Below are 85,371 nucleotides of genomic sequence, written 5' to 3' on the forward strand. Positions count from 1 at the left end.
GGGGGTCGCGAAGTGGTACGCGCCGCGGGCCATGCCGGTGCCGAGCGAACCGGTGTACTGCGCGGAGAAGTAGGGATTGGTGTAGTAGGTCCCCTCCGTGGCCTTGGTGTAAGCCCATCTGACGCCGCCGTCCCACAGGGTCGGCCAGGCGACGTCGCCCTGGTAGCTGGCGACGTCGACGCCCTCGGTCTGGCCGGCGCGCGGGCCGGCCGAGGCGGGGCTCGAGCCGTCGTGGGCCGCGACGCCCATGCCCATGTGGGCGGAGCCGCGGACCGGGGTGCCGTCGGCGGAGGCGGGGACGGTGAACGGGGAGAGGAGCAGCGCCAGCAGGGCAGCCGGGGCACCGGCGGCGAACAGGCGGGCACGCTTGGGGTGAAGGGCTATGAGTGGTCGCACAGACATCATCTGATCGGCAGTCGGCCTTCGTCGCACGCCGGGATGCGCCGCATGACGGCCCATCGGGGACAGAAGGCTCCGTACGAGTGAGGTCAGCCCTGACCTGCGTGCGTGTGGCTGTGCGACACCTCGGGCGCGCAGTGCCGCGACGCCGCCCTGCGGTCGCGCAGCCAGTCGTGCACCGCCAGGCCGAGTGCGCACAGCACGGGCAGGACACCGGAGCCGACGGCGACGGCGACGGCGGTGCGGTAGTCGTGGGCGTGCGCGCCGAGCGCGACGTAGAAGAGCCCGGGGAGTGCCGCCGTGCCGACGGCCCCGCCCAGCCGCTGCCCCGTCTGGAGCGCTCCGCCCGCCGCTCCCGCCATCCGCACCGGTACGTCCCGCAGTGTCATCGTCACGTTGGGGGAGATCACGCACCCGCTGCCCACACCGCCGACGAAGAGGGCGGGAAGAGCGAGCCAGACCGCGCTGTCGGCGGGTGCGAGGCGCAGGATCAGCGCCGTCGCGCCCAGTCCCAGGGTGACGGCGGTCAGCCCGCACACGGTCAGCAGCCGCCCGAGCCGCTCCACCAGGCGGCCGGCGATCGCCGCGGCCGCGGCGGAGCCGATGGCGAACGGTGTCACCGCGAGACCGGACCGCAACGGACTGTAGCCCTGGCCGTTCTGGAAGAAGAGGGCGAACACCAGCCACACGCCGCTGAAGCCGACGAAGTACAGCGCGGCGATGGCGGCGCCGACGGCGTACCCGCGGGTCCCGGTCACCAGCCGTGGGTCGAGCAGCGGCCGGCCGTCACGGGCCGAGACCCGCCGCTCCCACCGGCCGAACGCGGCCAGCAGGGCGACCCCGGCGGGGAAGAGCCACCACAGCCGCTCGACCCCGCCCGACTCCGCCAGCACCAGCGGGAACATCAGCGCCAGGACCCCGCAGCCGAGGAGCAGCACACCGACCAGGTCGAGCCGTTCCCGCCGGCCCGGGGCCGGCCTCGGCAGCAGCCGGAGGCCGAGGAGGAGCGCCAGGGCGCCGACCGGTACGTTCACGTAGAAGATCCACCGCCACCCCTGGGGACCCTCGGCGAGCTTGAGGATCAGCCCGCCCACGACCGGCCCCACGGCACTGGAGACGCCGACGGTGGCGCCGAAGAGACCGAAGGCCTTTCCGCGTTCGGCTCCGCGGAACATCTGCTGGATGAGGGCGGAGTTCTGCGGGGCGAGACAGCCCGCGGCGACTCCCTGCGCCAGCCGGGCCGCGACGAGCAGACCGATCGTGGGGGCCGCACCGGCCGCGGCGCTGCACAGCACGAACCCGCCGAGGGCCAGCAGGAAGACACGCCGCCGGCCGACCGTGTCCCCGATACGCCCGGCGGTCACCAGCACCAGGGCGAAGGCCAGGGCGTAGCCGGAGACCACCCACTGGATGTCGGGTGCCGAGGCGTGCAGGGCCCGCTGCATGGACGGCAGCGCGACCGCGACGATCGTCACGTCGAGCAGGCTCATGAATCCGGCCACCAGTGTCACCGCCAGGGCCTTCCAGCGCCTGGGGTCGCTCCCGTCACCCCCGTGCGTGCCCAATTCCACCGGTTCGCTCCTGTTCCCTGCGGTCACGTCATTCGGGCGAGTACCCGTTTGATTCATGCAATGAGTCCGGAACCTTTCCAATCCGATCAAGAACTCTCGTATAGTGACCGCCAGTTGAGCACCAAGCGTCACCACTCACTCACATCTGCCGGTGACCACGCCGGCAGCTGCCCTAGGACCCACTGATGACCGCGCCCACACCTGACGGCGAACGCACCACCCTCCGCACCATCGCCCCCGCCCTGGTGCTGACCGGTCTCCTGTCCGCGCTCGTCGTCGTCACCGCGGTCGACCTGGCGCCGCCGTCGGTGCGTACGCCGCTCGCGCTGGGGTCGAGCGCCGCGGCACTGGTGCTGTGCGCGGCGGTGGCCTCCGCGGTGCACGCCGTGCAGGGCGAGCGCGGCGCCCGGCGCCGACTGGAGACCGTGACGCAGGACCTCGGCCGGCTCCTGCAGCAGCAGGCCCGCGCGACCGAGGAGTCCCGGCAGGAGCAGCAGCGCCTGATCGACGAGCTGGCCGAGCAGCGGGCCGAACTGACGGAGTCCTTCCACCGGGAACTGGGCCGGGTCGAGGCCGAGGCCGCACGGGAGCTGGACCGCCTCGACGAGGAGAACGCCGACCTCGCCGCGCGGCTCGAGCGCGCCACCCGGGAGCGGGCGGCGGCGATCGCGGCGACGTCCAGCGCGGCCGGCCGTATGCAGGCCCTGGCCACCGCCACCCTCGCCGACCTGCGGGCCATGGAGGACCGCCACACCGACGAGGACGTCCTCGCCGACCTCCTCCACCTCGACCACCGCACCGCACAGGCGGGCCGGCTCGCCGACTCCGTCGCCGTACTGACCGGAGCGCGCACCGGCCGCCGCTGGGCACGGCCCATCGCAATGGAGTCGATCCTGCGCGGCGCCATGGGACGGATCAGCGGATACCGGCGGGTGCGCGTCCACTCGGTCAGCGACACGGCCGTCGCCGGTCACGCGGCCGAGGGCGTGATGCACGCGCTGGCCGAGCTGCTCGACAACGCCGCCAACTTCTCGCCCCCGACGGCCGAGGTCCACGTGTACGTGGAGGAGGTGCCGGCCGGCGCCATCGTGTCCGTGGAGGACAGCGGACTGGTGATGGGCGACGTCCAGCTGCGCCGTGCCGAACGGGCGGTGTCGGGCGACAGCTCGGAGCTGGGCGGTCTCACCGGCACCCGGCTGGGGCTCGCCGTGGTCGGCCGGCTGGCCCGCAAACACGGGCTGCGCGTGTCCTTCCGGCCGTCCGCGCGCGGCGGCACCGGAGTCCTGGTGCTCATCCCGCAGGAGATCCTCACCGGCCCGCACGCCGCCGACCCCCCGGCGGCCGTCGCGCCACCCGCCGCCGAGCGGCCGCGTCCCGCGGAACCGGACGCCCCGGCCCCGGCCGCCGAAGCGCCGCAGCCGGACCAGGCCCCGCCGCACGAGGCGGCGGCCGACGGCACGGACGATCAGCCGACGTCGCTGCCCAAGCGCCGCAGGGGCCGTACCCTCGCCGCCGCGGAGCGGGCGAGGCCCGCGCCCCGGACCGCGGAGCCGGGCGGCACTCCCCCGGCCGCCGGGCCGGACCGTCCGCACGCCGCCGCCGACGCCGAGGTCCGCGCCGCCCGTTTCAGCAGCTTCCGCCAGGCCGTTCGCACGACCGCCGCGGACCGCAGCGCGCCGGACCACACGACACCGGCCCACACGATGGACGACGACACCGCGCCGCCGAACACGAACCCCTCCCCACCGCAGGCCCACCCGGAAGGCGACACCACCTCATGACCGGCACGACCACCGCCGACGAGAAGCTCACCTGGCTCATCGAGGGTCTTCTGGAGCGCACCCCGGGCGCGCGGCACGCACTCGTGCTCTCCCGCGACGGGCTGAAACTGTGCCGCACGCCCGAGCTGAGCGTCGACCAGGCCGACCAGCTGGCGGCCATCGCGGCCGGCATCCAGTCGCTCTCGCACGGGGCGTCCGTGGAGTTCGGCGACGGCAGCGGAGGCGTGCGGTCGGCGATGACCGAGTTCTACGGGGGCGTGCTGTTCATCGTGGAGGCAGGAAACGGCGCCCACCTCGCCGTCGTGACCACCGAGGACGCGGACCCCGGGCTGGTGGGGCACAACATGAGCGAACTGGTGGAGCAGCTCGGCGAGCACCTGAGCGCCCCGCCCCGTACCTCATGAGCCGCCCCGGCCGGGACGACGCTCCCGACCGCCTCTACACCATCACCGGTGGACGCAGCAGGTCCGGCCCCGACAACCCCTTCGACCTGGTCACACTCGTCGTCGCCGAATCCGCGCCGGTCACCGGGATGCAGTCGGAGCTCGTGGCGATCCTGCGCCTGGCCGAGTCCCCCACCTCCGTGGTGGAGATCGCCGCCGAGCTGCGGCTGCCCGTGAGTATCACCAAGGTCCTGCTGTGCGACCTGCTCGCGGCGGGACGGGTCAGCGCCCGACACCCCCGCAGAGCGGCCGTGCACGACCCCGACATCCTGGAGCAGGTGCTCGTTGGACTCCGTAACCTCTGACGCGCGCACCCCGCTGGGTGCCTCCGCCGACAACGGTCTGAAGATCGTGGTCGTGGGCGGTTTCGGCGTCGGCAAGACCACGCTGGTCCGCTCGGTCAGCGAGATCCGTCCCCTCAACACCGAGGAGACGATGACCCAGGCGGGCGAGTCGGTCGACGACATCCAGCAGGTACGCGGCAAGACCGCCACCACCGTCGCCTTCGACTTCGGCCGGATCACGCTGGACGCGCGCAACGTGCTGTACCTGTTCGGTGCGCCGGGCCAGGAGCGGTTCTGGTTCCTGTGGGACCGGCTGTTCTCCGGCACCCTCGGCGCGGTCGTCCTCGTCGACACCCGCCGGATCGACGACTCCTGGTACGCCATCGACCGGCTCGAGCACCACGGCACGCCGTTCATCGTGGCCTGCAACGACTTCGGCGGCCCCGTACACCCGCCGGGCGCGGTCCGCGCGGCCCTCGACCTGGACCCGCACGTGCCCCTGGTGGACTGCGACGCCCGCTCCCGCGAGTCCAGCAAGCAGGTGCTCATCACCCTGGTCCAGCACATCCAGCAGCACTACGCCGGCCGGTCCGCCCCGGCGGCCCAGCCCCGACAGGAGTTCGTGTGACCCCCGACGCCGTCCCCCTCGGCGGACCCCGGTTCCAGACCGAGCCCGCGCGCCTGTACCGGGAGATGCGGCGCGAGCACGGGGCCGTCGCCCCGGTGCTGCTCGACGGTGACGTGCCCGCCTGGCTGGTGCTCGGCTACCGCGAACTGCACCAGGTCACCGGCGACCCGGTGCTGTTCAGCCGCGACTCCGACCTGTGGAACCAGTGGGACACGATTCCCCCGGACTGGCCGCTGCTGCCGATGATCGGCCGCAAGCAGCCGTCGATCCTGTACACCGTCGGCGAGCGTCACCGGCAGCGCGCCGCGATGATCAGCGACGCCCTGGAGGCGGTGGACCCGTCCGCGCTGCGCGGCCACGCCGAGCGGTTCGCCGACGAACTCGTCGACGCCGTGTGCACCGTGGGCGAGGCCGACCTCGTCGCCCAGTACGCGATGCTGCTGCCCGTCCGGGTCCTGGCCCGGCTCTACGGCTTCTCCGACGAGGAGGGGCCGGGCCTGGTCACCGCCCTCAACGACATGATCGACGGCCGGGAGCGGGCCATCGCGGGCCAGACCCATCTGGCGGCCTCGATGGCGCAGCTGCTCGCCGACCGCAGGGCTGAGCCCGCGAACGACGTCGTCTCCCGGATGCTCGCGGACGACAGCGGGTTCAGCGACGAGGAGATCGCCCAGTACCTGATGGTGATGATGGCGGCCGGGCACCAGCCGACCGCCGACTGGATCGGCAACTCCCTCAGGCTGATGCTCACCGACGACCGCTTCGCCGCCTCCCTCTTCGGCGGCCGCAACAGCGTCGCCGAGGCCATGAACGAGGTCCTGTGGGAGGACGCGCCCACCCAGAACGTGGCCGGTCGCTGGGCCTCCCGTGACACCCACCTCGGCGGGCGCCGCATCCGGGCCGGTGACCTGCTGCTGCTCGGCCTGCAGGGCGCCAACTCGGACCCGCAGGTCCGCACCGACGGCTCGGCCCTGACCGGCGGCAACAACGCGCACTTCTCCTTCGGCCACGGCGAGCACCGCTGCCCGTTCCCCGCGCAGGAGGTCGCCGAGGTGATCGCACGGACCGGCATCGAGGTCGTCCTCGACCGGCTGCCGGACATCGACCTGGCGGTGCCCGCCGAGTCCCTCACCCGCCGGCCCTCGCCCTGGCTGCGGGGCCTGACCGAACTGCCCGTGCGGTTCACGCCCGTACCCGCCCTCTGAACCCGCCCGCCCTGGAGGCATGTCACGATGACGACCGGTACCGAAGCAACCCGGATCGCCCTCGACCCCTTCGTCACCGACCTGGACGGCGAGAGCGCCGCCCTGCGCGCGGCCGGTCCGCTCGCCGCCGTCGAACTGCCGGGCGGCGTGCCCGTCTGGGCCGTCACCCACCACGCCGAGGCCAAGGCGCTGCTCACCGATCCGCGTCTGGTCAAGGACATCAACGTGTGGGGCGCCTGGCAGCGCGGCGAGATCCCCGCGGACTGGCCGCTGATCGGCCTGGCGAACCCGGGCCGCTCCATGCTGACCGTGGACGGGGCGGACCACCGCCGGATGCGCACCCTGGTCGCCCAGGCGCTCACCCCGCGCCGGGTGGAGCAGATGCGGGAGCGGATCACCAAGCTCACCGAGGAACTGCTCGACCGGCTGCCCACCGGCACGGACGTCGTCGACCTCAAGACGGAGTTCGCCTACCCGCTGCCCATGTACGTCGTCGCCGACCTCATGGGGCTCGACGAGGGCCGGCTGCCCCGGCTGAAGGTGCTGTTCGAGAAGTTCTTCTCCACCCAGACCCCGCCCGAGGAGGTCATCGCGACCCTGACGGAGCTGGCGCAGATCATGGCCGAGACGGTGGCCGCCAAGCGGGCGGCGCCGGGCGACGACCTGACCAGCGCCCTGATCCTCGCCTCCGAGGACGGTGACCGGCTCACCGACGAGGAGATCGTCTCCACCCTGCAGCTGATGGTCGCCGCGGGCCACGAGACGACCATCTCCCTGATCGTCAACGCCGTCGTCAACCTCTCCACCCATCCCGACCAGCGGGCGCTCGTGCTGTCCGGGGAGGCGGACTGGTCGGCGGTGATCGAGGAGACGCTGCGCTGGTCGACTCCGACCTCGCACGTCCTGATCCGCTTCGCGACCGAGGACGTGCCGGTCGGCGACCGGGTGATCCCGGCCGGCGACGCCCTGATCGTGTCGTACGGCGCGATAGGCCGGGACGAGAAGGCGCACGGGCCGACGGCGGGTGACTTCGACATCACCCGCGAGTCGGGGAACCGTCACATCTCCTTCGGCCACGGTCCGCACGTCTGCCCGGGCGCGGCCCTGTCCCGGCTGGAGGCCGGGGTGGCACTGCCCGCGCTGTACGACCGTTTCCCCGGGCTGGACCTGGCGGTGCCCGCGTCCGAGCTGCGCAACAAGCCGGTGGTGACGCAGAACGACCTGTTCGAGCTTCCCGTGCGGCTGAACGCCCAGGCCTCCTAGGGCAGGTCGCCCGGGCCGATGAGGTCGGCGCGTGCCAGGACGGTGCCCAGGACCTCGCGCAGCGTCAGCGCGGGCTCCTCGACCGGGCCCGGCGACCGCCACGCCACGAACCCGTCGGGGCGGACGAGCACGGCGCCCCCGGGTGTCGTGCCGTGCCGCTCCGCCCAGTTCACGTCGCCCTCGGGCGTCAGGTCGGCGTCGGGGCCGGTGCCCACGCGGTACGAGGTCAGCGGGATCGGCATCCGTTCGGCGAGGCGGGTGGCTGCCTCGTGCCAGCCGCCCGTCCCGCCCTTCTCCTCCGCGTCGCTGAGCAGGACCATGTCGCGTTCGTAGAGGTCGAGGGTGGACACGCGCTCTCCGTCACGCCGCAGCCACATGTGCGGGGCCCTGCTGCCCGGTGCACCGGTCAGGTGCAGTGCCTCGGGGACGACCGGGGTCGCCGGGTCCGCGTCCACCACCGCGCCCTGCGGATAGCGGTAGCCCAGGGCGACGTTGAGGATGCCGCGCTGCGGTCCGCCGCTGCCCAGGCCGGGGGCCGGGGCGAAACCCGGGTGGCTGTGCTCCACCGAACGGCCGGCGGCCCGGGCGCTGGTCGCCTCCGCGACCGGGCGGCGCTCGGTGTCGTAGGTGTCCAGCAGGCCCTCCCCCGCCCAGCCGCCGAGCACCGCGGACAGCTTCCAGGCGAGGTTGTGGGCGTCCTGGATGCCGGTGTTGGAGCCGAAGGCCCCCGTGGGGGACATCTCGTGCGCCGAGTCCCCGGCCAGGAAGACCCGGCCGGACCGGTAGCCGCGGGCGACGCGCTGGGCGGCGTGCCAGGGCGCCCGGCCGGTGATCTCCACGTCGAGGTCCAGGTCACCGACCGCGCGGCGGATGTGGTCGACGCACCGCTCGTCGGTGAACTCCTCCAGGGTCTCGCCGTGTTCGGGGTGCCAGGGGGCGTGGAAGACCCAGTTCTCCCTGTTGTCGACCGGGAGCAGCGCGCCGTCGGCGTCCGGGCTGGTCAGGTAGCAGACGATGAACCGGCGCTCGCCCACCACGTCGGCGAGGCGGCGCGAGCGGAAGGTCATGCTGATGTTGTGGAACAGGTCGCCGGGGCCGCTCTGCCCGATGCCGAGCTGTTCGCGGACGGGGCTGCGGGGGCCGTCGGCGGCGACCAGGTAGTCCGCGCGGATGGTGGTGTGCTCGCCGGTGTCACGGCTCTTGACCACCGCGGTGACCCCGGTGGGATCGGCGTCGAACGACATCAGCTCGGTGTGGTACCGCAGATCGCCGCCCTGGCCGACGGCGTGGTCGAGGAGCACGGGTTCCAGGTCGTTCTGGCTGCACAGGCACCAGGTGCTGGGGCTGAACCGGGCGAGCCCGCCGCCCGGGTCGATCTCCTTGAACAGCCATTCACCGGCGTCGCCGACCAGGGTGGGGGTCTGCAGGATGCCGTGGTTGCCGGCCAGTGTGGCCGCGGCCTGCCGGATCCCGGGCTCGACGCCGGCCACCCGGAACAGCTCCATCGTCCGTACGTTGTTGCCGCGCCCACGGGGGTGGATGGACGTACCGGCATGGCGTTCCACCAGCGTGTGCGGGACTCCCAGCCGCCCCAGGAACACCGAGGTGGACAGGCCGACCAGGGAACCGCCGACGATGAGGACCGGTACCCGGTGGGTGCCGCGGTCGGCGGAATCGGCTCTTTCCTTCATCACTCGCCTCCAGCGCGTCGTCTCCTCCGACTCGGCCGGAAACGGCCGGGACTGTGATGCATGCCCCGCGGGACGGGGACGCGCTCGGGCTCGTTCACCCGGCCGGAGGCGTCCGATCCGGCTAGTTGCTGGTTTGGAAAGCGGCGAACGGTTCCCGGACAGGGGCCCGGGGGCGGGCACGGCCGCCCCCGGGATGTCAGATACGGCCGCCGGTGAGTCGGGTCAGGGGGCCCTGCGCGGGGCGTCCCGTGCGGCGGCCCACCGCGTACGACGCGGCGCTCACCGCGGTCAGGCCGGCCCCCGCCGCGACCGCGACGAGCTTGCGCTGGCTGATGACCGTCCAGGCCGTCCTGGCCGTCGCCGCCACCTGGCCGGAGGCCGCGACGACCGCACGGCGGCCCGCCTCCAGCTTCTCGGCCCCGGCCTGCACGGCCCCGCTCGTCGCCTCGGCCGCGGCCCCGGTCGCCTTGTCGGCGCCCTCCTTGGCCGCTGACGCCGCGTCATCCGCCTTCGCGGCGGCCTTCTTCGCGCCCCGGGACGCCGGAGCCGTCGCGTCGGCCGCGGCGTTCCGTGCCTTGGCAGCCGTCCCCTGCTGGGAGTCGGACGTTCGCTTCGTGTCGTTGTTCGATTCACTCATGGACATCGCCTTGCCGGTCAGTTCCCCGGCAAACAGGCCCGTCCGAAGTCCTCAGCCGCCGAGTGCCGTCAGCACCACGGATTTGGCCTCCTCCTGCACCTGGGCGAGGTGGTCGGACCCCAGGAACGACTCGGCGTACACCTTGTAGACGTCCTCCGTGCCGGAGGGACGCGCCGCGAACCAGGCGTGCTCGGTGGTCACCTTGATGCCGCCGAGGGGGGCGCCGTTGCCCGGGGCCTCGGTGAGCACGGCGGTGACCGGTTCCCCGGCCAGGGACTCCGCGGTGACCTGGGCGGGCGACAGCTTGGCCAGCAGCGCCTTCTCCTCGCGGGACGCCGGGGCGTCGATCCGCGCGTACGCGGGTTCGCCGAAGCGGGCGGTCAGTTCGGCGTAGTGCTCGGACGGCGTCCTGCCGGTCACGGCGGTGATCTCGGAGGCCAGCAGGGCCAGGATGATGCCGTCCTTGTCCGTCGTCCACACCGAGCCGTCCCGGCGCAGGAACGACGCGCCGGCCGACTCCTCGCCGCCGAAGCCGAGCGAGCCGCCGATCAGCCCGTCCACGAACCACTTGAAGCCGACCGGCACCTCGACCAGTTCCCGGCCGAGTTCGGCGGCGACCCGGTCGATCATCCCGGAGGACACCAGGGTCTTGCCGATGCCCGTCCCGGCCGGCCACTGCTCACGGTGACGGTAGAGGTAGGAGATGGCGACCGCGAGGTAGTGGTTGGGGTTCATCAGGCCCGCGTCCGGGGTGACGATGCCGTGCCGGTCGGCGTCGGCGTCGTTGCCGGTGGCGATGGTGAACCGGTCGCGCTGCTCGATGAGGGAGGCCATCGCGTACGGCGACGAGCAGTCCATGCGGATCCGGCCGTCCCAGTCCAGGGTCATGAACCGCCAGGTGGGGTCGGTGTGCGGATTGACCACGGTCAGGTCGAGCCCGTGCTGTTCGGCGATCCGGCCCCAGTAGGCGACGGACGCCCCGCCCAGCGGGTCGGCGCCGATGCGCACGCCGGCCCTCCGGATCGCCTCGAGGTCCAGGACGCTCGGCAGGTCGGTGACATAGGTGCCGAGGAAGTCGTACCGGCCGGTCGTGTCCGCGGCGAGCGCCTTGGCGTAGGAGACGCGCCGTACGTCCTTCAGGCCGCCCGCGATGATCTGGTTGGCCCGGTCCTGGATCCAGGAGGTCGCGTCCGAGGCCGCCGGGCCGCCGTTCGGCGGGTTGTACTTGAAGCCGCCGTCGGAGGGCGGGTTGTGCGAGGGCGTGACCACGACCCCGTCGGCGAGACCGGTGGTGCGGCCCCGGTTGTGGGTGAGGATGGCGTGGGAGACCGCCGGGGTCGGTGTGTACCCGTCCGCGCTGTCGATCAGCACCCTCACGCCGTTGGCGGCGAACACCTCCAGCGCGGTCACCTTCGCGGGCTCCGACAGCGCGTGGGTGTCGGCCCCGAGGAACAGCGGGCCGTCGGTGCCCTGGTCGGCCCGGTACTCGCAGATGGCCTGGCTGGTGGCGGCGATGTGGTCCTCGTTGAACGCGCTCGCCGACGACGATCCGCGGTGTCCGGAGGTGCCGAACGCGACCCGCTCCCCGGGCTCGGCCGGATCCGGGTGCAGCGCGTAGTACGCGGTGACCAGCCGGGCCACGTCGACCAGATCCTCGGGACCGGCCGGCGTGCCCGCTCGCTCGTGCGGCATGGGTGCGTTCCTCCGCTTCGGTTGACGTCTCGCTCGGCGTCCCATCTTTCCCCTTCGACACGCCTGTACGCGAGTGCGCCACCGTCACGCTCGCCCACGCAGGGGCGCCGCCGGCCGGATCACCCGGCCACGGACTTGAATCTCCCCCGGGGGGAGACGGAAGGGTGAGGTCATGGACGGCGATTCCCTGTACTCGATCGGTGAACTGGCGCGGCGCACCGGACTGACGGTCAAGACCGTCCGGCGCTACTCGGACCACGGCATCGTGGCGCCGGCCCGGCGTACCGCCGCCGGCCACCGCCGGTACGGCCCCGACGCCGTGGCACGGCTGGCCCTGGTGCGCACGCTGCGCGAACTGGGGCTGGGGCTCGAGGCGATCCGCGGGGTCGTGGGCCGGGAGCTGGCTCTCGGCGACGTCGCCGCTCGGCACGCCGCCGCCCTGGACGCACAGATCGGGGCCTTGCGTCTGCGCCGCGCGCTGCTGACGGCCGTCGCCAGGCGCCGGCCCACCTGCGAGGAGTTCGAGGAGATGGAGAACATGCACCGACTGGCCCGGCTCGCCCCGGCCGAACGCCGTCGCCTGGTCGACGACTTCCTGGAAGCCGTCTTCGACGGTCTCGACGACGACCCGGGCTACGCCGCGGCGCGGTGTTCCATGACGCCCGAGCTTCCCGACGATCCCACGGACGAACAGGTCGAGGCCTGGGTGGAACTAGCGGAACTGTCCCTGGACCCGGGCTTCCGTTCCGGTCTGCGGCGTGGCGCGGCGGACCATGCGGCCGTCCGTCGCGCGAGCGGCACCGTCCTGCCGCGCCCCGACGCGGTGGCGATCGTCCGCCAGCACGCGACGGCCGCCGTGCGGTCGGGCATCGCGCCGGACTCGGGCGAGGCGGGTCCCGTCGTAGCGGCGCTCACCGGGCACTGTGCCCGGGCCTTCGACCGCCCCGACGACGCCGAGCTGCGGCGATGGCTGGTGCGGCGCCTGTCGGCCGCGCACGATCCGCGCCGCGACCGGTACTTCGAACTGCTCGCCCTGGTCAACGGCTGGCCCGCCCCGGAGCCTGTGGCACCGGCGGTCGAATGGTCCGTCACGGCGCTGGGCGCGCGGGCGGGCGACGGCTCGCTCAGAAGGGCATGATCGTCGGCCGGTGGCGAGCCGCCTCGCCGGTCAGTAGTGGTGTCCGCAGCCGACCGGGCTGACGCCCCGGAGGGCGCAGGCCTCGTCCGCCGCGCGCTGGATCCCTGCCGCCTCGGCCTGGCGGCCCGCCGCCTCGAGGGACCGCGCGAGGTTGTACTGCGTCTGCACCGTGCCGTACCAGTTGTCGTACTCCTGACGGATGCGCAGTGACCGTTCCAGCGCGGTGACGGCCTCCTCGACCCGTCCCACCGCGTGCAGGGCACAGCCGAGGCTGTTGAGCGAGTCGCCGTGGAAGATGCGGTCGTGCGCCTGGTGGAGCTCGCAGGCCTGACGGAAGGCGGTGACGGCCTCGGCGTGGCGACCCGCGTCGTCCAGGGCCAGGCCGAGGTTGTGCTGGGCCCGGCCCTCGTTCCAGGCGTCCCCGAGGGCCCGGAAGCGGTCCCGGGCGCTCAGATGGGCGGCCAGGGCGACGTCGTACTGCCCGGTCCTGCGGTGGGCCAGGCCCAGGATGTTCCAGGCCATGCCCTCGCCGGTCGGGTCCGCGATGCGCCGGAAGAGGTGGGCCGCGTGCGTGAGCGGTGCGAAGGCCTCGCGGGGGCGTCCGCCGAGCGACAGCGCGTTGCCCAGGTGATTGCAGGCGGTGGCTTCGGCTCGCTCGTCCCCCAGCCGGTGGGCGACGGCACGTGCGATCCTGCTGACGGCGGCCCAGTCCTCGAAGAAGCGGCGCCAGCGGAGGTACCTGGCCAGGTGCAGCGCCAGGCCGACCCGGGCCTGGGGGTCGTCCTCGTCCGGCCACTGCACCGCGGCCACGAGATTGGTCCGCTCGCTGTCGAACCAGGCCAGGGCGGTGTCCCGGCGTGCGGCGGCGTCGGGAGAGGGGTCGTGGACCGGGACCAGCAGATGGCGGTCGCAGTGCGCGGCCTGCCGGTGGTAGTGCGCTCTCGCCCGCGCCCGTGCGGTCCGGGCCTCCTCGGCCAGCCGGGGATCGGCCCCGGCGAGGGCTGCCGCGTAGCTGCGCACCAGGTCGTGGATGCCCCAGCGTACGGCCGTCCCGTCACCCTGCCGCTCCCACGTCACCAGGTGGGCCCGGGCCAGGTCGTCGAGCACGTCCAGTGCCGCGTGCTCCCCTCGGCCCATGATCTCCGCGGCGGTGTCGGTGCCGTAGTCGGCGCACGGGACCTGGGCCAGGAGGCACAGGGCCCGGGCCCGGTCCTCGGGCAGGCGACGCATACAGGCCTCGAAGACGGGGGCCAGCGACAGCGGCCTGCCGTAATGGTCCACGCCCTCGCTGCGGAGTGTGTCTGTGAGATCGGTCCCGGAGTGGAGTTCCTCGACCAGGGACGCCACATCCCGGCGTGAGGGGCGGCCGCTCAGGAGTGCGGCCACGATCTGGAGGGCCAGGGGCAGGTGGCCGCACAGCCGGGTCAGCTCGCGCACGGCCTCGGCCTCCCGCTCCGGCCGGTCGTCGTCCGCCTGGCGCAGGCGCAACGCCCTGGCGATCAGCGCGGCGGAGTCCTGCGGACGCAGCGGGCCGAGGTACAACTTGCGGGCGGCCAGCGAGGGGTGCGACTCGCGGGAGGTGAACAGGACGCGGTGCGTCGTGCCGCCGGGCAGCAGCGGCGGAAGCTGGCTCGGCTCGCACACGTTGTCGAAGAGCAGCAGCACCCGCTGGCCGAGGTCGGCGAGCCGGGCCAGCTTGCCGCGGTACAGCCCGTAGGGGTCGACCTCCTCGGACGGCAGGTGGGCGCTGCCGGTGCCGAGTGCGTGCAGCAGGGACATGACGGCCTGCGCGGGCGCCACCGGGGTGTCCTCGTAGCCCGCGAGGTCGAGGAAGAGGGTGCCCCCGGTGAACCAGCCCTTGCCCTTGGCGATGTGCGCGGCCTGCAGCGCGAGGGTCGTCTTGCCGATGCCGCCCAGCCCGGTCACCGCCCACATGACGGGTGAGTCGGCGGGCGGGGTGTCGCCGGACGGCCGTAACCCCTCCAGGAGGAGGTCGAGTTCGCGTTCGCGTCCGGTGAAGCCGTGCTGGACCGTCGGCAGGGTGGAGACGGCGGTCGGCTCGTGGGCCGCGTGCTCGCAGCCGGCGCCGAACGACACCGGCCCGTGGAACTGGCCGTTCCGGAAGTCGACGTGGTCGTGGTACCGGTCAGGGCCCGTGGGCCGATCGTCCCCTGTCTGCACCCGGTCCTCCCCCAGCGACGGTGCGGGCCCGGCATGGACCGCTTCGCGGCGCTATACGGTAGGGCATCCCGCGTCGCCGTGGTACGGGATCGGCCGATTCACCCCCTGTCGGTCCCGTCGTGGTACACGGGCCTCGCGAGAGCGGGGCTACCGGCGCGACAGCCCCGCCCCGGACGCGGGATGCGCCGTCACGGGAGGGCCGGCGGGCCGGGGCCGCGGCAGGGTGCGCTCACGCGGGTGGAGCAGGCCCAGCACGATGGCCGCGCCCACCGCGACCAGGTGTTCTCGACCCGCGAGGTTGGGCACCGCCACCGACTCGCACACCATGGATCCGCCGGTCAGGGCGAAGACCACCGGCGCACGTCGGACGACCGCGATGTACGTGAACAGTCCGACCACCGCGGCCGACGGCCCGGTGTCGAGGAGCCGCCCGCACTCCGGGGGCAGGCCCAGCCCCCGCCAGCCGGGTCCGATCGCGATTCACCGCACGTTTTCCGCTTCCCTCAGCGGATGTCGGTCGGCAGGGGCGGGTTGCCGTCCGTCAGGTCCTGGGTGCCGATGACCGAGAGCAGCTCCAGCTGTGCGGCGCCCTCCGTACCCGGCGGGGCGGTGAACCACAGCAGGCGCTGGCGGCCGTCCTCGCTGAACAGGTTGTGGCAGTCCAGCTCGATCACGCCCAGGGCGGGATGGACGATGCGCTTGTGGTCGCTGCGGCGCAGGGCGACGTCGCGGGTCTCCCACAGGGCCACGAACTCATCGCTGTGCCGGCGCAGCGCGGCGACCATCCGGGCCACCGCGGAGTCCTTGCCGCGCCGGGCGGCGACCGCCTGCAGGTCGGCGACGAACACCCGGGAGTGGTGCGGGTGGTCCTCGGCCGGGTAGACCGCGCGGGCTCCGGGGTCGGTGAACCAGCGGTACACGAAACTCGCGTCGGGTCCGGTCGTCGCCGGGGGCGGGCCGAGGAGCGCCCTGGCCAGGGGGTTCTGTACGAGCGTCTCGTGCAGGTCGGTGATCACCTGGGCGGGCGTGGTGGTGAGCCGGTCCAGCAGACCGAGCAGGGCGGGCTGGACGTGCGCGGCCGGGCCGTGCGCCGCCGCGGGCAGCGGGCGGTCGGCGAGGTGGAACAGGTGGTCGCGTTCGTCGCCGTTCAGCCGGAGCGCGCGGGCGAGCGCGGCCAGGACCTGGGCGGAGGGCTGAGCGCCGCGGCCGCGCTCCAGCTCGGTGTAGTAGTCCGCGGACAGCCCGGCCAGCAGGGCGACCTCCTCGCGCCGCAGTCCGGGCACCCGGCGCCGGGGACCCGCGGGCAGGCCGACGTCGGCCGGGCGGACCCGGTCGCGCCGGGACTTCAGGAAAGCGGCGAGTTCGGACTGGTTCACCCGGCCATGATCTCGTGTCCCGGCCTGCTGAGCCAGGGGTTGCCGACCCCTGGGTGGAGACAGCCATGGCTCCCACGGGGACACCGGACCACGCTGGAGAGCGCAAGCACGGCACCACGCACTGTCAGAGGAGCAACCATGTCCACCCAGGAAGCGACGAGGGTCGCCGTCGTCACCGGCGGCTCGCGCGGCATCGGCCGTGCGACGGTGAGCCGGCTGGCCGCCGACGGACACGCCTTGGTGGTCGGTTACGCGGGCAACCGCGAACTGGCCGAGGCCGCCGTCGAGGAGGTCACCGCCGCGGGCGGCCGGGCGGTCGCCGTACGGGCCGACGTCGCCGACGAGGAGGACGTGGCCGCGCTGTTCGCCACCGCCGAGTCGCGGTTCGGCGGGGTCGACGTGGTCGTCCACGCGGCCGGACGCATGTATCTGTCGCCGGTCGCCGAACTGGACCTGGCGGAGCTGGACGCGTTGCACCGCACCAACATCCGCGGCACCTTCGTGATCGCCCGGGAGGCCGCCAGGACCCTGCGCCCCGGTGGCACACTGATCACCTTCTCGACCTCCGTGGTGGGCCTGGCCTTCCCCGGGTACGGCGCGTACAGCGCCAGCAAGGGCGCGGTCGAGGCACTCACGATGGTGCTCGCGCGGGAGCTGCGCGGGCGGGACGTCACCGTGAACACCGTCGCACCGGGGCCCACCGCCACCGATCTGTTCCTCGAGGGCAAGGACGAGGAGACGGTCGCCCGGCTGGCCGCCCAGCCCCCGCTGGAGCGCCTCGGTACCCCGGCCGACATCGCCGCGGTCGTGTCCTTCCTGGCCTCCCCCGCCGGTCACTGGGTCAACGGCCAGGTGATCCGCGCCAACGGCGGCATCGTCTGACGGTCACCCGCTCACCGGAAACCCCTTACCCAACCACCCCTTCGCACTCAAGGAGAAACACCATGCCGTTCGCCAACTTCAAGGTGCCCGCCGGGAGCCTCGACGAGAAGCAGAAGGAGGAGATCGTCACCCGCGCCACCCAGCTGTACGTCGACCTCTACGGTGAGCGCGCCCGCGCCAACACCCTCGTCCTGGTCGAGGAGGTCACCGACGGCGGCTGGGGCATCGGCGGCAACGTACTGACCCTCGCCATGCTCCAGCAGTCGCCCGAGGACTGACCCCGGCCCGCTGCGGGTGCGCGGCGGGCCGGTCCGGCGGAGTCTGGGGGACATGCCCCACAACGCGGTGGAGTCGGTGCTCGACGAGCTGTACACCACCCCGCCGGGCCGGTTCGTCGCCCGCCGGGAGGAACTGGCGGCCGCGGCCCGGACGGAAGGCCGTACCGACGACGCCCGCCGGATCCGCGCCGCCCGGCGGCCCACCCTGGCCGCCTGGGCCGCGAACCTGCTGCTGCGCTCCCGTCCCGAGGAGAGCCGGCAGTTCCTGGAGCTGGGCCGGGCGCTGCGCGAGGCGTACCGCACGCTGGACGCCGCCGGGCTCAAGGAGCTGTCCGCGGAGCGCCGGCGGATCGTCTCCGCGCTGTCCCGGCAGGCGACCGAGCTCGCCCGGGAGGCCGGGCACGGGCTGTCGGACGCGGCACGGCAGGAGGTCGAGTCCACCCTGCGCGCGGTGCTGGCCGACCCGGACGCGGCCGACCGGTGGGCGTCCGGCCGCCTGACCGGCGCGCTCACCCCGCCCTCGGACTTCGAGGCCGCCCGGCTGCCCGGGGTGTCGCGGACGCCTGCCCGGCGGACGGCCGCACCGCCGCCGGCGTCGGCCCGGGCGGCGGACGAGCTCGCCGAGCGGCGCCGGCAGCGCAGGCGGCAGCAGCTCGACCGCGCCCGCAAGGCGGCCGAGCGGGCCGCGGAGCGGCTGCGCGAGAAGCGCGCGGAACAGGCGGAGGCCGAGGCGCGACTGGCCGATGCCGAGCGGCAGTTGGACCAGTCCCGCGAGACCCTGCGGCGGGCGGAGCGCGAGCGGCAGCGGGCGGCGGAACGCCACGCGGCCGCCGGCGAGGCGCTGGCGCGGGCCGAACGGGAGGCGCGCGAGGCCGCCGAGCAGGCCGACCGGCTCGCCGCCGGCTCCTGACGCGCCGGGACATCCCGGAACAGCACCGAGCGGCCCTGTGCCCAGCGGCACTTCGACGACGCCGGGGCGCTTCGCCGGAGCCGGGCGCCCACGCCGGGCACCGGCCGACCGGGTGAGCCCGTACGGACGACCCTTCACCCACTTACCCCGCTGCGCTCGTGGTGTGGCACGGCACGGCGCAGGATCGTGCCCATGCGACCGGCGCGTTTACTTGCGCGGCGCGCCGGTCGCTGTCCGTTCCGCCCACCGGCCGCCCCTGACGACAGACACAGGGGCCCGCGAAGGAGATGCGCACAGGATGACCACGATGTCTGAGCGGGTTTCAGAACTGTCGGTGCGACAGGCGTCGCACCATGTCTCCCAGTCCGTGTTCGACGGCTCCAGGCTCCGGGTCGTCCTGCTGGTGGACGTCTACGACGGAGCCCAGCAGCAGTTCCTGGAGGCCTACGAGCAGCTGTGCAACCAGGTCGCCTCCGTCCCCGGGCACGTCAGCGACCAGCTGTGCCAGTCGATCGAGAACCCCTCCCAGTGGCTCATCACCAGTGAGTGGGAGAGCGCCCCGCCGTTCCTGTCCTGGGTGAACAGCGAGGAGCACGTCCGCATGGTGGAGCCGCTGCACTCCTGCGTCCGGGACACCCGGTCGCTGCGCTTCCACATCGTCCGCGAGACGGATACGGACACCTCGGCCGGCCAGCGCCGGCTGCAGGCGGCTCCCCGGATCGGTGACGGCGTGGTCCGCCACGCCCTCACCTTCACGGTCAAGCCGGGCAGCGAGGAGAAGGTCGCCGGGATCCTGGCGGAGTACGCCTCGCCCGAGCCGCAGGTCGACGACACCACGCGGCTGTGCCGCACCTCCCTGTACATGCACGGCAACCGCGTGGTCCGCGCCATCGAGGTGCGGGGCGACCTGCTCACGGCGCTGCGCCACGTCGCCCGGCAGCCCGAGGTGCGGGCCGTCGAGGAGGCCATCAACCCCTACCTCGAGCAGGACCGGGACCTCGACGACCAGGAGTCCGCCCGGGTCTTCTTCACCCGTGCGGCCCTGCCCGCCGTCCACCACGTGACGCAGGCCCAGGACATCCCCGAGGCGCAGCGGCACGCCCTGTACTACCCGGCCCGGGAGGGGCTCGGCATGCGGCTGGCCGAGGTCCTCGCCGAGCAGGACGCGGTGGCGGCGAAGGACCCGCGCAGCCCGATCCTGCGCAGCACGATCTTCCAGCGCGACGACGTCGTCGTACGGCTGATCGACATGCGGGGCGCCCTGGAGGCGGCCGACCCCGTCGTCGCCCTCGGCCTGCCCGACCCCTCGCAGGCGGCGGAGCTGACCACGCTCCTCGACGCCGGCGCCAGGAGCGGTGACCCCGCGCGCCTGCTGGAGTCCGCCCGCATGGCCCTCGTCACCGACCGCCGTTCGCCCGAGGTCTGACCGGCAGTACACGGCCCGCGACGGCCACACCCCCCACGTCGACGCAGCACAGCATCGGAGGAACGTCGTGACCAGATCCCGTCCCCCTATCGTGGATGTCAGCGAGATCGAGCCCAACACCAGGCGCGGCGGTGACCTGCGCGCCCTGCTCACCCCCACCACGGTCGGCTCGACCAGCGGTTTCATGGGCGTCGCCATGGTGCAGCCCGGCGACCGCATCGCAGAGCACTACCACCCGTACTCCGAGGAGTTCGTCTACGTCGTCTGCGGGCAGCTGGAGGTGGACCTGGACGGCGAGCCGCACCCGCTGCGGCCGGAGCAGGGGCTGATGATCCCCGCCCACGTGCGCCACCGGTTCCGCAACGTCGGTGACGTCGAGGCCCGGATCGTCTTCCACCTCGGCCCGCTGGCCCCGAGCCCGCCGCTCGGCCACGTCGACACGGAGGAGACCGTGCCCGCCGCGGTCGCCGCCGAGGGGGCCGGCGCGGGCGGGAGCCGGTCATGACCAGGCGGGTGGCGGTCACCGGCATAGGCATCGTGGCACCCGGCGGCATCGGCGTTCCGGCCTTCTGGGATCTGCTCGCCGGTGGCCGTACCGCGACCCGGGGCATCACGTTCTTCGACCCGGCCGGACTGCGCTCCCGGATCGCCGCCGAGTGCGACTTCGACCCGACGGCGTACGGACTGGACGCGGAGCAGACCGCTCGGGCGGACCGGTACATCCAGTTCGCCCTGGTCGCGGGCGACGAAGCCGTCCGCGACTCCGGTCTCGACCTCGCCAGGGAGAACCCCTGGCGGGTCGGGGTGTCCCTGGGCACCGCCGTCGGCGGCACCACCCGGCTCGAGCACGACTACGTCCTGGTCAGCCACCGCGGGCAGCGCTGGGACGTGGACCACCGGGAATCGGAGCCGCATCTGCACCGGGCGTTCTCGCCGAGCACCCTCGCCTCGGCGGTCGCGGAACGGTTCGGGGCGTGCGGCCCGGTGCAGACCGTCTCCACGGGCTGCACCTCGGGTCTCGACGCGGTCGGGTACGCCTTCCACACCGTCGAGGAGGGACGGGCCGACATCTGCATAGCCGGTGCCTCGGACTCGCCGATCTCACCGATCACCATGGCGTGCTTCGACGCGATCAAGGCGACGTCCCCGAACAACGACGATCCCGCCCACGCCTCCCGCCCCTTCGACAACGACCGTGACGGGTTCGTCATGGGCGAGGGCGGGGCGGTGCTCGTCCTGGAGGAGCTGGAGCACGCCCGGGCCCGCGGCGCGCACGTGTACTGCGAGCTCGGCGGCTACGCCACCTTCGGCAACGCCTACCACATGACCGGTCTGACCAGCGAGGGCCTGGAGATGGCCCGGGCGATCGAGGTCGCCCTGGACCACGCCCGGCTCGACGGTTCCGCGATCGACTACGTCAACGCGCACGGCTCGGGCACCCGGCAGAACGACCGCCACGAGACGGCCGCGGTGAAGCGGGCCCTGGGGCAGCACGCCTACGACACACCGATGAGCTCGATCAAGTCGATGGTGGGTCACTCCCTCGGGGCCATCGGGGCGATCGAGGTCGTGGCCTGTGTGCTGGCCCTGACCCACCAGGCCGTACCGCCCACCGCGAACTACGAGACCCCCGACCCCGAGTGCGACCTGGACTACGTCCCGCGCGTCGCACGCGAACGGAAGCTGTCCAGCGTCCTGTCCGTGGGCAGTGGGTTCGGCGGTTTCCAGTCCGCGGTGATCCTGACCCGGCCGAGGGAGAGGACACCATGAGCGAACCGTATCCGCGGCGCGCGGCCGTCACCGGGATCGGTGTGGTCGCGCCGAACGGAACCACCGTGGAGGCCTTCTGGAAGTCCACCGAGGAAGGCATGAGCGTCCTGGACCGCGTCACCCGCGAGGGCTGCGAGCAGCTGCCGCTGCGGGTGGCCGGCGAGGTCCGCGGCTTTGAACCGTCGGCGGCCGTCGAGGAGCGGTTCCTCGTCCAGACCGACCGGTTCACTCACTTCGCGATGGCCGCGGCCGACCTGGCACTGGAGGACGCCCGCCTCGGCCAGGCCGACACCGACGAGGCGCCGTTCTCGGTGGGCGTGGTCACCGCGGCCGGCTCCGGCGGCGGTGAGTTCGGCCAGCGGGAGCTGCAGCGACTGTGGGGAAAGGGCAGCCGGTTCGTCGGCCCGTACCAGTCCATCGCCTGGTTCTACGCCGCCAGCACCGGCCAGATCTCCATCCGCCGCGGCTTCAAGGGGCCCTGCTCGGTGGTCGCCGCCGACGAGGCCGGCGGCCTGGACGCCCTCGCGCACGCGGCGCGGGCCGTGCGGCGCGGCACCGACGTGATCGTGGCCGGGTCGACCGAGGCGCCGCTGGCGCCGTACTCGATGGTCTGCCAGCTCGGTTACGAGGAGCTGAGCACCGTCGACGATCCGGCGTGCGCCTACCGCCCGTTCACGGACGGCGCCTGCGGTTTCGTCCCCGCCGAGGGCGGCGCGATGCTCGTCGTGGAGGAGGTCGCCTCGGCCTGGGAACGGGGGCTGCCCGTGCGGGCCGTCCTCGCCGGGCACGCGGCGACCTTCACCGGTGCCTCGCGCTGGGAGGCGTCCCGGGAGGGACTCGCCGAGGCGATCCGCGGCGCCCTGGCGGAGGCCGGCTGCGCGCCCGAGGAGGTCGACGTCGTCTTCGCCGACGCCCTCGGGGTGCCGGCGGCGGACCGGGCGGAGGCGCTGGCGATCGCCGACGCCCTGGGCGGTCACGGCCGGCGGGTGCCGGTGACGGCGCCGAAGACGGGCACCGGACGGGGCTACTGCGCGGCTCCCGTGCTCGACACGGCGGCCGCGGTGCTCGCGATGGAGCACGGTCTGATCCCGCCGACCCCGAACGTGGTCGACGTCTGCCACGACCTCGACCTCGTGACCGGCCGGGCCCGCGCCGCCGAGCTGCGCACGGCACTGGTCCTCAGCCGGGGCCTCATGGGGTCGAACTCGGCGCTCGTGCTCCGGCACGGCGCCGCCGACGCCTCGTAGCGAGGTCGCCGGAGCGGAACCCAAGCAAGGAGAGAGAGGAACGACATGAGTGCCCAAATCACCGTCGAAGAACTGGCCGAACTCATGAAGAAGGCGGCTGGGATCACCGTCAGCCCCCAGGAGCTGTCGGACCGCCCCGACACCGCCTTCGGGGAGCTCGGCATCGACTCGCTCGGTCTGCTCGGCATCGTCGGCGAGCTGGAGAACCGGCACGGCACGCCGATGCCTCCCGACGCGGAGCGCTGCAAGACCCCCCGGGAGTTCCTCGACCTCGTCAACAGCGCCCTTCTGGCAGGAGCCTGACATGGCTGGACACACGCAGAACGAGATCACCATCGCCGCACCGGTGGACCTGGTGTGGGACATCACCAACGACGTGGCGAACTGGCCGCAGCTGTTCAGCGAGTACGCCTCCGCCGAGATCCTGTCCCAGGAGGGGGACAGGACCACCTTCCGGCTGACCATGCATCCCGACGAGAACGGCACCGTGTGGAGCTGGGTCTCGGAACGGGAGACCGACCGCCCCACCCTCACCGTCAAGGCCCGCCGGGTGGAGACCGGCCCGTTCGCCCACATGAACATCCGGTGGCACTACGAGGAGGTGCCGGGCGGCACCCGGATGGTCTGGACCCAGGACTTCGCGATGAAGCCCGAGGCCCCGGTCGACGACGACTGGATGACCGACAACATCAACAAGAACTCCAAGATCCAGATGGCCCTGATCCGGGACCGGATCGAGAAGGTGGCCGCCGAGCAGGGGGCCCAGCCGGGCCTGACCGACTGAGCCGGACGGAGAGACACCGTGCACCAAGCCCTTATCGTGGCCCGGATGGCCCCGGGGTCGGCCCCGGACATCGCGAAGATCTTCGAGGACTCCGACCGGGGAGAGCTGCCGCGGCTCGTCGGTGTCGCCCGGCGCAGCCTCTTCCAGTTCGGTGACGTGTACCTGCATCTCATCGAGTCGGAGCAGGACCCCGGCCCGGCCATCGCCAAGGTGACCGGCCATCCGGAGTTCCGGGACGTGAGCGAGCGGCTGTCGGCGTACGTCGGCGCGTACGACCCCGAGACCTGGCGCTCGCCGAAGGACGCGATGGCCCGGCGCTTCTACCTCTGGGAGCGCGACCGGGCCGTCTGAACCCGCCGTCCGCCCCCGCGGACGGCCACCGGTCGCCGGGCCCGCAGCGTCGCGGGCCCGGCGACCGGTGTTGTGCGCGGCTTCGGACGGATCAGCCGGGAACCGTGCAGTCGAACGCGTGCAGGTAGGGGTTGACCGGGCCGATCTCGTCGATGACCAGGCCCGCCGCGGTCAGCCGGCTGACCATGCTGTCCGTGGTGTGCTTGGCCCCGCCGACGTTCAGGAGGAGCAGCAGGTCCATGGCGGTGCTGAAGCGCATCGAGGGGGTGTCGTCGACGAGGTTCTCGATGACCACGACGCGGGCCTTGGGCCCGCCCGCCTCGATCACGTTGCGCAGGCAGCGGGCGGTCGACTCGTCGTCCCACTCCAGGATGTTCTTGATGATGTACACATCGGCCTGCACCGGAACGGACTCGCGGCAGTCGCCGGGCACGATGCGCACCCGGTCGGCGAGCGAGCCGCCCGGACGCAGCCGGGGGTCGGCGTTCTCCACCACGCGGGGCAGGTCGAGCAGGGTCCCCCGCATCGACGGGTACTTCTCCAGCAGGCTGGCCACCACATGGCCCTGGCCGCCGCCGATGTCGGCGACCGACTTGGCCCCGGACAGGTCCAGCAGCTCGGCGACCTCCCGCGCGGACTGCTTGCTGGAGGTCGTCATCGCCCGGTTGAAGACGTCGGCCGACTCGGGGGCGTCCTCGTTGAGGTAGCTGAAGAACTCCTTGCCGTACAGGTCCTCCACGACGTTGCGGCCGGTGCGGACCGCCTCGTCGAGGCACGGCCAGGCGTCCCACGTCCACGGCTCGGTGCACCACAGCGTGATGTAGCGCAGGCTGTGCGGGTCGTCCTCGCGCAGCAGCCGGGACATGTCGGTGTGCGCGAACGTCCCGTCCTCCCGCTCGGCGAACACGCCGTAGCAGGAGAGCGCGCGCAGCAGCCGCCGGAGCGGCCCCGGTTCGGTCTTCACCGCGGCCGCGAGGTCCGCCACGGCCATGGGGCCGTCCCCCAGCGCGTCGGCGACGCCCAGCCGGGCCGCCGCGCGGAGGGCGGCGGCACACGCCGCCCCGAAGACGAGTTCCCTCAGCCGCATGGACGGCGGTGGGGCAGTGGGTGCGGTCGTCATGTGCCGCCTCTCCTCCTTGGGTTACGGATGGGTTCGGCCGGTCAGCACAGTCCCGCGGGCTTGGACTTCCCGCAGTTGTTGCGGGCGAAGGTGTTGTTGCGCGCCGCGGCTTCCTGGTTGACGAGGTCCGCCGGCGCGTTGCTCTTCACCCGGTTGTCGTGGATCCGGTTCCGCTCGCTGGTGGTGCCCACGAAGCTCTTGTAGAGGACGACGCCACCGGAGAGCGGGGACTTGCCCACGTTGCCGGTGATGACGTTGCCGGTCACCAGGGAGTCCTCGGCGCCGGTCAGCACGATGCCGGAGCCCTGCAGGAAGGGCAGCCGGGCGGTCTTCGGGCAGTACTTGTTGTTCTTGACGATGCTGTTGTAGGCCACCGTCGCCTTGCCGGCCTTGGGCTTGTTCTCGTCGCCGACGACGAACACCCCGGCGCAGTTGCCGGTCACGTCGTTGTGCGCGACGGTGATGTTGCGCAGGCGGCGGGCGGTGACGCCGATGCGGTTGCCCGCGAGCACGTTGCCGTCGACGATCGTGCCCTTGGTGTCCTTGGCGCCCGCCTCGGTGAGCATCGTGTTGGCGAGGAAGACACCCGCGTCGCCGTTGTTGCGGACGGTGTTGCCCCGGACCAGGCTGCGCACCGAGCGCTCCTCGGCGATGCCCCACAGCTTGTTCTTGTCGGCGGTCACCTGGCGCACGGTCAGGTGGTCGGTACCGACGGCGAACACCCCGGCCCGGGCGAAGCCGGTCACGGTCAGGTCGGCGACGGTGACGCCGTCGACGCGCCAGCTCTTCGTCCCGACCACGCAGATGCCGTTGCCGCGCCCGGCGCAGCTGCTGTCGGTCTTCTTCTTGCCCGGTGCGATCACCGTCTTCCGGCCGTCGCCGCGCAGGGTCACCCACGGGGTGGTGATCTTCACGCTCTCGCGGTAGGTACCGGCGGTGACCAGCACGGTGTCTCCCGGCTTGGCCGCGTCCACCGCTTTCTGGATCGATTGCCCCGGGCGCACGACGTGCAGCGTGGGGCAGTTGCCGGCGGGCGCGGCCGCGCCGACTCCGGCCACGAGGAGCGCTGCGGCGCAGGCGCCGTAGACGGTATGACATTTCTTCATATTCCGCACGTTACGTCCCAAATGCCGCCGGACGGCCCGGATGAGCCGTCCGGCGGCGTGTCACGTCGCATCAGAGGGACATGTAGAGGCGGGTGCCGCCGGACCGGTAGCCGACGCGTTCGTACACCCGACGGGATCCGTCACCCGAGTACTCCAGCCAGACCGATTCCGCGCCCCGGGCGAACACCGCCCCGGTCAGTGCGGCGGTCACCGAGGCGGCGACACCCCGGCCGCGGTGGGCCGGGCGGGTGCCCACGCCCGCCAGTTCCGCGGTCCCCGCGGCGGGCGCGGAGCAGGTCGCCGCGCCCGCGCAGCCGCCGTCGGGGGTCCGGACGAAGCGGACGGCTCCGCCGCTGTCGGCTGTGCGGCGCAGCCGGGCGGCGCCTTCCGGGGAGGGCGGGAACTCACCGGCGAAGGCCTCCGACAGGGCGGCGTCGATCGAAGCGTAGTCCTCGTCCGTGGTGGGGACTTCGACCACCGGCCCGCCGGTGAACGACGGCACCGCCAGTGTGTGCGGTGTGCAGACGAGGTAGGTGTGCCGGGCCTCGACGGTGAAACCCGCCCGGAGGAGCGCCGGTTCCACGGCGGGCGCGGCGTCGGGGGCGAACTCCAGCCGGGGCCTGAGACCGCGCTCGCGGAACGCCCGGACCAGTGCCGCGACGTCCCGGTCGTCCGGTCGGGCGCCGGTCAGGGGCGTCGCGTAGCTTACGTACGGGCTGGTGGTGGCGGGGTCGAAGCCCGCGACGAAGCCGCCGGTTTCGGCGACCTCGGGGCGGCGCCGGAGGTTGCGGACGGCGAATCTCTGGACGTCGGTGTCCATGGTGATGGTGACCTCACGTGAGTGGCAGGGAGTGGGCACGCTGCTGTCGCCCGGCCGTGGCCGGGCGTCGTGGGGCCGCCGTGCGGAGAAGGGCGAACGGCACGTTCAGTGCCGACGGCGGCCGCTGGGGGACGCCGCGGTCAATGGCTTCAGTCCTTCGGGGAATCGGGGCGGTTCATGGCACAAGGTCCGGTGCACGCTCCCACGTCGGCGAGGAGAAGGGCAATCGGTTATCGCCCCGGCGCCGGGCCCGTGCTGCGGCGGACGACGAGTTCGACGGGGACGACCGGGTCGACGGGGGCGGGGCCACGCGCGTCGGCGCCTTCGAGACGGTCCAGCAGGAGGCGCAGCGAACGGGTGCCGATCTCGGCGAAGTCGGTGCGCACGGTGGTCAGCGGAGGCAGCAGGTGTGCGGCCTCGGGGATGTCGTCGTAGCCGACCACGCTGACCTCGTCGGGAACCGGGCGCCCGGCCTCGTGGAAGGCGCGCAGCACCCCGAGGGCCATCTGGTCGTTGGAGGCGAACACGGCCGTGACCTCGGGGCGTTCGGCCAGCCGGCGGCCGAGGTCGTACCCGGAGTCGGCGCTCCAGTCACCGAAGAGCGGCTCGGTGGCGGGCGCCCCGGCCGCCCGAAGGGTCGCACGCCAGCCGGTCACCCGCGCGTCGGCGGACGTCCAGCCCGCCGGCCCCGCGATGTGCCGGACGGTGGTGTGGCCGAGACGCAGCAGGTGCTCGGTGGCCAGTCGGGCGCCGTTCATGGAATCCGCGGTGATCAGCGACGTGCTGCCACCGAGGTCGTTCTCCAGCACCACCAGAGGGGTGGACAGGTGTGCCTCCGCCAGGGCGCGGCCCACCCGGCGCTGGGGGGCGATGGCGATCACCCCGTCCGCGCCCTCGGCCGAGAGCCGGTCCGCGGCCCGCACCACCGTGTCCCGGTCGGCGGTGTCGAGGGCGATGGAGCTCACGAGGTAACCGGCTTCCTGCGCCGCGTAGTTGATCGCGGTCAGGATGGAGGCGGGCCCGAACCGCGCCGCGTCGAAGGAGATCACGCCGAGCATCCGTGTCCGGCCGCTGGCCAGCGAGCGGGCGCTGCGGCTGGGACGGTAGCCGAGCGAGCGCATGGCGGCCAGCACGGTCTCGCGGGTCTCGGGGCGGACGGCCGGGTTGTCGTTGATCACCCGGGACACGGTCTGCTTGGAGACGCCCGCCAGCCGCGCCACGTCGTCCATCACGGGCCGGGCGCCCGCGAAACCCCGCCGGCTGCGTCGCGGGGGGACCGGGCTGTCGGCATTGCGGGGCATCGCGGGGTGCTTCCTCCGGCTGGTTGCGGCGGCCCTTCCGGCCCGGCGGATCCACAGAATAGGCACGGGACGTCCACCACGCGGCAACCCGGTGAGGGTTTCCCGGCCACGCACCGGCCGGGTGCCGCTTCAGCCGGAGCACGTCCGCCCGGCACGGCGCCGGGACCGCGCACGGCAGCAGCGCACCGTGCGGACCGCGGACCACTCGATGCCCTTCCCGCGGCGGAGCCGTGGGTCGCCCCGGCCGCCGTCGCACGGTTGCGGCCGGTCAGTTCGGTGAGGGGATACGGGTGGCGATCTCGCGTGCCATGCGGCGGGCCTCGGGGGACACCGGCTGGCCGTCCTGTGCGGTGCCTGCCTGCAGCAGGTCGAGCAGGTCCTGCGACTCCTCCTGGTACAGCTCCGCCAGCCGCTCGGCGGTGCCGTATCCGGGCAGGAAGTCGATCTCGTCCAGGTCTGGGGGGTCGTAGCCGTCCATGGTGGGGCAACGTACCCGGTCTGGTCCGGGTCACGCAGCCCGGATCAGCGGTACGTCCTCCACACCCGGCAGTCCGGGGCGCAACGCCGCGGGGTCGGGCCGGAGTGGCGGGGCGCGGTGGGCGAGCGGCGCCGGCAACGCAACGCCGTCACCGTCGCCGATCCGGTCGTCTAGGGCGGGGTGCTCCGGTGAGGCGTTGCGCAGGCCGTTCCGGGAGGGCGGGAGCCGGAACTCCCGGCATGGGTCGGCCCCACGGCGACCAGCACGGCCAGCAGGGCGCCCGTGACGAGGGCGGGGGCCGGGGACCAGGCGGCCGGCACCAGGGCGGCCGCGGTGACGGGGTACGGGAGCCACTCGGCCGCCCTGGTCTGGTGGGGGCGCAGGTGCACGGCCCAGACCGTGACCAGGAACACGGCCGCCGGAACGGTCACCGCCGCTCCGGCGGCCGGGGCCGAGGCACCGGTGTGCCGCGTGACGTGGTCGGCGTACGCGGCCAGGCCCGCCCCCTCGGCGGTCGCCGCGGCGAAGACCAGGTAGTGGCCGTAGGCCCAGGGGAACCTCCTGCGGTGGTCCTGGTGCGTCGTGGCGAGCAGCGTGTGGGCGGGCCGGGCGAAGTACAGCCACCACAGGGCGTAGGCCGTCAGCAGGCCGCCGGCCGCCACCGCGGCGAGCGCCCCGGTGCCCTGGTGGCGGTCGAAGGCGCTCCGTACGGCGACGGTCGCCGCGGCGACGGACTCGCCCAGCACGATGAGGGTGAACAGTTCGTAGCGTTCGGCGATGTGGTGCGGGTGCCAGGGCGTCATCCCGGCGGACTGCGCCCACACGGGCACGCCGAGCTCGGCGGTGATCAGGACGGCCATGCCGGGCAGCCGCAGCGCGGGCGGTACGGCGAGCAGGGTCACCCAGCCGAGCTGGCAGGCCGTCACTCCCCCGGCGAAGCGCAGGGCCGTCCGGCGCCGGGCGGGGTCGGACAGCGCCGCCCGGAGCCAGAGGGCCGCCAGGGTGGTGCGCAGGACGACGTATCCGAGCGTGACGATCCTGAGGTCGCCCGCCTCGAACGCCCGGCGCACACCGGCCGCGAGCACGAGCGAGCCGGTGATCTGGGCGAACACCGTCAGCCGGTAGGGCACGTCGTCGGGGTCGTAGGCGGAGGCGAACCAGGTGAAGTTCATCCACGCCCACCAGATGGTGAAGAAGACCAGCGCGAAGCGCAGGGCACCGGTCGCGTACGCCCCGTGCGTCAGCGCCGTGTGCAGGCTCGCTGACGCCTGTGCCACCGCGATGACGAAACACAGGTCGAAGAAGAGTTCCAGTGGGGTGGCGGACCGGTGCGGTTCGCCGGGGTCCCGGCCCCGCATGGTGTTCATGCCGCGCTCCTCGCTGTGCCGGCTCCCGGACGTGGGCCGTCCCGCCGAGGCTAGGGCGGCCCGGTACCGGTGCCGTGTCCGCCGGTGCACGGGCTCTTGCCCGAGAGCGCACGGCCGGCGGGGTGTGCACCGGCGGACAGCACCCGGTGCGCTGCCGGACAAGGCGCCGGCTTCCCGGGCGCCTAGCGTCCCCCGGGTACGCACAGTTCGGCACCACAGGAGGAGACATGACCACCAGCCCCCGGTCCGTTACCGGCAGCCGGCCCTGGCTGCACCAGCAGGGCGAGGTGATCCAGGAGTTCGGGACCGTCAAGCAGTTCCCGGTCGGCCTGTCCCATGAGGCACGCATGTACTCCTGTCAGCGCCTGAACAAGGTGCTGGCGGACACGCAGATCCTCTACGGCCTGTACAAGAAGCACCACTGGCTGATGCGCGGGGCGACCTTCTACCAACTGCACCTCGTACTGGACAAGCACGCGGGGGAACAGCTGGAGATGGTGGACACCGTCGCCGAACGCGTCCAGTCGCTGGGCGGGGTCGCGGTGGGCGACCCCCGGCACGTCGCCGAGATCACCTCGATCCCCCGGCCGCCGGACGGGGTGGAGGAGGTCCCGGCGATGCTGTCACGGCTGCTGGAGGCCCACGAGAGCATCCTCGTCGACGCCCATGACGCAGCGGCCCGGGCCGCCGAGCTGGGAGACGACGGCACCAACGACCTGCTGGTGTCGCAGGTGATCAGGACCGGTGAACTGCAGGCGTGGTTCATCGCCGAGCACCTGGTCGACACGCCGCTGGTCCGGGCCTGACCGAGCCCACGGACAACGGTGCGGGCGGTCCTCGCACTTGCACCGGCCTGGGCGCGGGCATCGCCCGACCGCCGAGCGGCGCACCCCTCGTCGCACCTCGTCGACGGGCCGGCCGGAGCTGTGCGACCGCGCCGCGCTCGAGCGGGCGGCCGGACTTCCGCACCGTCTGCCCGGCCGCTGACGGCGGTCCGGGTCCCGGCTCAGCCGGCCTGACCGGCCGCCGCTCGCAGCGGACACCCGGTGCCGACACGCTGCTGCAATTCGTCCCGCAGCTCGGCCAGTTCGGCCATACGGGCATCGATGAGCCGGATCTTCTCCGCCAGCAGCCCGGAAAGTGCTGCCGCCGAGTCCGGGGCGTCGAGCAGTTCCTCGCCGTGGCGAGCGATCTCCGCGAGGGAGAAGCCGAGGGCCTGTGCGGTGCGGACGTAGGCGAGCCAGGGCACCGTCTCGGGCGGGAAGTCGCGATAGCCGTTCGGCAGCCGCCGGCCCCTGACCAGGCCGACCTTCTCGTAGAAGCGGATGCCGTCCTTGGTCATGCCGGTCCGTGCGGCCAGCTCTCCGATCAGCATGACTCCCCGTCAGTTCCCTTGTGCGGGCTTGACCTTGGACCCTACTCCACTGTTTAGCGTGACGCGCGTCGCTGTCACGCAACCAGCAGGAGCCACATCATGATCCCCCTTGTCGCCCCGTCCCACCCCGCCTATCCGCGAGTGGTGCGGGCCAGCGCCTGGTACGACCTGGTCGTCACCGCCGGGTTCGCGACGCCCTGGACGTACACCCTGGTCAACCGCACCCTGTCGGCACTGGGCGAGGCGCTGGGGCTGGGTGCGCTGCCGGCGGTCGATCCGGTGCAGACCATGTACGCGAACCTGATGGGTTCGGTGGTGGTCGTCTGGGCTCTGCTGCGCATCCTCCGGCCCCTGCCGGCCCACGGGCTGTACGACGGCGCCGCCCGCGTGCTGTTCTCGGTGTGGATGTCGTACGCGGTCGCCCAGGGGGTCACACGGCTGCTGTTGCTGTTCCTCGTCGTCGAGGTGTCGTTCGGTGTCGCCCAGCTCGTGCCCTGGTGGCGGGTCCGGGGCGTCCACCGGCCCGGGGTGCTTCGATAGGCGGGGCCTTTGCAGCGGACGGAGCCTTGGTCGCGGGGAAGGGGGGCGGAGCCAGGAGCGGGTGTGATCCGTCCCGTCCGCGGGTACTCGCCCGCCCGTACGGCAGGGAGGTCACGGCATGGGCGGGCGAGCGGGGCGCGGGCGGGTGAGGGCCGCTTGACGGCTTCGGACAGGACCCTGCTCACCGGATGGTTCAGCTTCCGGGACGGCGAGGCGACCGCCGGGGACGTCCTCGCCCTGTGCCGCGTCCAGGGCGTCCTGGACCGCGCGGGGCACGCCTACGACACGGTCTGGGGCCCCGCTTTCCAGCCGGACGCGCTGCACCTCGACGACGTGCGCCCCCAGGCGTACGGCAGTCTGGTGTTCGTGTGCGGGCCGCTGCACGGGCCGCAAGTGACCGATCTGCACCGGCGGTTCCCGCACTGTCTGCGGATCGCCGTCGGGACTTCCGTGACCGAACCCGGCAGCCCGGCCGTCACCGGGTTCCACCGCGTACTGGCCCGCGACGGTCCGGCGCTCGAACCGGTGCGGGACCTGTCGGCGCGTGTCCCGGCCGGCCCCGCCCGGCCGGTGGTGGGGTGATCCTCACCCGGGGGCAGCACGAGTACGGTGACCGGCGGCGCCATGAGGACACCGCCGACCGGATCACGCGCTGGCTGCTGGCCAGGGACTGCGCCCGCGTCGAGCTGGAGACCCGGCTCGACACCAAGGACTGGCGGCTGTGCGCGACGCCCGGGCAGCTGGACTCCGTGCTGCGGCGGCTGGACCTGGTGGTCACCGACCGGCTGCACGGACTGGTGCTCTCCCTGCGGGCCGGCGTGCCGGCCCTGGCGGTCGACCCGGTCGAGTCGGGTGCCAGGGTCACCGCGCAGGCCCGGTCCTGCGGCTGGCCCGCGCTGGTGGCCGCCGAGCACCTCGACGACGAACGGCTGGAACGCTGGTGGGACTGGTGCCTCGCCTAGGGAGCGGACACCGCACGCCGGAACCGGGCCGGTTTCCGTTCCGGGCGGACGCCGGACAGCGCCGACGACCTGCTGCGGGCACTGACCCGCCGGCCGCCCGAGGACACGACCGGGCCCGGCGGGCATTGGATGCCGCACCCGGGGAACACGGTGAGCCATGAACGACCGGAGCCACCCGGATGATGTAGAACTCACGGCCCACGAACGGCTCGCCCTGCTCCGCATCGAAGCGGAACTGCGCCGCGACCGTCGCCTCACCCGCCGGATGAGCGCCGCGCCCCCTCGGGTGTGGCTGCCGCTGACGGTCGCCGTCCTGATGTGCGCGTCGATCGTCCTCGGCGTCCTGGGCATCCGGACCTCGGATCCGGCTCTGGTGTGGGGGTTCGCCGTGATATGGCCGGCCACGCTGCTGGCGGCCTTCCGGCTGCTGTGCCGGGTGACCGGGAGCGGTGACCGCGCCACACCCTGGGTGTGACACCGCCCCTCTCGGTCCGGGGCCGTAGGACCATCGCCCGAGGCGGCGCGGCCCCGCGGTGGGTACCGTCACCGGGTATGAAGATCACCGAGAGGCCCCGGGACCCCGGTCGGCGCCGGCATGACGTGCTCGAGAAGCTGCGCGGCCGGGCGGACGTCTGGGTGGCCACCTCCGGCGCGGACGGTGTGCCGTGCCTGGTCCCGCTGTGGTTCGTGTGGGACGGAGCCGCCTTGTGGCTGTCGACCAGGATCACCAGCGCGACGGGACGCAACCTGCGCGACACCGGCCGGGCCCGTCTCGCCCTCGGCGACACCCAGGACGTCGTCCTGATCGACGCCGCGGTGAAGACCTTCGCCACCCGGGACGTACCGGCCGCCGCCGCGGACGCCTTCGCGCAGCGGTGGGGGTGGGATCCGCGCGAGGACCATCCCTCCTACACGTACTTCCAGGCGCTGCCGCGGGCGATACAGGCCTGGAACGGGGCGCACGAGCTCAAGGGGCGGCATGTGATGCGCGACGGGGAGTGGGCCGCCCCGGCCCCGTGACGTCAGGAGCGGCGGACCCGCACCCGCTCCACCAGGTCGGCCGCGGCCCGCGGCCAGTCCGGGTAGGCGAAGGTGAAGCCCGCGTCCCGCAGTCGGCCCGGGACGACGCGCCGGCTCTTGAGCAGCAGCTCGGTGTCCGAACGCAGTACGAAGGCACCGATCTCCGCCATCCACGCGGTGGCGGGCAGGCCGACGGGCATGCCCCACGCCTTCCGCAGGGCGTGCATGAAGGCCCGCTGCGGGAGGGGCACGGGGGCGGCGAGGTTCACGGGCCCGGTGAGGTCGTCCCGGTCGACCAGGAAGTCGACGGCGCGCACGAAGTCGCGGTCGTGGATCCAGGACACGTACTGTGCGCCGCCCGCGACCGGACCGCCGAGGCCGAGCCGGGCCAGCCGCAGCAGGACGTCGAACACACCTCCCCGGTCGGGGCTCATCACCATCGCGGAGCGCAGGGCGGCCTTGCGGGTGTGCGGCGTGTCGGCCCGCTCCTGTTCGCGTTCCCAGGCCTTGGCGATGTCGACGCTGTACGACCAGTAGCCGGGCACGCCCGGCTCGGCACCGCCGATGACACCGCTCGCCTCGTCGTGGGGCGCGTCGAAGCGGTGGGCGTACACGGTGGCCGTGCTCATCTGCAGCCACAGACGGGGCGGCCGGGCGGCGGCTGCGATCGCCTCGCCCACGACCCGGGCGGACTCCACCCTCGAGTCCATCATGGCTTTCAGGTTGACCGGGGTGTAGCGGCAGCTGACGCTTCGCCCGGCCAGGTTGACCACCACGTCACTGCCGTCGACGGCTTCGGCCCAGGGCCCCAGCGTCCTTCCGTCCCAGGCGAGCTCACCCGGGCCCGCCGGACGTCTGGTGAGCACGACCACCTTGTGACCGGCCCTGGTCAGCGCGTGCTTCAGGACCGTACCGACCTGTCCGGTGCCTCCGGGCAGCACGTACCTCATCCCACTCCCCCTCTTGTCGCCGACCACGACCTTAGCCCAGAATTGAACATGTTCAAAAACAGACGTGGGGAAGACAAGGGAAGCGAGGCGCCATGAGTCCGGCTCTGGCCGACATCCTGGACGCGGCCGCACGGGGGATGTTCCCCCCGGCCGACGGCGGTACGACCGTGGTGCGGCAGCCCAGTCGGCGTGACGCCGGGGTGATGGCGTTCACCGCGCACTCGGTCGTGTTCACCGACGAGGACCCCCGGTGGGTGCACGAGACTCTGGCCGCCGTCGACTGCGATCCGCTGGCGGCCGCGATGAACCCCCGGTTCCTCGCGGCGCTCCTGGAGCGCACCGGACGGTCCACGGACACCGTCGACCTGCTCGCCGTGGCGAGCGCCCTGCCCGGTGAACCACCCCTCGAGCTGTTCGAGTTGGCCGATCCCGAGCACCCCCGGGTGTCCAGAGCCCGCGAACACCGCGACGACGTCCGGGCCTGGGCGGCCGACGGCGGGCTGCTCGTCCTCGGCCGGGGCGTGGCCGGCCGCTGGGAGATGGCGGTGGACGTGGAGGAGGACGCACGCCACCGGGGCCTGGGCCGGCTGCTGGCCACGGCCGCGCGGCATCTCGTGCCGGACGGGCGGCCGGTGTGGTCGCAGCAGGCCCCGGGCAACGCGCGGGCGGTACGCGCCTTCCAGGCGGCCGGGTACCGGCCGGTGGGCGCGGAGGTTCTGTTGAGCGCGCCGTAGTCACCGGACCGGCCCCGGCCCGGGGGCGGACGGCCCCGGCCCGGGTTCGGTCATGGCCCGGGCCGTGTCATGGCCCGGGTCGTGTCATGGCCCGGGTTCGGTCACGGCTTGCGGGCGACCGCCCCGTACATCGCGATGTCCTCGTCGCGGATGCCCTTCTCCCCCGTGCCGTCCGGGTGCCACTTGTGCACCTGGACGATGCCCGGCTCGACCAGTTCCAGGCCCTCGAAGAACTCGTGGGCCTCGTCGAGGGTGCGCAGCCGCATCGGCATGTTGCGGGCCGCGTACTCGCGGGCGACGCGGCCCACCTCCTCGGGCGCGAACTCGGCGGTGCCGATGGACATCGCCAGGTAGCTGCCCGAGGGCAACGGCTCCAGCAGGCGGCGCACGACACCGACCGCGTCGTCCGCGTCGAGCATGAAGTGCACGATGGCGATCACGGTGAGCGCGACCGGCTCGCCGAGGTCGAGGGTCTCACGCAGTTCGGGGGCGTCCAGGATGGCCGCCGGGTCGCGGAAGTCCGCCTCGATGTACGACGTCCTCCCCTCCGGCGCGCTGGACAGCAGGCCCTGGGAAAGAGTGAGGACGATGGGGTCGTTGTCGACGTAGACCACCCGTGACTCGGGGGCCACCGACTGGGCTATCTCGTGCAGATTCGGGGAGGTGGGGATGCCGGTGCCGATGTCCAGGAACTGGCGCATGCCCGCCTCCTCGGCGAGCCAGCGCACCGCGCGGTTCATCCAGTCCCGGTTGGCGCGCATGTGGACGGGGAGGGCGGGCCACTCCCGGGCCATGGCGTCGCCCGCCTCCTTGTCGGCTGGGTAGTAGTCCTTGCCGCCCAGGATGTAGTCGTAGATCCGGGCGGAGTGGGCGTTCTCGGTGTCGATGCGGTCGGCCGGCCATCCGTTGTCGGGCAACGCCGTGTCTCCCATTCGAGTAGGGGCGGTCACAGGGATCCGAAGCGGATCCATGATCCACCGGAACCGGGGCAACGCTCAGCAGAACAAGGCATGTTCACAGGAGAAAGTCGGCGTCACCCGCCTTCACGCCGGTCAGGAAGTCCGTCATCTCGCGCGGGGTGAAGACGAGCGCAGGCCCGTCCGGGTCGGTGGACTGGCGGACGGCCACGCGTCCGTCGGCGAGCTGTTTCACTTCCACACAGGCACCCCCGGCGTCGTCGCTCCACGGCTTGGTCCAGCCGCGCGCGCCCAGTTCCCGGGACGGCATGCCGTTGCGTATGTGGTGGTGCACTCAGAGCTCCTTGCGAATAGAACCGAGCAACGCCTCGGTCTTCCTGGCGGGCGCCGCCTGGGCGCCCAGCCGGTCCAGGGCCTCGCGGTACACCACGACGTCGTCCGCCTTGTCGAGGTAGACGGCGCCGACCAGGCCGTTGAGGTAGACGATGTCGGGCAGTTCGCGGGCCCGGAACCGGAAGAGGTGGTACGCGCCCGCACGCATCGCCGGATGCGGTCCGTTGGCGAAGGGCATGATCTGCAGGGTCACATGGGGCAGCCGGTTCAGTTCGATCAGGTGGTCGATCTGCGCGCGCATCACACCGGCCCCACCGACCGGCCAGCGCAGCACCGTCTCGTCCATCACCACCCACAGCCTCGGCGGCGCGTCCCGCGACAGCAGTTCCTGGCGGCGCATGCGCAGCGCGACCCGGCGCTCCGTGGCCTGCCCGGACGCGTGCGGGTTGCCCGCGCCCAGCAGGGCGGTGGCGTACTCCTTGGTCTGCAGCAGTCCGTGGACGAACTGGTTCTCGTAGGCCCGGATCTGCAACGCGGCCTGCTCCAGGCTGAGGTACGCGGCGAACCAGTCCGGCATCACATCGCGGTAGGTGTGCCACCAGCCGCGCTTGTTGGCCTCCCGGACCGACTGCAGGAAGGTGTCGATCTCCTGCTGGTCCCGCACCCCGTAGGTGTTCAGCAGCTTCTCGGCGTCGGCCAGTCTGAGCCGGGCCACCTTGGCGGCCTCCATCCGGCGGATCGTCGAGTGGCTGACCCCGATCGCAGCGCCCGCCTGCTCGTACGTCAGACCGGCCCGGGTCCGCAGCTCCTCCAACTGCCTGCCGAGGATCATGCGCAGAACGGAGGGCGCGCCGCCCCAGTCGGTCTCCGCGGTCACGCCTTACCCCCTCACACCGTCGGTTGCAGGGTCACCGTCTCACGCGATCGCCACACAGGCTCATTCGATCACTTATTGCCGAAAGCAGCATGCACGCGGCTTCTTGCAAATTTCAACTTGCTGGTTGCGGGGTGTTGTTGGCAGGTGTCACAGTGGACTCACTGCTCCGGCCCAGAAAGGAGCAGGCGGTGCAGCCCAGTTGGGGGAAACCGGGCTGCGATCGGGCGCCGCCGTGCCCGGGTCGCCGTCCGTCCCCAGCGGGCCGGCGGCCGCGACACCAGCACACCCCCCACGATGCGAGCCGGACGAAAGGCGACGGCGATGCCCCCGCCCTCCCTCCCCCAGCCCCTGCACCGACTCCCCGGCGCCGAGCACCTCGACAACCTGACCGCGGACGGACGTCCCCACCGGCCGCCGGCGGCGGCACACCCCCTCCGACCACCCGGAGGCGAGCACACCGGTCGACTCCCCGGGCCCGAGGGCCCCGACCGGCTCGCCTCCGGGGCCGAACCGCCGGACCGGACGCACGCGTTCGCCCTGGCCTCGATCCCGGCATCGGTGGCCCGGGCCCGCGCCTGCGTGCGGAAGGCGCTCGCCGCCCGGGGCATCGACGAGGACGTGTCCGAGAGCGCCGTCCTCATCACCTCCGAGCTCGTCACCAATGCGCTCACGCACTCCGCGGGCGAGCGCATCGTGTGCCGGCTGCACATCAGCCCCGAGCGGCTGCGCATCGAGGTCCAGGACGACAACCGCGGCCCCTCCCGTCCGGCGCCCCGGCAGCCGGGGCCCGAAGACCAGAGCGGCCGCGGGCTGCTGCTGGTCGAGGCGCTGAGCACCGACTGGGGCGTGGCGGGCGTCCCCCACCGCTACGGGCGCGTCGTCTGGGCCGAGCTCATCACCACCCCGCACGGCCCCGGGCCCGCCGCACCGCCGCCTCCCGCTCCCACTCCCTGACCTCCGGCCGCAGGGCGCCCCCACGCGCTCCGCGGCCACCCCGGCCCATCCCCCACTCGGCCGAAGGACACCCGCCTGATGATCCGATCCCACCCCACCGGGCGACACGGCTCACGGCCCCGTCGCACCCCGGTGACCGCAATGGCCCCTCTCGCCCCGGCGCACCCCCGGGTCCGGATGGCTGATCCCTCCTGGACCCGTACCCGTCCCAAACCGGGCCCGGACCATCCCCAGCGGCGCTTCCGGCATCCCGCGCGCTGACGGCGCGTCATCGGCGCTGACGTACGGTGGAGGCATGGCCCCTCCCCTTCCGGGCCCGCTGGCCCACCTGGCACCGCTGCTCGGTCACTACGGTTACTGGGCCGTCGGCGCCGTGGTCTTCGTGGAGGACTTCGGCATCCCCGCTCCCGGCGAGACGATCCTGATCGCCGCGGGCGTGTACGCGGGGGCGGGGCAGCTGAACATCGGGGCCGTGGCGGCCATCGCGTTCGTCGCCGCCGTGCTCGGGGACAACGTGGGCTATCTGATCGGCCGGTCCGGCGGTCGCGCCGCCGTGCACCGGTGGGGCCGATACGTCCTGCTCACACCCAAGCGCTTCCAGGCGGCCGAGGAGTTCTTCATCCGGCACGGCGGCGGGATCGTCACCGTGGCACGCTTCATCGAGGGACTACGGCAGGCCAACGGCATCATCGCGGGCACCATCGGCATGCCCTGGCGGCGCTTCCTGGTGTTCAACGCGCTCGGCGCGGCGCTGTGGGTCGGCCTGTGGACGACCCTGGCCTACCTCGCGGGCAACCACATCGACCAGGTCTACCAGCAGATCACCCGCTATGAGCGCTACGTCCTCATCGCCCTCGGCCTGCTGGCCGCCGCCCTGCTCGCCCGCCACCTGCTGCGCCGCCGGCGCCGGCCCTGACCCCGGGCGGCGCTGTCGTCGTCCCGATGGGACTCCGCCCCCCGGGTAGGTCGGGCCCGGCACCTGGACCAGCAGCCGGCCCACCCGCGCCGCCACACCGGCCCCCGAACGCGTCACGGAGCTGTCCGGCATCGGGACGCGCTGCCCCGGGGACCGTTCAGGAGGCGTCCATCAGGCCCGCGGCGAGCGTCGCGCCCAGTTCCCAGCAGGCCTCGGTGTCGGCCTTCCCGGGCTCGCCGGTCACGACGACCGGTTCGGCCGCCCGCCGCCAGCCGAGGCCGGTGGTGATCGTCTCGATGGCACGCAGCGCCCCGGTGACGTCGCTGCCGCCGTGCACGTAGGAGCCGAAGGGGCGGCCGCGCGTCTCGTCCAGGCACGGGTAGTAGATCTGGTCGAAGAAGTGCTTGAGCGCGCCGGAGACGTACCCGAGGTTGGCGGGCGTGCCGAGCAGGTATGCGTCGGCGGCGAGCACATCGGACGCCGTCGCGGTCAGGGCCGCACGACGGACCACGCGGACCCCCTCGATCTCCGGGGCCGTGGCCCCGGAGACGACGGCTTCGAACAGCGCCTGGCAGTTGGGCGAGGGCGTGTGGTGGACGATCAGCAGGGTGCGCACACCCGCACCCTGCCGCGGCCGCCCTCCGGCCGCAAGGCCACCGGGGACCGGCGGTGGCCGACGGTGGGCCGACGGTGGCCGACCACAATTGCGTACGACCTTGTCGGTGCCCTCGGTTAAGGTGACCGGCCTGGACAGAGGGGGGTTACGGCGTTGCGTGTCGACATGGGGGCCGTGCGGGGCCGAGTGGTTCCGGTCGTCCTGCTGGCGGCCGTGCTGGGCGGCTGCGCGGGATCGCCGGACGGCGAGGACGTGAGGTCGTCGCCGAGCGCGTCGACGACGGGCGGCGACTCCGGGACGGCGACCGGCGAGGTCACCGAGAGCGGCGGCAGGACGGGCGCCGCCGGTTCCGCCTGTGAGCTGCCCGTGACGTTCGATGTCGCCAAGGGCTGGAAGGCGAAGGCGATCGAGGCCGAGGCGGACGCGAGCGGGGCGGCCGGCGACCTCGCCGACGCGCTGCTCCACCAGGGCCCGGTCACCGCCGTGTGCGAGATCGACGCCAAGCCGGCCGGCCACATCGGCTTCCTGCGCGTCTGGAAGGGGAAGCCGGGCGGCGCCGACGCGCGCGCCGTCCTGCGGGCCTTCGTCGCGGCGGAGGACAACACGGGCAAGGAGAAGTACCGCGCCTTCAGGACGGGCGGTGTCTCCGGCGTCGAGGTCGACTACGTCTACACGAGCAAGCTCCTCGGGGAGTCGAAGAAGGAGACCGCCCTCGCGGTCACCACGCCGCACGGCCCGGTCGTGCTGCACCTCGGCGGGCTCGACACGGAGGAGCACGAGAAGATGCGTCCGGCGTACGAGTTGGCGAAGCGGACCCTGCGCATCGTGTGAACGCCGGGCCCGGCCGTCAGCACGGCCGGGTGGAGCGGCCCAGGTAGGTGAGGGGGCCGGGGTCCCGCACCGGGATCTCCTGGAAGCCGAGTCGGTCGTAGAACGCGCGAGCCGCGGTGTTGGCGGTCACCATGCCGAGGTGGACCGCGGGGGCCCCGCGCTCGTGCAGCGCGTTCAGCAGGGTGTCCATCAACCGGCGCCCGTAGCCGCGCCGCTGCCATGCCGGCAGCAGGTCGATGTGCAGGTGCGCGGGATGGGCGGCCAGTTCCGGCAGGAGCATCCGTTCGGGGCGGTGCAGCAGCGCCACCATCTCCTCGCTCGGCGTGCGCGGCGGCGCCGAGGGCCTCGGGTAGCGATCGGCCACCCGGGGGATCCACGTCTCCCGGAAGTTCTCGACGAACCGCTGCGTGTCCGCGGTCCCGACGACGTAGCCCACCGGCCGTCCCCGCCCGTCGTCCAGGACGAAGGCGAGTTCCGGCTCCAGGGCGCAGTACGGCTCGGCGAACAGGGTCGGCATCAGACGGTGGTCGGGATACAGGGCACGCGAGTCGCCGCCGTTGTGGGCGGTGCGGACGCATACGTCGGCGACGCCCGCACGATCCGACGGACGGTAGGGGCGAATACGGGGCATGGGGTCCATGAACGCCATCCTGACGCCTATGGAAGCGCTCCCACAACGCACGTCGCCGCCCGCGGACCGCACCGCCCCGGGCAACGCGCCGAGCGCACCGGGCCACAGGCGCAACCCCGCCTCGGGAAGGCCACCTTGGGTCCTCCGGCGGTTCAACTGACGCGCCCGCGAGGACGGTTTGAGCCGTCTTCACCAAATGATCACCAGCAGCAGGACGAATATCACAATTACGTATCGGACATTCCGCGCTTCAACCTTCACACCAGCCACACAAGTTGGTTAGGTTGGCGACCAGACCGCACGGCTCCCCCCGGCGAACCCCGCCGGGCCGCGCGGCCTCCGCCGAGTCCGGTGTCCCCGCGGGGCAGCCGGAGCCGGGGACCCAACCGACTTGGGGTGAATCGGCCCGACCGCCCGACGGGGCAGGGGTCGTAGGGCATGCCTTCCACCATCGACCGCCCGAACCCGACAGCTAACCCGGTAGGCGGAGCACGGAAGGAGTACGGCCCCCATGGCGCGCGAAAGCCGCGACGAGGTTCGGCAGCGAATCGACAGCCTTTACGACCAGACCGAGAACGCCACGGGGAACTTCAACGCGACCCGCGCGTCATCGGGGGGAACGCGCGGCCGGGGCGTACGCCTGCGCAGGCCGGACCGGGGTGCCGACCCCGGGCTGGACAACATCGCCCGGCAGTGGATGACGGGGGCGCGTTCCAAGCTGGGTCCCACCGTTCCCGCCGCGCTGCCCTCGGACCGGACGCCGTCCCGCACGTCCAGCGCCGGGCTGGACAATGTCGCCCGGGAGTGGATGACGGGGGCGCGTTCCAAGCTGGGTCCCACCGTTCCGGCGGTACTGCCCAAGGACCGGACGCCCAAGCGCTCGCCGGAGCGGCGCCCCGGCGCCATTGTCCCGATCCCGGAAGAGCTGCTGGAAGCGGCCGGGCGCTCCCTGCCTGAGCTGCCCGCCGGGCCCACCGGGCAGGGGGGCGGCCGTGCCGTACCGGAGCTGACCGCGCGCCCCAGAGCGGAACTGACCGCCGGGCCCGTCGCCGCGCTGCCCGCCGTGCCGGAGCCGCGGCGGGAGACGGCCCTGGCGCTGCCCGCTGCCGCGCCGCGGCGGTCCTCGCCGCTGGCTTCGAAGGGGAAGTACCAGCAGAAGCTCGCCGCGGCCCGGGAACTCCTCTCCCGCCGGATCGCACAACCCGACTCGTCCGCACCCCGCCCGGCGGCCGAGCCCGCCCGTCCCGCCATGCAGACCTGGCGCGGCGACCCGGAGCAGGCTCTTCAGCCCGAGGAGCACGAGTGGCTGCGCCGGCAGTGGTCCGGGCTCAGCGCGGGTCTGTCCGCCGTGGGCGGTGGTACCGCCGACGGAGGTGCGACAGGCGCGACGGCCGGTGCCGGCACGGCCGCTCCCGGGGGCGCGTTCCCCGGCGCCTCCCTGGGCGTCGCCGCCCAGGGTGCCGCCCCCATGACCGGCACCGGAAACTTCAGCGTTCCCAACCCCCTGACGGACAGCGGCTCCTTCGCGGTGCCCAACCCCGTCGCGGGCACCGGAACCTTCGCCGTCCCCAACCCGCTGACGGACAGCGGCTCCTTCGCGGTCCCCAACCCCGTCGCCGACAGCGGCTCCTTCACCGTCCCCAACCCTCTGGCGGACAGCGGCTCCTTCGCGGTCCCCAACCCCGTCGCCGGCACCGGCTCCTTCGCCGTCCCCAACCCCCTCACCGACAGCGGCTCCTTCGCCGTCCCCAACCCGCTGACGGACAGCGGCTCCTTCGCCGTCCCCAACCCCGTCGCCGGCACCGGAACCTTCGCCGTCCCCAACCCCCTCACCGACAGCGGCTCCTTCGCCGTCCCCAACCCTCTGACGGACAGCGGCTCCTTCGCCGTCCCCAACCCCGTCGCCGGCACCGGAACCTTCGCCGTCCCCAACCCGGCCGCAGGTGCAGGAGCCTTCGCCGTTCCCAACCCCGTCGCCGGCACCGGGACGGTCACCGCTGCCGCGCCCCTCACCAACACGGCGACCGTCACCGCGCCCGGCCCCGTCCCCGGCGCGGGTACCTTCAGCGCCCCCAACCCCCTGATGAGCGCTGGAGCGGTCATCGCCGCGCCCCCCGTGACCACCACCGGCGCCTTCGCCACCGTCAGCCCTCTCGCGGCGCCCACCCTCGCACCCGCCCCACCGGCCCCGGCCCCCACTCCCGCACCGGCACCCGCACCCGCACCCGCACCCGCACCCGCCGCGGCCCCTGCCCCGTTCGAAAGCAGGGCCGCGAAGGCGCTGGCCTTCGCCCGGGCACAGATCGGGCGGCCCTGTGTGTGGGGTGCGACCGGGCCGGGCTCCTACGACTGCTCGAGTCTGACCCAGGCCGCCTGGCGCACCGCGGGCGTGACGCTGCCGCGTGCCGCCCGGGAGCAGGCGGACGCCGGCACCCCGGTGACCCTGGGTGACGCACAGCCGGGGGACCTCGTGTTCTTCTTCGACGACGCGAGCCACGTCGGCCTGTACGTCGGCAACGGCATGATGATCCACGCGCCGGGCCAGGGCGCCTACATCCGCGAGGAGTCGGTCTACGGCGCCGGAGAGGCGGCGATTCAGCGCGTGATACGGCCGGCGTGAGAGCGCCCGCGCCAGCTCTCGTAGTGATCGAGCAGGGTCTCCTCGACCGGACGGTAGGTGAGACCCAGCTCGCGCACGCTCCGGCTGTTGTCCACGCGGAAACGGATGCCGAGGTGTTTGCGGATGTAGTCCTGGGTGAGACCGAAGGCCGGGCCCAGGACGCGCACCGGCCAGTGCGGCAGCGCGGTGCGCGGCAGACGGAGGTCGTGGGGACGGCGGGCGCGGATGACGCGTGACATCTCGTGGAAGGACGTCATGGTCTCGGCCGCGACGATGTAGCGGCCCTTCGCCGCCGGGTTCTCCGCGGCGAGGACGTGGGCGTCGGCGACGTCCCGCACGTCCGCCGTCGTGAAGCTGAAGTCCGGGGCGCCGTAGCAGAAGTAGCCCTTGAACAGCTCGTCGAGCAGGAAGAGACTGCCCGAGTCGGACGCCGGAGTGAGTGAGGGACCCAGGATCAGGCCGGGGTTGACGGACACCATCCGCCAGCGGTCCTGGGCCCGTTCGGCCTCCCACGCGATGCGCTCCGCGACGGTCTTCGCGTAGTGGTACGGGTTGTTCTCCACCGTGCTGGTGGTGTTGAAGTACTTCTCCGACAGCACCTGGCCGTCCATGGCGAGGACGTCCGCGTAGTCGCCGAACACGGCGCCGACCGTGGAGGTGAACACCAGCGTCCGCACGCAGCGCGTGCGCTCCACCGACGCGAGCACGTTGCGGGTGCCCCGCACGGCCGGGTCGACGACGTCCCGGCGGCCGTCCTTGATCTTCTCCGGCATGAGGAACGGCGACGCCACGTGGAAGACGACCGCACAACCCCGCATCGCCTCGTCGAACGAGCCCTCCTCGAGCAGATCGGCCTCGAACAGCGCCAGTTGTCCGGGAAAGGCCTCCTGCATCTCCCAGAGAGGCCGCACCTTCGCCGGGTTCGCGAGCCGGCGCACGGTCGCGTGCACCCGATAGCCGCGCTCCAGCAGCCGCCGCACCAGATGGCTGCCGACGAACCCGCTGCCGCCGGTCACCAGGACGGGCGCCGAACCGGAACCCACCATCACACCCCACCCCATAAGATCGGTTTATGAGCTCATAGAACGGACCCGCGTACTGAGTTAGGCGTACCTTAGTTTAGGCTTCCCGATCGAGTCGCCTGTCATCGCTCGAAGGGAACCTGATCATGCCGCGCCCGCTGCGGGTAGCCATAGTCGGAGCCGGCCCGGCCGGGATCTACGCCGCCGACGCCCTGCTCAAGTCCAAGGTGGCGGCCGAGCCCGGCGTGTCCATCGACCTCTTCGAGCGGATGCCCGCCCCGTTCGGCCTGATCCGTTACGGCGTCGCCCCCGACCACCCGCGTATCAAGGGCATCATCACGGCCCTGCACCAAGTGCTCGACAAGCCCCAGATCCGCCTCTTCGGCAACGTCGACTACCCGGCCGACATCAACCTGGACGACCTGCGCGCCTTCTACGACGCGGTGATCTTCTCCACCGGCGCGACGGCCGACCGCGACCTGCGGATCCCCGGCATCGAGCTCGACGGCTCCTACGGCGCGGCGGACTTCGTCTCCTGGTACGACGGCCACCCGGACGTGCCGCGCACCTGGCCGCTCGAGGCCGAGAAGGTCGCCGTGCTCGGCGTCGGCAACGTAGCCCTCGACGTGGCCCGCGTCCTCGCGAAGACGGCCGACGAGCTGCTGCCGACCGAGATCCCGCCGAACGTGTACGAAGGCCTGAAGGCCAACAAGGCCCTGGAGATCCACGTCTTCGGCCGCCGCGGCCCGGCCCAGGCGAAGTTCAGCCCGATGGAGCTGCGCGAGCTGGACCACTCCCCCAACATCGAGGTCATCGTCGACCCCGAGGACATCGACTACGACGAGGGCTCGATCGAGACCCGGCGCGGCAACAAGCAGGCAGACATGGTCGCCAAGACGCTGGAGAACTGGGCGATCCGCGACGTGGGCGACCGGCCGCACAAGCTGTTCCTGCACTTCTTCGAGTCGCCGTCCGAGATCCTCGGCGAGGACGGCAAGGTCGTCGGCCTGCGCACCGAGCGCACGGCCCTCGACGGCACCGGCAACGTCAAGGGCACCGGCCGGTTCAAGGACTGGGACGTCAGCGCGGTCTACCGTGCGGTCGGTTACCTCTCCGACAAGCTCCCCAAGCTGCCCTGGGACATCGACTCGGGCACGGTCCCGGACGAGGGCGGCCGGGTCATCGAGGAGAGCGGCGCGCACCTGCAGTCCACGTACGTCACCGGCTGGATCCGGCGCGGCCCCGTCGGCCTGATCGGCCACACCAAGGGCGACGCCAACGAGACGGTGGCCAACCTCCTGGACGACTTCGCGAACGCCCGGCTGCACACGCCCGCCTCCCCCGCCCCGGAGGCCGTCGACGCCTTCCTCGCCGAGCGGAACGTCCGGTTCACCACCTGGGAGGGCTGGTACCGCCTGGACGCCGCCGAGAAGGCGCTCGGTGAGCCGCAGGGCCGGGAACGCGTGAAGATCGTCGAGCGCGAGGACATGCTGCGCGAGAGCGGGGCGTGAAGCCCGGCGAGGACCGCGGGACGGGCCGGGTCAGCCGGTCGTGGCGGTGACGTCGCCGTTGACGGTGGTGAGGGACATACGGCGGCCGTCGGCCGCGGACGCGGTCGGAATCGCGACCGACGGACGTCCGTTCGCCGCCCGGGCCGTGACCCGGTAGGCCGGGGCGCCGTGCGGCAGCGCGACGCGGACCGAACCGTTGGTGGTGGCCGCCGCGACCGTGGCCGGCGCGGTGGCGCAGTCGAGGTCCACGTCGCCGTTGACCGTTCCGGCCCGCAACCGCCCCGCCTCGAGGGCGGTCGCGCGCACCGAGCCGTTGCGGGTGGCAAGCCGCACGACGGCCCCCTCGCGGCCGGAACGGGTCACCGTGACATCACCGTTGACGGTCGTCAGGTCCAGCGCGCCGGACACCCCCGCGGCGTCGATGCCGGCGTCGCGTGCGGAGACGGTGACGGCCGTGCCCGCCGGGACGTCCACCTCGGGCAGGCGGGGGCACCGGGCCGCCCGGTCGCCGTGCGGCGGGCAGGACAGGTCCAGCACCCAGGTGTCGCCGTGGTGGGACCAGTGCCGGTCGACGCGCTGGTCCACGTCGGCCGCGGAACCGTCGGCCGGGCGCAGCCGCAGCCCGTTGCCGGTGGTGATCACCAGACGGGCGGCCCCGGATCGGCCCGGCAGAGCCGCGAGCGGACGGCCGTCACCGTGGTCGTCCTGGTGCCCCCCGCCCGAGCAGCCCGCGGCGGCGAGGACGACCGCGAGCAGAACGGCCGCGCGCCGCACGGGCACCCTTCTCGTTGTGTCCATGTCGGACGCTTTCCCCCGCCGAGGGGGTCCATGGCCTCGCCGCGGGCCGGAAGCGGGCATGCCGGGCGGACGGGGTCCGCCCCTAAGCGGATGGTGGGCAGGCCCCGTCCGTGCGCCATTGTCGTGCCCGGGGGCACATCCGCGGTATGTGTGAAGCGCCACCCCGCGCAGTGCGCCGCGCACACCCCGTGCGCGCGACACGAGCCCCGGTGAAACGCGGCCCCCGCCTGTGGTGCCGCGATCAACGGCCGCAATACTGGAGGCCGCCCGCCCGTCCCCCTCCGCAGATTGGCCCATGTCGAACTCCGCCACCGACCGCGCCACGACCCCCCGCACCGTGTGGCTGGCCCGCGGCCGCCACACCGGTTCCCTCGCCGAGGACGTCCTCCGCCGTACCCTGCGCCGGCTGAAGGTGGACGAGGTGCTCGACGACTTCGCCGAGCCACCGGACCCGGACGACACCCCCGGACGGGTCTTCGAAGCACGCTGGCGGGCCCCGGGCGGGGTGACCGTACGGGCCCGCCTGACCCTGCTGCCCCCGCAGAGCGCGGAGGACGGCAGGGAGTGGACCCTCGTCGCGGAGGCGGAGCGGCCCTGGGACGACGCGTGGCCGTCGCCCGCCACGATGTTCTGGCCGGACGGCTCCGACGGCACGGACACCGCCTGGGACCATCACCACGCCGTGCCGGAGCTGCGCCTGAGACACGTCAACCCGCTCCCGGCCGACGACAAGGACATGCGGCGCGTCCTGCGGAGCGCGGCGCGCGAGTCCTGGTGCGTCAACGTCGTGGTGCACGAGGCGATGACCCCGGACGAACGCGGCAAGCAGCCGCTGGCACGCCTGCTGCCCCCGGGGCTGCGGCACCGGGTCGTGGAGCACCGGGCCGCCCCGCACCAGCTGCGCGCCGTCAACTACGCCCTGAAGGACCTCGGCGTCGAGGTACCGCGCGGCGGTGCGGTGGTCCTGCCGCCACAGCCGGCCCCGCCCGGGTACGACGGCAAGGACTTCTCGGTGCGCAGCGTCTTCCTGGACGGCTCGGAACCGGCCGAACTCGTCGGCGTACTGCGCCGCTTCACCACCCTTCCGCGTCCGCTCCCCGAAAGCGCCGAGGAGGCGCTGGCCGGGCTGCGGGAGAGGTGGACACTGCTGACCGTCGAGGAGGACCTCGCCCGCCACCGGGAACTCGTCGCCAAGTACGCCGAGGCGCTCGAGGCCATGACGAAGTCCCGCGACCTCTACCGGGAGGCCGCGGAGCGGGCCGGCGAGGCACTGGCCGCCTACCGGGACGCGCAGCCCGCACCGCCCGCCGAGCAGCCCGCCGAGCAGCCGGCGTCCCCGTTGCAGCAACTCACCCGGACCTTCGAACGACTGAAGCTCAGTGCCATGGGGCTGCGACAGGCGCCTGTCCCGGCCCGCGCGGAGGACGCCGACGACACCGACGAGGGCGAGGGGCGGCGCCCCGTCTCGTAATCCGCCCGGAGGCGATAGGGCGGGCGGTACGGGGAAAGCGAGAGGGAACCGGCCTGCCCGAGGGCCGAGGCGGCCGGGAGGAGGCCTCATGGACGGGACCACGACGTGGTTCGTGGTCGCCGCGGTCGTCGCGGCGGCCCTGCTGGCAGCGGCTCTGGCCGTCCTGGTACGGCTGGTGCGCACCCGGCGGGACCTGCGCCGGGCCGGGCTGCCCACCGGATCGCGCTGGGTGTTCTGGGGAGCCGTCCTCTATCTGGTCCTTCCCACCGACCTGCTGCCCGACCCCATATACCTGGACGACATCGGCGTTCTGCTCCTCGCCCTGCGCAGCATGCGGGCCGCCCGGCCGCTGCCACCGGACGAGGCCGAATCCTGACGCCCCGCGGGCCGGCCCGGCCCACCATGGTGCGATGCAGCCCACGTTCACCGGGATCCCCGGTCTGTCCGGGACGCCCGACGTCGCCGTCGTCGTCGATGTGATGCGCGCCTTCACCGTGGCCGCCGGGGCCTTCCGGCAAGGGGCCGAGCGCATCCTGTTCACCCAGACCGCCGAGGAGGCACTGGAGCTGAAGGCCCGCCACCCCGGCTGGCCGGCCTTCCAGGACGGCGAGCCCAGGCCCGGCTTCGACCTGGCCAACTCCCCCGCCCGCCTCCGCTCGCTCGACCTGGCGGGCCGCACCGTGGTGCAGAAGACCACCGCCGGCACCGCCGGCGCGCCGGCCGTCGCCGACGCCCGGCTCCTGCTGTGCGCGAGTTTCGCCGTGGCCGGAGCGACGGCGGGACTCCTGCGCCGCGCACGGCCCGCGGCGGTCACCTTCGTCGTCACCGGCGACGGCGGCGAGGCCGAGGAGGACCTGGCCTGCGCCCAGTACATCGCGGCCCGCACCGCCTCCGACACCGCCGACCCGGCTCCCTATGTCACCCGCGCCCGGCACTCCGGCGGCGCCGCCCGCCTCGCGGACGGGGTCCGGCGCGGCTGGGCGGGCGTCCATCCCGAGGACGTGGGACTGTGCCTCGAGGTGGACACCTGCGGGTTCGCCATGGTGGCCCGGCGCGAGGAGGGGCGGCTGGTGCTCCGGGCGGTGTGAACGACGCCGTCCGGAAGCGAAGCTCCACCGTCCGCCCAGGTGCGGTTCTCGGCCGTCGTGACGCATTCTTGCTGTGTCACCCACCCGGTGGCGCACGGACGAGGCAGGGGCGATGACTGGGAGCGGGGAGCACGCGGACCGGGCCCGCGGACGGCTGGCCCGGCTGCTCGTCGACGCCTCGAAGCAGGCTCTCGTCACCGCCGGCGGATGGGTGAGCGGTGTGTACCTGCCCTCCACCACACCAGGACTGCTCCGGCTCGCGGTACTGGTCGGGCTGCCCGGACCGCTGTTCAGGCCGTGGTGGCAGCTGCATGTGAAACAGCCCTTCCCGGTGGCCGACGCCTACCGGCTCGGTGTCCAGGTGGTGCTGGCCAACGCCACCGAGACGGTACGCCGCTACCCTCAGCTCGCGGCCGGTCTGCCGTTCCAGTTCGGATCGCTGTACGTGCCCGTGCCCGGTGCGAAGTCGGCCATGGGGGTACTGACCGTGCTGCGTCCGGCGGCCACGGAAGCAGCGGACGAGCTGCCCGACCCCGATGCCCTGGTCCCGCTGGCCGAGGAGCTGGGCGCCGAGCTGCGCCTCCTCACGAACGGCGACGCGGGCGCGGTCGTCTGGGACGGGGAGCCGCTGTGCGCACGCCCGCCCTCGGCGTCCCCGATGCCCTGGCCCGTCGGCCGGTTCACGTGGGACCCGGCGACCTCCGTGGTGACCGTGGACGGCGGGCTGCACGATCTGCTGGGCGGGCGCCCCGGGGACTTCACCGGAACCGGGGAGGCCCTCGCCCGGGCCCTGGCCCCGGCCGACGCCCACCGGATCACGGCGGCGCTCGCCGAGACGGCCGCCGGGAGACCGCCCCCGCTGCCGCTGCACGTCCGGACCGACGACGGCACCCCGAGGCTGCTGGAGCTGTGGGCGCCGGAGCACTCGTCCGGTCCGTCCCCGGTGCGGGGCCTGGTGCTCGAACCCGGCCCCGCCACGTCCGGTGACGCGGCGGCCGACCCGCTGCCGCAGGGTGTGTTCCGTCTCGACCGGCTAGGCGTCATCGGTTACGCCAATCCGGCCGCGGCCCGTCTGCTGGGCCAGGAGCGCGCGCGGCTGCTCGGGCGTCCCTTCGGGGACGTCCTGCCGTGGCTCAGCAGACCGCCGTACGAGGACCACCTGCGCGGTGCCCTGCTCTCCCCGGAACCGGTGCACTTCCACGTGCGGCGGCCGGGAGACGGTGACGGCGACTGGCTCGCGATGTCCCTCCATCCCGGTCCGGACGGGCTCACCTGCACCGTCGTTCCGGCGAACCGGATGGACCCGGCCGCGGACACGACCGTCGACCTGCCACCGGCCGAGCCCGTACCGGGTGACCCCGTCGACCCCTCCCTCGCGCCGCTGTACCGGCCCATCGCCCTCGCCATCGCGCTGACCGACGCCGTCACCGCCCGTCAGGTGTCCGAGGTCGTCATGCGGGAGCTGCTGCCCGCCTTCGGCGGCCGGCGTCTGGCGATCTACCTGCTGCAGGAGCGGCACCTGTACCTGGCCTGGGAGACCGGCTTCCCGCAGGGCTTCCTCGCGCCCTTCGACGGGGTCGGCCTCGACGCGCACCTGCCCGGCGTGGAGACGCTCACCACGGGCCGGCCGATCTTCTTCGAGTCCATGCAGCAACTGAACGCCTCCTACCCGGGCATCCCCCTGGACGCCACGGAGGGCGCCCGCGCCTTCCTGCCGCTGATCGCCTCGGGGCGCCCGGTCGGCTCCTGCATCCTGGGCTTCGAGCGCAACCGCGGGTTCAGCACCGAGGAACGCACCGTCCTCACCGCGCTCGCCGGACTGATCGCGCATGCCCTGGAGAAGGCGCAGCGCTACGACTCCGAGGCGGCGCTCGCCCGGGGACTGCAGCAGGCGCTGCTGCCCCGGCGGCTCTCGGCGCATCCGCGGGTGGAGACCGCCGGACGGTATCTGCCCGGCACCCAGGGCATGGACGTCGGCGGCGACTGGTACGACGTCGTGGAGGCCGGGGACGGTCTGGCGCTGGTCATCGGGGACGTCCAGGGGCACGGGGTGCAGGCGGCGGCCACCATGGGGCAGCTGCGCAGCGCGGTCCGTGCCTTCGCGCTCGGGGACCGGCCGCCCGACGAGGTGATGAGCGGCACGAACCGCCTGCTCATCGACCTCGACCCGGGACAGTTCGCCAGCTGCTGCTATCTGCGCCTCGACCCCGCCACCGGGGTGGCCCGGGTCGCCCGCGCCGGGCATCCGCCGCCGCTGCTGCGCTCCCCCGACGGGCGCACCCGCGTCCTCGACCTTCCCGGCGGTGTCGTCCTGGGTGTGGACCCGCGTGCACGCTATCCGGTGACGGAGCTGACCCTGGAGCCCGGCGCCATCCTCGCCCTGTACACGGACGGGCTCGTCGAGCGGCCCGGCGCGGACATCGACGCCGGGATCGGCGCGCTGCGGGTGGCTCTGGCCCGGGCGGGTGCCGCCGCCGGACGCCGGGGCGGCCGCTCCCTGTCCGGTGTGGCGGACCGCATCACCTCGACGGCCCGGCACGCCACCGACCGCCCCGATGACGTCGCCCTGCTGCTCGCCATGCGGCGGACGGCGGCGGGCGACCGGCAGTAGCTCGCCATGCGGCGGACGGCGGCGGGCGACCGGCGGTGACCTCGGGCCGCCCGTGGCCCACGACGCCGGCCCGTCCCTGCCCCCCGGGCTGCCCGGAGCACATGCGGTCTTCTCGAGGGCAGCCCCTCGCCTACGGAAGCCGGGCAGTGTAGACATGGGGCATGGTCCGACTGTTGGGCCGGACCGCGCTCCGGCCGGTTCGCCGGTCCGGAGAACCGCAGGCGCCGCTTCCACCGCGGCAGGACGGCACCGGACCGCGCCCGGAACGGGCCGGCGGGCTGCGGTCGGCGCTGGGCGGACGCAGCGTCGCCGGCCAGGTCTTCGTGTTCCAAGTGGTGATCGTGCTGCTGCTGGTGGTCTCCGCGGTGGTGGCGCAGGTCCTGCAGGTCCGTCACGACAGCGACATCGAGGCCGAGAACCGTTCCCTGGCCGTCGCCGAGACGTTCGCCAACGCACCGGGCACGGCGGCGGCCCTGCGCGGCAAGAACCCGACGGCCGTGCTCCAGCCGAGGGCCGAGGCCGCCCGCAAGGCCGGCCGGGTGGACTTCATCGTCGTGATGAACACGGACGGGATCCGCTACACCCACCCCAAACGGGACCGCATCGGCAAGAAGTTCGTGGGGACGATCGCGCCCGCGGTGGCCGGGCACACCGTGATCGAGCACGTCAACGGCACCATCGGGCCGCTGGTGCAGGTCGTGGTCCCGGTCCGGGCCCCCGACGGCACCGTGGTCGGTCTGGTGTCCTCCGGCATCACCACGGCGCACGTCGGCGGTGCCGCGGACCAGCAGCTGCCGCTGCTGCTGGCCGCCGCCGCGGCGGCGCTGGCCCTGGCGACCGCGGGGACGGCCCTGGTGAGCCGGCGGCTGCTGCGCCAGACGCACGGCCTGGGCCCGTACGAGATGACCCGGATGTACGAGCACCACGACGCGGTGCTCCACGCCGTCCGGGAGGGCGTCCTCATCGTCGCCGACGACGGCCGGCTGCTGCTGGCCAACGACGAGGCGCACCGCCTCCTCGACCTGCCCGAGGACGCCGAACGCCGTCATGTGCTGGAACTCGGCCTCGACGCCGCCACCGCGGGACTGCTCGCGTCGGGCCGGGTCGCCACCGACGAGGTGCATCTGGTGAAGGACCGGCTGCTGGCGATCAACCAGCGGCCGACGGACCTCAGGGGCGGCCCGCCCGGCAGCGTGACCACGCTGCGCGACTCCACCGAGCTGCGCGCCCTGTCGGGCCGTGCGGAGCTGGCCCGCGCACGCCTCGACATGCTGTACGACGCCGGGGTCGGCATCGGCACCAGCCTGGACGTGACCCGTACCGCGGAGGAACTCGCGGAGCTGGCCGTGCCCCGGTTCGCGGACTTCGCCACCGTCGACCTGTTCGACGCCGTGATCGAGGGTGCGGAGCCGCAGCCGGGGACCGCCCTGCGCCGCACCGCGTGCAGCGGCATCCGTGCGGACGCGCCGCTGTATCCGGTGGGCCGGCGCATCCGGTTCGTGGCGACCTCGCCGCAGGCCCGCAGTCTGGCCGCGGGCCAGTCGGTCGTGGAACCGCGGCTGAAGGAGGCACAGGGCTGGCTGGCGCAGGATCTGGAACGCACCGAGCAGGTCGTGGAGTACGGCATCCACTCGCTGGTCACCGTGCCGCTGCGGGCGGGCAGCCTGGTGCTGGGCGTGGCGAACTTCTGGCGCTCCGAGAAGCCCGAGCCGTTCGACGCCGAGGAGGTGGCGCTCGCCGAGGAGCTGGTGGCCCGTGCCGCGGTGTCCATCGACAACGCGCGCCGCTACACCCGCGAGCACAGCATGGCGGTCGCCCTGCAGCGCAGTCTGCTGCCCCGCTCCCTGCCCGAACAGGGCGCTCTGGAGATCGCCTACCGCTACCTGCCCGCGCAGGCGGGGGTCGGGGGCGACTGGTTCGACGTTCTGCCGCTGTCCGGGGCGCGGGTGGCGCTGGTGGTGGGCGACGTGGTGGGGCACGGGCTGCACGCGGCGGCCACCATGGGGCGGCTGCGCACGGCCGTGCACAACTTCTCCGCGCTGGACCTGCCGCCCGACGAGCTCCTGGCTTTGCTGGACGAGCTGGTCGGCCGGATCGACCAGGACGAGACGCCGGCGGACGGCGCCGCGGTGGTCACCGGGGCGACCTGTCTCTACGCGGTGTACGATCCGGTCTCCCGCCGCTGCACCGTCGCCCGGGCGGGTCATCCCCCGCCCGCGCTGGTCGGGCCCGACGGGAGTGTCGACTTCCCCGAAGTGCCCGCCGGGCCGCCGCTCGGCCTGGGTGGGCTGCCGTTCGAGGCGGCCGAGCTGGAACTGCCGGAGGGCTCCCGGCTGGTGCTGTACACGGACGGTCTGGTCGAGGACCGGGACCGGGACATCGACGAGGGCCTGGAGCTGCTGCGGGGCGCCCTGAAACGGGCCGGGGACTCCCCCGAGGACACCTGCCGGGCCGTGCTGGACCGGCTGCCCGCACGGCCGAGCGACGACGTCGCGCTGATCGTCGCCCGCACCCGCACCCTGGACGCCGACCGGGTCGCCGAGTGGCAGGTGCCGTCCGAACCGGCGGCCGTCTCCGAGGTACGGGCCGCGGTGGCCCGGCAGTTGGGCCGGTGGGGACTGGAAGACCTGGAGTTCGCCACGGAGTTGATCCTGAGCGAGCTGGTCACCAACGCCATCCGGTACGGCCGCGGGCCCATCGGCGTACGGCTGCTGCGTGACCGGGCCCTGATCTGCGAGGTGTCCGACGGCAGCACCACCTCACCGCACCTGCGGTACGCGGCGACCACCGACGAGGGCGGTCGCGGCCTGTTCCTCGTCGCGCAGCTGGCCGAGCGGTGGGGCACCCGCTACACCCCCACCGGCAAGATCATCTGGGCGGAGCAGGCGATGCCGTGAGAGCGGCGTCGGCGGAGTGCGCCGGGAATGCGGAAGAGCGCGTCGGGAACGCGGGACCGCACGAGCGGACCCGGCCGTCGCATTCGTCGACGGCCGGGTCCGGTGGACCGTGACGAGGCGTTCGCCGCCCTCGTCACGGCCGTGCGCGGCGTCTGGCTTTCGCGGGGACCGGGGCCGCCTTCCCTCTGCCGGACCGGTGGCCGGTTCCCGCTTCGCCTGAGCCGCGGAGTGTGCGTCAGCCGCCGTTCAGCCGCGAGCGCAGCAGCTGCTTGCCCAGCTCGGCTCCCTTGCGGCTGTCCGCCTGCGCCTTGCGGAACAGGTCGACGACCTCCTGGTCCTTGTCGCGTTCCGCGTCCTGGATGTACTGATCGAGGCGGAGAGCGTTGCTCAGACACGCCTCGACGTACCAGACCAGGTTGTAGTCCTTGTCCCGGGTGCCGGTGACGTCGCCGGTCTCGGTGCTGCTGGTCATAGGAACTGCCTCCATCTCCTGACCCAGCGTCGCTGTGCTTTCCGACAGGCGACCGAGTACCCGTGCGCCCGACGGGCACACCGGCCCGGACCGGGACTATTCGTCGATGACCGCACCGAACCGGGCACCGTGGCCGTTTCCGCCCAGGGCTGCGGCGCCGTAGACCCAGGAGCCGTCGGCGAGCAGGCCGCCGCCGCCCGCGGGCAGCAGCCACACCGCGCCGTCCCCCGCGTTCTCACCGGGCGCCGAGGCGAGCAGTTCGGCACGGCCGTCGCCGTCGGTGTCCGCGAGCCGGACCTGGGCGCCCCAGTCGTCGTCCGCCTCGGCGATGCCGGGGATCCGGCGGGAGTTCTGGTCGAAGGACTGGGCGCCGGTCCCGGTCAGGCCCTTCGCGGTGCCGCGCAGCAGCCACACCGCGCCCGCGTCGGCGACCGTGCCCACGTCCTCGCCGGGTGCGCCGACGGCCACGTCCGCATAGCCGTCGCCGTTCACGTCGGCCACGGACAGGTCGGCGCCCCAGGCGTCGCCCTGCTCGGCCGTGCCGGGCACCCCCGGGGAGTTCTGCGACCACCACTGCGCGGGTGTTCCGGGGTCCTGGGTGCCGGCCGGCCCGTCCTCGCCACCGTAGTAGACGCCGACCAGGCCGCCCGGCGCGTCCGCGACGTCGGAGGCGCTGGGCTGGCCGACGACGAGGTCGTCGTAGCCGTCGCGGTTGATGTCCCCGGAGGCCGCTCCCAGGCCGCCCTGCAGGTCCCGCCGGTAGCCCAGGCCCTCGGCGCCGCCCGCGTAGTACGCGGACCAGCCCTGGCTCGAGTCACCGGGAGCGAAGCCGGAGACGACGAGGTCGGCGTAGCCGTCGCGGTCGTAGTCGCCGGTGGTCACAGAGGCGGGCTGCAGTTTGCGGCCGGTGGAGTGCGGTGCGCCGACGCGCCGGAGGACGCCCGCGTGGTAGGTGAAGGCGGTCAGGCCCACCTTCTCGTCGACGGCGACGAGTTGGTCCGCGTCCGTGTCCCCGGTGAACCGGGCGGCGGCGACCGCCAGACCGAACCGGGCCAGGCGGGCGGGCTTCGCGGCGGTGACGGTGGCGGTGCGTTCGGCGCCCAGGCCGGCCTTGGAGCCGTACAGGACGGTCACCCGCCCCGCGTCGGCGACGCTGCCCTCGTCCTCGCCGGGCGCGCCGATGACCGCGTCGTCGTAGCCGTCGCCGTCCAGGTCTCCGGTGGCGACCGCCTGACCGAAGTCGTCCCAGGCCTCCGAGGTGCCGGGCACACCCTTGGTGGACTGGCTGATGACCGCGGTGCGGCCCTTGGGCATCGTCCTGTTGGTGCCGATGCCGTTCGGGGCGCCGTACTGGACGGTGACGTATCCGGCGCCCTTCTTGCCGTCGACGGTTCCCTCGGGGACGCCGGTGAGGACGTCGGTGTAGCCGTCGCCGTTGAAGTCGCTGTTCCGGTCGGCGGCGCTGGTGCCGCCGGGAACGCCCGCGAACGCGGACGGTGCGGCCAGGATGCCGGCGCCTGCCAGCAGCAGGAAGGAGGCGGCCGTGGCCGCGGCGGAGGCCGCGGTGCGGCGGGTCGTGCGTGCGATGCGGGTCATGTCCCGTTCCCCCATGGTCGGTTGACGTCCCGTCGGATCCCGTTTGATGGCCGACGTCCTGTTCGACACGGGACACCCAAGGGGAGTTGTGGTGCCGCGCCCCGCTGTTACGCTCCGGTGACAGACATTGCCGGAGCGTGACGCTCCGCGCCCTCAGCCGAGGGCGCGGTCCAGGCTGAAGGCGGCGCTGATCAGGGAAAGGTGGGTGAACGCCTGCGGGAAGTTGCCCTGTTGCTCACCGGTACGGCCGATCTCCTCGGCGTACAGGCCGAGATGGTTGGCGTAGGTGAGCATCTTCTCGAACGCCAGCCGTGCCTCCTCCAGCCGGCCCGCCCGCACCATGGCCTCGACGTACCAGAAGGAGCAGATCGAGAAGGTGCCCTCGTCGCCGCGCACTCCGTCCGGGCTGGCCTGCGGGTCGTAGCGGTAGACGAGGGAGTCGGAGACCAGTTCCTCGGTCAGGGCGTCCAGGGTGGACAGCCACTTGGGGTCGGTCGGGGCGATGAACTTGGCCAGCGGCATCATCAGCACGGAGGCGTCCAGCACGTCGCCTCCCTCGTGCTGGACGAAGGCGCGGCGCCGCGGTGACCAGCCGCGGTCCATGATCCGCCGGTAGATGGTGTCCCGGCTCTGCCGCCAGCGCCGGTGGTCGGCGGGCAGGCCGCGCCGGGTGGCCAGGCGGATGGCCCGCTCGATGGCCACCCAGCACATCAGGCGGGAGTAGAGGAAGTTCTGGCGTCCGCCGCGGGTCTCCCAGACGCCTTCGTCGGGCTGGTCCCAGTGGTCGCAGACCCAGTCGACGAGCTGGCAGACGTCGTCCCACTGGTCGCTGGAGATGGGCTGGGCCCACTTGTCGTAGAGGTAGATGGAGTCGATGAGGGCGCCGTAGATGTCGAGCTGGAGCTGGTCGGCGGCGGCGTTGCCGACCCGGACCGGAGCCGATCCCTGGTGGCCGGACAGATGGCGCAGTTCGCGTTCGGGCAGGTCGGTGCGGCCGTCGATGCCGTACATGATCTGCAGCGGACCGGACGCGCGGCCGTCGCCGGGGCTGATGTGAGTGGTCACGAACCGCATGAACGCCGCGGCCTCACCGGAGAAGCCCAGCCGCAGCAGGGCGTACACGCAGAAGGCGGCGTCGCGGACCCACACGTAACGGTAGTCCCAGTTGCGCTCGCCGCCCACCTGCTCAGGGAGGCTGGTGGTGGGCGCGGCCACGATCGCGCCGGTCGGCGCGTAGGTGAGCAGCTTCAGGGTGAGGGCGGAGCGGTGGACCATCTCGCGCCAGCGGCCGCGGTAGCGGGACTGCGAGAGCCAGCGCCGCCAGTAGGCGACCGTGGCGGCGAACTGCCGCTCGGCCTCGGCGTGTGCGCAGCCGCGCGGGGTGACCCGGTCGCCGACCTGGTCCAGGGCGAACACCGCGGTCTCCCCCTCCGTGAGCTTGAAGTCGGCGCACGCGTCCGCGCCGTCGCTCTCCAGCGGTACCGTCGCGGTCAGTGCCAGGGACATGTCCGGGGACTCGAAGAGGGCGGTGTCGCCCAGCACGCTCAGGGTGTGCGGGGCGGCGCCGTAGTCGAAGCGCGGAGCGACCCGGGCCCGGAAGGGTACGGTGCCGCGGACGCACAGGACGCGGCGGATCAGCCGGTGCCGGCCGGCCTCGGAGGGCTCCGTGGACTCTCCGCTCACGGGCATGAAGTCCTGTACCTCGCCGACGCCGTCCTCGGTGAAGAACCGGGTGATCAGCACGTTGGTGTCGGGGAAGTAGAACTGCTTGGTCCGGGACGGCACGGCCGCCGCGAGCCGGAAGGCCCCGCCGCGCTCAGCGTCGAGGATCGCCGCGAAGACGCTGGGGGCGTCGAAGGCCGGACAGCAGTACCAGTCGATGGTGCCGTCGCTGCCGACCAGGGCCACACTGCGCAGGTCACCGATCAGGCCGTGCTCGGCGATCGGCAGCGGGCTCGTGCTCCGGGGTACGTCCTGTGAAAGCTGCGTCTCGGCCATGTGCGGCCTCCCGGCTGCGGGCGAACGGGCTGGTTCCAGCTTAGGGCCCCGAGGTTTCCTTCCGCCGGGTCCAGGTACCTCGTCAGCTCCGGACGCTGGGCCTCGCCCCCTTCGGGATGCAGGGCGCGGCCAAGCGGTGAATCGTGAGAGTGGGCCCCGGTCCCGCGGCAGGGGCGGTACGGGCCCGAGGAGGAGGCATCATGTCGACGTCAGAACCCGAAACGTCCCGGTCGTCCGACGACCTGTGCACCCCGGACTCGCTGCTCCACACCGGCTCCGGCGGCCAGGTCACGCCGGAGGACCTGGTGCTGGCGACGGGCCGGGACGTCACCCCGGCGAACCTCGAGTGGGCCCAGCGCAAGCTGGCGGCCGAGGGCCCGGCCGCCATGGAGAAGCTGCTGCCCTGAGGCGCGGCGCGCGGCGGGGGCGACGACGCCCCCGCCGGTGAATCCGGCAGTGTCCGCCGCGCGGCCGCCGGCCGCGCCGGGTGGTGGTTCGCCGTGCACACTTCCGCTGCGGGCCCGGGGGCTGTCAGACTCCGGTGATGCCCGGCTTCGACTTCGACATGCTCGTCATCGGATCCGGACCCGGCGGCCAGAAGGCCGCCATCGCCGCGGCCAAGCCGGGCCGCCGCGTCGCGGTCGTCGACCGCCCCGACATGGTCGGCGGGGTCTCCCTCCACACCGGCACCATTCCCTCCAAGACGCTGCGCGAGGCGGTGCTGTACCTCACCGGCCTCAGCGAGCGGGTCGAGGTCCTCGCGACAACCCGGACGGGACCACCGGCAGGCGTCGCGAGCTGGGCGAAGGCATCGCCGGCCTGAGAACATCCGCACGCTTCACCCAGGCATCCTTCTGCGCGGCCACGGGTCCTGGCCGACGCCATCTGCAGCGGATCGAGGGCGGCGACGCCGACTCCCCGTTACAGCGACCTGCTGCGGATCGCCGCCGTCCACGCCCCGGTAGTAGGCAATCCGGGCGCCTACTCCGCCCTGAGCGGCAGCTCCGGCATTCTTCCGACTGATCGTTTCCGCATGAGATCTTGGTCTGACCTCTCTGCTGAGGCGGTTGTTCAGTGGCGCGGCGGAACCGGTTTGCCTGCTTGCGCCTTGGCGTGACAGGAGTTGAGGGGAGAGCCTTGTCGAGTTTGAGCTTCCCGCCGGTGCGGGCGGTCGGACGCGGAGCGGCCTGGTACCGCGGGGACTGCCATGTCCATTCCGTCCACTCGGACGGGGAACTCACCCCTGAAGAGTTGGCGGTTCGGGCGCGTGCCGCCAGGCTCGACTTCATCGCGACGACGGAGCACAACTCAGCTGCGGGCGCCGGTGCATGGGGGGACCTGGCTGCCGATGACTTCTTGATCCTTCTCGGTGAGGAAGTAACCACGAAGACCGGGCACTGGCTCGCGCTCGGCATCGGTCCCGGTGAGGTCGTCGACTGGAACCACCAGGTCAGGGACGGGCTGATCGGTCAGTGCTTGGATCAGGTCCATCGAGTAGGGGGCCTGTGCGTGGTCGCGCACCCGCATGCGCCCTACCCGTCTGGCGACTTCATGTTCCCCTTCCAGGGCTTCGACGTGGTGGAAGTGTGGAACGGACTGTGGACTTCGGACCGGCCCTGGAATGCCGACAATGAGGCGGCCCTGGCGGAGTGGGGGCGGAGCCTCGCCGCGGACTTCCACACGGGCTTGTGGCGGCCGGCGATGGGCAACAGCGACACCCACTTGGAGGGGCAGATCGGCATCCCTCACACCGTGGTCTTCGCCGAGGAGCTGAGCACCGAGGCGGTCCTGGCCGGAATCCGAGCCGGCCGCAGCTGGATCGCCGAGTCGGCGGACGTGGACGTGTCTTTCACCGCCCATGCCGATGGTCGCGTTGCCGGGGTGGGAGAACGGCTCGCCGCTCATGGTGGGCGAGTGGAAGTGCAGGCAGCAGTACGAGGTGTGCCGGTGGGGACCGTCAGCTTCCACACCGATCGAGGGGAGGTTCACCGGGCGTCTCTCCGTGGTGAGGGGGCGGGTGTGGTGCAGTGGGACACGACGGCGCAGGACTCGGCGTTCGTCCGCATCGAGGTGCGCCATCCCGACGGGCACGTCGCCGCGCTCACCAATCCGATCCTCCTCAACTGACCGCTCGCTTCACCGTGAGGGTGCGCAGGCGACGGAGGCATATGAGGCTGCAGGCGGGTTCGAGCAGCGAACGCGCACTACCGACGCCGACACGAGCACGGAGACTGGCATGTCGCCGCACAACAGCACTCGCTGAACCACTTTCTCGGCCAGCTCCACCACTGTCTCAAGACGCGGCAGCATTTCGACGAACAGCAATCCTTTGGTCCGCTCCTTCCAGCGCCTGCTGCTCCGCTCCTTCCAGCGCCTGCATGCCCGCCGACCCGACCGACTTCGTCGACGAGAAAAACAACACCTCGACAGAGCCACGCTGTCGAGCGCGAACTCAACCAGAGTGCTTGACCGGGGCCCGCAGGCCGAGCCATTGATCGGCGTCCCAGGCCCGGAACCGTTCTGCTTCGGTGAATCCCAGCTTCGCCGCGAGGCGCATCGAGCGGGCGTTGGCGGTCTGGGTCGCGAGCACCACCGGCTCACCCGGAAGGACGTCTTCGAGCCAGTCCAGTGCCGCCGCGCACGCTTCGGCGGCATACCCGAATCCCCACGCCCGCGGCAGGAACAGGTAGCCGAGATCGACCTTCCCCACGGCAGTGGGGCAAAGGTGCTCCGTTGCTCTCCTGAGCAGGACCTGGCCGATCATCGCACCGTCCAGCTCGACGACGAAACTCCCGGGCCGTCGCCCGGGCACCTCGGGCATCTCGCGCTCAAGCTCGTCACGCGGGCGGGGGCCGCCGAGGTAGGTGTGCACCTGCGACGAGGCGTGCAGCTCGATGAACGCCGCACGGTCCCAGGCCTGGGGCTCACGCAGCACGAGCCTCTCGGTCTTGATCGGTGCAGGCGGCCACGCAATGGGTCCGAGATCATTCATGTCGGCCAGCCAAGCAGCGGCCTCAGTGCTGATCAAGACTCGCGGTCCCCGAACGGCCGATGAGCAGGCTGTGGCGTCTCGACCGCATGGCCCACACCAGGCTGCCCAGGCGCGTACGGGCCGGGCCGCGCTGAGGCCGACGGGCGGAAAGGCCGCAGCCCGCAGGGAGGGGCGCGCTCACCGGTCCGGCTCCTGGCGACCGGCCCCGCCCCGGAAGCGGCGCGGGCTATTCGGGCAGCTCCGTCTCGTCCTCGACGACGTGCACCGCCGCCTCCTCCGCACCGGCCGCTCCCCCGTCGATGCCCACGTCCTCCGCGACGCTCTCCTTCGTGGTGTCGGGGTGGGCGCCTTCGTCGGGGGCGACGAGTCGGCCGGCGCGGCCGGTGCCCGCCTCGGGGTCGACGGGCTCGCCGTCACCGCCCGGCAGGTCTCCCACGGCGTCCCCGGGAGGCGGTGACACGTCGGGCCGCTCCTGGGCCAGCCGCTGGTCGAGGCTCTCGCCCTCGTGCTGCTCGGCCGCGGTCGTGCCGTAGCGGGTGGCGCCCAGCGGCTTCTCCGGGGGCGAATAGCCCTCGTCGAGGGTGTCGTCGTAGGTCCGCTCGTCCAGCGCGTCCTGCAGGTCCAGGGGCGCGGCGTCCTCCTGGTCCTCGTTGTTCCCGGTCGGCTGGTACGCGTCGTCCGCCATCGGGGTCTGTTCCGGCTGCTGGTCGCTCATCGCCGCTCCCTTTCGTCGCTCGACGCCTGTGCTGTCGCGGTTCCCGGTCCGCGTTTCCCGCAGCCCGGCCTCTAATCCCCCGTGCCCCAATCGTCCTGACCTGCGAGGGAGTTGCGGTCCGCCGCGCTCACCGGGCGGTTACCGGGCGCTCGCCGCGGCCGGCTCCTCTCCCCCCTGCTCGACCGGCCGGGCCGGTCCCGCCGTCCCTGTCGCCTCCTTCAGCCCCTTGGTCCATTTCTCCTCGATCCGGCCGACCTTCCACACCAGCAGGGCCGCGGCCCAGGCCGCGAGGAACAGGCCGGCGACGACGAAGCCGAGTACGTTCAGGTCGAGGCCGCCGACCCAGTCCCAGAACGGGCCGTGCAGGGCGAACCGGTCGGCGAGCAGGCCGAGGAGTTCGGCCGTGCCGATGAGCAGGGCGACGGCGACGGACAGGCCGGTGACGGTCAGGTTGTAGTAGACCTTGCGGACGGGCTGGGAGAACGCCCAGCCGTAGGCGAAGTTCATGAACGAGCCGTCGACGGTGTCGAGCAGCGACATGCCGGCGGCGAACAGCACGGGCAGGCACAGGATCGCGTACCAGGGCAGGCCGGAGGCGGCACCGGATCCGGCCAGCACGAGCAGTGCGATCTCCGTGGCGGTGTCGAAACCGAGGCCGAAGAGCAGGCCCAGCGGGTACATCTGCCACGGCTTGCGCACCGACTTGGTGACGCGGCCGAGGAGGCGGTTCATGAAGCCCCGGTTGTTCAGGTGCTCCTCCAGGGCGGCCTCGTCGAAGTGGCCGGAGCGCATCCGGCGGAACACCTTCCAGATGCCGGCCAGGATGACGAGGTTGATCGCGGCGATGAGGTAGAGGAACGTCCCCGAGACCGTCGTGCCGATCAGGGCGGTGATGTCGTGCAGCCGCGAGTCGTCGTCGCGGACCGGGCCCGCCACGGTGCGCACGCCCAGGGACAGCAGCAGGGCCAGGCCGAAGACGACGCTGGAGTGGCCGAGGGAGAACCAGAAGCCGACCGACAGCGGCCGCTGCCCGTCGCCCATCAGCTTGCGGGTGGTGTTGTCGATCGCCGCGATGTGGTCGGCGTCGAAGGCGTGCCGCATGCCCAGTGTGTACGCGGTGACGCCGATGCCGATGCCGAAAGGCCGGGCGCCGACGCTGTAGTGCTGCGGCGCCACGACCGCCACCAGTGTGAACCAGCCGACGAGGTGCAGCCCCAGCACGACGGCGGCCATGCCGCCGGCCCTGATCCACTCCTGCCGCGTCATGGAGCCGCGGACGCGGTGCCAGGCCGAGCGCTTCGTCCCGGACTGTGCGGGGAGGGTCGGAGCGGAATCAGGGGCGGCCGTCATCGGGGTGCTTGTTTCCTTCGGTCGGGCACGAGCGGCTGCCATCCACAGCCTTGTGCCATCATCCAGTACCTGCAAGTCATGTGCAGTAAAACCGGGGGCAGGCCTTGGCCATGAGGAGGGAAAGTCAGACCGCCGGCAGCCCCCGGCCCAGCCAGTCCTTCGAGTCCCTGACACCCGGCAGAGCGAAGAAGTAGCCGCCGCCCGTCGGGGAGATGCAGTCGACGAGGGGTTCGTCGATCAGCCGGGCCTGGGTGGCCTCGAACTGCCGCTTGACGTCCTGCTGGTAGCAGCAGGAGACCAGCCCCATGTCCAGGTTGCCGACGTCGTCCACGCCCCGGTCGTAGTTGCAGCCGCGCCCGGGGATCCGGGAGTCGTCGCTGGCGGCGGTGCGCGGGGTGGCGAGCCGGATGTGCGCGTCGAGCGGGATGGCCGTGCCGTGCGGGTCCTTGGCGTACCGGGGGATGTCGGTCTCCTTGGCGCCGTCCAGCGGGGCTCCGGTGGGCGTCAGCCGGGTGGGCCTGGTCCTGGTGAGACCGTAGCGGTCGTCGGAGAGGGAGGCGCCCACGCCGACGGTGACGGTGAGCGCGTCGGCGGGCACCTCGGGGCCGAGGATGCCGTTGTCCGACGGCGGGGCGCCGACGCCCAGGTCGGCGGGTATGCCGCCGGCGGTCAGGAAACGGGCCCGTGCGGTGATGGTGCGCAGCAGGTCGGCGAGTTCGGCGCGGGTGTCGGCGATGACGTCGAGGGAGACGAAGGTGGCGGCGGCCGGTGCCGGGGTGATGATCCCCGCCTGGTGGGTGCCGTGGAAGGGGACCTTCGTCGCGCCGCCCGCCTCGGCGGCCTGCGCCTGGGCCGAGCCGGCCCTCCGGCCCAGTGCGAATCCTCCGCCGGCCAGGGCCACGCCCGCGGCCGACGCGCTCAGTGCGCCGCGCACGAAGGAGCGGCGGCCCGCACCGGCCGGGGTGTCGGCCGCGAACGCGGAGGACGCCGAGGACGCCGAGGACGCCGAGGACATGGAGGGGTTCCCTTCTTGCGTGTGCGTGCCCATCAGGCGGACTTCCGGATCTCGAGGAGGTCCGGGACCGGGGCGAGGTCCTCCAGCAGCTGTCCGGTGACTCCGTTCAGCCGCTGCCGGGCCGCCGTGCCGAGCCGGTCGACAGGGGTCCACCGGTCGCCACGGTGGGCCGCGTCCAGCAGCGCCTGGAGGCGGGTGATGTCCGCGTCGACCGTGGGCAGCAGCTTCGGGGCACGACTGGTGAGCAGCGGCTCGAGTACGGTGAGCAGTTCGCGGGTGCCCGCCAGGTCGGTGTCGGCGGTGGCCAGTTCGGTGCCGCTGCCCTGGTCGGCGTCGCCGGTCAGCCCGCCGCCACCTGACTACAGGCGTGTAGTCGACTGGTCATGAAGCGGCAATGGCGGGGCAAAAGCCGGGTCTACACGTTTGTAGTCGTGACAGGCACGGCAAGACGCACGGGGAGGCAGAGACGCACGGGGAGGCAGAGGGAAGGGGCGCGCCGCGATGACCAGGACCTTGTGGGCGGGCACCCTCGCCGTGTGGACGGCGTTCGGCGTGCTGACCATGGTCGTCGCCGGTCACGGCGGGCCCCTGCTCCCGGACCGGGACCTGCTGTCCTGGTCCCTGGCACACCGCCCGCCCGTGGCGGTCGCCGTCGCCCGTGGGCTCACCGGCACCGGGACGGGCGTCGTCCCGTACACGCTGGCGGTGCTCGCCGGGCTGCTGGCGGCGCGGACGCCGCGGCAGCGGCCGGCCGCCGCGGTACTGGCCGTCGCCTGTCTCGGCACGGGACAGAGCCTTCGGTTCGAGGTGATGGAGCTGGTCGCCCGGCTCCGCCCGCCGCGGTACGACTGGCAGACGCACGCCTCGGGGTGGTCGTACCCTTCCGGCCACACCACCACGGCGGCACTCACGGCCGGCCTGCTCTGCCTTGCGGTGTGGGTGCGCGCCCCGCACGGCCGGGTGCCGCTCTGCCTGGCGGTCGGCTGCTGGGGCGCGTCGGTGGGACTCACCCGCATCTTCCTGGGGGTGCACTGGTTCACCGACGTGGTCGGCGGCTGGCTCTTCGCCGCGGGCTGGCTGGGCGTCTGCGTGTGCGCGGGCTCGCGGTGGCTCGCGCCGGGCGTGGTCGCCGGCGGCCGGGAACCCACTGGACCCGCTGAACCCGCGCCAGTGAGGAATTCTCCGGACGTCACGGACCGGGGCTAGTGCCCCGGCATGCGACGTTCGCCCGTGAAGGAGCGGCGTCCGGTGCGTGCTCTGGGGGTCCCCCCGGCCGAAGGCTGGGGGAGTGCCGGCCGGAAGTCCTCGTACTGGATGTACTTGGGCTTTCGGCCGGTGCGGCGAGTGGGGGTGCCCCCTCTGGGGGAGCGTGCCGGGCGTCGCGACGGGGCGAACGTTGCCTGCCGGGGCACTAAGGGGTGTCTTGCGGAACATGCCGGGGTCGCCGGCCCCGGCATGCGCATCCGCGGGGTCGTCCGCCCCGGCGGTCACAGTGCCTTTCGCCGGAGCAGAACCCCGAGGACCAGCAGTCCCGGCGTCAGCGGCAGCCATACGGTGAGCAGCCGGTAGCCGAGCACGGCGGAGGCGGCCGTGGCGGCCGGGGCTCCGGACGCGGTCAGGGCGAGACCGAGGGCCGCGTCGAGGGAACCGAGGCCGCCCGGGGTGGGCAGCAGGGCGGCGGCGCTGCTGGCGGCCAGATACAGCAGGGCCACCCGGGCCGGGGCCAGGGGCAGCCCGACGGCCCGCGTCACGGCGATCAGCACCAGGGAGTGCAACGCGACGAAGCCCGCCGAGCCGCCCCACAGGGCCACCGCGCGGGCCGGACTGGCGTGCACGGCCCGGATGTCGGCGAGAACGGTCGCCAGGGCGGTCCGGCAGCGGGGCCACAGCGGGCTGGCGAGCAGACCGGCCACCAGCAGGAGGGCCGCGAGGACGGCGGGCAGGGCCGCCGGGGGGACGCGCGGGATCCGCAGCAGGCCCGGACAGGCCGGGGCGAGCGCCGCGATGAGCGCACCGCGGACCAGCACGCCGGCGGTGGCCTTGACCGCGAGCGCACTCGCCGAGCGGCCCGCCGGGAGCCCGCAGCGCATCAGGAAGCGCAGGTTCACGGCGCCGGCCCCGAGCCCGGCGGGCAGGACGTGGTTGGCGGCGCAGGCGGCGAACTGCGCCGCCAGCAGCCGCCCGCCGGGCAACGGCCCGGCGACGGCCCCCTGCTGGGCGAACGCCGAGGCGGCCCATGTGCCGGCCGCCGCCGTCGCGGCCACCGCCAGCCAGCCCTGGTCGGCGACGGCCAGCCGCAGGGCGCCGGTCTCCAGGAGCGGCCAGTTCCGCCGGGCCAGGTAGGCGGCGCAGGTCAGGACGGCGAGGCAGACTGCGGTCTGCCCGTACACCCGTCGGCGGCCGGTACCGGCGACGAGGTCCGGCACGGACGTCATCGGCGGGCCACCGGTACGACGTAGTGGATGCGCAGCCCGCCGAAGGCCACGGAGGCCCAGTGCCGGGCGTAGGCGGGTGGCCGGGATCCGGCCGGGACCAGGGTGGCGACCGGGGTGTGGCGCGCGGTGCGGGCGATGATCTCCGCCGTGCTGTTGGCGTTGTGTCCGGCGGTCGCGGCGGAGGAGCATCCGGCGTAGTACGCGATCGGGATGGCGTCGTGCCCGGTGATCAGGCAGGACGGGCGGACGCCGAGTCGGTGCAGCTCGGCGGCGGTACGGGACCAGGTGCGGTGGGAGGCGGTGGTGCGGTCGACGGTGTGCGTCAGGACGACCAGCTGGAGGGCGAGGTGCCCGGCCAGGCCCAGCGCCACCAGTGCCACGGCCACCGGCCGCCAGGCGCGGGAGGGGGCGGTCACCAGGTGGGCCAGCGCGTCGGCCACCGGGAGCGCCAGGAGGGCGTAGGCGGGCAGCAGGAACCGGGGTGCCGCGTAACCGATCATGAACAGGTAAGGGAAGGCGGCCGTCGCCCCGCAGGCCAGCGCCACCAGGGTGGCGGTCCGGCGCCGGGCCCGGACGGCGACGACGAGGCCGGCCACCGCGAGCAGCGGCAGCACGAACCACCAGACGGTGAGCAGCGGGTTGGGCAGCGCGCCCGTGCACGGCCGGCACAGGGCCCGTCCGCCCAGACTGCGCACCTGGTCGACGATCGCGACGTGCCAGCCCAGACCGCCCTGGATCGCCGAGCCGTCGGCCAGCCGCCGGGCGAGGCCGCCATAGCCGACGTACGCCTCGACGACCCACTCCGCCGCTCCCGCCGCCAGACCGGCCAGCAGCATGCCGCCCGGGCGCCAGTGACGGCGGGGCAGGGCGAGCACCAGCAGGGGCAGGGTCACCCAGACCGCGTCGGTGGGCCGCATCAGGGCCATCAGCGCCGCGCTCGCGGCCAGTCCCCACAGGGCGGCCCGGTCCGAGTGGTCGGCGCGGGCGCGCAGGAAGCAGGCGACCGCGGCGAGCGCGCCGACGGCCACCCAGTAGTTGGGCATGACCTGCGGGCCGTAGAAGAGTGTCACCCACAGGGAGGCGAACAGCGCGCCCGCCAAGGCCAGTACCCGGGGCGGGAAGAGGCCGCGCCAGGTGCGCAGCGCGAGGAACAGGGCCAGGCCGGACAGGACGGCCAGGTAGATCCGCAGCAGCGGGGTGGACGAGGACCAGGCCGCCACGGGCGCGACGAGCAGTGAGATGCCGCGCGCCCGGGGTGCGCTGAAGAAGGCCGCCGGGGCGTGCGAGACCTGGCTGACGTACACACTCTCGTCCCAGCCGAGGCCCATGCCGGGCCGGACGAGCAGGAGCTGGGCGAGGGTGAAGGCGACCGCGACGGCGGCGAGCAGGCCGTCGGGGCGGGTGTGCCGGGCGACCCGCGGCACGATCCGCGGACCGCCACGCCGGGTCCCGGTGAGTGTGGTGTGCGTGCTGCCGGACATCATCCCCCTTCGCCCCTACATTATGTAGGGTTTCCGCCACCCTACAGCCTGTAGGGCCGCAGGCGGGACTCGAGAAGACGTACCAGCGAATTCACGAGAAACCCGAAAAACACGGTCAAGCTAACCCTTGGCGGTCCCGCGCGCACGGCGGACACGGCCATCCGCCTGACGGCCCTACGCGCTGTAAGGTTGGGGCATGGCTGGCACAGGGTCCCGGGGCAGAGCGGAGCGGCGCAGCGCCGGGGAACTGGAGAGCGAGGTGCTGGCCGCCCTGTGGGCCGCCGAGCGGCCGCTGACGCCCGCCGAGGTCCAGACCGATATCGGCGGCGGCCTGGCGTACAACACCGTACACACCATCCTCAAGCGGCTGTACGACAAGGGGCTCGTGCTGCGGGACGCGGACGGGCGGCGGGGCGCCTACCGGCCCGCGAAGAACGCGGCCGAGCTGACCGCCGAGGCGATGCACGAGGCCCTCGACCGCGGGCCGGATCCGATCGCCGCGCTGCAGCAGTTCGTGTCCGGTCTGAGCCCGGAGGAGGAGCGGGCCCTGCGGGACCTGCTCGGTGGGGGCGGCGCATGAGGATCGACGTCTACACCCCGCTGCTGCTGTCACTCCTGCTGCCGCTGGTCGGCCCGGTGATCGGCCGGCGGGTGGCGCCGGCGCTCGCCGCCCGGGCACTGGCCTTCGCCGCCGTGCTGACCGCGGCGGCCACCACCTGGTCCCTGGTCCTGCTGGCGACCGCGCTGCTGGGTGACGCGCCCCCGGTGGTCGCGGAGGCCCGGGAGGACGGGCACCGGCTGGCCGATCCGGTACCGGGGGTCATCGGAATCGCCGCGGGGCTCGCCCTCGCCGTCGTCGCCCGGCGTGTGATCCGGGCGGTGCGGGCCGAGCGCGGCACCCGGCGGTCGCTGCGGCGGCTGTGCGCGGGGCATCCCGCGGACACCGAACTGATCGTCGCCGACTCCGCGCTGCCGCAGGCGTTCGCCATCCCCGGGCGGCCGGGCCGGATCCTGGTCACCTCCGCCATGCTGGGCGCCCTGCGACCCGCGGAACGCCGGGTGCTGCTCGCCCATGAGCGGGCCCACCTGGCCCACCGGCACGGATTCCTGGTGACCGCGGCCTCGCTCGCCGCCGCGGCCAATCCACTGCTGCGTCCGATCCGTTCGACCGTGATGTTCCTGGTGGAGCGCTGGGCGGACGAGCAGGCCGCGGCCGCGGTCGGGGACCGGGACACCACGGCGCGTGCGCTGGCCCGCGCCGCGCTCACCGCGGGCGGCGCCCGGACCGGATGCGCGCTGACCTTCACCGACCGCGCCGTCACCCGCCGTATAGCGGCCCTGCAGACGGCCCCTCCCCCGCGGCTGTGGACCGCCGCCCTGGCCGTCCTCGCTCTGGGCGCCCTGCCGGCGCTGGGTGCCGCCGACGCCACCAGCGACCTGATCGGCCTGCTGGCGGGCGCGCTGAGCTGAGATCGACGAACCGGGGGTGCGCCCCCGGTCCGCGGCACCGGGCCGGGCCGCCGGCTGCTGTCCGCGGTGACCGGCCGGGCGCCCGGTGGCCGGGCCTGGCCGGCGACCTGGAGCCGGGCGCACGACACACTGGCGTTCCACCGCGGGCTCGGCCGGCGGGAACCCGCCGCGCTGCCGGGCCGGGAGACGGACGCCGTGGTGTTCCCGGTGCCCGCCTGACCCCGGTCAGCGGCGGCTGGGCGCCCGATGCGGTGGTTGTTCCGGGGCCGGGCGCCGCTTGACCGGCGGTACCGCACGGACGGCCGGGTCGTCGGGGTGCAGGGTGAGCGGCTCGCCGTGATGACGGATCGTCAGCGGTGCTCCGTCGAGGAGCGCGTACGTGGCCTTGTCGGCGTGCACCTCCACCCGCAGCCGGCGGCCGAGGAAGCGCACGGTGAAGGCCAGGCGGCGGATCTTCTCCGGCAGACGCGGCGCGAACCCCAGTCCCTCGTCGTGCCGGCGCATTCCGCCGAAGCCGGCCACCAGCGCCATCCAGGTTCCGGCGAGCGACGCGATGTGCAGGCCGTCGCGGGTGTTGTGCTCCAGGTCCGCCAGGTCCATCAGGGCGGCCTCGGCCGCGTAGTCGTGGGCCAGCCGCAGATGCCCGGTCCGGGCGGCCATGACGGCCTGGCAGCACGCCGACAGGGAGGAGTCCCGAACGGTCAGCGGCTCGTAGTAGGCGAAGTTGCGGGCGGTCTGCTCGTCGTCGAAGTATCCGTCGCAGGTGTACATCGCCAGCACCAGGTCGGCCTGCTTGACGACCTGTTTGCGGTAGAGGTCGAAGTAGGGGAAGTTCAGCAGCAGCGGGTACTGGTCGGGCCGGGTGTTCGCGAAGTCCCAGCGCTGGTAACGCGTGAAGCCCGCGTGCTGCTCGTGCACCCCGAGTTCGCGGTTGTAGGGGATGTGCATGGCCTCGGCGGCGTCCCGCCAGGCGGCGCTCTCCTCGTCGTCGACGCCGAGCCGCTCCGCCTGCCGGGGATGGCGTTCGGCGGCGTCGGCCGCGGCCAGCAGGTTCTCCCTGGCCATCAGGTTGGTGTAGGTGTTGTCGTCGGCGACCGCGCTGTACTCGTCGGGACCGGTGACGCCGTCGATGTGGAAGGCGCCGTGGTGGTCGTGGTGGCCGAGGGAGCGCCACAGGCGGGCAGTCTCCACCAGCAGCTCCACCCCGGTGTCCCGTTCGAAGTCGGTGTCCCCGGTGGCGGAGACGTAGCGCACCACGGCGTTCGCTATGTCGGCGTTGACGTGGAAGGCGGCGGTGCCGGCGGGCCAGTACGCGGAACCTTCCGACCCCTCGATGGTCCGCCAGGGGAACGCGGCGCCCTCCAGGCCGAGCTGGGCCGCGCGTTCCCGGGCGGCGTCCAGGGTGTTGTACCGCCAGCGCAGTGCCTCGGCGACGGCATCGGGCGCGGTGTAGGTGAGGAGGGGCAGCACGAACATCTCGGTGTCCCAGAAGGCGTGCCCGTCGTAGCCGGAGCCGGTCAGGCCCTTCGCCGGTATGGCCCGCTGCTCGGCGCGGGCCCCGGCCTGCAGCACGTGGAAGAGGGCGAAGCGGACGGCCTGCTGGATCTCCTCGTCGCCGTCCACCTCGACGTCCGCGCGGGCCCAGAAGTCGTCCAGGTAGGCCCGTTGTTCGTCGACGAGGCCCTGCCAGCCGTCGTGTGCGGCGGCGGCGAGGGCGGCGTCGACCTGGTCGCTCATCGCGGGCAGCGAGCGGGCTCCGGACCAGCCGTGGGCGACCAGCTTCTCCACGCGCAGCCGCTGGCCCGGCTCCAGTACGGAGGTGACCGTGAGCCGGGCCACGTCCGGGTTGCTCTCGCTGCTCGTGGTGGTCCGCTCGGGGCCGGTGACGACGTGGTCGGCGGCCACCGCGACGCGCAGGCCGCTGCGGCGGGTGCGGTGCACCAGGCGCAGCCGCCGGTCCGAGGCGAAGTCCTCCTCCGGCTCCAGCGGCGACTGCAGTGCCATCGCCGCGCGCGGGTCGCCGTTGGACCCGGGCAACTGCTCGTTGGCGACCAGCTCGGACTGGATCACCACCCGGGCCCGGTCGCCGACGGGCTCCACCTCGTACGCGACGGCGGCCACCGCGCGCTGGGTGAGCGACACCAGCCGGGTCGAGCGCACCCGCACCGTCGACCCCGTGGGGGACGTCCACTCGCAGGTGCGCTCCAGCACGCCGCGCCTGAGGTCCAGGACGCGCTCGTGGCGGACGAGTCTGCCGTAGCGCAGGTCGAACGGCTCGTCGTCGACCAGCAGCCTGAGGACCTTGCCGTTGGTGACGTTGATGACCGTCTGGCCGGACTCCGGATAGCCGTAGCCCGCCTCGGCGTACGGCAGCGGATGCACCTCGTGCACGCCGTTGAGGTAACTGCCGGGCAGACCGTGCGGTTCGCCCTCGTCGAGGTTGCCGCGCCAGCCGACGTGGCCGTTGGACAGCGCGAACACGGACTCGCTCTGGGCCAGCACGTCGAGGTTCAGCTCGGTCTCGCGCACCGTCCAGGGCTCGACGGCGTACGACCGCTGGGTGATCACTCCTTGCCCCCCAGTTCGGCGAGGTCCTTCACCACGACGTCGGCGCCGTGCGCGTACAGGGCGTCGCTCTGTCCGACCCGGTCGACGCCGACGACGTACCCGAACCCGCCGGAGCGGCCGGCGTCCATGCCGGCCAGTGCGTCCTCGAAGACGGCGGCCTGCCGGTACTCGACGCCGAGGTCGCGGGCGGCGGCCTGGAAGGTGTCCGGGGCGGGCTTGCCCGGCAGCCCGCGCTCGGCGGCGACCACGCCGTCGATCCGGACGTCGAAGAGGTGCTCGGCGCCGATGGAGCGCAGCACATCCCGGGTGTTGGCGCTGGAGGAGACGATCGCGGTCCTGAGCCCCTTCGCGCGCACGGCGTCGATGTAGCGCAGCGTGCCCTCGTAGGCCTCCACGCCCTCGGTGCGGATCTTCTCCAGGACCAGCTGGTTCTTGCGGTTGCCGATGCCCTGCACCGTCCGGGCGTCCGGTGGGTCGCCGGGTTCGCCCTCGGGCAGCTCGATGCCCCGGGAGGCGAGGAAGGTGCGCACACCGTCCGCGCGCGGGCGTCCGTCGACGTACTCGTCGTAGTCGGCCACCGCGTCGAACGGCCGGGCGCGCTCACCCTCGTATCCGCGCAGGAAGTCGTCGAACGTCTCCTTCCAGGCGGCCGCGTGCACGACGGCCGTTCTGGTGACGACCCCGTCGAGGTCGAAGAGACAGGCCTGGATGGTGTCGGGCAGACCGAGCTCAGTCATACCCAGCACACTTCCCCGCAGGGCCGGTTCCATTGGGTGGCGCACACCACATGCCTCCGGGCGGCGCGCACCACACGCCCCGCCGGCCGTCGCCGGGTGACAGACTCTCCGGCGTGTCCCTGACTTTCGACGACCTCCTCGCCCGCGCCCGCTCCCTCGCCGAACAGGGCCCTCGCGCCCTCCTCGGCATCGCCGGCAGTCCGGGCGCCGGCAAGTCGACGCTGGCCGAGCATCTGGTGCGCGCGCTGAACGGCACCGGGCGGCCCTGGGTGGCGCACGTCCCGATGGACGGCTTCCATCTGGCCGACGCCGAACTGGACCGTCTGGGCCGCCGGGACCGCAAGGGCGCACCGGACACCTTCGACGCCGCCGGGTACGCGGCGCTGCTCGGGCGGCTGCGCGAGGAGCGGGACGAGGTGGTGTACGCGCCGGGCTTCGAGCGGGTGCTGGAGCAGCCGCTCGCGGGCGCGATCGCGGTGCCGCCCACGGCCCGGCTGGTGGTGACGGAGGGCAACTACCTGCTGCTGGACACCGGTGTGTGGCCCCGCGTCCGCGGCCGGCTCGACGAGGTGTGGTTCTGCGAGCTGGACGAGCAGGAGCGCCTGCGCCGTCTGGTCGCCCGGCACGAGGAGTTCGGCAAGACGCACGAGGAGGCGGTCGCGTGGGTGATGCGCAGCGACCAGCCCAACGCCGAACTGATCGCCGCGACCCGCGGCCGGGCCGACCTGGTCGTGCCGGCCGCCGCGCTGCCGCCGAGCGCGTCCGTGGCGTGAGTCACGCGTGCGCCGTCGAGCGGCGGGCGCGCAGGGTGACGCCCATCGTGTGCGGGCCGAATCCACCGAGGCAGACGCGCGGTCCGGTCGTCGCGTCGGTCCCTCCCAGCAGTGTGTAGTCCTGACCCGGGTCGTACCGCAGCAGGTCGCCCTGGTCCGGTCCGGCCAGCGGTTCGCCGGAGTGGACGCCGGCCTCGACGCGGATCTCGTCCTCGCCCACCCGGTACGTCGTCGCCCCGGAGCCGAGACACCAGCGCCCGTCGCCCAGCGGTTCGGCGCCGTGCACGACGCCTCCCGGCCGGAAGGTCAGTTCGAGTGCCCACGGCACCCGCGGACCGGCCATGTCGAACCGGAGGTCGGCACCGTCGTCCCGGAGTTCCACGTCGACGCGGGTCGTCAGCGCGACCTCGTCCCGCGGCCGCCGCCCGAACGACATCGCCGCCGAGAAACGTCCCTCGTCCGCCATCTCGTAGGCGCCGTCCGCCCGGCGTTCGGCCGGCTCGAGCGGCTGGTAGTAGGCGGCCGTGAGGGTCTCGGCGAGCCGGTACCGGCCGTCCCCCAGAGGCGTCATGTCCGTGGCGCGGAAGGGGCCGAGGTCGAAGAAGCCCCGCGACAGCCGCACGGCGTCGAGGACCGCGTCGCCGGCGAAGAGCCGCAGGAAGGTCGGATTGCAGGCGAGGCCCGAGCGGATGCGCCGGTGCGCGGGCACGTCCGAGCCGCCGTACACGACGGTGTGCGCGCCGGCGGAGGCGTGCGAGGCGAGGCGCGCCGTGGTGAGGTACCGGTCGCGCGGCAGGGTCTCCGGCTCCGGTGCCGGCAGCGTGCCGCACAGGTCGGGGGTGAGGACGGTCTGGGCGAGCAGGTCGGGGTCGTCGACGCCGTGGGCCGCCGCCAGCCGCGCCGCCCGGCTGAAGTCCCCCCGGCCGGTACGGATCGCGAGCAGCCGGTAGTGCGGCAGGTAGGGCGCCAGGGGGAACGTGTGGTTCTGGTCCTGCCGCCGCGAGTGGACGGTTTCCACCGTGCCGTCCGGCCTGATGAGGTCCAGGGTCGCGGTGAGGTTGCGTTCGACGGCGTCCCGCAGGTCGTTACGGCCGAGGACGTCGGCCAGGAGCAGCAGCGACGGGTTGGACACGTGGGCCGCGTAGTTGGCGCTGCGCTCCGAGTACAGGCCCTCCGCGTCGATGTCGACGCCCTCGGCGAGCCATGCGTCGACACGGTCGAGCAGCCGGCCGTCCGGGAACGACCGGTGCAGCCGGGCCAGCGCCGCGCACAGCTCCCAGCGGTGGTTCGGCGTGTGCACCCCGCCCGTCCGCAGGCTTTCGCGGGCCCCGCCGGCGATCTCGGCGAGGGCGGCGGCGGCCTCGCGCAGTTCCGGCCCCGCGCCGGTGGCGAGGACGTGTGCGTCGCACACGTCGTTGACGGTGAACGCGGAATCCGGGGGTGACTGCACGTTGTCGCCGCCGGCGAAGAGGCCGGAGGGGGTCTGCAGGGCCCGGAGAGCGGCGAGGTGGGCCGTCGCGGCCGCGACGGCCCGCTCGCTGCCGTGCAGCGCCGAGTCCGGTGAACGGTACGCCGCCAGAAGTGTCTTCACCCGGTGCGCCAGACCGCGGTGGGACACACCGGCCGGCTCCTCGTCCGGGCGGTCCGCCAGCGGGACGGCCAGCCGGTCGGCGGCACGGGCCACCTCGCGGACGAACTCGCGGTCGAGCGTGATCTGCACGGTCAGTCCTTCAGGCCGGCGTTGATGTCGGCGCCCATGACGTAGCGCTGGAAGACCAGGAAGACGGCGATCAGCGGGATCATGGAGATGACCGACGCGCCGAGCAGGACCGACCAGTTGATGTTCTGCGCGCCGACGATGCTCTGGATGCCGATCTGCACGGTGAACTTACCGGGGTCGTTCAGCATCAGCAGCGGCCAGATGTAGTCGTTCCACCGCCACTGGAAGGACAGGATGGCGAGGGTCAGCATGATGGGCCGGGAGAGCGGCACCATGATCCGCAGGAAGATCGACAGTTCTCGGGCGCCGTCGATGCGTGCGGCTTCCACGAGTTCGTCGGGAACCGTCAGGAAGAACTGGCGGAACATGAAGCATCCGGTCGCGGTGAGCACGGCCGGCAGGATGATGCCGGCGAACGAGTTGTAGAGGCCGAGGTTGCGGACCACCAGGAACTCCGGGGCGAGCATGACCTCGCCCGGCAGCATCGTGGTGGCCAGGATGCAGAGGAAGAACGCCTTGAGCCATTTGTTGTCGTACTTGGCCAGCGCGTATCCGGTGCAGCAGCTGACACCCACCGTGAGGATGGTCGTGATCACGCACACGAGGGCCGTGTTGGCGAAGTACTGGGAGAAGTTGGCGCTGCGCCACGCGGTCAGGTAACCCGAGAGGGTGGGGTGGTGCGGAACCAGCGTCAGCGGATAGGAGAACAGGTCGCTGGCCGGCTTGAGGGAGCTGAGGATGAACCACAGCACCGGCAGACCGTAGAGGCACGCCAGGATCCACAGCAGTGCGGTCGCGGACACCGCCCGCCGGAGCCCACCACCGGCCGCGCTGCGCGGCCGCTTCCTGGAGACCACTTGCTTCGCGTCGGCGTCGAGCGGGCGTGGCATGTCTGTGGTTGTCATCGGTTCTCCACCCGCCGGTTGACGATCAGCTGGATGATCGCGACGGCCATCAGGATGAGCATGAGCACGAACGACGCCGCGCTCGCGTAGCCGATCTGGCCGCGTTTGAAGCCGGTCTCGTAGATGTACTGGACGAGCAGGTTGTTCGACGATCCGGGTCCGCCGTTGTTGAGTGCGACGAACACCGGGTATTCCTTCATCGCGTTGATCGTGTTGAGCAGGATGACGATGAACGAGGTGGGCGCGATGCTCGGCAGCGTGATGCTGATGAACTGGCGCCACGGGCCGGCGCCGTCGAGCGAGGCCGCCTCGTAGTACGACACCGGTACGTTCTTGATCGCCGCGATGAACAGCAGCATCGTGAACCCCGTCCACATCCAGGATGCCGCCATCACCACCACCAGCAGCGAGAGGTCCGCGTTCGACTGCCAGGGAACGGCGGGCCCGCCGAGCTTCTCGATGACGTAGTTGACCAGCCCGAAGTTCTCACCGAACAGCCACCGCCACAGGACGCCCACGACGATGGGCGACAGCAGCCACGGGATGAAGAAGATGACGCGGGCGACCGACGAGCCCTTGGCGTGCTTGTTCACCACCAGATTGGCGGCGAGCAGCGAGAGCGCGAAGTTCAGCGGGACGAAGAGGACGGTGTACAGCAGCGTCCGGGTCAGCGCGTCGTAGAACGTGGAGTCCCCGAACAGGTTGTGGTAGTTGTCCAGTCCCACCCACTGGAACACTCCCACGCCCGTGTAGTTCGTGAAGGAGTAGACGAGCCCGATCACCGCAGGCCAGACGAAGAACAGCGCGAAGAGCACGACATTGGCCGCGATGAGAACGAGCGGCGCGAGGGTGTACTTGCTGCGTCTCCTGGGCGGGCTCGCGGACACGTCCGAGGCGCTAATGGTCATCTTCCTGACTCCGTGCTGGGGGAAGGGATTGCGGGTGGGCTCACGCATGAGCCCGGCATCACAGGGCGCGCCCGGGGCCGGGCGGCGGTGTCTCGCCGCCGCCCGGCCGAGCGGCCTACGAGACGCCGCCGACCTGCTGGTTGTAGCCGGCCACGATGTTCTCCAGAGCCTTGTCGGGCGACTGCTGACCGTTGATCGCCTTGCCGAGTTCCGTCTTGGTCGGATCCTCGGTGATGCTCTTGCCCTTCAGCACCCACTGCGTCTGGGCGCCGTTGAAGTAGCCGGAGATCGGGGCGTAGAGCGGGATCTCCTCGTTGTACAGCTTGAACGCCGCCTGCGCCGCCTGGGAGGTGAAGGGGTACTTCGGGTTCAGTCCGTTCTCGACGGGCAGGAAGCCGGAGGCCTCGCACAGCTCGCTGTAGTGGTCCGGCTCGTAGACCCAGGACAGGAACTTCTTGGCGGCGGTGGCCGCGGCTCCGTTGTTGTTGAAGCCGACCATCATGCCGCCTGCGTTGACGTCGCTGGCCTGCACCGGCTGGGCGGGAGTCGGGACGCTGGCCCAGTCGAACTTCTTGATGCTCTCGGCGAAGGCCGCGACCTGCCACACGCCGGACCAGTAGGCGACCACGTCACCGCTCTGGAACATGGCGGACGGGTCGGCGCCGCTGGTCCACACCGACTTCGGCATGGTCTTGTTGTCGTTCCATCCGACGAACGTCTTCACGGCCTTCTTGGTGGCCGCGTCCACCGAGAACTTGCCGGAGGAGTCCGCGTGGACGTACTTCCCGCCCATCTCGTACACCATGGCCCGGAGCCGGGACGGCGACTGGTCGAAGGTCAGGGAGTACTTGGCACCGGTCTTCTCGCGGACCTTGTTCGCCGCCTTGATGAAGTCGGTCCAGGTCCAGGTCTTCTTCGGCGAGGTCGGGAAGGAGACGCCGGCCTTCTTGAACAGCGACTTGTTGATGAACAGGCCGGACGCGGTGACGTCCGAGGGGATGGACAGCACCTTCCCGGACGAGTCCTTGGCGAGGAAGTTGGCGTTGATGTTGTAGCTCTTGTTGCCGGCGATGGAGCTGAGGTCGATCAGCTTGCTCGACCAGATCGGGTCCAGCGACGGCACGGCCGCCACGTCGGGCAGGGAGTTCGCCTGCGCGGCGTTGTGCAGCTTCGTCGTGTAGCCGTCGTAGGGGATGTTGACGAGCTTGACGGAGACGCCGTTCTCCTTCTTGTACTGCGCCACCAGCTTCTTCCAGCCCGCGTCCTGCCCCGGAACCGTGGAGATCCAGAACGTCAGCGACTTCGCGTTGCCACCGGACCCCGACCCCGAGCCGCAGCCGGCGAGGAGGAGGGCGGCCGACGTGGCCAGCGCGGCCGCGGGCACCAAGCGGCGGACCGAGCCGCCCAGCCGGCGGGAGCGCCGCACACCCACACAGATCATCTTCGATCCCTTCGGTCGTAGCGGACGGAGCACGGCGCCGGCCGCTGGCAGTAGCAGGTGCCCAGTTTCTTATCACTGTGATGAAAATACTCACAAGGGATCGGCAGCTTCTCGTTACATATCTGACGCTTTCGACGTGACCATGGCTTCTGGAAAAAGGCCTGCTACTGTCTGGCGTCTGGGCAACCGGGGGCGCAGACTGACTTTGCTATCAGTGTGATGGGTATCTGGGGGAACAGGGGAGTGTTGTGAAACCACGGGCGCCGCGCACCGCGACGACACGGCACGTCACCGCAATCAACCGGACCGCGATCCTCGACGTTCTACGCGAGCACGGACCTCTGTCAAGACGCGATATCCAGGAGCGCACCGGTCTCGGCTCGGCCACCGTCGACCGGCTGTGCTCGGCACTCATCGAGGAGGGCGCGGTGGAGGTCGCGGGCCAGATGCGCTCCTCGGTCGGCCGGCCCTCGTCCCTGCTGCGGTTCGCGTCGTCGGCCCGCGCCATCATGGCGGTCGACGTCACCGAGTACACGGCACGGGGACGCGTGGTCAATCTGGGCGGGACCACCCTGCACGAGGAGAGCCTCAGCTTCGACCTCGACGGCGCGGACGCCGGCGCGGCCCGCATCGAGGGGCTGCTCCAGCTCGTGGACCGGCTGACCGCCACGCAGACGGGGGTGACAGCGCCGATCGCCGCCGTCGGCATCACGGTGCCCGGCATCGTGCACGCGGGAGTGGTGTCCAAGGCGGTCGAGCTCGACTGGCGGGAGCTGCCGCTCGCCGACATAGTGTCGGCCCGGTGCGGCCTTCCGGTGCATGTCGAGAACGACGCCAACGCCACCGTCTACGGCGAGTGGTCGAGCGGTGCCCTCGCGGACGCGCACAGTGCCGTGGCCTTCGTGCTCGGCGCCAGACTCGGCGCGGGCATCCTCAACGACGGGCACCTGTACCGGGGGCACCGGTCGGCCGCGGGCGAGATCGGCTTCCTGCTGGCCTCCAGCGCGTCGTTCACCCGTTACTTCACGGAACAGGGCGACATCGAGTCCAGTCTGGCGGCGCAGGCGCTTCCGTTCGCCGCGCGGGAAGGCCTGCACGGCAGGCGCATCGGTCCCGCGTTCCGCGCGATGATGGCCCGCTGCCGGGCGGACGACAGCGAGGCCCTGCGAGCCCGCGACGAGTTCTTCGACCTGATGGCCCTCACCCTGGTCGCCGTCTCGGTGGTGCTCTCGCCCCAGGTCATCGTGCTCGCCGGTGCGTTCGCCCAGTACAGCGAGGAGTCCGCCGAGCACCTCTCCCGGCGTCTCGTCGGCCGGATCCCCTGGGTACCGCGGATCGCGGTGAGCGAACTCGGTTTCGACGCGGCGATCACCGGCGTGAGCGCGCTGACGATCGAACACGCCCGGTCCGCGACGTACCTCGCCTGATCCCCTGGCGTCCGCCGGACGCCAGGGCGGTCACCGGGCGGAAGCGCGGGCCGGCGCACCGGTCACGGACCGGATTCCCCGGGCCACGGCGAGCCGGGCCGCGCCGGCCACCGTGCCGCTGTCGCCGACCTCGCTGCTGACGACCTCGGTGGGCCAGCTCAGCCGGGCGAGTTCGGCCCGCACCCCGGGCAGGAGCTGCGGCTCGGCGCCGACGGCGCCGCCGAGGACGATCAGGCCGGGGTCGAGAACGGCGGTGACGGCGGCGGCGAGCCTGCCCACGTCGGCGGCATGGGCGGCGACCACGGCGCGCGCCGTGGCGTGGCCCTGTGCGGCGAGGGCGAAGAGCCGCTGCGTGGTGCGGGGGCGGGCGCCGTCGCCGTCCTGCCAGGCCTCGGCCGCGCGGCGCAGCAGGGAGCGTGCGCCCATGTGCCGCTCCAGGGCCTCGGGGCTCGGTTCGCGACCCCCGTCCCAGGGATAGGGCAGACGGGCCACCTCACCGGCGGCCCCGTTCACGCCGCGCAGCACCCGGCCGCCGACGACGATGCCGAGGCCCAGCCCCACGCCGATGCGCAGATAGCCGAAGGTGTCACGGCCGCGGGCGGCCCCTTCGTGCAGTTCGGCGAGGGCCGCGCAGTTGACGTTGTTCTCCAGGTGGACGGGCACGCCCTGCGGCAGTGCGACGGCCAGGGCGTCGAAGGCGGGACCGGCCTTGGCCGTCGCCGGGCGCATACCGCTGCCCCACGGGTCCCGGGTGGTGACATCGCCGACGGCGACGACGACCGCGCGCAGCGGGGCGTCGGCGGGCAGTTCGCCGAGGACCGCGCGGACGGTGTCGGCGGCACCCTGCCGGGAACCGGTGCCCTGGGCGAGCAGGGTGCCGTCCAGGGCACAGCCGCGCACACGTGTCCGGCCGGGGCCCAGGTCGACGGCGAGTACGGCACCCGAGGCCCGTCCGAGACGGTAGACGGCGGCGGAACGGCCGGTCGCGCCGGAGGCGGTGCCGGAGCAGGCGGCGAGTCCGGCCGACTCCAGCTCGGCCACGGCCAGGGAGACGGTCGGCTTGGAAAGGCCCGCACCGGCGGCCAGCTGGGGACGGGTCGCGCTGCCCGCCTCGGCCAGTACGTCGAACACCGCGCGGGCGCTCTCACTCAGGTCCAATGCTCTCCCCGGATCGTGCTGCGGCGAGGTGGCCGCGAGGGGCGCCCGGCACCGGGACTCCGCGACTCTTGACGCACCCTACTTCGTTAGTTAATTTCCTAACGAATCCCAGGTTACCGGCCTGCCGTGATCCGCACGAGGCCCGCCCCGGGGCTTTGTGATGCCTGCCGTCGGCCCAGGCACGTTCCGCGGTCGCGGCGCGGCGCAACGACGAAAGAGGATCCGTGCGCAACTCCACGCCCCTGGTGGTCGGTATCGACGTGGGCGGCACCAAGACCCAGCTGCGCGCCACCGCGTCGGACACCCGCGTCGCCGATCACGTCCGCAGCAGCGGCGGCTGGCGGCCGCACGACCCCGTGGCCGCCGCCGACTGGCTGGCCGCGCTGGTCCGCGAGGCGCTGCCGGCCGGTGCCCGCCCGTCCGCGCTCGCCGTGGGCGGCCACGCCTGCGAGACGGCCCGCCAGTGCCAGGAGATCCGCGCCGCGCTTTTCGAACGCCTCCCCGTGCCCGCGTCGGTGGTGGGCGACGCCGAGCTCCTCGTCCCCGCCGCCGGACTGGACAAGGGGGTCGGCCTCGTGGCCGGTACCGGCTCCGTCGCGGTCGGCAGGCTCGCCGACGGCACCGCTGTCCAGGTCGGCGGCTGGGGCGCGGTGCTCGGTGACGAGGGCGGCGCGGCCGGCCTGGTCCGGGAGGCGGCACGGGCCGTCTGGGCCGCGCACGACCGCGGGGAGCCGCCGGACGCGCTGGCCCGGGGCCTGGTCGCGGCGTTCCGCGTCGCGGAGGTTCCGGCGCTCGGCGCGGCCCTGGAGAGCGCCTCCAGCCCCTCCGCCGACTGGGGCCGGCACGCACCGGCCGTGTTCGCCGCCGCCGAGGCCGGCTCGGTGCTCGCCCGCGCGGTGATCTCCGAGGGCGGCCGGGCACTGGCCGCCCTGGTCGAACGGCTCGCCGCACGCGGGCTCCCGGTGGACGACGTCGTCGTGGCGGGCAGCACCGTCCTCGCCCAGCCGGCCCTGTACGACGCCTTCGCCTCGGCACTCGCCGAGCGCGTGCCCGGCGCCCGGCCCCAGCCCCTGCGGGTGCCGCCGGTCGAGGGCGCGGTGGCGCTGGCCCGGTCGCTCCTGTGAGCCACACCGGCCTCGTCGCCCTCGTTCACCCACGGGACAGGTGTCGGTCGCCGGGCCCTCGCCGACGGGTCACGGTCCGGCCGTAGATCTTCACACGTCACGCAGCGACGGGGGCGCAGGACTCGGGAGCCGTTCTGCGCCCCCGCACTCTTCCCGTCTCCGACCACAACAGAAGAACCAAAGAGAGGCAGCCGCATGCCGTCATCAGCCGGGCACCACTCCCCCTCGCCGGTCCGCGCACACGCCGTCGGCCGGCGCGGATTCCTCAAGACCTCGCTCGGCGCCTCGGCGGGCGTGCTCGCGGCGCCCACGTTCGCCGGCTGGCTGGCCGCCGCCGATGCCAAGGCCGCGACGGTCCCCGCCGCGTTCGTCGACGACTACAGGTCCAACGTTCCGGCGAACCTCACCCCCGAGACCAACGCGGTGGTCCGCGTCCTCGGCGGTTTCGCCCAGGTGTGGAAGACCGGCTCCGCCTGGAACACCGGCGCCGTGCTGCGGCCCGAGGTGCTGCGCGCCAACATGCGCTACTGCGCCCGCGTCACGGCCGCGCGCACGGACGCCGAGGCGAAGGAGGCGTTCGTCTACGACCGGCAGCACCAGAGCTACGCGATGATCGCGGGTCTGGGCCCGCTGGCAGACCTCTACAAGGCGGGCGCCAAGGCGGTCACCTCGATCACCGCCGCCCCCGACGGCACCCCGCCGGCCAAGGTCGACGACGCCGTGCCCGCCGACGCCCCGGCCGGCTCGGCGCTCGGCGCCGGCTCGCACGACTCCGCCCTGGGCAAGGTGGCCGAGCTGGTCGACACCGTGCGCGGGCCCTACGCCTCCGGCAACCCGGCCAAGTACGCCTACCAGTATCCGCGTCCCTGGCGCATGAACGAGGACAGCGAGGTCGTCGACACGGGGCGGACCGACGCGCTCGGCTACCCGGTGTACGACTCCAAGGTGGTCGTCGCCCCGCAGCTGCTGCGCCAGCGCAGCACCTCCCCCACCGACGACGGCGGCTTCCCCAGCGGCCACACCAACGCCTTCCACCTGGCGGGGCTCGCGCTGGCGTACGCGGTCCCGGAGCGCTTCCAGGAGCTGGTGACCCGTGCCTTCGAGCTGAGCCACACCCGGATCATGGCCGGCATGCACTCCACCGTCGATGTCATCGGCGGCCGGATCATGGCCACCGCGCTGGCCGCGGCGACCCTCGCGGACCCGGCCAACGCCGCCCTCAAACAGGCCGCCCGGGCCCAGGCGCTGGCGTACTTCGAGGAGCAGACCGGGACGGACGCCGG

General features: G+C 73.0%; 82 protein-coding genes, 3 pseudogenes and 1 riboswitch (1 of these 86 only partly in view). Of the genes and pseudogenes, 46 read left to right on the top strand and 39 right to left on the bottom strand.

Annotated features, from left to right (window positions below; all coding sequences use genetic code 11):
* Both ACWC21_RS02290 and ACWC21_RS02295 read right to left on the bottom strand, forming a co-directional pair.
* Positions 1 to 402: the 5' end (the start) of a lysozyme gene (locus ACWC21_RS02290; protein WP_450877229.1), read on the bottom strand. The gene continues 432 nt to the left of window position 1, outside the view; only the first 402 of its 834 coding nucleotides appear in the window; its start codon is at positions 400 to 402; its stop codon lies off the left edge, out of view.
* Positions 403 to 488: 86 nt separating this feature from the next.
* Positions 489 to 2,027 carry an MFS transporter gene (locus ACWC21_RS02295; RefSeq protein WP_450877231.1) on the bottom strand — a complete coding sequence of 513 codons (1,539 nt, stop codon included), beginning with the start codon at positions 2,025 to 2,027 and terminating at the stop codon, positions 489 to 491.
* A 128-nt stretch (positions 2,028 to 2,155) separates the two neighbouring features.
* Between ACWC21_RS02295 and ACWC21_RS02300 the strand changes: the two genes are divergently transcribed.
* Genes ACWC21_RS02300 through ACWC21_RS02325 form a run of 6 tightly spaced genes read left to right on the top strand, consistent with a single transcriptional unit; the run spans position 2,156 to position 7,574 of the window.
* Complete coding sequence (locus ACWC21_RS02300; protein ID WP_450877233.1) at positions 2,156 to 3,751, top strand: sensor histidine kinase; 1,596 nt, start codon at positions 2,156 to 2,158, stop codon at positions 3,749 to 3,751.
* On the top strand, positions 3,748 to 4,155 hold the full coding sequence (locus tag ACWC21_RS02305) for a roadblock/LC7 domain-containing protein (RefSeq protein ID WP_450877235.1): 408 nt from the start codon (positions 3,748 to 3,750) through the stop codon (positions 4,153 to 4,155). Before ACWC21_RS02300 ends, ACWC21_RS02305 begins: the two co-directional genes overlap by 4 nt.
* Positions 4,152 to 4,499, top strand: a complete 348-nt coding sequence (locus ACWC21_RS02310) for a DUF742 domain-containing protein (protein WP_450877237.1) — start codon at positions 4,152 to 4,154, stop codon at positions 4,497 to 4,499. Before ACWC21_RS02305 ends, ACWC21_RS02310 begins: the two co-directional genes overlap by 4 nt.
* Complete coding sequence (locus ACWC21_RS02315; RefSeq protein WP_450877239.1) at positions 4,480 to 5,106, top strand: GTP-binding protein; 627 nt, start codon at positions 4,480 to 4,482, stop codon at positions 5,104 to 5,106. Before ACWC21_RS02310 ends, ACWC21_RS02315 begins: the two co-directional genes overlap by 20 nt.
* Positions 5,103 to 6,311 carry a cytochrome P450 gene (locus ACWC21_RS02320; protein WP_450877241.1) on the top strand — a complete coding sequence of 403 codons (1,209 nt, stop codon included), beginning with the start codon at positions 5,103 to 5,105 and terminating at the stop codon, positions 6,309 to 6,311. The genes ACWC21_RS02315 and ACWC21_RS02320 overlap by 4 nt, the downstream gene beginning before the upstream one ends.
* A 27-nt stretch (positions 6,312 to 6,338) precedes the next feature.
* The gene (locus ACWC21_RS02325) at positions 6,339 to 7,574 is read left to right on the top strand and encodes a cytochrome P450 family protein (protein WP_450877243.1); all 1,236 of its coding nucleotides are present in this window, start codon (positions 6,339 to 6,341) and stop codon (positions 7,572 to 7,574) included.
* Here the strand turns inward: ACWC21_RS02325 and ACWC21_RS02330 are convergent.
* From ACWC21_RS02330 to pgm, 3 genes are all read right to left on the bottom strand, one after another.
* Complete coding sequence (locus tag ACWC21_RS02330) at positions 7,571 to 9,265, bottom strand: FAD-dependent oxidoreductase (RefSeq protein WP_450877245.1); 1,695 nt, start codon at positions 9,263 to 9,265, stop codon at positions 7,571 to 7,573. The two genes, ACWC21_RS02325 and ACWC21_RS02330, sit on opposite strands and share 4 nt — an antisense overlap.
* Positions 9,266 to 9,461: 196 nt before the next feature.
* Positions 9,462 to 9,908, bottom strand: a complete 447-nt coding sequence (locus tag ACWC21_RS02335) for a hypothetical protein (RefSeq protein ID WP_450877247.1) — start codon at positions 9,906 to 9,908, stop codon at positions 9,462 to 9,464.
* A 45-nt stretch (positions 9,909 to 9,953) separates the two neighbouring features.
* On the bottom strand, positions 9,954 to 11,594 hold the full coding sequence (gene pgm, locus ACWC21_RS02340) for a phosphoglucomutase (alpha-D-glucose-1,6-bisphosphate-dependent) (RefSeq protein WP_450877249.1): 1,641 nt from the start codon (positions 11,592 to 11,594) through the stop codon (positions 9,954 to 9,956).
* A 172-nt stretch (positions 11,595 to 11,766) separates the two neighbouring features.
* Here pgm and ACWC21_RS02345 point away from each other — a divergent pair, with 172 nt between their 5' ends.
* Positions 11,767 to 12,732: a MerR family transcriptional regulator gene (locus ACWC21_RS02345; protein WP_450877251.1), complete on the top strand. Its 966-nt coding sequence runs from the start codon at positions 11,767 to 11,769 to the stop codon at positions 12,730 to 12,732.
* 30 nt (positions 12,733 to 12,762) lie between these two features.
* Here the strand turns inward: ACWC21_RS02345 and ACWC21_RS02350 are convergent, their stop codons facing one another.
* The 3 genes from ACWC21_RS02350 to ACWC21_RS02360 form a co-directional block, all read right to left on the bottom strand.
* Positions 12,763 to 14,913 (bottom strand): tetratricopeptide repeat protein, encoded by a 2,151-nt coding sequence (locus tag ACWC21_RS02350; protein WP_450877253.1) that lies wholly within the window; start codon positions 14,911 to 14,913, stop codon positions 12,763 to 12,765.
* A gap of 147 nt (positions 14,914 to 15,060) precedes the next feature.
* Positions 15,061 to 15,312 carry a hypothetical protein gene (locus ACWC21_RS02355; RefSeq protein WP_450877255.1) on the bottom strand — a complete coding sequence of 84 codons (252 nt, stop codon included), beginning with the start codon at positions 15,310 to 15,312 and terminating at the stop codon, positions 15,061 to 15,063.
* Positions 15,313 to 15,416: 104 nt separating this feature from the next.
* The gene (locus ACWC21_RS02360; protein ID WP_450877257.1) at positions 15,417 to 16,289 is read right to left on the bottom strand and encodes an MmyB family transcriptional regulator; all 873 of its coding nucleotides are present in this window, start codon (positions 16,287 to 16,289) and stop codon (positions 15,417 to 15,419) included.
* Positions 16,290 to 16,427: 138 nt separating this feature from the next.
* Between ACWC21_RS02360 and ACWC21_RS02365 the strand changes: the two genes are divergently transcribed.
* From ACWC21_RS02365 to ACWC21_RS02410, 10 genes are all read left to right on the top strand, one after another.
* A complete protein-coding gene (locus tag ACWC21_RS02365; protein ID WP_450877259.1) occupies positions 16,428 to 17,171 on the top strand; it encodes an SDR family oxidoreductase in 744 nt (247 codons plus the stop codon).
* A 62-nt stretch (positions 17,172 to 17,233) separates the two neighbouring features.
* On the top strand, positions 17,234 to 17,449 hold the full coding sequence (locus ACWC21_RS02370) for a tautomerase family protein (RefSeq protein WP_450877261.1): 216 nt from the start codon (positions 17,234 to 17,236) through the stop codon (positions 17,447 to 17,449).
* Between the two features lie 52 nt (positions 17,450 to 17,501).
* On the top strand, positions 17,502 to 18,359 hold the full coding sequence (locus tag ACWC21_RS02375) for a hypothetical protein (protein WP_450877263.1): 858 nt from the start codon (positions 17,502 to 17,504) through the stop codon (positions 18,357 to 18,359).
* A 298-nt stretch (positions 18,360 to 18,657) separates the two neighbouring features.
* A complete protein-coding gene (locus ACWC21_RS02380; protein ID WP_450877265.1) occupies positions 18,658 to 19,785 on the top strand; it encodes a SchA/CurD-like domain-containing protein in 1,128 nt (375 codons plus the stop codon).
* A gap of 67 nt (positions 19,786 to 19,852) precedes the next feature.
* Positions 19,853 to 20,290, top strand: coding sequence for a cupin domain-containing protein (locus ACWC21_RS02385; RefSeq protein ID WP_450877267.1), 438 nt, complete (start codon positions 19,853 to 19,855; stop codon positions 20,288 to 20,290).
* Complete coding sequence (locus ACWC21_RS02390) at positions 20,287 to 21,555, top strand: beta-ketoacyl-[acyl-carrier-protein] synthase family protein (protein WP_450877269.1); 1,269 nt, start codon at positions 20,287 to 20,289, stop codon at positions 21,553 to 21,555. The genes ACWC21_RS02385 and ACWC21_RS02390 overlap by 4 nt, the downstream gene beginning before the upstream one ends.
* Positions 21,552 to 22,802 (top strand): ketosynthase chain-length factor, encoded by a 1,251-nt coding sequence (locus ACWC21_RS02395; protein WP_450877271.1) that lies wholly within the window; start codon positions 21,552 to 21,554, stop codon positions 22,800 to 22,802. The genes ACWC21_RS02390 and ACWC21_RS02395 overlap by 4 nt, the downstream gene beginning before the upstream one ends.
* Positions 22,803 to 22,847: 45 nt before the next feature.
* Positions 22,848 to 23,105 carry an acyl carrier protein gene (locus ACWC21_RS02400; protein ID WP_388793522.1) on the top strand — a complete coding sequence of 86 codons (258 nt, stop codon included), beginning with the start codon at positions 22,848 to 22,850 and terminating at the stop codon, positions 23,103 to 23,105.
* 1 nt (position 23,106) lies between these two features.
* Positions 23,107 to 23,586: an SRPBCC family protein gene (locus ACWC21_RS02405; RefSeq protein ID WP_450877273.1), complete on the top strand. Its 480-nt coding sequence runs from the start codon at positions 23,107 to 23,109 to the stop codon at positions 23,584 to 23,586.
* An 18-nt stretch (positions 23,587 to 23,604) separates the two neighbouring features.
* Complete coding sequence (locus ACWC21_RS02410; RefSeq protein ID WP_450877275.1) at positions 23,605 to 23,937, top strand: TcmI family type II polyketide cyclase; 333 nt, start codon at positions 23,605 to 23,607, stop codon at positions 23,935 to 23,937.
* Positions 23,938 to 24,028: 91 nt separating this feature from the next.
* Here ACWC21_RS02410 and ACWC21_RS02415 read toward each other — a convergent pair whose 3' ends face one another.
* From ACWC21_RS02415 to ACWC21_RS02440, 6 genes are all read right to left on the bottom strand, one after another.
* Positions 24,029 to 25,057 carry a methyltransferase gene (locus tag ACWC21_RS02415; RefSeq protein WP_450877277.1) on the bottom strand — a complete coding sequence of 343 codons (1,029 nt, stop codon included), beginning with the start codon at positions 25,055 to 25,057 and terminating at the stop codon, positions 24,029 to 24,031.
* A gap of 41 nt (positions 25,058 to 25,098) precedes the next feature.
* Positions 25,099 to 26,163 (bottom strand): right-handed parallel beta-helix repeat-containing protein, encoded by a 1,065-nt coding sequence (locus tag ACWC21_RS02420; protein WP_450877279.1) that lies wholly within the window; start codon positions 26,161 to 26,163, stop codon positions 25,099 to 25,101.
* Positions 26,164 to 26,233: 70 nt separating this feature from the next.
* Positions 26,234 to 26,983: a GNAT family N-acetyltransferase gene (locus ACWC21_RS02425; protein ID WP_450877281.1), complete on the bottom strand. Its 750-nt coding sequence runs from the start codon at positions 26,981 to 26,983 to the stop codon at positions 26,234 to 26,236.
* Positions 26,984 to 27,213: 230 nt separating this feature from the next.
* Positions 27,214 to 28,284, bottom strand: coding sequence for a LacI family DNA-binding transcriptional regulator (locus tag ACWC21_RS02430; RefSeq protein ID WP_450877283.1), 1,071 nt, complete (start codon positions 28,282 to 28,284; stop codon positions 27,214 to 27,216).
* 268 nt (positions 28,285 to 28,552) lie between these two features.
* Positions 28,553 to 28,762, bottom strand: a complete 210-nt coding sequence (locus ACWC21_RS02435) for a DUF6417 family protein (protein ID WP_388793531.1) — start codon at positions 28,760 to 28,762, stop codon at positions 28,553 to 28,555.
* 170 nt (positions 28,763 to 28,932) lie between these two features.
* Positions 28,933 to 30,129 (bottom strand): low temperature requirement protein A, encoded by a 1,197-nt coding sequence (locus tag ACWC21_RS02440; protein ID WP_450877285.1) that lies wholly within the window; start codon positions 30,127 to 30,129, stop codon positions 28,933 to 28,935.
* A gap of 227 nt (positions 30,130 to 30,356) precedes the next feature.
* Between ACWC21_RS02440 and ACWC21_RS02445 the strand changes: the two genes are divergently transcribed.
* The gene (locus ACWC21_RS02445) at positions 30,357 to 30,935 is read left to right on the top strand and encodes a Dps family protein (protein WP_450877287.1); all 579 of its coding nucleotides are present in this window, start codon (positions 30,357 to 30,359) and stop codon (positions 30,933 to 30,935) included.
* Positions 30,936 to 31,135: 200 nt separating this feature from the next.
* On the opposite strand, the gene ACWC21_RS02450 is transcribed toward ACWC21_RS02445, so the two are convergent.
* Positions 31,136 to 31,504, bottom strand: a complete 369-nt coding sequence (locus ACWC21_RS02450) for a MerR family transcriptional regulator (RefSeq protein ID WP_450877290.1) — start codon at positions 31,502 to 31,504, stop codon at positions 31,136 to 31,138.
* A gap of 99 nt (positions 31,505 to 31,603) precedes the next feature.
* Here ACWC21_RS02450 and ACWC21_RS02455 point away from each other — a divergent pair, with 99 nt between their 5' ends.
* The 4 genes and pseudogenes from ACWC21_RS02455 (at position 31,604) to ACWC21_RS02470 (ending at position 34,026) form a co-directional block, all read left to right on the top strand.
* Positions 31,604 to 32,044: a hypothetical protein gene (locus ACWC21_RS02455; RefSeq protein WP_450877292.1), complete on the top strand. Its 441-nt coding sequence runs from the start codon at positions 31,604 to 31,606 to the stop codon at positions 32,042 to 32,044.
* Between the two features lie 156 nt (positions 32,045 to 32,200).
* Positions 32,201 to 33,189 (top strand): annotated as a pseudogene (locus ACWC21_RS02460) (polysaccharide pyruvyl transferase family protein).
* Positions 33,164 to 33,481, top strand: a complete 318-nt coding sequence (locus ACWC21_RS02465; RefSeq protein ID WP_450877294.1) for a DUF3040 domain-containing protein — start codon at positions 33,164 to 33,166, stop codon at positions 33,479 to 33,481. The pseudogene ACWC21_RS02460 and the gene ACWC21_RS02465 overlap by 26 nt, the downstream one beginning before the upstream one ends.
* Positions 33,482 to 33,558: 77 nt before the next feature.
* A complete protein-coding gene (locus tag ACWC21_RS02470) occupies positions 33,559 to 34,026 on the top strand; it encodes a pyridoxamine 5'-phosphate oxidase family protein (protein ID WP_450877296.1) in 468 nt (155 codons plus the stop codon).
* Positions 34,027 to 34,028: 2 nt separating this feature from the next.
* On the opposite strand, the gene ACWC21_RS02475 is transcribed toward ACWC21_RS02470, so the two are convergent.
* Positions 34,029 to 34,976, bottom strand: a complete 948-nt coding sequence (locus ACWC21_RS02475; protein ID WP_450877298.1) for a TIGR01777 family oxidoreductase — start codon at positions 34,974 to 34,976, stop codon at positions 34,029 to 34,031.
* Positions 34,977 to 35,068: 92 nt separating this feature from the next.
* On the opposite strand from ACWC21_RS02475, the gene ACWC21_RS02480 reads away from it, so the two are divergent.
* Positions 35,069 to 35,710, top strand: coding sequence for a GNAT family N-acetyltransferase (locus ACWC21_RS02480; RefSeq protein ID WP_450877300.1), 642 nt, complete (start codon positions 35,069 to 35,071; stop codon positions 35,708 to 35,710).
* A 101-nt stretch (positions 35,711 to 35,811) separates the two neighbouring features.
* On the opposite strand, the gene ACWC21_RS02485 is transcribed toward ACWC21_RS02480, so the two are convergent.
* From ACWC21_RS02485 to ACWC21_RS02495, 3 genes are all read right to left on the bottom strand, one after another.
* Positions 35,812 to 36,627 carry an SAM-dependent methyltransferase gene (locus tag ACWC21_RS02485; protein ID WP_450877302.1) on the bottom strand — a complete coding sequence of 272 codons (816 nt, stop codon included), beginning with the start codon at positions 36,625 to 36,627 and terminating at the stop codon, positions 35,812 to 35,814.
* 97 nt (positions 36,628 to 36,724) lie between these two features.
* Entirely contained in the window at positions 36,725 to 36,937 is a 213-nt protein-coding gene (locus tag ACWC21_RS02490) for a DUF397 domain-containing protein (RefSeq protein ID WP_450877690.1), read from the bottom strand.
* 24 nt (positions 36,938 to 36,961) lie between these two features.
* On the bottom strand, positions 36,962 to 37,837 hold the full coding sequence (locus ACWC21_RS02495) for a helix-turn-helix domain-containing protein (protein WP_450877304.1): 876 nt from the start codon (positions 37,835 to 37,837) through the stop codon (positions 36,962 to 36,964).
* A gap of 321 nt (positions 37,838 to 38,158) precedes the next feature.
* On the opposite strand from ACWC21_RS02495, the gene ACWC21_RS02500 reads away from it, so the two are divergent.
* The gene (locus ACWC21_RS02500) at positions 38,159 to 38,791 is read left to right on the top strand and encodes an ATP-binding protein (protein ID WP_450877306.1); all 633 of its coding nucleotides are present in this window, start codon (positions 38,159 to 38,161) and stop codon (positions 38,789 to 38,791) included.
* Between the two features lie 295 nt (positions 38,792 to 39,086).
* The gene (locus ACWC21_RS02505; protein WP_450877308.1) at positions 39,087 to 39,707 is read left to right on the top strand and encodes a DedA family protein; all 621 of its coding nucleotides are present in this window, start codon (positions 39,087 to 39,089) and stop codon (positions 39,705 to 39,707) included.
* A 157-nt stretch (positions 39,708 to 39,864) separates the two neighbouring features.
* Here the strand turns inward: ACWC21_RS02505 and ACWC21_RS02510 are convergent, their stop codons facing one another.
* Entirely contained in the window at positions 39,865 to 40,323 is a 459-nt protein-coding gene (locus ACWC21_RS02510; protein WP_450877310.1) for a flavodoxin family protein, read from the bottom strand.
* A 165-nt stretch (positions 40,324 to 40,488) separates the two neighbouring features.
* Between ACWC21_RS02510 and ACWC21_RS02515 the strand changes: the two genes are divergently transcribed.
* Positions 40,489 to 41,154, top strand: coding sequence for a lipoprotein (locus ACWC21_RS02515; protein WP_450877312.1), 666 nt, complete (start codon positions 40,489 to 40,491; stop codon positions 41,152 to 41,154).
* Between the two features lie 16 nt (positions 41,155 to 41,170).
* Here the strand turns inward: ACWC21_RS02515 and ACWC21_RS02520 are convergent, their stop codons facing one another.
* A complete protein-coding gene (locus ACWC21_RS02520; protein ID WP_450877314.1) occupies positions 41,171 to 41,794 on the bottom strand; it encodes a GNAT family N-acetyltransferase in 624 nt (207 codons plus the stop codon).
* 321 nt (positions 41,795 to 42,115) lie between these two features.
* A riboswitch (cyclic di-AMP (ydaO/yuaA leader) is annotated at positions 42,116 to 42,288 on the top strand.
* A gap of 8 nt (positions 42,289 to 42,296) precedes the next feature.
* Between ACWC21_RS02520 and ACWC21_RS02525 the strand changes: the two genes are divergently transcribed.
* Entirely contained in the window at positions 42,297 to 44,405 is a 2,109-nt protein-coding gene (locus ACWC21_RS02525; RefSeq protein ID WP_450877316.1) for an NlpC/P60 family protein, read from the top strand.
* On the opposite strand, the gene ACWC21_RS02530 is transcribed toward ACWC21_RS02525, so the two are convergent.
* Complete coding sequence (locus tag ACWC21_RS02530; protein WP_450877318.1) at positions 44,381 to 45,451, bottom strand: NAD-dependent epimerase/dehydratase family protein; 1,071 nt, start codon at positions 45,449 to 45,451, stop codon at positions 44,381 to 44,383. The genes ACWC21_RS02525 and ACWC21_RS02530 overlap by 25 nt on opposite strands.
* Positions 45,452 to 45,573: 122 nt before the next feature.
* Between ACWC21_RS02530 and ACWC21_RS02535 the strand changes: the two genes are divergently transcribed.
* Positions 45,574 to 46,938 carry an FAD-dependent oxidoreductase gene (locus ACWC21_RS02535; RefSeq protein WP_450877320.1) on the top strand — a complete coding sequence of 455 codons (1,365 nt, stop codon included), beginning with the start codon at positions 45,574 to 45,576 and terminating at the stop codon, positions 46,936 to 46,938.
* Between the two features lie 30 nt (positions 46,939 to 46,968).
* Here ACWC21_RS02535 and ACWC21_RS02540 read toward each other — a convergent pair whose 3' ends face one another.
* Complete coding sequence (locus tag ACWC21_RS02540; RefSeq protein ID WP_450877322.1) at positions 46,969 to 47,736, bottom strand: DUF4097 family beta strand repeat-containing protein; 768 nt, start codon at positions 47,734 to 47,736, stop codon at positions 46,969 to 46,971.
* A 295-nt stretch (positions 47,737 to 48,031) separates the two neighbouring features.
* Here ACWC21_RS02540 and ACWC21_RS02545 point away from each other — a divergent pair, with 295 nt between their 5' ends.
* The 5 genes from ACWC21_RS02545 to ACWC21_RS02565 all read left to right on the top strand — a co-directional run bounded on the left by ACWC21_RS02545 (position 48,032) and on the right by ACWC21_RS02565 (position 55,803).
* Positions 48,032 to 49,207, top strand: a complete 1,176-nt coding sequence (locus ACWC21_RS02545; RefSeq protein WP_450877324.1) for a hypothetical protein — start codon at positions 48,032 to 48,034, stop codon at positions 49,205 to 49,207.
* A gap of 88 nt (positions 49,208 to 49,295) precedes the next feature.
* On the top strand, positions 49,296 to 49,583 hold the full coding sequence (locus ACWC21_RS02550; protein ID WP_450877326.1) for a YkvA family protein: 288 nt from the start codon (positions 49,296 to 49,298) through the stop codon (positions 49,581 to 49,583).
* A 34-nt stretch (positions 49,584 to 49,617) separates the two neighbouring features.
* Positions 49,618 to 50,295 (top strand): 2-phosphosulfolactate phosphatase, encoded by a 678-nt coding sequence (locus ACWC21_RS02555; protein ID WP_450877328.1) that lies wholly within the window; start codon positions 49,618 to 49,620, stop codon positions 50,293 to 50,295.
* A gap of 112 nt (positions 50,296 to 50,407) precedes the next feature.
* Positions 50,408 to 52,906 (top strand): SpoIIE family protein phosphatase, encoded by a 2,499-nt coding sequence (locus tag ACWC21_RS02560; protein ID WP_450877330.1) that lies wholly within the window; start codon positions 50,408 to 50,410, stop codon positions 52,904 to 52,906.
* 161 nt (positions 52,907 to 53,067) lie between these two features.
* A complete protein-coding gene (locus tag ACWC21_RS02565) occupies positions 53,068 to 55,803 on the top strand; it encodes a SpoIIE family protein phosphatase (protein WP_450877332.1) in 2,736 nt (911 codons plus the stop codon).
* Positions 55,804 to 56,038: 235 nt separating this feature from the next.
* Here ACWC21_RS02565 and ACWC21_RS02570 read toward each other — a convergent pair whose 3' ends face one another.
* From ACWC21_RS02570 to ACWC21_RS02580, 3 genes are all read right to left on the bottom strand, one after another.
* The gene (locus ACWC21_RS02570; RefSeq protein ID WP_450877334.1) at positions 56,039 to 56,275 is read right to left on the bottom strand and encodes a hypothetical protein; all 237 of its coding nucleotides are present in this window, start codon (positions 56,273 to 56,275) and stop codon (positions 56,039 to 56,041) included.
* A 96-nt stretch (positions 56,276 to 56,371) separates the two neighbouring features.
* A complete protein-coding gene (locus tag ACWC21_RS02575; RefSeq protein ID WP_450877336.1) occupies positions 56,372 to 57,871 on the bottom strand; it encodes an FG-GAP repeat protein in 1,500 nt (499 codons plus the stop codon).
* 153 nt (positions 57,872 to 58,024) lie between these two features.
* Positions 58,025 to 59,869: a glycoside hydrolase family 15 protein gene (locus ACWC21_RS02580; RefSeq protein ID WP_450877338.1), complete on the bottom strand. Its 1,845-nt coding sequence runs from the start codon at positions 59,867 to 59,869 to the stop codon at positions 58,025 to 58,027.
* Between the two features lie 200 nt (positions 59,870 to 60,069).
* Here ACWC21_RS02580 and ACWC21_RS02585 point away from each other — a divergent pair, with 200 nt between their 5' ends.
* From ACWC21_RS02585 to ACWC21_RS02600, 4 genes and pseudogenes are all read left to right on the top strand, one after another.
* On the top strand, positions 60,070 to 60,276 hold the full coding sequence (locus ACWC21_RS02585) for a hypothetical protein (RefSeq protein ID WP_450877340.1): 207 nt from the start codon (positions 60,070 to 60,072) through the stop codon (positions 60,274 to 60,276).
* Between the two features lie 137 nt (positions 60,277 to 60,413).
* Positions 60,414 to 60,617: pseudogene (locus ACWC21_RS02590) on the top strand (FAD-dependent oxidoreductase); the annotation flags it as partial.
* 398 nt (positions 60,618 to 61,015) lie between these two features.
* Complete coding sequence (locus tag ACWC21_RS02595; protein ID WP_450877342.1) at positions 61,016 to 61,996, top strand: CehA/McbA family metallohydrolase; 981 nt, start codon at positions 61,016 to 61,018, stop codon at positions 61,994 to 61,996.
* Positions 61,997 to 62,062: 66 nt separating this feature from the next.
* Positions 62,063 to 62,224 (top strand): annotated as a pseudogene (locus tag ACWC21_RS02600) (IS110 family transposase); the annotation flags it as partial.
* A gap of 97 nt (positions 62,225 to 62,321) precedes the next feature.
* Here ACWC21_RS02600 and ACWC21_RS02605 read toward each other — a convergent pair.
* The 4 genes from ACWC21_RS02605 to ACWC21_RS02620 all read right to left on the bottom strand — a co-directional run bounded on the left by ACWC21_RS02605 (position 62,322) and on the right by ACWC21_RS02620 (position 65,941).
* Entirely contained in the window at positions 62,322 to 62,861 is a 540-nt protein-coding gene (locus ACWC21_RS02605; protein ID WP_450877692.1) for a GNAT family N-acetyltransferase, read from the bottom strand.
* A gap of 226 nt (positions 62,862 to 63,087) precedes the next feature.
* Entirely contained in the window at positions 63,088 to 63,576 is a 489-nt protein-coding gene (locus tag ACWC21_RS02610) for a DUF5709 domain-containing protein (RefSeq protein ID WP_450877344.1), read from the bottom strand.
* A gap of 138 nt (positions 63,577 to 63,714) precedes the next feature.
* On the bottom strand, positions 63,715 to 64,926 hold the full coding sequence (locus ACWC21_RS02615) for a HoxN/HupN/NixA family nickel/cobalt transporter (RefSeq protein WP_450877346.1): 1,212 nt from the start codon (positions 64,924 to 64,926) through the stop codon (positions 63,715 to 63,717).
* Between the two features lie 124 nt (positions 64,927 to 65,050).
* Positions 65,051 to 65,941, bottom strand: coding sequence for a Dyp-type peroxidase domain-containing protein (locus ACWC21_RS02620; protein WP_450877348.1), 891 nt, complete (start codon positions 65,939 to 65,941; stop codon positions 65,051 to 65,053).
* A 164-nt stretch (positions 65,942 to 66,105) separates the two neighbouring features.
* On the opposite strand from ACWC21_RS02620, the gene ACWC21_RS02625 reads away from it, so the two are divergent.
* Complete coding sequence (locus ACWC21_RS02625; protein WP_450877350.1) at positions 66,106 to 66,300, top strand: hypothetical protein; 195 nt, start codon at positions 66,106 to 66,108, stop codon at positions 66,298 to 66,300.
* A 142-nt stretch (positions 66,301 to 66,442) separates the two neighbouring features.
* The gene (locus ACWC21_RS02630; protein ID WP_450877352.1) at positions 66,443 to 67,147 is read left to right on the top strand and encodes a phosphatase PAP2 family protein; all 705 of its coding nucleotides are present in this window, start codon (positions 66,443 to 66,445) and stop codon (positions 67,145 to 67,147) included.
* Positions 67,148 to 67,428: 281 nt separating this feature from the next.
* Here ACWC21_RS02630 and ACWC21_RS02635 read toward each other — a convergent pair whose 3' ends face one another.
* Positions 67,429 to 68,376, bottom strand: a complete 948-nt coding sequence (locus ACWC21_RS02635; RefSeq protein WP_450877353.1) for a lysylphosphatidylglycerol synthase domain-containing protein — start codon at positions 68,374 to 68,376, stop codon at positions 67,429 to 67,431.
* A complete protein-coding gene (locus tag ACWC21_RS02640) occupies positions 68,373 to 69,857 on the bottom strand; it encodes a hypothetical protein (protein ID WP_450877355.1) in 1,485 nt (494 codons plus the stop codon). The genes ACWC21_RS02635 and ACWC21_RS02640 overlap by 4 nt, the downstream gene beginning before the upstream one ends.
* A 196-nt stretch (positions 69,858 to 70,053) precedes the next feature.
* Between ACWC21_RS02640 and ACWC21_RS02645 the strand changes: the two genes are divergently transcribed.
* The 3 genes from ACWC21_RS02645 to ACWC21_RS02655 all read left to right on the top strand — a co-directional run bounded on the left by ACWC21_RS02645 (position 70,054) and on the right by ACWC21_RS02655 (position 71,546).
* Entirely contained in the window at positions 70,054 to 70,437 is a 384-nt protein-coding gene (locus ACWC21_RS02645) for a BlaI/MecI/CopY family transcriptional regulator (protein WP_450877357.1), read from the top strand.
* Positions 70,434 to 71,327 carry a M56 family metallopeptidase gene (locus tag ACWC21_RS02650; RefSeq protein WP_450877359.1) on the top strand — a complete coding sequence of 298 codons (894 nt, stop codon included), beginning with the start codon at positions 70,434 to 70,436 and terminating at the stop codon, positions 71,325 to 71,327. The genes ACWC21_RS02645 and ACWC21_RS02650 overlap by 4 nt, the downstream gene beginning before the upstream one ends.
* 66 nt (positions 71,328 to 71,393) lie before the next feature.
* Entirely contained in the window at positions 71,394 to 71,546 is a 153-nt protein-coding gene (locus ACWC21_RS02655) for a hypothetical protein (protein WP_450877361.1), read from the top strand.
* A 6-nt stretch (positions 71,547 to 71,552) separates the two neighbouring features.
* Here ACWC21_RS02655 and ACWC21_RS02660 read toward each other — a convergent pair whose 3' ends face one another.
* Complete coding sequence (locus tag ACWC21_RS02660; protein ID WP_450877363.1) at positions 71,553 to 73,895, bottom strand: glycoside hydrolase family 65 protein; 2,343 nt, start codon at positions 73,893 to 73,895, stop codon at positions 71,553 to 71,555.
* Positions 73,892 to 74,632 carry an HAD family hydrolase gene (locus tag ACWC21_RS02665; RefSeq protein ID WP_450877365.1) on the bottom strand — a complete coding sequence of 247 codons (741 nt, stop codon included), beginning with the start codon at positions 74,630 to 74,632 and terminating at the stop codon, positions 73,892 to 73,894. Before ACWC21_RS02665 ends, ACWC21_RS02660 begins: the two co-directional genes overlap by 4 nt.
* A gap of 113 nt (positions 74,633 to 74,745) precedes the next feature.
* Here ACWC21_RS02665 and ACWC21_RS02670 point away from each other — a divergent pair, with 113 nt between their 5' ends.
* Complete coding sequence (locus tag ACWC21_RS02670; RefSeq protein ID WP_450877367.1) at positions 74,746 to 75,405, top strand: nucleoside/nucleotide kinase family protein; 660 nt, start codon at positions 74,746 to 74,748, stop codon at positions 75,403 to 75,405.
* A gap of 1 nt (position 75,406) precedes the next feature.
* Here the strand turns inward: ACWC21_RS02670 and ACWC21_RS02675 are convergent, their stop codons facing one another.
* The 4 genes from ACWC21_RS02675 to ACWC21_RS02690 all read right to left on the bottom strand — a co-directional run bounded on the left by ACWC21_RS02675 (position 75,407) and on the right by ACWC21_RS02690 (position 80,379).
* A complete protein-coding gene (locus ACWC21_RS02675; RefSeq protein WP_450877369.1) occupies positions 75,407 to 77,125 on the bottom strand; it encodes a hypothetical protein in 1,719 nt (572 codons plus the stop codon).
* Between the two features lie 2 nt (positions 77,126 to 77,127).
* Entirely contained in the window at positions 77,128 to 78,030 is a 903-nt protein-coding gene (locus tag ACWC21_RS02680; protein ID WP_450877371.1) for a carbohydrate ABC transporter permease, read from the bottom strand.
* The gene (locus ACWC21_RS02685; RefSeq protein ID WP_450877373.1) at positions 78,027 to 78,938 is read right to left on the bottom strand and encodes a carbohydrate ABC transporter permease; all 912 of its coding nucleotides are present in this window, start codon (positions 78,936 to 78,938) and stop codon (positions 78,027 to 78,029) included. The genes ACWC21_RS02680 and ACWC21_RS02685 overlap by 4 nt, the downstream gene beginning before the upstream one ends.
* Positions 78,939 to 79,053: 115 nt before the next feature.
* Positions 79,054 to 80,379: an extracellular solute-binding protein gene (locus ACWC21_RS02690; protein ID WP_450877375.1), complete on the bottom strand. Its 1,326-nt coding sequence runs from the start codon at positions 80,377 to 80,379 to the stop codon at positions 79,054 to 79,056.
* Positions 80,380 to 80,627: 248 nt separating this feature from the next.
* On the opposite strand from ACWC21_RS02690, the gene ACWC21_RS02695 reads away from it, so the two are divergent.
* On the top strand, positions 80,628 to 81,806 hold the full coding sequence (locus ACWC21_RS02695) for an ROK family protein (protein ID WP_450877377.1): 1,179 nt from the start codon (positions 80,628 to 80,630) through the stop codon (positions 81,804 to 81,806).
* Positions 81,807 to 81,836: 30 nt separating this feature from the next.
* On the opposite strand, the gene ACWC21_RS02700 is transcribed toward ACWC21_RS02695, so the two are convergent.
* Positions 81,837 to 82,964: an ROK family protein gene (locus tag ACWC21_RS02700; protein WP_450877379.1), complete on the bottom strand. Its 1,128-nt coding sequence runs from the start codon at positions 82,962 to 82,964 to the stop codon at positions 81,837 to 81,839.
* A 224-nt stretch (positions 82,965 to 83,188) separates the two neighbouring features.
* On the opposite strand from ACWC21_RS02700, the gene ACWC21_RS02705 reads away from it, so the two are divergent.
* Complete coding sequence (locus tag ACWC21_RS02705) at positions 83,189 to 84,088, top strand: N-acetylglucosamine kinase (RefSeq protein WP_450877381.1); 900 nt, start codon at positions 83,189 to 83,191, stop codon at positions 84,086 to 84,088.
* 195 nt (positions 84,089 to 84,283) lie between these two features.
* The coding region (locus ACWC21_RS02710; RefSeq protein WP_450877383.1) for a phosphatase PAP2 family protein at positions 84,284 to 85,371 on the top strand (1,088 nt) is incomplete at its 3' end.

The organism is Streptomyces sp. NPDC001348, from assembly GCF_053597535.1.

Excerpts from the sequence above, each read along its gene's own strand:
- ACWC21_RS02570 (WP_450877334.1), bottom strand. The coding sequence starts at position 56,275 with ATGACCAGCAGCACCGAGACCGGCGACGTCACCGGCACCCGGGACAAG.
- ACWC21_RS02680 (WP_450877371.1), bottom strand. The coding sequence starts at position 78,030 with ATGACAACCACAGACATGCCACGCCCGCTCGACGCCGACGCGAAGCAA.
- ACWC21_RS02515 (WP_450877312.1), top strand. The coding sequence starts at position 40,489 with ATGGGGGCCGTGCGGGGCCGAGTGGTTCCGGTCGTCCTGCTGGCGGCC.
- ACWC21_RS02300 (WP_450877233.1), top strand. The coding sequence starts at position 2,156 with ATGACCGCGCCCACACCTGACGGCGAACGCACCACCCTCCGCACCATC.
- ACWC21_RS02470 (WP_450877296.1), top strand. The coding sequence starts at position 33,559 with ATGAAGATCACCGAGAGGCCCCGGGACCCCGGTCGGCGCCGGCATGAC.
- ACWC21_RS02630 (WP_450877352.1), top strand. The coding sequence starts at position 66,443 with ATGACCAGGACCTTGTGGGCGGGCACCCTCGCCGTGTGGACGGCGTTC.
- ACWC21_RS02500 (WP_450877306.1), top strand. The coding sequence starts at position 38,159 with ATGCCCCCGCCCTCCCTCCCCCAGCCCCTGCACCGACTCCCCGGCGCC.
- ACWC21_RS02610 (WP_450877344.1), bottom strand. The coding sequence starts at position 63,576 with ATGAGCGACCAGCAGCCGGAACAGACCCCGATGGCGGACGACGCGTAC.
- ACWC21_RS02375 (WP_450877263.1), top strand. The coding sequence starts at position 17,502 with ATGCCCCACAACGCGGTGGAGTCGGTGCTCGACGAGCTGTACACCACC.
- ACWC21_RS02475 (WP_450877298.1), bottom strand. The coding sequence starts at position 34,976 with ATGAGGTACGTGCTGCCCGGAGGCACCGGACAGGTCGGTACGGTCCTG.
- ACWC21_RS02430 (WP_450877283.1), bottom strand. The coding sequence starts at position 28,284 with ATGCCCCGCAATGCCGACAGCCCGGTCCCCCCGCGACGCAGCCGGCGG.
- ACWC21_RS02650 (WP_450877359.1), top strand. The coding sequence starts at position 70,434 with ATGAGGATCGACGTCTACACCCCGCTGCTGCTGTCACTCCTGCTGCCG.
- ACWC21_RS02325 (WP_450877243.1), top strand. The coding sequence starts at position 6,339 with ATGACGACCGGTACCGAAGCAACCCGGATCGCCCTCGACCCCTTCGTC.
- ACWC21_RS02415 (WP_450877277.1), bottom strand. The coding sequence starts at position 25,057 with ATGACGACCGCACCCACTGCCCCACCGCCGTCCATGCGGCTGAGGGAA.
- ACWC21_RS02405 (WP_450877273.1), top strand. The coding sequence starts at position 23,107 with ATGGCTGGACACACGCAGAACGAGATCACCATCGCCGCACCGGTGGAC.
- ACWC21_RS02565 (WP_450877332.1), top strand. The coding sequence starts at position 53,068 with ATGGTCCGACTGTTGGGCCGGACCGCGCTCCGGCCGGTTCGCCGGTCC.
- ACWC21_RS02295 (WP_450877231.1), bottom strand. The coding sequence starts at position 2,027 with ATGAATCAAACGGGTACTCGCCCGAATGACGTGACCGCAGGGAACAGG.
- ACWC21_RS02435 (WP_388793531.1), bottom strand. The coding sequence starts at position 28,762 with ATGGACGGCTACGACCCCCCAGACCTGGACGAGATCGACTTCCTGCCC.
- ACWC21_RS02605 (WP_450877692.1), bottom strand. The coding sequence starts at position 62,861 with ATGAATGATCTCGGACCCATTGCGTGGCCGCCTGCACCGATCAAGACC.
- ACWC21_RS02345 (WP_450877251.1), top strand. The coding sequence starts at position 11,767 with ATGGACGGCGATTCCCTGTACTCGATCGGTGAACTGGCGCGGCGCACC.
- ACWC21_RS02445 (WP_450877287.1), top strand. The coding sequence starts at position 30,357 with ATGACCACCAGCCCCCGGTCCGTTACCGGCAGCCGGCCCTGGCTGCAC.
- ACWC21_RS02580 (WP_450877338.1), bottom strand. The coding sequence starts at position 59,869 with ATGGCCGAGACGCAGCTTTCACAGGACGTACCCCGGAGCACGAGCCCG.
- ACWC21_RS02305 (WP_450877235.1), top strand. The coding sequence starts at position 3,748 with ATGACCGGCACGACCACCGCCGACGAGAAGCTCACCTGGCTCATCGAG.
- ACWC21_RS02420 (WP_450877279.1), bottom strand. The coding sequence starts at position 26,163 with ATGAAGAAATGTCATACCGTCTACGGCGCCTGCGCCGCAGCGCTCCTC.
- ACWC21_RS02535 (WP_450877320.1), top strand. The coding sequence starts at position 45,574 with ATGCCGCGCCCGCTGCGGGTAGCCATAGTCGGAGCCGGCCCGGCCGGG.
- ACWC21_RS02450 (WP_450877290.1), bottom strand. The coding sequence starts at position 31,504 with ATGCTGATCGGAGAGCTGGCCGCACGGACCGGCATGACCAAGGACGGC.
- ACWC21_RS02665 (WP_450877365.1), bottom strand. The coding sequence starts at position 74,632 with ATGACTGAGCTCGGTCTGCCCGACACCATCCAGGCCTGTCTCTTCGAC.
- ACWC21_RS02690 (WP_450877375.1), bottom strand. The coding sequence starts at position 80,379 with ATGATCTGTGTGGGTGTGCGGCGCTCCCGCCGGCTGGGCGGCTCGGTC.
- ACWC21_RS02390 (WP_450877269.1), top strand. The coding sequence starts at position 20,287 with ATGACCAGGCGGGTGGCGGTCACCGGCATAGGCATCGTGGCACCCGGC.
- ACWC21_RS02465 (WP_450877294.1), top strand. The coding sequence starts at position 33,164 with ATGAACGACCGGAGCCACCCGGATGATGTAGAACTCACGGCCCACGAA.
- ACWC21_RS02615 (WP_450877346.1), bottom strand. The coding sequence starts at position 64,926 with ATGACGGCCGCCCCTGATTCCGCTCCGACCCTCCCCGCACAGTCCGGG.
- ACWC21_RS02330 (WP_450877245.1), bottom strand. The coding sequence starts at position 9,265 with ATGAAGGAAAGAGCCGATTCCGCCGACCGCGGCACCCACCGGGTACCG.
- ACWC21_RS02585 (WP_450877340.1), top strand. The coding sequence starts at position 60,070 with ATGTCGACGTCAGAACCCGAAACGTCCCGGTCGTCCGACGACCTGTGC.
- ACWC21_RS02310 (WP_450877237.1), top strand. The coding sequence starts at position 4,152 with ATGAGCCGCCCCGGCCGGGACGACGCTCCCGACCGCCTCTACACCATC.
- ACWC21_RS02645 (WP_450877357.1), top strand. The coding sequence starts at position 70,054 with ATGGCTGGCACAGGGTCCCGGGGCAGAGCGGAGCGGCGCAGCGCCGGG.
- ACWC21_RS02455 (WP_450877292.1), top strand. The coding sequence starts at position 31,604 with ATGATCCCCCTTGTCGCCCCGTCCCACCCCGCCTATCCGCGAGTGGTG.
- ACWC21_RS02520 (WP_450877314.1), bottom strand. The coding sequence starts at position 41,794 with ATGGACCCCATGCCCCGTATTCGCCCCTACCGTCCGTCGGATCGTGCG.
- ACWC21_RS02370 (WP_450877261.1), top strand. The coding sequence starts at position 17,234 with ATGCCGTTCGCCAACTTCAAGGTGCCCGCCGGGAGCCTCGACGAGAAG.
- ACWC21_RS02400 (WP_388793522.1), top strand. The coding sequence starts at position 22,848 with ATGAGTGCCCAAATCACCGTCGAAGAACTGGCCGAACTCATGAAGAAG.
- ACWC21_RS02525 (WP_450877316.1), top strand. The coding sequence starts at position 42,297 with ATGGCGCGCGAAAGCCGCGACGAGGTTCGGCAGCGAATCGACAGCCTT.
- ACWC21_RS02545 (WP_450877324.1), top strand. The coding sequence starts at position 48,032 with ATGTCGAACTCCGCCACCGACCGCGCCACGACCCCCCGCACCGTGTGG.
- ACWC21_RS02490 (WP_450877690.1), bottom strand. The coding sequence starts at position 36,937 with ATGCCGTCCCGGGAACTGGGCGCGCGCGGCTGGACCAAGCCGTGGAGC.
- ACWC21_RS02550 (WP_450877326.1), top strand. The coding sequence starts at position 49,296 with ATGGACGGGACCACGACGTGGTTCGTGGTCGCCGCGGTCGTCGCGGCG.
- ACWC21_RS02505 (WP_450877308.1), top strand. The coding sequence starts at position 39,087 with ATGGCCCCTCCCCTTCCGGGCCCGCTGGCCCACCTGGCACCGCTGCTC.
- ACWC21_RS02480 (WP_450877300.1), top strand. The coding sequence starts at position 35,069 with ATGAGTCCGGCTCTGGCCGACATCCTGGACGCGGCCGCACGGGGGATG.
- ACWC21_RS02575 (WP_450877336.1), bottom strand. The coding sequence starts at position 57,871 with ATGACCCGCATCGCACGCACGACCCGCCGCACCGCGGCCTCCGCCGCG.
- ACWC21_RS02395 (WP_450877271.1), top strand. The coding sequence starts at position 21,552 with ATGAGCGAACCGTATCCGCGGCGCGCGGCCGTCACCGGGATCGGTGTG.
- ACWC21_RS02560 (WP_450877330.1), top strand. The coding sequence starts at position 50,408 with ATGACTGGGAGCGGGGAGCACGCGGACCGGGCCCGCGGACGGCTGGCC.
- ACWC21_RS02620 (WP_450877348.1), bottom strand. The coding sequence starts at position 65,941 with ATGTCCTCGGCGTCCTCGGCGTCCTCGGCGTCCTCCGCGTTCGCGGCC.
- pgm (WP_450877249.1), bottom strand. The coding sequence starts at position 11,594 with ATGCCGCACGAGCGAGCGGGCACGCCGGCCGGTCCCGAGGATCTGGTC.
- ACWC21_RS02540 (WP_450877322.1), bottom strand. The coding sequence starts at position 47,736 with ATGGACACAACGAGAAGGGTGCCCGTGCGGCGCGCGGCCGTTCTGCTC.
- ACWC21_RS02640 (WP_450877355.1), bottom strand. The coding sequence starts at position 69,857 with ATGTCCGGCAGCACGCACACCACACTCACCGGGACCCGGCGTGGCGGT.
- ACWC21_RS02365 (WP_450877259.1), top strand. The coding sequence starts at position 16,428 with ATGTCCACCCAGGAAGCGACGAGGGTCGCCGTCGTCACCGGCGGCTCG.
- ACWC21_RS02335 (WP_450877247.1), bottom strand. The coding sequence starts at position 9,908 with ATGTCCATGAGTGAATCGAACAACGACACGAAGCGAACGTCCGACTCC.
- ACWC21_RS02685 (WP_450877373.1), bottom strand. The coding sequence starts at position 78,938 with ATGACCATTAGCGCCTCGGACGTGTCCGCGAGCCCGCCCAGGAGACGC.
- ACWC21_RS02425 (WP_450877281.1), bottom strand. The coding sequence starts at position 26,983 with ATGGACACCGACGTCCAGAGATTCGCCGTCCGCAACCTCCGGCGCCGC.
- ACWC21_RS02380 (WP_450877265.1), top strand. The coding sequence starts at position 18,658 with ATGACCACGATGTCTGAGCGGGTTTCAGAACTGTCGGTGCGACAGGCG.
- ACWC21_RS02530 (WP_450877318.1), bottom strand. The coding sequence starts at position 45,451 with ATGGTGGGTTCCGGTTCGGCGCCCGTCCTGGTGACCGGCGGCAGCGGG.
- ACWC21_RS02440 (WP_450877285.1), bottom strand. The coding sequence starts at position 30,129 with ATGAACACCATGCGGGGCCGGGACCCCGGCGAACCGCACCGGTCCGCC.
- ACWC21_RS02635 (WP_450877353.1), bottom strand. The coding sequence starts at position 68,376 with ATGACGTCCGTGCCGGACCTCGTCGCCGGTACCGGCCGCCGACGGGTG.
- ACWC21_RS02555 (WP_450877328.1), top strand. The coding sequence starts at position 49,618 with ATGCAGCCCACGTTCACCGGGATCCCCGGTCTGTCCGGGACGCCCGAC.